Annotated in this window: 95 protein-coding genes and 1 riboswitch (1 of these 96 running past the window's edge); of the genes, 55 read left to right on the top strand and 40 right to left on the bottom strand. The window is 68.0% G+C overall.

The annotated features are described in order from the left end of the window. Positions 1 to 192 precede the first annotated feature (192 nt). The 7 genes from J7U46_RS07335 to J7U46_RS07305 are packed head-to-tail and all read left to right on the top strand — an operon-like array spanning position 193 to position 9,075. Positions 193 to 2,598, top strand: a complete 2,406-nt coding sequence (locus tag J7U46_RS07335; RefSeq protein ID WP_282824276.1) for a TonB-dependent receptor — start codon at positions 193 to 195, stop codon at positions 2,596 to 2,598. 55 nt (positions 2,599 to 2,653) lie between these two features. Continuing rightward, complete coding sequence (locus tag J7U46_RS07330) at positions 2,654 to 3,916, top strand: extracellular solute-binding protein (RefSeq protein WP_282824275.1); 1,263 nt, start codon at positions 2,654 to 2,656, stop codon at positions 3,914 to 3,916. A 10-nt stretch (positions 3,917 to 3,926) separates the two neighbouring features. Next, positions 3,927 to 4,838 carry a sugar ABC transporter permease gene (locus J7U46_RS07325; RefSeq protein ID WP_282824274.1) on the top strand — a complete coding sequence of 304 codons (912 nt, stop codon included), beginning with the start codon at positions 3,927 to 3,929 and terminating at the stop codon, positions 4,836 to 4,838. 2 nt (positions 4,839 to 4,840) lie between these two features. Beyond that, complete coding sequence (locus J7U46_RS07320; protein WP_282824273.1) at positions 4,841 to 5,671, top strand: carbohydrate ABC transporter permease; 831 nt, start codon at positions 4,841 to 4,843, stop codon at positions 5,669 to 5,671. A 32-nt stretch (positions 5,672 to 5,703) separates the two neighbouring features. Further along, positions 5,704 to 7,065 (top strand): GH1 family beta-glucosidase, encoded by a 1,362-nt coding sequence (locus J7U46_RS07315; protein WP_282824271.1) that lies wholly within the window; start codon positions 5,704 to 5,706, stop codon positions 7,063 to 7,065. A 1-nt stretch (position 7,066) separates the two neighbouring features. Then, the gene (locus J7U46_RS07310; RefSeq protein WP_282824269.1) at positions 7,067 to 8,110 is read left to right on the top strand and encodes an ATP-binding cassette domain-containing protein; all 1,044 of its coding nucleotides are present in this window, start codon (positions 7,067 to 7,069) and stop codon (positions 8,108 to 8,110) included. Beyond that, complete coding sequence (locus tag J7U46_RS07305; RefSeq protein WP_282824267.1) at positions 8,107 to 9,075, top strand: glucokinase; 969 nt, start codon at positions 8,107 to 8,109, stop codon at positions 9,073 to 9,075. Before J7U46_RS07310 ends, J7U46_RS07305 begins: the two co-directional genes overlap by 4 nt. Here J7U46_RS07305 and J7U46_RS07300 read toward each other — a convergent pair. Next, positions 9,072 to 9,272, bottom strand: coding sequence for a DUF3079 domain-containing protein (locus J7U46_RS07300; protein WP_282824266.1), 201 nt, complete (start codon positions 9,270 to 9,272; stop codon positions 9,072 to 9,074). The two genes, J7U46_RS07305 and J7U46_RS07300, sit on opposite strands and share 4 nt — an antisense overlap. 73 nt (positions 9,273 to 9,345) lie before the next feature. After that, the gene (locus tag J7U46_RS07295; protein ID WP_282824264.1) at positions 9,346 to 10,155 is read right to left on the bottom strand and encodes a hypothetical protein; all 810 of its coding nucleotides are present in this window, start codon (positions 10,153 to 10,155) and stop codon (positions 9,346 to 9,348) included. A 79-nt stretch (positions 10,156 to 10,234) separates the two neighbouring features. On the opposite strand from J7U46_RS07295, the gene J7U46_RS07290 reads away from it, so the two are divergent. Beyond that, the gene (locus J7U46_RS07290) at positions 10,235 to 11,170 is read left to right on the top strand and encodes a polysaccharide deacetylase family protein (protein WP_282824262.1); all 936 of its coding nucleotides are present in this window, start codon (positions 10,235 to 10,237) and stop codon (positions 11,168 to 11,170) included. Positions 11,171 to 11,180: 10 nt separating this feature from the next. Here J7U46_RS07290 and J7U46_RS07285 read toward each other — a convergent pair whose 3' ends face one another. Next, positions 11,181 to 12,203: a nitronate monooxygenase gene (locus tag J7U46_RS07285; protein WP_282824260.1), complete on the bottom strand. Its 1,023-nt coding sequence runs from the start codon at positions 12,201 to 12,203 to the stop codon at positions 11,181 to 11,183. A 15-nt stretch (positions 12,204 to 12,218) separates the two neighbouring features. Continuing rightward, entirely contained in the window at positions 12,219 to 12,731 is a 513-nt protein-coding gene (locus tag J7U46_RS07280; RefSeq protein WP_282824258.1) for a response regulator, read from the bottom strand. 276 nt (positions 12,732 to 13,007) lie between these two features. Here J7U46_RS07280 and uvrA point away from each other — a divergent pair, with 276 nt between their 5' ends. The 3 genes from uvrA (at position 13,008) to J7U46_RS07265 (ending at position 21,327) form a co-directional block, all read left to right on the top strand. Next, complete coding sequence (gene uvrA / locus J7U46_RS07275) at positions 13,008 to 18,641, top strand: excinuclease ABC subunit UvrA (RefSeq protein ID WP_282824255.1); 5,634 nt, start codon at positions 13,008 to 13,010, stop codon at positions 18,639 to 18,641. 10 nt (positions 18,642 to 18,651) lie between these two features. After that, complete coding sequence (locus tag J7U46_RS07270) at positions 18,652 to 19,806, top strand: acyltransferase (protein WP_282824253.1); 1,155 nt, start codon at positions 18,652 to 18,654, stop codon at positions 19,804 to 19,806. 105 nt (positions 19,807 to 19,911) lie between these two features. Then, on the top strand, positions 19,912 to 21,327 hold the full coding sequence (locus J7U46_RS07265; protein ID WP_282824251.1) for an esterase-like activity of phytase family protein: 1,416 nt from the start codon (positions 19,912 to 19,914) through the stop codon (positions 21,325 to 21,327). Positions 21,328 to 21,337: 10 nt separating this feature from the next. Here J7U46_RS07265 and J7U46_RS07260 read toward each other — a convergent pair whose 3' ends face one another. The 6 genes from J7U46_RS07260 to J7U46_RS07235 all read right to left on the bottom strand — a co-directional run bounded on the left by J7U46_RS07260 (position 21,338) and on the right by J7U46_RS07235 (position 27,259). After that, positions 21,338 to 21,523: a hypothetical protein gene (locus J7U46_RS07260; protein WP_282824249.1), complete on the bottom strand. Its 186-nt coding sequence runs from the start codon at positions 21,521 to 21,523 to the stop codon at positions 21,338 to 21,340. Between the two features lie 43 nt (positions 21,524 to 21,566). Next, positions 21,567 to 21,980: a PH domain-containing protein gene (locus tag J7U46_RS07255; protein ID WP_282824247.1), complete on the bottom strand. Its 414-nt coding sequence runs from the start codon at positions 21,978 to 21,980 to the stop codon at positions 21,567 to 21,569. Positions 21,981 to 22,045: 65 nt separating this feature from the next. Then, positions 22,046 to 24,172 (bottom strand): xanthine dehydrogenase family protein molybdopterin-binding subunit, encoded by a 2,127-nt coding sequence (locus J7U46_RS07250; RefSeq protein WP_282824245.1) that lies wholly within the window; start codon positions 24,170 to 24,172, stop codon positions 22,046 to 22,048. Between the two features lie 2 nt (positions 24,173 to 24,174). Then, positions 24,175 to 24,645 (bottom strand): (2Fe-2S)-binding protein, encoded by a 471-nt coding sequence (locus J7U46_RS07245; protein WP_282824243.1) that lies wholly within the window; start codon positions 24,643 to 24,645, stop codon positions 24,175 to 24,177. 151 nt (positions 24,646 to 24,796) lie between these two features. Beyond that, on the bottom strand, positions 24,797 to 26,494 hold the full coding sequence (locus J7U46_RS07240; protein ID WP_282824241.1) for an AarF/UbiB family protein: 1,698 nt from the start codon (positions 26,492 to 26,494) through the stop codon (positions 24,797 to 24,799). A gap of 54 nt (positions 26,495 to 26,548) precedes the next feature. After that, the gene (locus tag J7U46_RS07235) at positions 26,549 to 27,259 is read right to left on the bottom strand and encodes a TetR/AcrR family transcriptional regulator (protein ID WP_282824239.1); all 711 of its coding nucleotides are present in this window, start codon (positions 27,257 to 27,259) and stop codon (positions 26,549 to 26,551) included. A gap of 162 nt (positions 27,260 to 27,421) precedes the next feature. On the opposite strand from J7U46_RS07235, the gene J7U46_RS07230 reads away from it, so the two are divergent. The 10 genes from J7U46_RS07230 (at position 27,422) to J7U46_RS07185 (ending at position 40,166) form a co-directional block, all read left to right on the top strand. Further along, a complete protein-coding gene (locus J7U46_RS07230) occupies positions 27,422 to 29,029 on the top strand; it encodes a carboxyl transferase domain-containing protein (protein ID WP_282824237.1) in 1,608 nt (535 codons plus the stop codon). Between the two features lie 13 nt (positions 29,030 to 29,042). Next, positions 29,043 to 30,212 (top strand): hypothetical protein, encoded by a 1,170-nt coding sequence (locus tag J7U46_RS07225; protein WP_282824235.1) that lies wholly within the window; start codon positions 29,043 to 29,045, stop codon positions 30,210 to 30,212. Continuing rightward, positions 30,209 to 30,997, top strand: a complete 789-nt coding sequence (locus tag J7U46_RS07220; protein WP_282824234.1) for an enoyl-CoA hydratase/isomerase family protein — start codon at positions 30,209 to 30,211, stop codon at positions 30,995 to 30,997. The genes J7U46_RS07225 and J7U46_RS07220 overlap by 4 nt, the downstream gene beginning before the upstream one ends. A 10-nt stretch (positions 30,998 to 31,007) precedes the next feature. Continuing rightward, positions 31,008 to 32,321 (top strand): adenosylmethionine--8-amino-7-oxononanoate transaminase, encoded by a 1,314-nt coding sequence (bioA, locus tag J7U46_RS07215; protein WP_282824232.1) that lies wholly within the window; start codon positions 31,008 to 31,010, stop codon positions 32,319 to 32,321. Further along, on the top strand, positions 32,302 to 33,540 hold the full coding sequence (gene bioF / locus J7U46_RS07210; RefSeq protein WP_282824230.1) for an 8-amino-7-oxononanoate synthase: 1,239 nt from the start codon (positions 32,302 to 32,304) through the stop codon (positions 33,538 to 33,540). Before bioA ends, bioF begins: the two co-directional genes overlap by 20 nt. Next, positions 33,537 to 34,319: a dethiobiotin synthase gene (gene bioD, locus J7U46_RS07205; protein ID WP_282824228.1), complete on the top strand. Its 783-nt coding sequence runs from the start codon at positions 33,537 to 33,539 to the stop codon at positions 34,317 to 34,319. Before bioF ends, bioD begins: the two co-directional genes overlap by 4 nt. Positions 34,320 to 34,327: 8 nt before the next feature. Then, positions 34,328 to 35,419 carry a biotin synthase BioB gene (gene bioB / locus J7U46_RS07200; protein WP_282824225.1) on the top strand — a complete coding sequence of 364 codons (1,092 nt, stop codon included), beginning with the start codon at positions 34,328 to 34,330 and terminating at the stop codon, positions 35,417 to 35,419. 27 nt (positions 35,420 to 35,446) lie between these two features. Then, positions 35,447 to 37,183 (top strand): hypothetical protein, encoded by a 1,737-nt coding sequence (locus J7U46_RS07195; protein WP_282824222.1) that lies wholly within the window; start codon positions 35,447 to 35,449, stop codon positions 37,181 to 37,183. 72 nt (positions 37,184 to 37,255) lie between these two features. After that, entirely contained in the window at positions 37,256 to 39,250 is a 1,995-nt protein-coding gene (locus tag J7U46_RS07190) for an acetyl/propionyl/methylcrotonyl-CoA carboxylase subunit alpha (RefSeq protein WP_282824220.1), read from the top strand. Positions 39,251 to 39,254: 4 nt separating this feature from the next. Further along, positions 39,255 to 40,166, top strand: coding sequence for a hydroxymethylglutaryl-CoA lyase (locus J7U46_RS07185; protein WP_282824218.1), 912 nt, complete (start codon positions 39,255 to 39,257; stop codon positions 40,164 to 40,166). A gap of 36 nt (positions 40,167 to 40,202) precedes the next feature. On the opposite strand, the gene J7U46_RS07180 is transcribed toward J7U46_RS07185, so the two are convergent. Beyond that, positions 40,203 to 41,543 carry an ATP-binding protein gene (locus J7U46_RS07180; protein ID WP_282824216.1) on the bottom strand — a complete coding sequence of 447 codons (1,341 nt, stop codon included), beginning with the start codon at positions 41,541 to 41,543 and terminating at the stop codon, positions 40,203 to 40,205. Then, positions 41,540 to 42,229, bottom strand: a complete 690-nt coding sequence (locus J7U46_RS07175; RefSeq protein ID WP_282824214.1) for a response regulator transcription factor — start codon at positions 42,227 to 42,229, stop codon at positions 41,540 to 41,542. Before J7U46_RS07175 ends, J7U46_RS07180 begins: the two co-directional genes overlap by 4 nt. 223 nt (positions 42,230 to 42,452) lie before the next feature. On the opposite strand from J7U46_RS07175, the gene J7U46_RS07170 reads away from it, so the two are divergent. Further along, a complete protein-coding gene (locus J7U46_RS07170; protein ID WP_282824212.1) occupies positions 42,453 to 43,334 on the top strand; it encodes a MipA/OmpV family protein in 882 nt (293 codons plus the stop codon). A 3-nt stretch (positions 43,335 to 43,337) separates the two neighbouring features. On the opposite strand, the gene J7U46_RS07165 is transcribed toward J7U46_RS07170, so the two are convergent. Further along, the gene (locus tag J7U46_RS07165) at positions 43,338 to 43,781 is read right to left on the bottom strand and encodes a VOC family protein (protein WP_282824209.1); all 444 of its coding nucleotides are present in this window, start codon (positions 43,779 to 43,781) and stop codon (positions 43,338 to 43,340) included. A 78-nt stretch (positions 43,782 to 43,859) separates the two neighbouring features. Here J7U46_RS07165 and J7U46_RS07160 point away from each other — a divergent pair, with 78 nt between their 5' ends. Next, positions 43,860 to 44,258, top strand: a complete 399-nt coding sequence (locus tag J7U46_RS07160; protein WP_282824207.1) for a PPC domain-containing DNA-binding protein — start codon at positions 43,860 to 43,862, stop codon at positions 44,256 to 44,258. A 10-nt stretch (positions 44,259 to 44,268) separates the two neighbouring features. Beyond that, positions 44,269 to 44,823, top strand: a complete 555-nt coding sequence (locus J7U46_RS07155; RefSeq protein ID WP_282824205.1) for a tRNA-uridine aminocarboxypropyltransferase — start codon at positions 44,269 to 44,271, stop codon at positions 44,821 to 44,823. Here J7U46_RS07155 and J7U46_RS07150 read toward each other — a convergent pair. The 3 genes from J7U46_RS07150 to J7U46_RS07140 form a co-directional block, all read right to left on the bottom strand. Beyond that, positions 44,820 to 46,028 carry a hypothetical protein gene (locus J7U46_RS07150; protein WP_282824203.1) on the bottom strand — a complete coding sequence of 403 codons (1,209 nt, stop codon included), beginning with the start codon at positions 46,026 to 46,028 and terminating at the stop codon, positions 44,820 to 44,822. The genes J7U46_RS07155 and J7U46_RS07150 overlap by 4 nt on opposite strands. A 62-nt stretch (positions 46,029 to 46,090) precedes the next feature. Continuing rightward, positions 46,091 to 46,690, bottom strand: coding sequence for a hypothetical protein (locus J7U46_RS07145; protein WP_282824201.1), 600 nt, complete (start codon positions 46,688 to 46,690; stop codon positions 46,091 to 46,093). Then, a complete protein-coding gene (locus J7U46_RS07140) occupies positions 46,687 to 47,271 on the bottom strand; it encodes a sigma-70 family RNA polymerase sigma factor (protein ID WP_282824199.1) in 585 nt (194 codons plus the stop codon). Before J7U46_RS07140 ends, J7U46_RS07145 begins: the two co-directional genes overlap by 4 nt. A 663-nt stretch (positions 47,272 to 47,934) precedes the next feature. Between J7U46_RS07140 and J7U46_RS07135 the strand changes: the two genes are divergently transcribed. The 3 genes from J7U46_RS07135 (at position 47,935) to J7U46_RS07125 (ending at position 52,565) form a co-directional block, all read left to right on the top strand. Then, positions 47,935 to 50,388: a TonB-dependent receptor gene (locus J7U46_RS07135; protein WP_282824197.1), complete on the top strand. Its 2,454-nt coding sequence runs from the start codon at positions 47,935 to 47,937 to the stop codon at positions 50,386 to 50,388. A gap of 539 nt (positions 50,389 to 50,927) precedes the next feature. Beyond that, positions 50,928 to 51,689, top strand: a complete 762-nt coding sequence (locus tag J7U46_RS07130; RefSeq protein ID WP_282824195.1) for a TSUP family transporter — start codon at positions 50,928 to 50,930, stop codon at positions 51,687 to 51,689. A gap of 57 nt (positions 51,690 to 51,746) precedes the next feature. Next, a complete protein-coding gene (locus J7U46_RS07125) occupies positions 51,747 to 52,565 on the top strand; it encodes an HDOD domain-containing protein (RefSeq protein WP_282824194.1) in 819 nt (272 codons plus the stop codon). Here the strand turns inward: J7U46_RS07125 and J7U46_RS07120 are convergent. The 4 genes from J7U46_RS07120 to J7U46_RS07105 form a co-directional block, all read right to left on the bottom strand. Next, the gene (locus J7U46_RS07120; protein WP_282824192.1) at positions 52,551 to 53,414 is read right to left on the bottom strand and encodes a pseudouridine synthase; all 864 of its coding nucleotides are present in this window, start codon (positions 53,412 to 53,414) and stop codon (positions 52,551 to 52,553) included. The genes J7U46_RS07125 and J7U46_RS07120 overlap by 15 nt on opposite strands. 83 nt (positions 53,415 to 53,497) lie before the next feature. After that, positions 53,498 to 54,370 carry a hypothetical protein gene (locus J7U46_RS07115; protein ID WP_282824190.1) on the bottom strand — a complete coding sequence of 291 codons (873 nt, stop codon included), beginning with the start codon at positions 54,368 to 54,370 and terminating at the stop codon, positions 53,498 to 53,500. A 41-nt stretch (positions 54,371 to 54,411) separates the two neighbouring features. Next, a complete protein-coding gene (locus tag J7U46_RS07110; RefSeq protein ID WP_282824188.1) occupies positions 54,412 to 55,716 on the bottom strand; it encodes a UDP-N-acetylglucosamine 1-carboxyvinyltransferase in 1,305 nt (434 codons plus the stop codon). A gap of 114 nt (positions 55,717 to 55,830) precedes the next feature. Further along, positions 55,831 to 56,400, bottom strand: coding sequence for a DUF1566 domain-containing protein (locus tag J7U46_RS07105; RefSeq protein WP_282824186.1), 570 nt, complete (start codon positions 56,398 to 56,400; stop codon positions 55,831 to 55,833). A 58-nt stretch (positions 56,401 to 56,458) separates the two neighbouring features. Here J7U46_RS07105 and J7U46_RS07100 point away from each other — a divergent pair, with 58 nt between their 5' ends. Together J7U46_RS07100 and J7U46_RS07095 are read left to right on the top strand one after the other, a co-directional pair. Continuing rightward, complete coding sequence (locus tag J7U46_RS07100) at positions 56,459 to 57,547, top strand: extracellular solute-binding protein (protein WP_282824184.1); 1,089 nt, start codon at positions 56,459 to 56,461, stop codon at positions 57,545 to 57,547. Continuing rightward, positions 57,544 to 59,274: a diguanylate cyclase gene (locus tag J7U46_RS07095; RefSeq protein WP_282824182.1), complete on the top strand. Its 1,731-nt coding sequence runs from the start codon at positions 57,544 to 57,546 to the stop codon at positions 59,272 to 59,274. The genes J7U46_RS07100 and J7U46_RS07095 overlap by 4 nt, the downstream gene beginning before the upstream one ends. Positions 59,275 to 59,285: 11 nt before the next feature. Here J7U46_RS07095 and J7U46_RS07090 read toward each other — a convergent pair whose 3' ends face one another. From J7U46_RS07090 to J7U46_RS07080, 3 genes are read right to left on the bottom strand one after another with little or no spacing between them, the layout of a single operon-like run. Next, positions 59,286 to 60,125: a rhodanese-like domain-containing protein gene (locus tag J7U46_RS07090; protein WP_282824180.1), complete on the bottom strand. Its 840-nt coding sequence runs from the start codon at positions 60,123 to 60,125 to the stop codon at positions 59,286 to 59,288. Further along, positions 60,118 to 62,121: an aminotransferase class V-fold PLP-dependent enzyme gene (locus tag J7U46_RS07085; RefSeq protein ID WP_282824178.1), complete on the bottom strand. Its 2,004-nt coding sequence runs from the start codon at positions 62,119 to 62,121 to the stop codon at positions 60,118 to 60,120. The genes J7U46_RS07090 and J7U46_RS07085 overlap by 8 nt, the downstream gene beginning before the upstream one ends. Before the next feature lie 38 nt (positions 62,122 to 62,159). Further along, positions 62,160 to 62,579, bottom strand: coding sequence for a DUF1801 domain-containing protein (locus tag J7U46_RS07080; RefSeq protein WP_282824176.1), 420 nt, complete (start codon positions 62,577 to 62,579; stop codon positions 62,160 to 62,162). A gap of 95 nt (positions 62,580 to 62,674) precedes the next feature. Here J7U46_RS07080 and asd point away from each other — a divergent pair, with 95 nt between their 5' ends. Continuing rightward, positions 62,675 to 63,520, top strand: a complete 846-nt coding sequence (asd, locus tag J7U46_RS07075; RefSeq protein ID WP_282824174.1) for an archaetidylserine decarboxylase — start codon at positions 62,675 to 62,677, stop codon at positions 63,518 to 63,520. A 22-nt stretch (positions 63,521 to 63,542) separates the two neighbouring features. Here asd and J7U46_RS07070 read toward each other — a convergent pair whose 3' ends face one another. Continuing rightward, a complete protein-coding gene (locus J7U46_RS07070; protein ID WP_282824172.1) occupies positions 63,543 to 64,022 on the bottom strand; it encodes a 6,7-dimethyl-8-ribityllumazine synthase in 480 nt (159 codons plus the stop codon). Positions 64,023 to 64,126: 104 nt separating this feature from the next. Further along, a riboswitch (FMN riboswitch) is annotated at positions 64,127 to 64,291 on the bottom strand. Positions 64,292 to 64,320: 29 nt separating this feature from the next. Continuing rightward, on the bottom strand, positions 64,321 to 66,594 hold the full coding sequence (locus tag J7U46_RS07065) for an EAL domain-containing protein (protein ID WP_282824170.1): 2,274 nt from the start codon (positions 66,592 to 66,594) through the stop codon (positions 64,321 to 64,323). Positions 66,595 to 66,732: 138 nt separating this feature from the next. Here J7U46_RS07065 and J7U46_RS07060 point away from each other — a divergent pair, with 138 nt between their 5' ends. From J7U46_RS07060 to J7U46_RS07035, 6 genes are all read left to right on the top strand, one after another. Then, entirely contained in the window at positions 66,733 to 68,025 is a 1,293-nt protein-coding gene (locus J7U46_RS07060) for a tryptophan--tRNA ligase (protein ID WP_282824168.1), read from the top strand. Between the two features lie 94 nt (positions 68,026 to 68,119). Continuing rightward, positions 68,120 to 69,808, top strand: coding sequence for an AMP-binding protein (locus J7U46_RS07055; protein WP_282824166.1), 1,689 nt, complete (start codon positions 68,120 to 68,122; stop codon positions 69,806 to 69,808). A 92-nt stretch (positions 69,809 to 69,900) separates the two neighbouring features. Beyond that, entirely contained in the window at positions 69,901 to 71,322 is a 1,422-nt protein-coding gene (locus J7U46_RS07050) for a M20/M25/M40 family metallo-hydrolase (RefSeq protein ID WP_282824164.1), read from the top strand. Positions 71,323 to 71,340: 18 nt separating this feature from the next. After that, positions 71,341 to 71,961, top strand: a complete 621-nt coding sequence (locus J7U46_RS07045) for a GNAT family N-acetyltransferase (RefSeq protein ID WP_282824161.1) — start codon at positions 71,341 to 71,343, stop codon at positions 71,959 to 71,961. A 168-nt stretch (positions 71,962 to 72,129) separates the two neighbouring features. Next, positions 72,130 to 73,245 carry an alanine dehydrogenase gene (ald, locus tag J7U46_RS07040; protein ID WP_282824159.1) on the top strand — a complete coding sequence of 372 codons (1,116 nt, stop codon included), beginning with the start codon at positions 72,130 to 72,132 and terminating at the stop codon, positions 73,243 to 73,245. Positions 73,246 to 73,331: 86 nt separating this feature from the next. Continuing rightward, complete coding sequence (locus J7U46_RS07035; protein ID WP_282824157.1) at positions 73,332 to 73,526, top strand: hypothetical protein; 195 nt, start codon at positions 73,332 to 73,334, stop codon at positions 73,524 to 73,526. A 21-nt stretch (positions 73,527 to 73,547) separates the two neighbouring features. Here the strand turns inward: J7U46_RS07035 and J7U46_RS07030 are convergent, their stop codons facing one another. After that, positions 73,548 to 74,426: a LysR family transcriptional regulator gene (locus tag J7U46_RS07030; protein WP_282824156.1), complete on the bottom strand. Its 879-nt coding sequence runs from the start codon at positions 74,424 to 74,426 to the stop codon at positions 73,548 to 73,550. Between the two features lie 92 nt (positions 74,427 to 74,518). On the opposite strand from J7U46_RS07030, the gene J7U46_RS07025 reads away from it, so the two are divergent. After that, the gene (locus tag J7U46_RS07025; protein ID WP_282824154.1) at positions 74,519 to 74,965 is read left to right on the top strand and encodes a DoxX family protein; all 447 of its coding nucleotides are present in this window, start codon (positions 74,519 to 74,521) and stop codon (positions 74,963 to 74,965) included. A 10-nt stretch (positions 74,966 to 74,975) separates the two neighbouring features. Further along, positions 74,976 to 75,659: a glutathione S-transferase family protein gene (locus tag J7U46_RS07020; protein WP_282824152.1), complete on the top strand. Its 684-nt coding sequence runs from the start codon at positions 74,976 to 74,978 to the stop codon at positions 75,657 to 75,659. A gap of 8 nt (positions 75,660 to 75,667) precedes the next feature. Here J7U46_RS07020 and J7U46_RS07015 read toward each other — a convergent pair whose 3' ends face one another. From J7U46_RS07015 to J7U46_RS07005, 3 genes are all read right to left on the bottom strand, one after another. Beyond that, positions 75,668 to 76,873, bottom strand: a complete 1,206-nt coding sequence (locus tag J7U46_RS07015; protein ID WP_282825016.1) for a DUF1501 domain-containing protein — start codon at positions 76,871 to 76,873, stop codon at positions 75,668 to 75,670. A 4-nt stretch (positions 76,874 to 76,877) separates the two neighbouring features. Next, positions 76,878 to 78,416 carry a DUF1800 domain-containing protein gene (locus tag J7U46_RS07010; protein ID WP_282824149.1) on the bottom strand — a complete coding sequence of 513 codons (1,539 nt, stop codon included), beginning with the start codon at positions 78,414 to 78,416 and terminating at the stop codon, positions 76,878 to 76,880. Positions 78,417 to 78,503: 87 nt separating this feature from the next. Continuing rightward, positions 78,504 to 82,058, bottom strand: coding sequence for an indolepyruvate ferredoxin oxidoreductase family protein (locus J7U46_RS07005; protein ID WP_282824147.1), 3,555 nt, complete (start codon positions 82,056 to 82,058; stop codon positions 78,504 to 78,506). Between the two features lie 131 nt (positions 82,059 to 82,189). Here J7U46_RS07005 and J7U46_RS07000 point away from each other — a divergent pair, with 131 nt between their 5' ends. The 8 genes from J7U46_RS07000 to J7U46_RS06965 all read left to right on the top strand — a co-directional run bounded on the left by J7U46_RS07000 (position 82,190) and on the right by J7U46_RS06965 (position 88,722). Continuing rightward, the gene (locus tag J7U46_RS07000) at positions 82,190 to 82,657 is read left to right on the top strand and encodes an Lrp/AsnC family transcriptional regulator (protein ID WP_282824145.1); all 468 of its coding nucleotides are present in this window, start codon (positions 82,190 to 82,192) and stop codon (positions 82,655 to 82,657) included. Between the two features lie 241 nt (positions 82,658 to 82,898). After that, the gene (locus J7U46_RS06995) at positions 82,899 to 83,405 is read left to right on the top strand and encodes a hypothetical protein (RefSeq protein WP_282824143.1); all 507 of its coding nucleotides are present in this window, start codon (positions 82,899 to 82,901) and stop codon (positions 83,403 to 83,405) included. 57 nt (positions 83,406 to 83,462) lie between these two features. After that, the gene (locus J7U46_RS06990; RefSeq protein ID WP_282824141.1) at positions 83,463 to 84,551 is read left to right on the top strand and encodes a c-type cytochrome; all 1,089 of its coding nucleotides are present in this window, start codon (positions 83,463 to 83,465) and stop codon (positions 84,549 to 84,551) included. A 45-nt stretch (positions 84,552 to 84,596) separates the two neighbouring features. Continuing rightward, positions 84,597 to 86,372: a cbb3-type cytochrome c oxidase subunit I gene (locus J7U46_RS06985; protein WP_282824139.1), complete on the top strand. Its 1,776-nt coding sequence runs from the start codon at positions 84,597 to 84,599 to the stop codon at positions 86,370 to 86,372. After that, positions 86,369 to 86,953 carry a bb3-type cytochrome oxidase subunit III gene (locus tag J7U46_RS06980; protein WP_282824137.1) on the top strand — a complete coding sequence of 195 codons (585 nt, stop codon included), beginning with the start codon at positions 86,369 to 86,371 and terminating at the stop codon, positions 86,951 to 86,953. Before J7U46_RS06985 ends, J7U46_RS06980 begins: the two co-directional genes overlap by 4 nt. 31 nt (positions 86,954 to 86,984) lie before the next feature. Further along, on the top strand, positions 86,985 to 87,659 hold the full coding sequence (locus J7U46_RS06975) for a heme-copper oxidase subunit III family protein (protein WP_282824135.1): 675 nt from the start codon (positions 86,985 to 86,987) through the stop codon (positions 87,657 to 87,659). A 15-nt stretch (positions 87,660 to 87,674) separates the two neighbouring features. Next, on the top strand, positions 87,675 to 87,992 hold the full coding sequence (locus J7U46_RS06970) for a cytochrome C oxidase subunit IV family protein (RefSeq protein ID WP_282824133.1): 318 nt from the start codon (positions 87,675 to 87,677) through the stop codon (positions 87,990 to 87,992). Positions 87,993 to 88,032: 40 nt separating this feature from the next. Further along, the gene (locus J7U46_RS06965; RefSeq protein ID WP_282824132.1) at positions 88,033 to 88,722 is read left to right on the top strand and encodes a CBS domain-containing protein; all 690 of its coding nucleotides are present in this window, start codon (positions 88,033 to 88,035) and stop codon (positions 88,720 to 88,722) included. Between the two features lie 18 nt (positions 88,723 to 88,740). Here the strand turns inward: J7U46_RS06965 and J7U46_RS06960 are convergent, their stop codons facing one another. Further along, the gene (locus J7U46_RS06960; protein WP_282824129.1) at positions 88,741 to 90,414 is read right to left on the bottom strand and encodes an EAL domain-containing protein; all 1,674 of its coding nucleotides are present in this window, start codon (positions 90,412 to 90,414) and stop codon (positions 88,741 to 88,743) included. A 117-nt stretch (positions 90,415 to 90,531) separates the two neighbouring features. Between J7U46_RS06960 and J7U46_RS06955 the strand changes: the two genes are divergently transcribed. Both J7U46_RS06955 and infA read left to right on the top strand, forming a co-directional pair. After that, positions 90,532 to 91,116 carry a hypothetical protein gene (locus J7U46_RS06955; protein WP_282824127.1) on the top strand — a complete coding sequence of 195 codons (585 nt, stop codon included), beginning with the start codon at positions 90,532 to 90,534 and terminating at the stop codon, positions 91,114 to 91,116. Positions 91,117 to 91,253: 137 nt separating this feature from the next. Then, positions 91,254 to 91,493 carry a translation initiation factor IF-1 gene (gene infA / locus J7U46_RS06950; RefSeq protein ID WP_282824125.1) on the top strand — a complete coding sequence of 80 codons (240 nt, stop codon included), beginning with the start codon at positions 91,254 to 91,256 and terminating at the stop codon, positions 91,491 to 91,493. 10 nt (positions 91,494 to 91,503) lie between these two features. On the opposite strand, the gene J7U46_RS06945 is transcribed toward infA, so the two are convergent. Then, the gene (locus J7U46_RS06945) at positions 91,504 to 92,325 is read right to left on the bottom strand and encodes a M90 family metallopeptidase (protein ID WP_282824123.1); all 822 of its coding nucleotides are present in this window, start codon (positions 92,323 to 92,325) and stop codon (positions 91,504 to 91,506) included. Between the two features lie 134 nt (positions 92,326 to 92,459). Between J7U46_RS06945 and J7U46_RS06940 the strand changes: the two genes are divergently transcribed. Next, a complete protein-coding gene (locus J7U46_RS06940) occupies positions 92,460 to 93,617 on the top strand; it encodes a YbfB/YjiJ family MFS transporter (protein WP_282824121.1) in 1,158 nt (385 codons plus the stop codon). Here J7U46_RS06940 and J7U46_RS06935 read toward each other — a convergent pair. Genes J7U46_RS06935 through J7U46_RS06925 form a run of 3 tightly spaced genes read right to left on the bottom strand, consistent with a single transcriptional unit; the run spans position 93,604 to position 98,166 of the window. Then, positions 93,604 to 95,760: a 3-hydroxyacyl-CoA dehydrogenase NAD-binding domain-containing protein gene (locus J7U46_RS06935; RefSeq protein WP_282824118.1), complete on the bottom strand. Its 2,157-nt coding sequence runs from the start codon at positions 95,758 to 95,760 to the stop codon at positions 93,604 to 93,606. The two genes, J7U46_RS06940 and J7U46_RS06935, sit on opposite strands and share 14 nt — an antisense overlap. Positions 95,761 to 95,762: 2 nt before the next feature. Continuing rightward, complete coding sequence (locus J7U46_RS06930; RefSeq protein WP_282824116.1) at positions 95,763 to 96,968, bottom strand: acetyl-CoA C-acetyltransferase; 1,206 nt, start codon at positions 96,966 to 96,968, stop codon at positions 95,763 to 95,765. Positions 96,969 to 96,987: 19 nt separating this feature from the next. After that, the gene (locus J7U46_RS06925; RefSeq protein WP_282824114.1) at positions 96,988 to 98,166 is read right to left on the bottom strand and encodes an acyl-CoA dehydrogenase family protein; all 1,179 of its coding nucleotides are present in this window, start codon (positions 98,164 to 98,166) and stop codon (positions 96,988 to 96,990) included. A 122-nt stretch (positions 98,167 to 98,288) separates the two neighbouring features. On the opposite strand from J7U46_RS06925, the gene J7U46_RS06920 reads away from it, so the two are divergent. Beyond that, positions 98,289 to 101,264 carry an ATP-binding protein gene (locus tag J7U46_RS06920; protein ID WP_282824112.1) on the top strand — a complete coding sequence of 992 codons (2,976 nt, stop codon included), beginning with the start codon at positions 98,289 to 98,291 and terminating at the stop codon, positions 101,262 to 101,264. Here J7U46_RS06920 and ylqF read toward each other — a convergent pair whose 3' ends face one another. Continuing rightward, on the bottom strand, positions 101,265 to 102,257 hold the full coding sequence (gene ylqF, locus J7U46_RS06915) for a ribosome biogenesis GTPase YlqF (protein ID WP_282824110.1): 993 nt from the start codon (positions 102,255 to 102,257) through the stop codon (positions 101,265 to 101,267). A 131-nt stretch (positions 102,258 to 102,388) separates the two neighbouring features. On the opposite strand from ylqF, the gene J7U46_RS06910 reads away from it, so the two are divergent. Next, positions 102,389 to 103,603, top strand: coding sequence for a hypothetical protein (locus J7U46_RS06910; RefSeq protein ID WP_282824108.1), 1,215 nt, complete (start codon positions 102,389 to 102,391; stop codon positions 103,601 to 103,603). Here the strand turns inward: J7U46_RS06910 and J7U46_RS06905 are convergent. Continuing rightward, positions 103,600 to 105,405 carry a winged helix-turn-helix domain-containing protein gene (locus J7U46_RS06905; protein WP_282824106.1) on the bottom strand — a complete coding sequence of 602 codons (1,806 nt, stop codon included), beginning with the start codon at positions 105,403 to 105,405 and terminating at the stop codon, positions 103,600 to 103,602. The two genes, J7U46_RS06910 and J7U46_RS06905, sit on opposite strands and share 4 nt — an antisense overlap. A gap of 145 nt (positions 105,406 to 105,550) precedes the next feature. Here J7U46_RS06905 and J7U46_RS06900 point away from each other — a divergent pair, with 145 nt between their 5' ends. Then, entirely contained in the window at positions 105,551 to 106,609 is a 1,059-nt protein-coding gene (locus J7U46_RS06900) for an alpha/beta fold hydrolase (RefSeq protein WP_282824104.1), read from the top strand. Between the two features lie 31 nt (positions 106,610 to 106,640). Here J7U46_RS06900 and J7U46_RS06895 read toward each other — a convergent pair whose 3' ends face one another. The 4 genes from J7U46_RS06895 to J7U46_RS06880 form a co-directional block, all read right to left on the bottom strand. Continuing rightward, positions 106,641 to 107,315, bottom strand: a complete 675-nt coding sequence (locus J7U46_RS06895) for a CerR family C-terminal domain-containing protein (protein ID WP_282824102.1) — start codon at positions 107,313 to 107,315, stop codon at positions 106,641 to 106,643. A gap of 140 nt (positions 107,316 to 107,455) precedes the next feature. Then, positions 107,456 to 107,776: an energy transducer TonB gene (locus J7U46_RS06890; RefSeq protein WP_282824101.1), complete on the bottom strand. Its 321-nt coding sequence runs from the start codon at positions 107,774 to 107,776 to the stop codon at positions 107,456 to 107,458. A gap of 69 nt (positions 107,777 to 107,845) precedes the next feature. Continuing rightward, positions 107,846 to 109,399 carry a methyl-accepting chemotaxis protein gene (locus tag J7U46_RS06885; protein ID WP_282824099.1) on the bottom strand — a complete coding sequence of 518 codons (1,554 nt, stop codon included), beginning with the start codon at positions 109,397 to 109,399 and terminating at the stop codon, positions 107,846 to 107,848. 220 nt (positions 109,400 to 109,619) lie between these two features. Beyond that, positions 109,620 to 110,318, bottom strand: coding sequence for a YggS family pyridoxal phosphate-dependent enzyme (locus J7U46_RS06880; RefSeq protein ID WP_282824097.1), 699 nt, complete (start codon positions 110,316 to 110,318; stop codon positions 109,620 to 109,622). A gap of 32 nt (positions 110,319 to 110,350) precedes the next feature. Between J7U46_RS06880 and J7U46_RS06875 the strand changes: the two genes are divergently transcribed. The 3 genes from J7U46_RS06875 to J7U46_RS06865 form a co-directional block, all read left to right on the top strand. Next, the gene (locus J7U46_RS06875; protein ID WP_282824095.1) at positions 110,351 to 111,394 is read left to right on the top strand and encodes a type IV pilus twitching motility protein PilT; all 1,044 of its coding nucleotides are present in this window, start codon (positions 110,351 to 110,353) and stop codon (positions 111,392 to 111,394) included. An 87-nt stretch (positions 111,395 to 111,481) separates the two neighbouring features. Beyond that, the gene (locus J7U46_RS06870; RefSeq protein ID WP_282824094.1) at positions 111,482 to 112,618 is read left to right on the top strand and encodes a PilT/PilU family type 4a pilus ATPase; all 1,137 of its coding nucleotides are present in this window, start codon (positions 111,482 to 111,484) and stop codon (positions 112,616 to 112,618) included. Positions 112,619 to 112,633: 15 nt separating this feature from the next. Then, a protein-coding gene (locus tag J7U46_RS06865; RefSeq protein ID WP_282824091.1) for an NAD(P)-dependent oxidoreductase crosses the window boundary here: on the top strand, positions 112,634 to 113,455 show its 5' portion. It continues 72 nt past the right edge of the window; 822 of the gene's 894 nt are visible here — the first part of the coding sequence; it begins with the start codon at positions 112,634 to 112,636; its stop codon lies beyond the right edge, outside the window.

Below are 113,455 nucleotides of genomic sequence, written 5' to 3'. Positions count from 1 at the left end.
GCTGCCCAGGCCTGTTGCGAGGCCGACCTAGGGAAAACGACAGCGTTGTCATTTTCTGTTTGACAACGTTGTCATCGGACGCCTAGTATCCGCTCCGGATCATGCCAACCGCTGTCCAATGCAAGGGCAGCGCAAAGACCGAGACAGGTCGTACCGCGGGGTCACAGCGCCACCGCACCCATAGGAGACAACATGACTATCCGTGCCTCAAAGGCCAGGCGCTGCCTGGTATCCCCTGTCCAGCTGGCGGTGTGCGCCCTGGTCGCCAGCGCCTCCTCGGCCTATGCGCAGACAGCGCCCGCCGCCAGCGACGCACCTGCCACGGGCACCAAGCTGCCCACGGTCACGGTGACGGCTACCAAGAAGGTGACCTCGCTGCAGAAGACGCCGGTGGCCGTGACGGCCATCGGCGCTGCCGACCTGGACGATGCCCATGTGCAGACCCTGCTCGACACCTTCAACCTGGTGCCCAGCCTGCAGGGCACGGGGCAGGGTGACCATGGCATCGTGAGCATCACGCTGCGCGGCATCGGCAACGACAGCGCCAAGACCGAGTACGCCGACCCTGAGGTGGCGCTCTTCATCGACGGCATCTTCTCGCCCCGCCCGGAAGGCGCCTCGACCCTGCTGTTCGACCTGGACGGCATGGAAGTGCTGCGCGGCCCGCAAGGCACGCTGTGGGGCCGCAACTCGACCGTCGGCGCCATCAATCTGAAGACGGCCAAGCCGCAGCTGAAAGGCCAGTCTGGCTACTTCGAAGGCGGCATCGGGAGCTTTGCCCGCGTGGGCATGCGCGGCGCCTTCAATGTGCCGGTCAGCGACACCCTGGCCCTGCGCTTTGCCGCCATCCACGAGCAGCACGATGGCTATGTGGACTACCAGACTGCGCCCAATCCCAGCCTGGCCAGCCAGAAGGCGGCCTATGCGGCCAGCAATGCCGGCAGCCTGGTCGGCTTCCAGCCCTTGAACTCCAACCTGTTCGTGCAGGGCGGCCCCAAGTACAACGCGCAGGACCAGAGCGCCGCGCGCCTGAGCCTCCTGTGGAAGCCGTCCAGCGACATGCGCTGGGACCTCTCCTTCGAGCAGTTCCGTGACCGCGGCACGCCCTCGATGAGCGTGATGCAGACGCCGCGCGCCGGCGAGAAATTCTGGTCGGCCCTGATCGACACCGCGCCTTCGCTGAAGCGCGATTCCACGGCCGTGCGCAGCCGCTTCGAGGTCGACCTCGATGGCCTGACCCTGGCCTATGTGGCGGGTCTCGGCCGCTTCAAGGGCTCGGGCACCTATGACCAGGACCTGGGCGTGGGCGTGCCCACCAGCTTCGCCACCGGTGCCAACCACCAGGAAGACAACACGGTCTGGTCCAAGTACAACAACTTCAGCCATGAAGTGACGCTGCAGTCGGCGGCCAAGCAGGACCTGGACTGGATCCTCGGCCTCTACTACGCGGCGGAAGACAACGGCATCCGCTTCGACATCCCCATCATGAACGGCACCCAGCAGGGCACGGTGGGCTGGCAGGGCAGCTTCATCCAGCCCAAGGAGACGGTGGATTCCAAGGCCGCCTTCGGACAGGCCACCTTCAACCTGAGCGACAGCGTGCACCTGACCGGCGGCCTGCGCTACACCAAGGACGACCGCAAGAACGTCGGTGGCCGTGGTTGGTTCTGGGCCTACAACGCGGCCGTGCCGCAGATCCCGCTGAACCCCAGCATCGACCCGACCAACCCGGCCAATGGCTACAGCGCCGGCAATATCAACGACGCGCATTACACCGGCAGCAAGACCACTTATCTCGCGCGCGCCAGCTTCGACCTGAGCAAGACTGCCATGGCCTATGCCAGCGTCTCGACCGGCTACAAGTCGGGCGGCTCGGGCGACGGCGGCCTGCATTACGGCCCGGAGACGCTGACCAATTACGAGGCCGGCCTGAAGACCACGCTGCTGGACGGCAGCATGACCTTCAATGCAACCGCGTATCACATGAACTTCAAGGACTTCCAGTTCAGTGCGCCGGTGATCGTCAACGGCAACCGCCAGTTCGCCTACAGCAATGCCGAGGGCGCCAAGGTCTCGGGCCTGGAGCTGGAGCTGGCCGCCATGCTGAGTGACGACGACCGCCTGCAGCTGACCGGCTCCTACACCAAGACCAAGCTCGGCGAGCTGGTGGCAGCCTCGAACGACTATGCGCTGCCGGCCTGCTTCGACGCGGCCCTGGGCGGCAACTGCCTGAAGGTGACCGGCCATGAGTTGCCCCATGCGCCCAAGTTCTCGCTGCAGCTGCGCTACGAGCACACCATCCACCTTGGCGGTGGCAACACGCTGACGCCGCGCATCAGCTACCACTACCAGACGGCCAACTGGCTGTCGGTCTTCAACCTCGGCGATGGCGACCGGCAGAAGTCGTACTCCACGGCCGACCTCGGCCTGCGCTACGCCGCCAAGAAGAACTGGTACGTGGACGCCTTCATCCGCAACGCCACGGATGCCAAGGTCAAGACCAGCGCGGGCAGCGCCGGTTCCTACGCCAACCCGGTGTGGACCGCGCAGTACCTGCCACCGCGCACCGTCGGCGTCAACGCGGGCTACAACTTCTGAGTGAGCGAAAGAACGGCACCCGCCCCACTGAAGGGGCGGGTGCCGGCAGCAGCCCATGCCAAACAAGACCTACGCCGCTTTGTTGATCGCCCTGGCCGCGCTCGCTGCATTTGCAGCCGCGCCAGCCTGGGCCGGCAAGAGCACGCTCACCGTGGCCACCTTCCCGGACCTGGACCGTGCCGCCAAGGCCGCGGCCCCCACGTGGGCCCGGCTGCATCCGGACATCGAGCTGAAGATCGTCTCGCTGCAGTACGCCGACCACCACACGGCCATGACCACGGCCCTGGCCACCGGCTCGGGCCTGCCTGATGTGATGGCGCTGGACTTCCGCTTCATCGGCAAGTTCGCCGCCTCGGGGGGGCTCGAGGACCTGGCCCGGCCGCCCTACAACGGCCTGGCCCTGCGTGAGCAGTTCGTGCGCTACACCTTTCCGCAGGCGCTCAATGCAGACGGCGCGCTGGCCGCGATACCGGCCGACATCGGCCCCGGCACCTTGCTCTACCGCAAGGACCTGATCGACAAGGCCGGCGTTACCGAGCAAGACCTGACCCGCAGCTGGGCCAGCTACCTGGCCGCCGGCCAGAAGATCAAGGCCGCCACCGGCGCCTACCTGATGGCCGATGCGGCCGACCTGCGCGACATCCTCTTGCGTGCCGGCCTGAAGGACGGCGAGGGCATCTACTTCGACAAGCGCGGCCAGGTGCTGGTGCAGAGCCCGCGCTTCGTCCAGGCCTTCGAGCTGGGCCGTGCTGCGCGCCGCGCCGGGCTGGATGCCGGCGCCCCGGCCTGGACCAACGACTGGGCGGCCGGTTTCAAGCAGGGCCGCATCGCCACCCAGATGATGGGCGCCTGGCTGACCGGCCACCTGCGCAACTGGCTGGCGCCCGACACCAGCGGCCTGTGGCGCTCGGCCGTCTTGCCCGGCGGCGTTTATGCCTCCTATGGCGGCTCGTTCTATGCGATCCCCAAGAAGGCCGCGAACAAGCAGTCCGCCTGGGAATTCATCCGCCTGCTGACGGCCGACAAGGAAACGCAGCTGAACTCGCTGCGGCTGGTCGACAACTTCCCGGCCCTGGTGGCGGCGCAGCAGGATCCGCTGTTCGACGAACCCATGCCCTTCCTCGGCGGCCAGAAGGCGCGCCAGCTGTGGCGCGACATCGCCGCCCAGGTGCCGGCCATCCCGGTCAACAAATACGACGCCGTGGCCACGGCCATCATCCGCGACGAGTTCGAGCAGGTGCTCAGCGAAGGCAAGGAGATCGCCCAGGCCCTGCTCGATGCACGCGTGCTGATTGAGCACCGGGCGCGGCGCCGCTGAGGGGATGCTGATGAAAACCAAGCAGCTCGCCCCCTATCTGTTCATTGCGCCGTTCTTCATCCTGTTCGCGGTCTTCGGCGCCTTCCCGCTCCTGTTCTCGGTCTGGCTGTCCCTGCATGAATGGGACCCGGCCGCCGGCCTCGCCGCCATGCACTGGGTGGGCCTCGAGAACTACCAGTTCGCGCTGACCGACCCCTGGTTCCACAAGTCGCTCTACAACACGCTGTGGTTCGCCCTGGTCTCGGGCCTGCCCCAGCACCTGGTGGCGCTGCCGCTGGCCTGCTTCATCCACCGCTCCCTCAAGCGCAGCCGCGATGCGGTGGTGGCGGCCTATTTCATTCCCTACATCACCTCCAGCGTGGCCATCGCGCTGATCTTCACCACGCTGTACTCGCGCGACTACGGCGCCGTGAACGCGCTGCTGGCCGAGATGACGCGCCTGCCGTTGCTGGGCTCGCTGCTGCCCGCCAGTCCGGTCGACTGGCTGGGCCAGGCCTCGACCACCAAGCCGGCCGTGGCCTTCGTGGTGTTCTGGCGCTACCTGGGCTGGAACCTGGTGCTCTACCTCTCGGCCCTGCAGACCATAGACAAGGACCTGCACGAGGCCGCGCGTCTCGACGGCGCCGGCGAGTGGCAGCAGTTCCGCCACATCACCTTGCCCTTGCTGCGGCCCATGATGTTCTTCGCGGTGACGCTCACCCTTATCGGCAACCTGCAGCTGTTCGAGGAGCCCTTCATCCTCGTCGACATCGAGAAGGGCGTCAGCCAGTCGGTGATGACCACGGCCATCTTCATGTACCGGCTCGCGTTCAGCGAGGGCGACTTCGGCGCCGCCTCAGCAGTCTCGTGGCTGCTGTTCTTCGTGATCGCGGTGCTGACCTGGTTCAACAGCCGGCTGTTCGGCCGCCACAAGGGAGGCTGAGCATGCGAATGATCAAGCCTCTCACGCCGGCACTGGCCTGGCTGCTGGTCGGCGGCGGCGCGCTGCTCCTGATCGCACCGTTCTACTTCACCTTCGTCTTCGCCACCCACCCGCGCAGCGAGATCTTCAACTCGCCGCCGCCGGTCTGGTTCGGCCTCGCGTCCCTCAGCAACCTCGATCTGCTGCTGGAGCGCCTGCCCTTCTGGCGCAACCTCGGCATGAGCTTCTACGTGGCCAGCATGACCACGGCGTTCAACCTGCTGCTGTGCTCGCTGGCCGGCCATGGCTTTGCGCTCTACGAGTTCCGCTTCAAGCGCGAGCTGTTCGCCGTGGTGCTGGGTTCGATGATGCTGCCGAGCTTCCTCAACATGATCCCGAGCTTTATGGTGATGGACTTCCTCGGCTGGATGGACCAGCCGCGCGCGCTCTATGTGCCGGCGGCGGCCAGCGCGCTCGGCATCTTCATGATGCGGCAGTACATAGGCTCGGCCATCCCGCGCGAGCTGATCGATGCGGCCCGCATGGACGGCTGTGGCGAGCTGCGCATCTTCTGGAGCGTGGTGCGGCCGCTGCTCGGCCCCGCCATGGGCACGCTGGGCCTGATCACCTTCATCTCCTCCTGGAACAACTTCGTCGCGCCCCTGGTGGTGATGCGCTCGGCCGAGCACTACACCTTGCCGCTGGCGCTGCGCTCCATGCAAAGCCCCAACAACACCGAGTGGGGCGCTTTGATGATGGGCAGCGCCATCGCGATGCTGCCGCTGCTGATCGTCTTCTTCTTCAGCGCCAGGCGCCTGGTGGCTGGCCTGACCTCGGGCGCCGTGCGCGGCTGACCCCTTCTCTTGACGCTATGTCTTCTGACCTCATGAACGCAATCGACGACACCCCGGCCGCCCAGGCGGCCCTGGCTCGCGCCTTCCGCGCCGACTTCCTGTGGGGGGCCGCCACCAGCGCCGCGCAGATCGAGGGCGCCGCCTTCCTGGACGGCAAGGGCGAGTCGATCTGGGATCGTTTCTGCCGCGAGAGCGGCCGCATCAAGGACGGCTCCCACATCGACCTGGCCTGCGACCACTACCACCGCTTCGAGGAGGACGTGGCCCTGATGAAGTCGCTGGGCCTCGACGCCTACCGCTTCTCCATCAGCTGGCCGCGCGTGCAGCCCGATGGCGAGGGTGCCTGGAACGAAGCCGGCTTCGACTTCTACTCGCGCCTGATCGACGCGCTGCTGGCCGCCGGCATCGCGCCCCATGCCACGCTCTACCACTGGGACCTGCCCGCCGCGCTGCACGACAGCTTTGGCGGCTGGCAATCGCGCCAGATCGTGCCGCGCTTCGCCGCCTATGCGGCCGAGGTGGCGCGCCGCCTCGGTTCGCGCCTGGCCAGCATCGCCACGCTGAACGAACCCTGGTGCGTGGCCACGCTGGGCTACGAGACCGCGCAGTTCGCGCCGGGCCTGACCGACCGCAAGATTGCCACCCAGGTCTCGCACCACTTGATGATGGCCCATGGCGCCGCCATCCAGGCGATGCGGCCGCTGACGACGACCAAGCTCGGCGTGGTGCTCAACCACACGCCGTCCTTCGCGGCCGAGCCCACCGAGGCCGACCGCCGGGCCGCTCGCATCGACGACGGCCTGAACGTGCGCTGGTACATGGACGCCGTGTTCCGCGGCCAGTACCCGGCCGATGTGATCGAGTATTTGGGCGACGACGCGCCGCAGGTCGAGCCGCAAGACATGGCCCTGGTGCTGCAGCCGCTGGACTTTCTCGGCGTCAACTTCTACACCCGCAACTTCATCAGCACGCAGGAGCCGGCCGTGCCCGCACCGGGCAAGCAGGGCTTCACCGACATGGGCTGGGAGATCTACCCCAAGGCGCTCACGCAGCACCTGGTGCGCATCACCCGCGAGTACTCGCCGCCGCCCATCTACATCACCGAGAACGGCATGGCCAACGCCGACCAGATCGTCGACGGCCGCATTGCCGATCCCGAGCGCATCGCCTACTTGCGCTCGCACCTGTTGGCCTTGGCGCGCGCCATCGAACTGGGGGCCGATGTGCGCGGCTATTTCTACTGGAGCCTGCTCGACAACTTCGAGTGGAACTCCGGCTACAGCAAGCGCTTCGGCCTTTTTCATGTGGACTATGCGGACCTGCAGCGCCGCCCGAAAGACAGCGCGCATTGGTACAAGGACTTCATTGCCGCTCATCACGCGGCGGCACGCTGAAATGGCGGCCGTCCGATTCGAAGGCGTGGCCAAGCGCTATGCCGGCGATGTCTCCGTCGTCGAGTCGCTGGACCTGCAGGTCCAGGCCGGCGAGTTCATGGTCCTGGTCGGCCCGTCCGGCTGCGGCAAGAGCACGACGCTGCGCATGCTGGCCGGCCTGGAGGCGGTGAGCGAAGGCCGGATCTTCATCGGCGAGCGCGACGTGACCGAGGTGCCGCCGGCCTGGCGCGGCGTGGCCATGGTGTTCCAGAGCTATGCGCTCTACCCGCACATGAGCGTGGCCGAGAACATGGGCTTCGCGCTCAAGATGGCCGGCCGCTCCAAGGCCGAGGTCGAGGCCGCCGTGGCCAAGGCCGCGCGCAGCCTGCAGCTGGAACCGCTCTTGGAGCGCCTGCCGCGCGAGCTCTCCGGCGGCCAGCGGCAGCGCGTGGCCATAGGCCGGGCCATCGTGCGAGAGCCGGCGGTCTTCCTGTTCGACGAGCCCTTGTCCAACCTCGACGCAGCGCTGCGCAACGACACCCGTGTCGAGCTGGCGCGCCTGCATGAGGAGCTGGGCGCCACCATCATCTACGTCACCCACGACCAGGTCGAGGCGATGACGCTGGGCGATCGCATCGCGGTCTTCAACCAGGGCCGCATCGAGCAGGTCGGTGCGCCGATGGAGGTCTACCAGCGGCCGCGCACCCGCTTCGTGGCCGGCTTCCTCGGCTCGCCGCGCATCAACTTCCTGCCGGCCGATCTGCCTGGCCTGCCGCAGCGGCCGGGCGCGGTGGAGCTGGCCCTGCGGCCCGAGCATTTGCACCTGGCCGGCGAGGGCGCGCCGCTCTGGGGCGAGCTCTCGCTGATCGAACACCTGGGCGACCAAAGCCTGGCCTATGTGCGGCTGGACGGGCTGGAGCGGCCGCTGGCCGTCAAGCTCACGGCTGCCGAAGGCGCGGGCCTGCGCCGGCACGAGCGCGTGGGGCTCTCTTATGACGCCGCGCACCTGCTGGCCTTCAATGCTGCAGGCGCCCTGATGGACGAACAGCGAGGACAGGACGCATGAGCGACTCGACGTTTCCGCGCCTGCTGGCCGATGTGGGCGGCACCAATGTGCGCTTCGCCAGCCAGTTCATGGCCGGCGGGCCGCTGGCCGGCGTTGCCAGCTACCGCTGCGCTGATTTCGCCACGCTGTGGGATGCCATCCAGCACCACCTGAACGAGCGCGGCGAAGGGCGGCCCCGCAGCTGCGCCATCGGCATCGCCACCGCCATCACCGGCGACCAGGTGCAGATGACCAACCACCACTGGTCCTTCTCCATCGAGGCCTTGCAGCGTGAGCTCGGGGCCGAGCGCCTGCTGGTGCTGAACGACTTCACCGCGCTCGCGCTCTCGCTGCCCGCCCTGGGCCCGAGCGCCTGCCGCCAGGTGGGCGGCGGCGCGGCCGTGGGTGGCGCGCCGCTGGGCCTGGTGGGGCCGGGCACGGGCCTCGGCGTTTCGGGCCTGCTGCCGGGGGCCGGCGGTGAGGTGCCGATAGGCGGCGAAGGCGGCCATGTCACGCTCTGCTCCAGCGATGCCGAGGAGGACGCGGTGCTCAAGGTGCTGCAGCGCCGCTTCGGCCATGTCTCGGCCGAGCGGGCCTTGTCGGGGCCAGGTCTTGAGAATCTCTACCAGGCATTGGCCGAGGTGCGTGGCGCACAGGCCGAGGCCTTGGACGCCAGCGCCATCAGCGCGGCCGCCCTCGACGGCAGCGACCCGCTGGCCGAGGCCGCGCTGGCCCAGTTCTGCAGCCTGCTGGGCAACGTGGCCGGCAATGTGGCGCTGACGCTGGGCGCGCGCGGCGGTGTCTACATCGGCGGCGGCATCGTGCCCCGCCTGGGCGACTGGTTCGACCGCTCGCGTTTTCGCGAGCGCTTCGAATCCAAGGGGCGGTTCAGCGGCTATCTGCGGGCGATCCCGACCTATGTGGTGCAGGCGGGGGATCAGGCGGCGTTGCTGGGGGCGGCAAGGGCCTTGGACAGGGCGGGCTAAGGAGCGCGATCCGGCGGCTCGGCCGGCTTCTCGGCATCAAGGCCCCAGCTCATCCAGTCCTCGCCAAACAGCTCCGAGGGATGCGGGCTGGCGATGCTGCCGTTGCCGCATTGCATCGCGTCTGCCGCGCAGTACTTGTCGCAGCCCCAGCAGATTCGCTCGGGGTGCAGCGGGTGGATGGGAAATTTCTTGGCCATGGCAACGGTGGCGTTCGTAAGCCAGCATGCACCCGCTCGGGCCGGGCGGCATTGAGCTGGCACAAGGGGCCGCTCAGTCGCGTTGAAATTCCGGCTGATCTCTCAGCTTGCCCATCGCGTTCCAAAGCCGCTCGGCCATCGGCAGTTGTGCAGCCGCATGCTTCTGCGAGATCACGGCAAAGAAGTCTTCGCGTAGCAGCGCGCGGGGCAGCACAACGAGCGGCTTGAGCTCGGGGTCGGCCAGTGCGATCTCGAACTCGTCCTGCAGGCCGAGGGCGAGGTCAAAGCGTTTGGCAGCGAGCATGCGCAGCTGCAGGGTGGCGGTCAGGGCGGTTTCGTCGACCAGCACCGGCATCTGCCGCACGGCGTTGAGGGATACGCGCTGGCCGGCGCGCAGGCCGACCTTGGGCGTGCGCTCGTCCGGCATGCCTGTGATGCGCTTGCCGTCCCAATCGAACCGGCTGTCGGCGCGGCGCACCCAGACGAGGTTGAGCCGGGCGATGCGCCGCTCGGCATCCAGGGCGCCGCTTTTCAGCGGGAAGCGGAACTCCTCGAGGTTCTCCGGCGTGGGGCCGGCGAGCAGCATGTCGGTGTCGCCGTTGGCCATCATGATGCGGCAACGCCGGAACGGGTAGCGCTGCAACTGCACGCTGAGATCGGCCAGCTTGCCGGCCGCGACCAGCAGGCGCTCGGCGCGGCCCGGGTGGCGTGGATCGTTGGTGATGTAGGGCAGGATGGGCTGGTCGCCAACGCAGACCCGCCAGATGCGCGGCGGCGCTTCGGCGCCGCTTTGTGCATTGGCTTGTGAACTGGCTTGTGCGCCGCAGAGTCCGGCCAGTGCCCACAGGAGAGGCGGCAGGGCCAGGCGGCGCAGGGCTTGCATGGCCGCGAGCATAGGGCGGCCCCGGCAGCGCATCAAGCCCTGGCACCCCCTGCGCCGGGCCTGGGCACAATGCGCCGCCATGACGCCCAAGTTCTTTGCCCTCCTCGGCGGCTTGCTGCTCGCCGCCAGCCTGCAGGCCGCGCCCGCAGACAAGCGCATCGCCATCAGCATCGACGACCTGCCGCTGGCCAACCAACGGCCGCTCAGTCTCGCCGACAAGCAGGCCCAGACCGAGCGGATGCTGGCCGCGCTGCGCAAGCACCAGGCGCCGGCCATCGGCTTCGTCAACGAAGACCGGCTGCAGGTGCGCGGCGAGGTGGATGGCCACATCGGCCTGCTGCAGCGCTGGCTCGATGCCGGCATGGAGCTGGGCAACCATGGCTACGGCCACCTGAGCATGCAGAAGACGCCGCTCGATCAGTACCAGGATGCGGTGCTGCGCGGCGACGTGGTGCTGCGCAGCCTGCTGGCACCGCGCGGTCAGGCGCCGCGCTACTGGCGCCACCCCTATCTGCAGACCGGCAAGAACGACGAGGAGACGGCGCAGTTCGAGGCCTTTCTCGCAAAGCGCGGCTACCGCGTGGCGCCGGTCACTGTCGAGCACGACGACTATGTGTTCGCCTGCGTCTACGAGCGCTCCGATGCGGCCGGCAAGCGCCGCACGCTGGAGGCCTATCTGCCGCATCTGGACAAGGCGCTTGATGCCTATGAGCGCATGAGCCAGGAGCTGTTTGAGCGGCAGATTCCGCAGGTCTTGCTGATCCATGCCAACGAGGTCAATGCCGACTCGCTGGATGCCACGCTGCAGCGGCTGCGCGAGCGCGGCTATCGCTTCATCACGCTCGACGAAGCACTGGCCGACCCGGCCTACGCCTCGCCTACCGCCGCGAGCAAGCAGTACGGCTCCTCCTGGCTGGCGCGCTGGGCGCGGGCGATGAACAAGAGGCTGTCGGTCTATGGCCAGCCCGATCCGAGCGGCTGGGTGGCGGAGCGCTACGCGGCCGAGTGCCGCTGAGTCAGGGTCATCAAGGCGCCAGCGAGCGCGTGATCTCGGCAGCGCTGACGGCGCGGCAGCCGGCCAGGTTCTGACCCGCCCACAGCGGCGAGAAATCGCCGAGGCCGCGCGCTTCGGCTGCCGCCCGCAGCGGCGCGATGGCGCCGGTGGCCAGCGGGAAGGCGGGCACCGGTTCCGACAGCGGCCCCAGCTCGCGCATCAGGCGGTTGACGATGCCGCGCGCGGGCCGGCCGGTGAACAGATGCGTGATCGCTGTGTGCGCCGCCCCCGGGCTTTGCAGCGCGGCGCGATGGAGGGCCGTGGTGTCGGCCTCGTCGCAGAGCAGGTAGGCGCTGCCGACCTGTGCGGCCATGGCGCCCAGGCCCAGCACGGCGCGCACGCCGGCCGCATCGGCAATGCCGCCGGCCGCGATCACCGGCACTTTCACGGCCGCCACGATCTGCGGCAGCAGGGCAAAGAGCCCCAGCTGCCGGCTCAGGGTGGGCGAGAGGAAATGGCCGCGATGCCCGCCTGCCTCCAGGCCTTGCGCGATCACGGCATCGGCGCCATGGGCCTCCAGCCAGCGCGCTTCTTCCACCGTGGTGGCCGAAGACCAGACCTGGGCACCCCAGCGCTTGACGCGCGCGATCAGCTCCGGCGCGGGCAGGCCGAAGTGGAAGCTGACGATGGGCGGCGCGAACTCGGCGATGGCTTCGGCCAGCTCGGCATTGAAGGGCTGGCGGCCGGGGCCCGCGCCGATGCTGGCCGGGTCTATGCCGAACTCGGCCAGAAAGGGGGCGAGCCGCTGGCGCCACCGCGTCTCGCTTTGCTCATCCGGCGTTGGCGGCTGGTGGCAGAAGAAGTTGATGTTGAAAGGCCGGTCGGTCGCCGCGCGTATGGCCTGCAGTTCGCGGCGCAGCGCCTCCGGCGTCAGCATGGCGGCTGGCAGTGAACCGAGGCCGCCGGCCTGGCAGACGGCAATCGCCAGCCGGCTGCCCTGCGAGCCGGCCATCGGCGCCTGGATGACGGGCAGGGCGGTGCCGAGTGGGGTCACGTCTTGCTTGCCCGCTCAGCTGCTGAGGCCGGGGAGCTTCAGCCAGCGGGAGAGGCGGTTGCGCAGCGCCGCGAAGTCCAGCGGCTTGGTCAGGTGCTCGTCCATGCCGGCGTTCATGCTGGCCAGCACGTCGGCCTCCAGCGCATGGGCGGTCAGCGCGAGGATGGGGAAGTGCGCCAGCTCGCCTCGCCGCTGCAGCTCACGCAGCCGACGCGCGCATTCCAGGCCATCCATGCCTGGCATCTGTATGTCCATCAGCACGAGGTCTGGCGCGCGCTGGGCGCATTGCTGCAGGGCTTCGTGGCCGTCGCAGGCCAGGCGGCTCTGCACGCCCATCAGCGACAGGAATTCCAGCGCCACGACCTGGTTGATCGGGTTGTCCTCGACCAGCAGCACCTCGGCCTGCTGGCTCAGGCTCGCCTGGCTGTCTTGCTCGCCGGGCCCGGCGTCGGCTTCCGCGTCCGCGCCCCCCGTGCTGGCAAACAGCGGAAGGGGCAGGGACGGCATAGCAATGACGGAGTTCATCATGGACCTTGTCTTGGCAGCTGTTATTGCTTGTCTGGCACCGGTGGGCGCCACTCTCCCTGGACAACCGCCTCGGTTTGCGAGGCGGTGCTGCTGATTCTGTCCATGGCGGCTGTGCCATGAGAGGCCTGGATATGAAAAAGAACCCAGGGGTTTACCCTTGGTTCTGGCAACGAGGGCTGCTGCCATCCCTTGTCAGCAGCCTGAGAGTGCCGGCCAGCGAGCCCGGGCGGCGCTCCCTAGAATGCCTGACCCCCATCCCGCGCAGGTCTCTACAGCATGTCCGACGGTCGAATCCGCATCCGAGGTGCCCGGCAGCACAACCTCAAGAACCTCGACCTGGACATCGCCACCGGCGAGCTGACCGTCGTGACCGGCCCCAGCGGCTCGGGCAAGTCCAGCCTGGTGTTCGACACCCTCTATGCCGAGGGCCAGCGCCGCTACGTCGAGACCTTCTCGGCCTATGCCCGCCAGTTCCTGGATCGCATGGACCGCCCGGCGGTCGACAAGGTCGACGGCGTGCCGCCCGCCATCGCCATCGACCAGACCAACCCGGTGCGCACCAGCCGCTCCACGGTCGGCACGATGACCGAGCTGAACGACCACTTGAAGCTCTTGTTTGCCCGCGCCGCGTCCCTGTACGACAAGGAAACGGCGCTGCCGGTGCGGCATGACACGGCGCAGACGATCTATGCCGAGCTGCTGGAACGCACCAAGGAAACCGATCCGCGCCTGGTGCTGACCTTCCCGGTCGAGCTGCCGGCCAACACCACGGCCGAGCAGGTGGAGCAATGGCTGTCGGCCAGCGGCTTCACGCGCGTTCAGGCCGAGCGCATGGTGGGCGATCGCAAGATGCTCGATGTGGTGGCGGACCGCTTCCGCCTCCAGGGTGCCGACAAGCAGCGCGCGATGGAGGCCATCGAGCTCTCGATCAAGCGCGGCAGCGGCCGCCTCACCGTCTATGTGCTGCAGGACGAAGCCGAACCGCTGATCTGGAAATATTCCACCGGCCTGCACTGCCCCGAAAGCGACCTGCGCTATCAAGACCCGCAGCCGCCGCTGTTCAGCTTCAACTCGGCCATGGGCGCCTGCGACAGCTGCCGCGGCTTCGGCCGCGTGATCGGCGTGGACATGGGCCTCGTCATCCCCGACGACAAGAAGACCCTGCGCAACGGCGTGATCAAGCCCATGCAGACGCCGGCCTGGGCCGATTGCCAGGCCGACCTGCTCAAGTACGCCGGGGAGGCCGGCATCCCGCGCGACACGGCCTGGAACCAGCTCTCGCAAAGCCAGCGCGACTGGGTGGTCAACGGCAGCCCGAACTGGAACGGCAACTGGAACAAGCAGTGGTACGGGGTCAAGCGCTTCTTCGAATACCTGGAGAGCAAGGCCTACAAGATGCACATCCGGGTGCTTCTCTCCAAGTACCGCAGCTACACCGAATGCCCGGCCTGCGCCGGCGCGCGCCTGAAGACGGAAGCGCTCCTGTGGCGCGTGGGCAGCAAGGCGCTGGCCGACGCGGCCCTGCCGCCGGCGCAGCGCGTGATGCCGATGGGCGTGGCCTGGTCGCGCGCGCAGCTGGAGCTGCTTGACGGCCTCTCGCTGCACGACCTGATGCAGCTGCCGCTGCACCGCCTGCGCCGCTTCATGGACGAGCTGGAGCTGCCCACCACCTTGCTGGACGAAGCGCTCAAGCTCCTGCTGGACGAGATCCGCAACCGCCTCAAGTACCTCTGTGACGTGGGCATCGGCTACCTGACGCTGGACCGCCAGAGCCGCACGCTCAGCGGCGGCGAGGTGCAGCGCATCAACCTGACCACGGCGCTCGGCACCTCGCTGGTGAACACGCTGTTCGTGCTGGACGAGCCCAGCATCGGCCTGCACCCGCGCGACATGGACCGCATCGTCGAGGCGATGAAGCGCCTGCGCGATGCTGGCAACACCCTGGTGGTGGTCGAGCATGACCCGGCCGTGATGCTGGCGGCCGACCGCTTGATCGACATGGGCCCCGGCCCGGGTGAGAAGGGCGGCCAGATCGTCTTCGACGGTACGCCCGAGCAGATCCGCGCGGCCGACACCTTGACCGGTGCCTACCTCGGCGCCCGTCGCCATGTGGGCATGGGGCTCAAGCGCATCGTCGACGAGGGCACGCCCAAGCTCATCCTTCAGGGCGTGCGCGAGCACAACCTGCGCAACGTGACGGTCGAGTTCCCGCTGCAGAAGATGGTGGTGGTCACCGGCGTCTCCGGCTCGGGCAAGAGCACGCTGATGCAGGACGTGCTGTACCCGGCCCTGGCCCGCCACTTCGGCCAGGCGACGGAAACGCCGGGTCAGCATGACCAATTGCTGGGTGCCGATTGGCTGGCCGACGCGGTCTTCGTCGACCAGTCGCCGATCGGCAAGACGGCGCGTTCCAACCCGGCGTCCTACGTGGGCGCCTTCGACGAGATCCGCAAGCGCTTTGCCGATGCGCCGGTGGCGCGCGAGCGCAGCTACACAGCCGGCATGTTCAGCTTCAATGCCGGCGACGGCCGCTGCGCCACCTGCGGCGGCTCGGGCTTCGAGCATGTGGAGATGCAGTTCCTGTCGGACGTCTACCTGCGTTGCCCGGACTGCGATGGCCGGCGCTTCCGCGCCGAGATGCTGGACGTGAAGCTCTTGCGCGGTGATCGTGAATTGAGCGTGTCCGATGTGCTGGAGCTGACGGTCAGCGAGGCCGTGCAGCTGTTCAAGGACGACCGCGAGGTGGTCGCCAAGCTGCAGCCCATCGTCGACGTGGGCCTGGAATACGTGAAGCTCGGCCAGCCCGTGCCCACGCTCTCGGGCGGCGAGGCGCAACGTCTGAAGCTGGCCGGCTTCCTGGCCGAGGCGGCATCCAAGCCGCGCCAGGCGGTGGCGAAGAAGGGCACGCTGTTCATGTTCGACGAGCCGACCACCGGCCTGCATTTCGACGACATCGCCAAGCTGATGCGGGCGATGCGCAAGCTGCTGTCCATCGGCCATTCGCTGATCCTGATCGAGCACAACCTCGACGTCATCCGCGCGGCGGACTGGCTGATCGACCTGGGCCCCGAAGGCGGCGAGGACGGCGGCGAGGTCGTGGCCGTGGGCACGCCCGAAGAGCTGAAGGACCATCCGCGTTCGCACACGGCAGCGGCGCTGCGCGAGTACGCGTTGCACATGGACCAGCCCGCCACCAAGGTGGAAGAGGGCCGGCCGCTGCAGTACGCGATCCGCGCCAAGCGCGCGGCGGCCGACGAGGCCATCCGCATCGTCAATGCGCGCGAGCACAACCTGAAGTCGGTCGATGTGGCCATCCCGCGCGGCAAGTTCAATGTGATCACCGGTGTGTCAGGCTCGGGCAAGTCCACGCTGGCCTTCGACATTCTTTTCAACGAAGGCCAGCGCCGTTATCTCGAATCGCTGAACGCCTATGCACGCTCCATCGTGCAGCCGGCCGGGCGGCCCGAGGTGGACGCGGTCTGGGGCATTCCGCCGACAGTGGCCATCGAGCAGCGCCTCTCGCGCGGCGGCCGCAAGAGCACGGTGGCGACGACCACCGAGGTCTGGCATTTCCTGCGCCTCTTGTACGTGAAGCTGGGCGTCCAGCATTGCGTCAAGGACGGCACGGCGGTCAAGCCGCAAAGCGTGGAGTCCATTGCCGCCCAGCTGCTGCGCGACTACCGGGGCCAGCATGTCGGCTTGCTCGCGCCCCTGGTGCTGAACCGCAAGGGCCTTTACACCGACCTGGCCAAATGGGCCAAGGCGCGCGGCCACACGCATCTGCGCGTCGACGGCGAGTTCATCCCCACCTCGCCCTGGCCGCGTCTGGACCGTTTCAAGGAGCACACGCTGGAGCTGCCGGTCGGCGACCTGGTGATCTCGCTGGACAAGGAAGCCGAGCTGCGCGAGATGCTTGCGAAAGCGCTGGACCTGGGCAAGGGCGTGCTGCACCTGCTGGCGCCGCTGGACCAGCTCAATGCGGCAATTGCCGATGGCCAGTCCACGGCCGATATCGGCATGCTCAAGGTCTTCTCGACCAAGCGCGCCTGCCCCACCTGTGGTGACAGCTATGCCGAGCTGGATCCGCGCATGTTCTCCTACAACAGCAAGCACGGCTGGTGCTCGCACTGCGTGGGGACAGGTCTTGCCCTGACGCGTGAACAGCGCAAGGCGCTGGATGAGACGCTGCAGGACAAGGACAACCGCGGCCGTGAACAAAGCTTCCCGGCCGAGGAGGCCGAGATCGAAGGCCTGGCCGACCAGCCCTGCCCGGAATGTCAGGGCGCGCGGCTCAATGCCTCGGCGCGATCGGTCACTTTCGAGGACCAGGCGATCAGCACTGTGGCCTCCTGGAGCGTCACAGAGGCGCGCCAATGGGTGCAGGGCCTGAACCTGGTCGGCCGCGATGCCGACATCGCCCGCGACGTGGTGGTCGAGATCCTTGGCCGCCTGGAGTTCCTCGAAGAAGTGGGCCTCGGCTACCTGACGCTGGACCGCGCCGCGCCCACGCTCTCGGGCGGCGAGGCGCAGCGCATCCGCCTGGCGGCGCAATTGGGCAGCAATCTGCAGGGTGTCTGCTATGTGCTGGACGAGCCCACCATCGGCCTGCATCCGCGTGACAACCAGATCCTTTTGAAGGCGCTCTCCACGCTGGGCGACAAGGGCAATACGCTGGTCGTCGTCGAGCATGACGAAGACACCATCCGCCGCGCCGACCACATCATCGACATCGGCCCCAGCGCCGGCAAACGCGGCGGCCAGGTGGTGGCGCAAGGCACGGCGGCGGAGCTGGCTTTGCATCCCGATTCGGTGACCGGCCGCTTCCTTGCCAAGCCCTTGCTGCATCCGCTGCAGCCGCGCCGCGAGATCGAGCCGGACGCGCCCAAGCTGCGCGTGCTGGCAGCCAGCCTGCACAACCTGAAGAACGTGTCGGTCGACGTGCCGCTGCACCGCCTGGTGGCCATCACCGGCGTCTCGGGCTCGGGCAAGAGCACGCTGGCGCGCGACGTGCTGCTCGCCAACATGGCCATGGCCGTGCCGCTGCGCAAGGACCCGTCGAACTGGGTCGGTTGTGCCGGCATCGAAGGCCACAAACAGGTGGACCGCGTGCTGGAGGTGGACCAGACGCCGATCGGCAAGACGCCGCGCAGCTGCCCGGCGACCTACATCGGCTTCTGGGATGCAATCCGCAAGCTCTTCGCCGAGACGCTGGAAGCCAAGGCCCGTGGCTATGCGGCCGGCCGCTTCAGCTTCAACACCGGCGAGGGCCGCTGCCCCGGCTGCGAAGGCCAGGGCATGAAGACCATAGAAATGAGCTTCCTGCCCGATGTGAAGCTGCTCTGCGACCAGTGCCATGGCCAGCGCTTCAACCCGGAGACCCTGGGCGTCAGCTGGCGCGGCAAGAGCATCGGTGACGTGCTGGCGATGGAGGTCGACGAGGCGGTCGAGTTCTTTGCCTCGATGCCTTCGATTGCCCATCCGCTGCAACTCTTGAAGGACGTGGGCCTCGGCTATCTGACGCTGGGTCAGCCGAGCCCGACGCTGTCAGGCGGCGAGGCGCAGCGCATCAAGCTGGTCAGTGAATTGGTGAAGGTGCGTGACGACGTGACGCGGCGCGGCCAGAAGTCGCCGCACACGCTCTATGTGCTGGACGAGCCCACGGTGGGCCTGCACATGGCCGACGTGGAGAAGCTCATCCGCGTGCTGCACCGCCTGGTGGCCGGCGGCCATTCGGTGGTGGTGATCGAGCATGACCTGGACGTGATCGCCGAGGCCGACTGGGTCATCGACCTGGGCCCCGAAGGCGGCACGGCCGGCGGCGAGATCGTCGTGCAGGGCACGCCGGAGCAGGTGGTGAAGGCGGGCACGCATTCGGGCCAGGCGTTGAAGCCGGTCTTGGCGCGTGCGTGAGCCGGCGTTCGTGAATCACTCCGCGAATCGCCTGCCGGGCCTGGACCTGCTGCGCAGCATCGCCATCCTGTGGGTGATGCTGTTCCACTCCTTCATCGTCGATGGCGTGGGGCCGCGCTTCGATCCGCTGGCCCGCTATGGCTGGGTCGGCGTCGACATCTTCTTCGTGCTCAGCGGCTTCCTGATCGGCAGCCAGCTGCTGCGTGGGCTGCAGCGCGGCGAGGGCCTGGCGCTTGGTGCCTTCTATGCCCGCCGAGCCTGGCGCATCCTGCCGGCCTTTGCCGTGGTGCTGGCGCTGTACCAGTTCGTGCCGGCCTTGCGCGAGGCGCCGGGGCTGCAGGACTGGTGGCAGTTCGCCACGTTCACGCTGAACCTCTTGATCGACTACGGCCAGAACCAGGCCTTCTCGCATGCCTGGTCGCTGTGTGTGGAAGAGCATTTCTACCTGGTGTTTCCGCTGCTGGCCTGGCTGCTGACGCGGCGGCCGTCGGCGTCGCGCTTCCTGCTGCTGTGCGGTGGCGTCGTGCTGCTGGGCATCGCGCTGCGAACCGGCATCTGGCTGCATGACACGGCGACTGATCCGCCGCGTCCCTGGTTCGTCGAGGATCTCTACTACCCCACTTGGTCGCGGCTCGATGGCCTCTTGATGGGCGTGATGCTGGCGGCGCTGCGCGTCTACCGGCCTCAGCAATGGGCAGCCTTGCAGGCGCGCTCGTCAGCCTTGCTGGCCGGCGCTGTGGCGGTGCTGGGCCTCGCGTTCTGGCTGTTCAGTGAGCGCACCGGCCTGCTGGCCAATGCGCTGGGCTGGCCGGTGCTGTCCTTCGGCTTCGGCCTGCTCACACTGGCGGCCACCAACCCGCGCGGTTGGCTGGGCCGCCGCGAGCTGCCGGGTGTGGGGTGGTTGGCCACCGTGTCCTACAGCCTCTACCTGAGCCACAAGATCGCGATGCACCTGGTGCACGAGTACATCGCGCCCTCGATGGAATCACAGGGCTTGCTGCTGTTTGCCGTTTACGTGATCGCCATCCTGCTGGGCGGCGCGGCGCTTCACTACCTCGTCGAGCGGCCGGGGCTGCGTCTGCGGGATCGGCTGCAGGCGGCAGGGCGAATGCCAGTGGCTGCGCGTGATGTCCAGCAGGGCGTTGGGCGTACAGCGAGCCCGTGAGGCCAGCAGCCGCGCGTCGTCTTGGCATGGCCGTACGAGCCTTCACGCCTTTGTCATCGACGCGGCCTAGGCTGCCGGGTTTTGCACCCGCCCCTGAGGACAACGATGATGAAGCTCCGCCTGCTAGCCGCCGCCGCAATCGCTCTGGCCGCCGCCACCTCCGCAGAAGCCGCACCGGTCTACGTCAATGGCCTGGCCATTCCCGGCAGCACGCTGGACGCCACCGGCGGCACGACCGTCAACAACGGCCGCGTGGGCTTCTTCTCCGACATCTATTACGACACCATCCGCAATGAATGGTGGGGCCTCTCGGACCGCGGCCCGGGCGGCGGCACGATCAGCTACGACACGCGCGTCAACCGCTTCACGCTGGACGTGAACCTGGACACCGGCGCGATCAGCAATTTCAAGATCGTCGAGACCGTGCTGTTCAAGAGCGCCGGCGAGACGCTCAATGGCCTGGCCCCCAGCACCAAGGGCGTGCTGGGACTGGCCATGGACCCCGAGGGTTTCGTTCTCAACCCCAAGACCGGCACGATGCTGGTCTCCGACGAATACGGCCCCAGCCTGCGCGAGTTCAGCCGCAGCGGCGAGCTGCTGCGCACCTTCACCACGCCGGCCAACCTGCTGCCGCGCAATGCGACCACCGGCGACAAGAACTTTGCCGACGACACCGGCAACACCGCCGGCAAGCGCACCAACCGGGGCTTCGAGGGCCTGGCCATCAGCCCGGACGGCAAGTACGCCTTTGCGATGCTGCAAAGCGCCATGCTGGACGAAGGCGGCGGCAATGGCACGATGAATCGCATCGTCAAGTTCGACGTGGCCACCGGCCAGGCCGTGGCGCAGTACGCCTACGAAATGAAGCGCAGCGGCCAGGGCCAGGGCATCTCGGCCCTGGTGGCCATCAATGACCACGAGTTCTACGTGCTGGAGCGCAACAACCGGGGTGTTGGCGTGGGTGCCGAGTTCGCCACGGCCGACAAGGAGGTCTACCGCATCGACCTGACCGGCGCGACCGACGTCAGCAACATCCCCCTGGTGGCCGGCTCGGTCTACACCAAGGTGAAGAAGAGCGGCCCGGTGCTTGACCTGGATGCCAACACGCTGGCCGCGCTGGGCGGCAAGGCGCCCGAGAAGTTCGAAGGCCTGGCCATAGGCCCGCGCCTGAACAACGGCAGCTACCTGCTGCTGACCGGCACCGACAACGACTACAGCGTGACCCAGAACGGCTCGGGCACGCAGTTCGATGTGTGGTTCGACTTCACGAAGTCCGACCCCTATGCCAGCTCGATCCAGTGCCCGCTGGACAGCAAGACCGGCTGCTTCAAGACCAAGGACGGCACGGCCACCAACTGGACCTCCGATCTGCAGCTGCTGCCGGGCGTGCTGCAGGCCTACAGCGTCAGCGCGGCCGACCTGGGTGCCTATGTGGCGCCGGTGCCGGAGCCGGCCAGCGCCGGCTTGGTGTTTGCGGGCCTGGCCGCCCTGGGGCTGGCCAAGCGTCGCAAGAAGGCCTGAGCCCGCGCGATCAGGCGACTTCGTTCAGATTGCGGCCGACCGAGCCCGACTCGGCGAGCCGCTGCGGTGGCGGAGGTGCCGGCGCCCGCTCGACCCGCTTGGGTTCCTCGGGCGGGCGTTCGGCTTTCTGGGCCCGTTGCGGCGCGGGTGCGGGCGCCGGGGGCGGCGCGCTGGAGACGGAGCTGGTCGAGGCCATCGTGGACTCCTGATCGTGGACCGCTAGGGTACACCCAAGGGGCTCACAGTCCCGTGTCTTGGGCCTCGATGAAGGCCTTGCGAAACGCCATCGGATCGGCGATGCCGGTCAGCGGCGCATGCGAGGTGCCGGTGCCCGAAATGACCAGGGTGCCGAAGTTGAACATGCGGCCCCAGACGCCCTGATCGACCTGGATGCTTTCGGCCTTGTTCAGGTTGATCTCAATCGTCTGGCGGCTGATGAAGCCGTGCTTGACGATGATGCGCTTGGTCGTGACCGCCAGCTCGGTGGACTTGTAGCGCACATAGGCCATCACCAGCGGCACGAGGCCGAGGCCGAAGGCGGGCAGCAGGAGGATGCCGACGGCAATCAGATGCCAAAGCGCCCACAGGCTGATGCGGCCCATGTGAACGATGCGCTCGTCCTTGACCAGGGCGCCTTCTACGTAACTCGACATCCGCCTACCTCGCTGCTCTGTGGGAGCGTCGAGTGTAGGCGGGGCCGTCGGGTCACGCCGGTGGATCAGGCCTTCTTCAGCAGGCTGGTGTCGATGGGCAGCTTGCGGATGCGCTTGCCGGTGGCGGCAAAGATCGCGTTGGCCAGTGCGGGCGCCAGCGGCGGCGTGCCGGGCTCACCGATGCCGCCGGGCTCGGCCTTGCTCGGCACGATGTGGACCTCGATCTTCGGCATCTCGCTCATGCGCACGACCGGGTAGTCGTGGAAGTTGCCCTGCTCGACCTTGCCGCCGGCGAACGTGATCTTGCCGTACAGCGCGGCCGAGAGGCCGTAGCAGATGGCGCTCTCGATCTGGCGTTCGATGGTCTGCGGATTGGCGGTGAGGCCGCAATCGACGGCCGCCACCACGCGGTGCAGCTTGGGCGTGCCGTCGGCCGCCACCGACACCTCGACCACCTCGGCCACATAGCTGCCAAAGGCCTCGGCCACGGCTATGCCGCGATGCACGCCGGGCGCGGCCGGCTTGCCCCAGCCGGCCTTGGCGGCGGCCAGCTCGAGCACGCCCTTGTGGCGGGCATGCTTGTCGCCGAGCAGCTTGAGCCTGAAGGCCAGTGGGTCGGCCTTGGCGGCGGCCGCCATTTCGTCGATGAAGCTCTCGATGAAGAAGGCGTTCTGCGAATGGCCGACCGAGCGCCAGAACCAGACCTGCGGCCCCGGCTCGGCGCGGCCATAGGCGATGCGCTGGTTGGCGATCTCGTAGGGATGGTCCGACAGGCCCTCGACCGCCATCGAGTCGACGCCAGTCGGCGGGATCTGCATGAAGCCCGAGGCCGCCATGATGGACGGCGAACCCACGTCGGCGCGCAGCAGCGTGGGCATGCCAGAGGCGTCGAGCGCGCCTTCGAAGCGTACCAGCGAGGCCGGGCGGTAGAAGCCGGCCGCCATGTCGTCTTCACGCGCATAGATCAGCTTGACCGGCCGATTGCTGAGCTTGGAGAGCAGCACGGCGTCGATGGTGAAGTCGGGCGCGAAGCGGCGCCCGAAGCCACCGCCCAGCAGCAGCGTGTTGACCTTGACCTTGGCCGGCGTGACCGAGGCCACCTGGCTCAGGATGCCCTGGGCCGGGCCCTGGCTCTGCGTGCCGGCCCAGATCTCGACCTCGTCGCCCTTGACCCAGGCCAGGCAGTTCAGCGGCTCCATGCAGGCATGGGCCAGGTAGGGCACTTCGTACTCGGCCTTCAAGGTGGCGGCCACGTCCTTGGCCGCGCCCTTCTCGAGCGCCACGGCGTTGGCCTTGGCAGCGCCTTCGGCCAGCATCTCCGAGACCTTGGCGCTGGACAGCGCGGCCTTGTCGCCCATGTCCCATTCGACGGCCAGCGCATCGCGGCCCTTCTTGGCCGCCCAGTAGCCATCGGCCAGCACGGCCACACCGGAAGGAATGGCCAGCACCTGGCGCACGCCCTTGACGGCCTTGGCGGCGGCCTCGTTGAAGCTCTTGGGCTTGATGCCGGCATGGGGGGCGCGGGCCATCACGGCCACGAGCATGCCGTCCACGCGGGCGTCGATGCCGAACTTGGCCGTGCCATTGGTCTTGGCGGGCGTGTCGAGCCGGCGCGTCGGCTTGCCGAGGATCTTGAAGTCGGCGCTGGACTTCAAAAGCGGCTTCTCCGGCACCGGCTGCTCTGCCGCCAGCGCCACGAGCGCGCCATAGGCGATCTTCTGGCCGCCGGGCGCGATCACATGGCTGCGCTCGCAGCGCAGCTTGTCGGCCGGCAGGCCCCACTTCTTGGCGGCGGCAGCGACCAGCATTTCACGCGCCGCCGCGCCGGCCTGGCGCACCGGCGTCCAGTGGGCGCGCACCGTGGTGGAGCCGCCAGTGGCCTGCATGCCGAACATCGGGTTGTTGTAGGCCGCATCGGCCGGTGCCTGCTCGACGCTGACCAGCTTCCAGTCGGCCTCCAGCTCCTCGGCCAGCAGCATGGGGATGGCGGTCAGCACGCCCTGGCCCATCTCGGCCGAGCCGCAGATCACGGTGATCTTGTTGTCGGGCGTGAGGCGCAGCCAGGCATTGGGTGCGAAGGTGTTGCTGGCGGCGGGCGCGGCGGCGGCGGCGCGGCCGGACAGCGGCAGCGTGAAGCCAATGCTCAGCGCGGCGCCCGATTGCAGGAATTCGCGGCGATCGATGTGTCCCATGGTCAGGCTCCTTTCGTCAGCGAAGCCGAGGCGTCCTTGATGGCCGCCCGGATCTGGTTGTAGGTGCCGCAGCGGCAGAGGTTGCCGCTCATGGCGTTGTCGATGTCGGCGTCGCTGGGCTTCTTCTTGCCGGCCAGCAGGGCGCAGGCGCTCATGATCTGGCCGCTCTGGCAGTAGCCGCATTGCGGCACGTCGAGCTTGACCCAGGCCAGTTGCACGGCCTTGCCGGTGCTGGAGGCGCCGACACCCTCGATGGTGGTGATGCGCTTGCCGGCCACAGCCGAGAGCGGCGTGGAGCAGGAGCGGATCGGCGAGCCGTCCAGGTGGACCGTGCAGGCGCCGCACAGGGCCATGCCGCAACCGAACTTGGTGCCGGTCAGCTGCAGGTCCTCGCGCAGGGCCCACAACAGCGGCATTTCGGGATCGGCGTCGAGTGACACCGGCTTTCCATTGACCGTCAGCTTGATTGGCATGGCGTCGCTCCTTCTGCGTCTCGGATGAAGCGCGAAGCGTAATGGCTTTCCGGATTTTTTTCTTGCCCGGCCTTATGCCTTATCTCTGGCGGCAACCACCCGGTGGCGCCCAGGGGGGGGCTGAGCCGGTACGGCGCCGGAGCGCGGCTCGCTAGCCGCCTTCGTCGTCGATGCGGCTGCTCCGCGAGATCGAGCGCAGCAGCAGAATGCCGGCCAGCACCGCGCCGACGAAGCCGAGCAGGCCGAACAGCGGCAGGCCCAGCAGCGTGGGGCCGCCACTGACCGTCATCACGATGGACGAGCCGATGATCAGCGCGGCCAGCACCAGGGCGAGGGCCAGTCGGTTGGCGGCACGGTCGATCTGGTCGCCGACACGCTTCAGGTGCTGCAGCTCCAGCCCCACATGGACCCGGCCGCGCCGTGCGTTGCGCAGCAGCCGGCTGAGGTCGTGCGGCAACTGCTCCAGCGTGGACAGCGTGCGGCGCAAGGTCTGCCAGCCGCGGGCGGCCAGGGCCTTGGGCTGGTAGCGGGCTCTCACGATCTTGCGCAGCAAGGGCATGGCCTCGGCCGCCATGTGGAAGCCGGGGTCCAGGCCTCGGCCCATGCCTTCCAGCGAGATGAAGGCCTTGATCAGCAGGGCCAGGTCAGCTGGCAGGGCCAGGTGGTGCTCGCGCAGGATGGCGGTCACGTCGGCCAGCATCTGGCCCAGGTTCAGCCGGGCCAGCGGCACACCGTGGTACTGGTCGACGAAGCTCTCGATCTCGGCCTCCAGGCCGTCCAGGTGCAGGCCGCCCTCATCGCCGGTCCAGTCCAGCAGCACGTCGGCCACGGCCAGCGGGCGGCGCTCGACCAGACCCAGCAGCAATTGCAGCAGGTCTTCGCGGCGCTGGCTGGAGAGCCGGCCCACCATGCCGAAGTCGATGAAGGCAATGCGGTTGCCCGCCAGGTAGAACACGTTGCCCGGGTGTGGGTCGGCATGGAAGAAGCCGTCCTCGACGATCATCTTCAGCACGGCATGGGCGCCGCGCCGGGCCAGCAACTGGCGGTCGAAGCCGGCCTCGGGTGTGAGTTGGTCGAGCTGGCCGCCCGGGATGCCCGCGACGAAGTCCTGCACGTTGAGGCGCAAGCCGGTGTGCTGCCAATGCACCTTGGGAACGACGATGTCCGGCAGCGTGGCGAGGTTGGTGGCGATGCGTTCGGCATGGCGGCATTCGGCCGCCAGGTCCAGCTCGCGGCGCAGCGAGCGCCCGAACTCGCGCACCAGGCGCTGCGGCCGGTAGGGCTTGAGCACCGGCAGCTGCCGCTCGGCGATGCCGGCCAGCCGCTCCAGCAGCCGCAGGTCGGCCTCGATGCGTTCGACGATGCCGGGCCGGCGGATCTTGACCACGACCTCCGTGCCGTCCTGCAGCCGCGCCCGGTGGACCTGGGCGATCGAGGCGGCGGCCAGCGGCTCGGGGTCGAACTGAGCGAATACCGTGCCCGGCTCGCCGCCGAGGTCCTCGCGCAGTTGCTCCGCCAGTTGATCGAGCGGCACGGCTGGTACGTGGCTGTGCAGCTTCTCGAACTCGGCGATCCAGTCCGGCCCGAACAGGTCGGCACGTCCAGCCAGGATCTGGCCCAGCTTGACGAAGGTGGGCCCCAGCTCTTCCATGGCCAGCCGCACCTGCACCGGCGGCGGCAGGCGCGCCAGGTCCGCCGCGTGCTCCAGGCGCAGGGCGTGGCCGGCCTTGGCCAGGGCCTCGGCGAGGCCGAGGCGGCGCACGCTGTCGCCCAAGCCATGGCGCGCCAGCACGCCGAGGATCTCGCTGAGGCGCCCGAGGTCGCGCGCCGTGCCCAGGGTTTGGATCATGGGTCCATGTTAGGGCCTGCAGCGCAGGGGTCGCCTGCTGCCGGTGCGGCCGACCTACTCCTGCTCGAGGGCGTTCTGCAACTGGTCGCGCAGCCGGCGCAGCGCGGCCAGCTCGCGGTCCGGCGCCTGCAGGGCCGGCCAGAGCAGGGCGACGAGGTCGCGGGCGCTTTGGTCCACGTCGATCTGGCGGCCGGCCGTGATCACCTCCCACAGCATGTGCTCCATCGGCCCGAAGACCAGCGAGCGCAGCATGCGCAAGGGGATGTCCTGGCGCACCTGGCCCTGCGCCTGGCCGCGCGACAGCAGGTCCATCAGCGGCGCGGTGTAGCGGCGCTGCAGCTCGATGAAGGCCTCGCCGAACTCGGCGCTCCAGTCGGCATCGCGCTTGCGGCCTTCGGACAGCACCAGCTCGCACAGGCCCGTGCCCTGGATCAGGAACAGGCGCAGATGGGTGCGGACCACGAATTCCAGCTGCTCGCGCACGCCGGCCTCGCGGGGCAGGCCGTCTTCAATCGCCGCGATGATCTCGTCGTACCAGTCGGCGATCACCCGCATGCAGAGCTCGCGCTTGCTGCGGAAATAGGTGAAGACCGTGGCCTCGGAGACCCCGAGGCGCTGGGCGATCTCGGTCGTGGTGCTGCGCTCGTAGCCGCGCGTGGCGAAGACCTCGCGGCCGACCCGCAGAATGTCGCGCACGCGCTGCTCCGCGCGGGCGCTGGTAGGCGCTCTCCGCTGGGGCTGAAGCAGGGTGCTTGAAGGCGGCATGGGCGCATTCTGGCTTAAAACTTGAGCCGTACTCAAGAACTATTGCCTCAGGGTATTCGCTGGGCTATCCTCTCGCACCCCGGTGTTTTTGAAAGCCGGATTCAACAATTTGTTGAGTGGCGCTCATAGTGCGCCGCTTGCGCCCCGCAGGAGACAGCAAACATGCCGGCCTTGTCCACCAAGCTCAATGCCCGTTCGGCCGATTTCAAGGCCAATGCCGAGGCGATGCGCGGCCTGCTCGACGACCTCAATACCCGCCTCGCCAAGATCGCCGGGGGCGGTGGCGAGGCGGCCCGCGCCAAGCACACCGGCCGAGGCAAGCTCTTGCCGCGCGACCGGGTCGAGATGCTGCTGGACCCCGGCACGCCCTTCCTCGAACTGGCGCCGTTGGCCGGCCTGAACATGTACGACAACGCCGCCCCCGGCGGCGGCCTCATTGCCGGCATCGGCCGCGTGTCTGGCGTGGACTGCATGATCGTCTGCAACGACGCCACGGTGAAGGGCGGCACCTACTACCCCATCACCGTCAAGAAGCACCTGCGCGCGCAGGAGATTGCTGACCAAAACCGCCTGCCCTGCGTCTACCTGGTCGACTCCGGCGGTGCCAATTTGCCCAACCAGGACGAGGTCTTCCCGGACCGCGACCACTTCGGCCGCATCTTCTTCAACCAGGCCAATCTATCGGCCCAAGGCATTCCGCAGATCGCCGTCGTGATGGGCTCCTGCACGGCCGGCGGCGCCTATGTGCCGGCGATGAGCGATGAGACCATCATCGTCAAGAACCAGGGCACGATCTTCCTCGGCGGCCCGCCGCTGGTGAAGGCCGCCACCGGCGAGGTCGTCACGGCCGAAGACCTCGGCGGCGGCGACGTGCACACCCGCCTCTCGGGCGTGGCCGATCACCTGGCCAATGACGACACCCATGCGCTGGCCCTGGCCCGCCAGTCGGTGGCGCGCTTGAACTGGGTCAAGCCCGATCAGCTGGCCAAGCAGGCACCGCGCGCGCCGCTGTTCGACGCGAGCGAACTGCATGGCGTGATCCCGACCGACACCCGCAAGCCCTTCGATGTGCGCGAGGTCATCGCCCGCGTGGTGGATGGCTCGGAGTTCGATGAATTCAAAGCCCGCTACGGCGCCACCCTGGTCTGCGGCTTCGCCCACATCGAGGGCATGCCGGTGGGCATCGTGGCCAACAACGGCATCCTGTTCGCCGAGAGTGCCAACAAGGGCGCGCATTTCATCGAGCTGTGCTGCCAGCGCAAGATCCCGCTGGTGTTCCTGCAGAACATCACCGGCTTCATGGTCGGCCGCAAGTACGAGAACGAGGGCATCGCCCGCGCCGGCGCCAAGATGGTCACGGCCGTGGCCTGCGCCCAGGTGCCGAAGTTCACCATCATCATTGGCGGCAGCTTCGGTGCCGGCAACTACGGCATGTGCGGCCGCGCCTACTCGCCGCGCTTCCTCTGGATGTGGCCGAACGCGCGCATCTCGGTGATGGGTGGCGAGCAGGCCGCGTCGGTGCTGGCCACGGTCAAGCGCGACGGCATCGAGGCCAAGGGCGGTGCCTGGAGTGCCGACGAGGAAGAGGCCTTCAAGGCGCCGATCCGCCAGCAGTACGAGGACCAGGGCCATCCGTACTACGCCTCCGCCCGCCTGTGGGACGACGGCGTGATCGACCCGGCCGACACGCGCCGGGTGCTGGCCCTCGGCCTCAGCGCCGCGCTGAACCAGCCGATTCCGGAGACCAAGTTCGGCGTGTTCCGGATGTGATGGCGCCGCGCTGATGCCCGCCCATTCCCTTTGGCGCTGCGCCGCCGTCGCCCTGGCCTTGCTGTTCGCCTGCTCCGGCGCCCGAGCCCAGGACAGGCTGGACACCGAGCTGCGTGAGCAGATCCTGCGCGTGCCGGCGCGCGTGCAAGACCCCTTCGGCAAGGAAGTGCAGGGCGATCTGCTCGTCACCACCTTCCGGCCGCAGGGCGCGGGGCCCTTCCCCCTGGTCGTGATCAGCCATGGGCGCGACTCCAAGACCCGCGCCGAGTACAAGCGCCAGCGCTACGAATCGGCCGCGCGCTTCTTCGTGCGCAAGGGTTTCGCGGTGGCCGTGCCGCTGCGCCTCGGCTATGGCGAACTGGCCGCACTCGGCGACCCGGAGAGCAGTGTCAATTGCGCCAGCCCGCGTTTTGCGCCGGCCCTGGCGGCGGCGGCCGAGCAGATCCTCACCGTTGCACGCTTCATGCAGCAGCAGCCGGGCATCGATCCGCAGCGCCTGGTGCTGGTGGGCGTCTCGGTGGGCGGCATCGCCACCATCGCTGCCGCCTCGCTGCACCAGCCGCAGGCGTTGGCAGCCATCAACTTCGCCGGTGGCCACGGCGGTCGGCCCGATGTGCAGCCTGGCGAGCCCTGCCAGGCCGAGCAGCTGCGTCGCCTCTACGGCCACTACGGCGCGCTGGATGCGAAAGAGGCCAGGCCCACGCGGACGCTGTGGGTCTATGCCGAGAATGACCGCTATTTCTCGCCCGCCAATGCGCGGCGCTGGGCCGAAGCCTACGGACAAGCCGGAGCGGAGGCCGAACTGCATGTGCTGCCGCCGTTCGGCGAGGACGGCCACAAGCTCTTCGGCACTGGTAACGACGTTTGGCAGGGCCTGGTCGACCAGTTCCTGGCGCCGCTGGGTTTCGACAAGCCCGGCGCGCTGGTCGTGCCACCGGCGAGCGGCGTTGCGCTGGACGATGAAAGCGCGCTGCCCATCCCCGGCCCCAAGCTGCGCGAGGGCTATGAGAAGTTCCTCGCCGCCAAGCTGCCGCGTGCCTTTGCCATCAGCAGCGTGGGTCGCTGGGGCTATGCCACCGGCGACGACGCGGTCTCGCGCGCCCTGGCCTTCTGCCAGCGCGATCACGACAAGCCCTGCAAGCTGTATGCGGTCAATGAGACCGTGGTCTGGAGCAAGCCATGACGACTGAAACGCTGAAGATCGAGCGCGAGGGCGCGGTTGCCCGAGTCAGCTTGAACCGCCCCGAGGTCCGCAACGCCTTCAACGACGCGGTGATCGCCGAGCTGACGGCCACCTTCGCCGAGCTGGGCGCTGACAAGGACCTGCGCGCCATCGTGCTGGCCGCCGAGGGCAAGGCCTTCTGCGCCGGCGCCGACCTCAACTGGATGAAGGCCATGGCCGCCTACTCCTGGGACGAGAACCATGCCGATGCCAGCAAGCTCGCGCAAATGCTGTGGACGATCTACAGCTGCCCCATCCCGGTGATCGCTCGCGTGCAGGGTGATGTCTACGCGGGCGGTGTGGGCCTGGTCTCGGTCTGCGACATGGTGGTGGCGGTCGAAACGGCCGGCTTCTGCCTCTCTGAAGCCAAACTGGGCCTCCTGCCGGCCACCATCGGCCCCTATGTGATCCGGGCGCTGGGCGAGCAGGCTTCGCGCCGCTATTTCGTCACCGCCGAGCGCTTCTCGGCTGCCGAGGCACACCGACTGGGCCTGGTCCAGGAGCTGGCGGCGGACGTGAATCAGCTCGATGAGAAAATCGCGGCGCTGCTGGCTGCCATCACGGCCAACGGCCCGGCCGCGGTCAAGGCCTGCAAGCAGCTCGTGCAGGACCTGGCCCACCAGCCGATCACACCGCCGCTGCGCGACGACACCGCCCGCCGCATCGCCGACATCCGGGCGAGCCGCGAAGGGCGGGAAGGCGTGCAGAGTTTCCTGAACAAGAGCAAGCCTTCCTGGCTGGCCTGACCGAGTTTCCATGAGCGTTTCCACCCCCGAGCTGCAGCAGCGCAGCCTGGCCGCCGTCTGGCATCCCTGCACGCAGATGGCCCGTGCCGAACGCGTGCCGCCGCTGCCCATCCAGCGCGGCGAAGGCGCCTGGCTGTACGACTTCGACGGCCATCGCTATTTCGACGCCAACAGCTCCTGGTGGGTCAACCTGTTCGGCCATGCCGATGCGCAGCTGAACGCCGCCATCAAGCAGCAGCTCGACACGCTGCCGCACGTGATGCTCGCTGGCTGCACGCATGAGCCGGCCATCCGCCTGGCCGAGCGCCTATCGGCCCGCACCGGCGGCGCGCTGGGCCACTGCTTCTTCGGCAGCGATGGCGCCAGCGCCGTCGAGATCGCGCTGAAGCAGAGCTTCCACAGCTGGCGCAATCTGGGCCAGGCCGAGAAGCGCGAATTCGTTTGCCTGAAGAACGGCTATCACGGCGAGACGATTGGCGCGCTGGCCGTCACCGACGTGGCCATCTTCCGCGATGCCTACGACCCGCTCTTGATGCGCGCCCACATCGTCGAGTCGCCTGACACACGCTGCGGCATCGAAGGCCAGGTCAAGGCCCTAGCCGCGATGCGCGCCCTGCTGGAAGAGCGCAGCCCCCAGATCGCCGCCGTCATCGTCGAGCCGCTGGTGCAGGGCGCCGCCGGCATGGTGATGCACTCGCCGGCCTATCTGCGGGCGCTGCGGGCGATGACGCGCGAGTTCAATGTGCACCTGATTGCCGATGAGATCGCGGTCGGCTGCGGCCGCACCGGCACTTTCTTCGCTTGGGAGCAGGCGGAGTCGCCCGAGTGGCCCGATTTCGTGCTGCTCTCCAAGGGCATCACCGGGGGCACCTTGCCGCTCTCGCTGGTGCTGACCACCGAGGCCGTCTACCGCGCCTTCTGGAGCGAGGACGTCACGCGTGGCTTCCTGCATTCGCATTCCTACACCGGCAATGCCCTGGCCTGCGCGGCGGCCAATGCGGTGCTGGACCGCTTCGACGCCGGCCAGCTGGAGCGCAATGCGGCGCAGAGCAAGATGCTGGGTGCCGCCTTTGCGCCGCTGGCCGAAGATCCGCGCATCGAGCACCTGCGTCAGCGCGGCCTGATCCTGGCCTTCGATGTGAAGGATGCGCCCGAGCGCTTCGCTGAAAAGTTCCACCTCGCTGCTCGCCAGCACGAGCTGCTGATACGCCCGATAGGCCACACGGTCTATCTGATGCCTCCTTACCTGATCGGTCCGGCCACCGCCTCCTTCCTGGCGAATGCCGTGACCAATGCCCTGAACGATGTCCTCCTCTCTGCTTGACCATCTGCAGGCGAAGCTCAACGCCATCGCCGCGCAAGACCTGACCCGCTTCCTGCGGGAGGCCGAAAGCCCCACCGCGCCGCACCAGATCGTGCGCGGCGCCGACGGCATCGCCCGCGAGCTGCTGATGTTCTGCAGCAATGACTACCTGGGCCTGGCCGCCCACCCGCGCATCGCCGAAGCGCTGGCCGAAGGCGCGAGCGTCTACGGCGGCGGCTCGGGCGCCTCGCCCCTGGTCAGCGGCCATTCGGTCGCCCATACCCGCGTGGCCGACACGCTGGCTGACTGGTTCGCGGCGCACATCCCCAAGGCCCGCGCCATCGGCTTCTGCACCGGCTACATGGCCAACCTGGCCGTGGTCACGGCCCTCGGCGATGCGGACAGCGAGATTTTTTCCGAGGCGCTCAACCACGCCTCGCTGATCGACGGCACGCGCCTCGCCAAGGCCCAGGTCACGCGCTACGGCCATGGCGACGTGGAGGAACTGCGCGGCCTGCTGGCGGCCAGCACGGCGCGGGTCAAGCTGATCGTCACCGACGCGGTCTTCAGCATGGACGGCGACATCGCGCCGCTGCCGCAGCTGCTGGCCCTGGCCGAGGAGTTCGATGCCTGGCTGATCGTCGACGATGCCCATGGTTTCGGCGTGCTGGGCGACAACGGCCGGGGCTCGCTGGAGCACTTCGACCTGCGCAGCGAGCGGCTGATCGTCGTTGGCACGCTGGGCAAGGCGGCGGGCCTGGCCGGCGCCTTCATCGTGGCGCACGAGACCATCACCGAATACCTGCTGCAGGCAGCGCGCAACTACATCTTCTCGACCGCTTCGCCGCCGGCTGTCGAGCATGCCTTGCTGACCAGCTTCGAGCTGATCGAAGGCGAGATCGGCCAGCAGCGCCGTGCGAACCTGCGTGCCTTGCAGGCGCAGCTCTCGTCAGGCATTGCAGCGCTGCTGAAGCGCCACCCCGCCTTGCCCTGGAAGCTTGCACCTTCGGAGACGCCGGTGCGCCCGCTGATCGTCGGCGGCAATGCCCAGGTGATGGAGCTGGCCGCGCGCCTGGAGCGCCAGGGCCTGCGCGTGCCCGGTATCCGCCCACCCACGGTGCCCAAGGGAGAGGCGCGTTTGCGCATCACCTTGTGTGCCACGCACACGGCGGCCGATGTGGATCGTCTGCTCGCGGCGCTAGACGCTGCTGCGTGTGACATGGAGCGCGTTTCCGCATGACCAATCTGCCCCCAAGCCTGGGACAAGCCCAGTCTGCCCCCCGAGGGGGTCAAGGCGACTTGGGGCGGCCCGGCGTCGCCTTGAAGGGCTTCTTCGTCACTGGCACGGACACCGAGATCGGCAAGACCTGCATCACGGCCGGCCTGACGGCAGCGCTGCAGAACGCCGGCCTTCGCGTCGCGCCGATCAAGTCCTTGGCCGCCGGTCAGGAGCAGGACGAATCCGGCCGCTGGGTCAACGAGGACGTGCAGCAGCTGCATGCCGCGCAGACCCTGGGCCTGAGCCTGGACGAAGTCGGCCCGCTGCAGTTCCGCACGCCCTGCGCGCCGCACATCGCGGCCCGCATCGACGGCGGCGCGATCGATCGCGAAGCGCTCCTGCAGAAAATCCGCAGCACCGCGGCCAAGGCCGATCTGGCCCTGGTCGAGGGCGTGGGCGGCTTCCGCGTACCCTTGACCGACCACTGGGACACCGCCGACCTGGCGGTCGATCTGCAGCTGCCGGTGATCCTGGTCGTCGGGCTGCGCCTCGGTTGCATCAACCATGCGCTGCTGACGGCCGAGGCGATCCGCTCGCGCGGCCTGCGCCTGGTCGGCTGGGTGGCCAACACGGCCGACCCGGACATGCCCCATGTGGCCGACAATCTCATCGCCTTGCAGGCCGGCCTGGCCGTGCCCTGCCTGGGCCAGGTGCCGCGCCTGGCCTCACCCGAACCTGCGGCCGTGGCCGCCCATCTCACGCAGCTTTCCGTGCTGCTGTCCGAACTTCCGCAAGCCTGAGCATGACCATGAAGCAGACGCAAAACCAGATCCAGTCCTTGACGCCGACCACCGACGAGCAGCGCCGCAATGCCAAGCCCTGGACCGTCAACGACGTGGCGGCCTTGTTCGAGCTGCCCTTCAACGACCTGATCTTCCGCGCCCAGCAGGTGCACCGCGAGAACTTCGATGCGAACGCGGTCCAGCTGTCCACGCTCTTGTCCATCAAGACCGGCGGCTGTGAGGAAGACTGCAAGTACTGCCCGCAGTCGGCTCACTTCGACACCGGCCTGAAGGCCGAGAAGCTGATCCCGCTGCAGGAGGTGATGGAAGCCGCCCGCGCCGCCAAGGCCAATGGAGCCACGCGCTTCTGCATGGGGGCCGCCTGGCGCTCGCCGAAGGAGCGCCACCTGGAAGCCATCGGCGAGATGATTTCCGAGGTCAAGGCCCTGGGCCTCGAGACCTGTTTGACCGCCGGCATGCTGGGTGACGGCCAGGCCGAGCAGCTGCAAAAGGCGGGCCTCGATTACTACAACCACAACCTCGACACCTCGCCCGAGTTCTACGGCCAGATCATCACCACGCGTACCTACCAGGACCGCCTCGACACACTGGACCGCGTGCGCGGCGTGGGCCTCAAGGTCTGCTCAGGCGGCATCGTGGGCATGGGCGAAACCCGCCGCCAGCGCGCCGGCCTGATCGTGCAACTGGCCAACCTGGATCCGTACCCCGAGTCGGTGCCCATCAACAACCTGGTGCAGGTCGAAGGCACGCCCTTGGCCGGCACGGCCGCGCTGGACCCGTTCGAGTTCGTGCGCACGATTGCGGTAGCCCGCATCACCATGCCGCGCGCCATGGTCCGCCTGTCGGCCGGCCGCGAAGAGATGCCCGAGAGCCTGCAAGCCATGTGCTTCCTGGCCGGTGCCAACTCCATGTTCTACGGCGACAAGCTGCTGACCACCAGCAACCCGCAAGCCGAGAAGGACCGCGCCCTGCTGGACCGCCTGGGCATGCACTGCGCGACCGAGGCGGAGCTCTCGCATGGCCGGCAGCCGGAGGCCAAGATCACCTTGATGGCGGCGGCCGATGCCGAATCGGCCGCAGGTTCGCACTGCCACTAAAACAATCAGGCAGGCGAGGGAGGAGACATGAACAAGCAGATGATGCGACAGGCCAGGTGGCGGCTGGCAACAAGCCTGCTGTGCCTGGTGGCCGGCGCGCAGGCGATGGCCAGCGAGCTATTGATCAGCCAGCAACTGCTGGCCGACGGCGCCGTGGAGATCCGCTACACGCCGCCGGCCGGCCAGCGCGAGCTGCGCTTTCTGGACACCAGCACCGAGGCGCACAAGCGTTGGCGCGGTACGGCCATGCAGGCGGTCGGAGCCTGCACCGAGCTGACCGAGACCGGCCTGCGGCTGCGCGAGGCGCCCGGCTGTGAAACGGCGGTGCTGCGCCTCAAGCAGGCGGCGGGCAAGACCGGCGGCTATGAGCCTGCGCAATTGTTGAGCGACAGCAGCGGCGTGCTGGCCTACAGCGGCCGCGTGGCCGTGCTGTTGCCGGGGCAGGCCTTGCGCTGGCGCTGGCTGCCGCCGCAGGGCGGCATCGTCATCCATCAGGGCCGCGTTGAACGCAAGCCGGTCGAGCAGTTGGCGAGTGCGGAGCAAGTGGATCAGGTGCTGGCCGGCGGCCCCTTCGAGCTGCAGCGCCAGATCGGCGCCGCGCAGTTCGTCTACATGGGCAGTGACAAGGGACTCCTGAGCCTGCCCGGCGGCAACCTGCTGCTGGACCCGACCCTTGATGCGTTGCGCGCCGAGCGCATTGCCAAGGTGCTCAAGTACACGCTGAATCGCTTGGCCGCGCTGTACGGCGTGGCGCTGCCGCGCCCGGGCGGCGTGGTGGTGGCGGTGTCGGAGCTGTCGGGTTTCCATGGCGACACCACGGCCGGTCCGATGATGAGGCTGCGCCTGCCGCGCAATGCCGAGACCATGCCGGGCCTCACGCTCGAGCAGTTTGTGACCCACGAGCTCGTGCACTGGTGGAACACCGGCCTGTTCACGCCCGATCACCAGCGCCCCTGGCTGCACGAGGGCCATGCCGAATGGATGGCGCGCTTGCTGCTGCGCGAGCAGGGCCTGCTGTCCGACGCCGAGCTGCGTGCCGACATAGAAACCAATCTGAACAACTGCGCGGCCGTGCGGGGCGCGCGGCCGGCAGCCACGATGAAGCCCGGTCGTGCCGGCGACGACGTCTATGCCTGTGGCATGAGCCTGATGCTGCTGGGCCAGGCCCAGCGCGATGCGGCCGATGGCGGCCGCACGGCGCCGCTGGCCCAGATGGCGCCGCTGCACAGCCTCGAGCGCGCACTCGATCCTGTGGCCTTCGTGGCCTGGGCCGATGCCGGCAGCCCGGCGGCATCGATGCGGCAGCTCTTGCAGGACGAGCAGCAGCCGTTCACTGCCGGCCTGCTGGCGCGTCTGCAGGCCCTGGGCCTCTCAGATGCCGAGCCGCTGCGCCGCAGCGATCAACTGCCGAAAGGCTTGCGTGACCAGACGGCGGTCAGCCTGATGTCGGCCCTGATGGCCAGCGACTGCGGTGCGGCCAGCGTTTTCACGCGGCCGACGGCTTTCCACCTCGACCCCGACTCGCGCTGCAAGAGCCTGCGCGTGGGCGCCGATGTGCAGCAGCTGGCGGGCGTGGCGGTGCTGGAAGATCCGGTGGCGGCCTTCGCGGCTGTGGCCGCTTCCTGCCGCGAGTCGCGCAGTTACAGCGTGGGCTATCGCGAAGGCGAGCCGGGCCGCGTGGCCTGCCCTGAGATGCTGCCCGTTCCGCCGCTCAGCCAGCTGATACGGCTGCGGCCCGACGCCTTGCGGCGCCTGAAGCTCTGAGCCTGCGGACCTGACGTGATCGCGGCCGTGCGAATCGAAGTGAATTGAAAGACTGAGTCCAGGAGTACCGACATGTTCAAGAAGATCCTGATTGCGAACCGAGGCGAAATCGCCTGCCGCGTCGCCGCCACCGCACGCCGTCTGGGCGTCAAGACCGTGGCCGTCTACTCCGAAGCCGACGCGCGGGCCAAGCATGTGCAGGCCTGCGACGAAGGCGTGCTGATCGGCGGCCCGGCGCCCAAGGACTCCTACCTGCAATGGCAGCGCATCATCGACGCGGCCTGCGCCACGGGCGCCGAGGCCGTGCATCCGGGCTACGGCTTCCTGTCGGAGAACGAGGAATTCGCCGAGGCCTGCGCCAAGGCCGGCCTCGTCTTCATCGGCCCGCCGGGCTCGGCCATCAATGCGATGGGCCTGAAGGCTGAATCCAAGCGATTGATGGAGAAGGCTGGCGTGCCCCTGGTGCCCGGCTATCACGGCGCCGACCAGGACCCGGCCCTGCTCAAGCGCGAGGCCGAGCGCATCGGCTATCCGGTGCTGATCAAGGCCAGCGCCGGTGGCGGCGGCAAGGGCATGCGTGCGGTGTATGCGGCCGACGAGTTTGAGGCCGCCCTGGCCTCCTGCAAGCGCGAGGCGATCAACAGCTTCGGCGACGATGCGGTGCTGATCGAGCGCTATGTGCAGAAGCCCCGCCACATCGAGATCCAGGTGTTCGGCGACACGCAGGGCGATTGCGTCTACCTGTTCGAGCGCGACTGCTCGGTGCAGCGCCGCCATCAGAAGGTGCTGGAAGAAGCGCCGGCGCCGGGCATGACCGAGGCCCGCCGCCGCGAGATGGGCGAGGCCGCCGTGGCCGCCGCCAAGGCCGTGGGTTATGTGGGCGCCGGCACGGTGGAGTTCATCTGCGAGCAGGATGGCCGCTTCTACTTCATGGAGATGAACACCCGGCTGCAGGTTGAGCATCCAGTCACCGAGGCCATTACCGGGCAAGACCTGGTCGAGTGGCAGCTGCGCGTGGCCTCGGGCCAGCCGCTGCCGCTGAAGCAGAACGAGCTGCGCATGCTGGGCCATGCCATCGAGGCGCGCATCTGCGCCGAGAACCCCGAGGCCGGTTTCCTGCCCGCCACCGGCCGCCTGGACGTGGCGCGCTGGCCGGCCCATGTGGCCTTCCAGCGTGGCGATGTGCGGCTGGATGCCGGCGTGGGCGAGGGCGACGAGATCAGCCCCTACTACGACTCCATGGTTGCCAAGCTGATCGTCTGGGGCGAAGACCGCGAGCAGGCCTTGGCCCGCCTCGATGCCGCGCTGCGCGACACCCACATCGTGGGCCTGCAGACCAATGTGGCCTTCCTGCGTCGCTGTGCTGCGACGAGGTCCTTCGCCGGTGCCGACCTGGACACGGCCCTGATCGAACGCGAGAAGGCCGCGCTGTTTGGTCAACCCGGCTTGAGCCTTGACGTGGCCGCCGCCGCCGTGGTGGCGCGCACGCTGGCGGTCGAAGCCACGCAGCAGAGCGATGACCCCTGGAGCCGCCGTGACGGCTGGCGGATGTTCGGCGCGGCCGTGCGCCGCTTCGAGCTGGACTTCAACGGCGAGCACCATCGCGTGCTGCTGTCGCGCCATCACCAGGGCGGCATGCAGCTGACCGTCGCGGGCGAGGAGATCGCCTTCGCCGTCAATTCGGCCAGCCTCGAGTCGCATGAGCTGCTGCTCGGCGAAGGCCTGAACCTGCGCCGCATCGCGGTGAAGACCTATGCGCGCGGCGAGCATGTCGCCGTGTTCGCACCGCAAGGCTCGGCCGAGCTGACCGAGTTCGACGTGATCGCCCATGCCGGCGAAGGGCCTTCCGAAGGCGGCCGCTTGAGCGCGCCGATGCCGGGCAAGATGGTGTCCTTCCTGGTTGCCGCCGGCGACAAGGTCACGAAGGGCCAGGCCCTGGCCGTGATGGAGGCGATGAAGATGGAACACCAGATCCATGCGCCGCGCGATGGCGTGGTGGCCGAGATTCTGTACGCCGTGGGCGACCAGGTCACCGACGGTGCCGAACTGATCCGCCTGGAAGCCTGAAGCCATGAGCACGCTGCCCACCCATGTCTCCCTGGTCGACGTCGGCCCGCGCGACGGCCTGCAGAACGAGAAGCAGCCGGTCGCCACCGAGCACAAGGCGCGGCTGGTCTCGATGCTGCAGGACGCCGGCCTGAAGCACATCGAGGTCACCAGTTTCGTCAGCCCCAAGTGGGTGCCGCAGATGGGTGACAACGAGGCGGTGATGGCGGCGATCGAGCGTCGCGCCGGCGTTCGCTACTCGGTGCTGACGCCGAACATGAAGGGCCTGGAAGCTGCACTTCCGACCCAGCCTGATGAGATCGTCGTCTTCGGCGCGGCCTCCGAGGCCTTCAGCCAGAAGAACATCAACTGCAGCGTGGCCGATAGCATCGAGCGCTTTGCGCCGGTGGTGGCTGCGGCCCATGCGGCCGGGCTCAAGGTGCGTGGCGCACTGTCCTGCGCCGTGGGCTGCCCCTATGAAGGCGACATCCATCCCGACCAGGTCGAGCGCGTGGTCAGGCTGATGAAGGACATCGGCGTGGACCACATGGGCGTGGCCGACACCATCGGCGTGGGCACGCCGCGTCGCATCCAGGCGGCGATGGAGCGGGCGCTGAAGCATTACCCCTTGCATGAGGTCAGCGGCCATTTCCACGACACCTATGGCCAGGCCCTGTCCAACATCTATGCCTGCCTGGAGATGGGCATCCACTCCTTCGACGCCAGCGTGGCCGGCCTCGGCGGCTGCCCCTACGCCAAGGGCGCGACCGGCAATGTGGCGACCGAGGACGTGGTCTTCATGCTGAACGGCCTCGGCATTGAAACGGGCATCGATATCGACAAGCTCGTGAACGCCGGCGCCTACATCTCCAGCCAGCTGGGCCGTCCACCGGTCTCGCGCGTGGGGCGGGCGCTGCTGGCCAAGCGGGCGGGCTGACGATGGGACGGTGGAGCGGCGCGCGGGCAACACTGCTCACGCGCGCCGCAGCAGCAGGCTGAAACTGGCGCCGCGGCCCTGCAGTCCGGGGCCGATTTCGATGCGGCCACCCAGGCTCTCGGCCATGCGCCGCGCGATGGCGAGGCCGAGACCGGTGCCGGTCTCGCTGCTACCGGCCACGCGGTAGAAGCGTTCAAAGACGAGTTCGCGCTCGGCCGGCGCGATGCCGGGGCCGTCATCGGCCACGCTCAGGCACAGCTCGCCATGGGCACGGCTTTGCAGGCTGGCCTCGACGCAGCCGCCTGGCGGCGTGTAGCGGATGGCGTTGTCCAGCAGGTTGTCGATGACCGAATGCAGGGCCGCGCGCTCGCCTTGCCAGGCCAGTTGCTCCGGTGCCTGCAAAGACAGCTCGATGCGGCGGCTGCGCGCCAGCGGCGCCAGCAGGGCGGCTCGTTCGCGCAGCAGCTCGGCCAGGTCCAGGAGCTGGCTTTCGGGGTGGGCGGTGCGGTCGCGAGCCTCGGCGCGCGCCATGGTGAGCAACTGCACCAGCAGGTGGGAGACCCGTTCAATGCCCTGGCGCAGGGCCGTGGCCGCATCGCGGCGGGCCTCGGGATCGGGCTCCTGCAGCAGCAGATGGGCCTGGGCACTGACGGCCGCCAGTGGCGTGCGGAGCTCATGGGCGGCATCGGCCAGAAAGTTGCGCTCGGTGTCCAGGCGCTGGCTCTCGCGCTGCAGCAGCGCATTGAGCGCCTGCACCACCGGCGCGGTCTCGGCGTAGCTGCGGTCGACCTGCAGCGGCGTCAGGTCGCCGGCACGGCGCTGGGCGATGCGCTGGGCCAGCTGGCGCAGCGGCATCAGGCCCCATCGCACCGACAGCCAGATCCACAGGCCATGCCAGAGGAACACGCCCAGCTGCATCGGCAGCACCTGGCCCAGCACCGGGAGCAAGCGCTCCACAGGCCGTGGCGCGGCACCGATCTGCAGTTGCAGCAGGCCGTCGCTGGAGTCCAGCAGCAGCGACGGCTGGCCGGCCGCCAGCGGTTCGGCGGATTGAGCCAGCGCGTCCGGTCCCTCTGCAGATCTGAGTTGGTAGCGCGGGCGCAGTTGCTCACCGATCAGGTCCAGGCTGGAGGCTCTGATCAAGGCCTGCTCGGCCGCGTCGAGCCGGCCCTGGCGACCCTCGGCCGGTCCACGGGCCGCCTCAACCAGCAGGAGGCCCCAGTCGCGCAGCTGCTGTTCCGTGCTCGCCGAGTCCATATAGACCTGCTGAAGGCTGACCAGGAGGCTCAGCGCCGGCCAGGCCAGCAGCAGGGCGAGGCCTTGCCAGGCGATCATGCGTCGGCCCAGCGAAGGTGGATGGCGAAGCGCTTGGGTCATGCGGGCTGGGCCTGCGGTGTTGAAGGGGCGCCCGCCTCGAGCACGTAGCCGACGCCGCGCACCGTGGTCAGGGCGAGCTCGGGGAGCTTCTTGCGGAGCTTGTACATGTGCACGTCGACGGCATTGCTGTCATTGACAGCGACCGTGCCTATGGCCCGCTCGATCTGCTGGCGGGTCAGCACCTTGTCGGGCTGCGCCGCCATCACCTGAAGGATGTCGTATTCGCGGGTGGACAGCGGCACTTCGGTCCCGCCCCACAGGGCGCGGCGCCTTGCGGTGTCGAGCGAGAGCTCGCCGAGTTGCCAGACATTGCTCGGCTGGCGGGCACTGCGGCGCAGCAGCGCCCGCAGGCGCGACAGCAGCTCCTCCATCGCAAAGGGCTTGGGCAGGTAGTCGTCGGCACCGCTGTCCAGGCCTTGCACACGATCGTCCACCGAATCTCGAGCGGTCAGGATGATCACCGGCAGGTCCTGACCCAGTGCCCGCAACCAGGCCAGCAGGGCCAGGCCCGAACGGTCGGGCAGGCCGATGTCCAGCAGCAGCGCCGCCCAGTCGGGCTGGGCCAGGAAGCGCTGCGCGTCTGCCGCGTTGCGGACCCAGACCACATGGTGTCCCGCCACCGTCAGCACGCGCTGCAGTGAACTGCCCAGCGGCAGGTCGTCCTCCACCAGCAATAGCTTGCTCATTTTTCGGCTCTCCCGGCCCCGTCTTGCTCTCTCGATGGCAGCGGATTCTAGGTTCGCAATGACGCGGGTCTGCCCCGGCCGGGCGAGGCTCTTCATGCCTTCTTCATCTGCCCCGGCGTGCTTCATCCACGGTTCATCTGGCTGTCGTGACACTGCCGGCCGGACTGCGGCGAGGGGCTGTGGTCGACCGAGGGATCGAGGAATGCTCATGAGGAAGAAAACGATGGAACACAAGTGCGCCGAGCGGCGTTCGCTGAAGGCCTGCGGCGCGGTGAGCCTGGCGGCATTGCTGGCAGGCCTGGGCTTGTGCGCATGGAACTCTGCCGAAGCGGCGGAAGCGGCGGAAGCGGACGAGCCCGCCTGGCAGTTGCGCTGGGGCGGCGCGGTGGCCTCCTGGCCGCGCTTCCCGGGCGCCGACAAGTCGCGGCTGATGGTCCTGCCGCTGTTCGAGGCCCAGCATCGCAAGGGCTTCTTTGCCAGCAGCCTGCGCGGTGTCGGCTGGGAGTTCCGGCTGGGCGAGCTGGGGCGCATCAGCGTGGCCGGCGGCTTCGATGCCCGCGAGCGCCGCAGCAAGGATGACCCACGTGCCAAGCTGCTCGGCGAGCACAAGATGCGGCCGGCCCTGCTGGTGGCGGCCGATCTGCAGCTCGGCCCGGCCTACCTGGAACTGAACGCCGTGGACCGGCTGCGTACCCGTTCTCGCGAGATCGACACCGGCTTTGGCAAGTACGTCAGCCACTACAAGGAGCATGGCGATGGCGCCACGGTCGACCTGGAGGTGGGGCTCGGGCTGATGCGCAGCGAGCGCGTCCAACTGCGCGGCGGGCTGCGCATGGCGGCCATGGACAGCCGCTTCGCCAGGAACTTCTATTCCGTGCCGGCCGAGGTCGGCAAGGCCATGACGCCGCCGCTCAAGCCCTTTCAGGCCGGCTCGGGTGCGATGAGTGCCGGGCTCGGGCTGCAGGCCCAGGTGCAGCTGGACAAGGACTGGCATTTCAGCGCGCGCATGATGCTGGACCAGCTGCGCGGCGATGCGGCCGCAAGCCCGCTGACGCAGCAACGCAAGCAGCCTTCGCTGATGATGAGCTTCAGCCGCGCGCTGTGATGCTCAGCTGCGCACCCGCTGCGAGAACCACCACAGGTGGCCGTCGCAATCGAGCGCGCCGTAGCTGATATCAGACCAGTACTCCGGGCCGTAGTCGTGCAGGGCCGGTTCCATCGTGATGGTGGCGCCGGCCGCGCGGGCGCGTTCGCAATGGGCGGCCGCGTCGTCCACATAGAGCATCACGCTCTGCGTGTTGGCGCCACCCACGGTGCGCGGGCTGCGCGAGGGCACGCCGAAGCGTGCTTCGCGCGCGGAGCCACCCTCGGACACCATGATCACCGCCTCGCCGTAACTCAGCTCGCTGTGCGCGACCGAGCCGTCCTCGGCGTCGACCTTGATGCGCAGCTCGAAGTCGAAGGCCTTCATCAACCATTCAATGGCCTGGTTGGCGTCTTCGTAGAACAGTGCGCTGGACAGGCGCGGCCAGTTGGCGGGAGCAGGTTTCATGCGCGCCTCCGAGGGCGTTGGGCGGGCGGCCAGCATAGGGTCTGAGGCCGCCACCCACAAGCAGCTAGCATGGGCCGCATGGATGCACTACAGCCCTTGCGACTGCCGCCCGGCGCCGACCTGCGCGCGGCCCTGGATGCCGCCTTGCGCGAAAGCGGCCAGGCCGCAGGCTTCGTGGTGGCCGGTCTGGGCAGCCTGCAGGGCGCGACGCTGCGCCTGGCGGGAGCCGAAGCCCTGCTGAAGCTGGAGGGCGATCTGGAACTGCTGAGCCTCACGGGCACGCTCTCGCCCGACGGCTCGCACCTGCACGCCAGCGTGGCCACGGCGGAAGGCCGCGTGTTCGGTGGCCATGTGATGCCGGGCTGTCCGGTACGCACCACGGCCGAGCTCCTGATCGCCTGGCTGCCGGCCTGGCGCTTCGCGCGCGAGTTCGATGCGGCCACCGGCTATGCCGAGCTGCAGATCCGGCCGCGATGAGTTGGCTGAGATGAGCCGGCCGCTGTGCCCGCGCTGCAGGCGACCACAGCCGGCCTGCGTCTGTCGCTTCGCGCCTGCGGTGGACAACGAGATCCGCTTGCTGGTGCTCCAGCATCCCGATGAACAGCACGAGGCCAAGGGCACGGCCTGCCTGCTGGCACTGAGCCTGCGGCATTGCGAGCTGCGGGTCGGCGAACGCTTTGACCCGCCCGCCGACGGCTTGGAGAACTGGCTGCTCTACCCGGGCGCCGACGCGGGCCAGCCCGGCCAGCCGCCCACGCAGCGGCGGCTGATCGTGCTGGACGGCAGCTGGCGCAAGAGCCGCAAGCTGCTGGCGATCAATCCCTGGCTACAGGCCTTGCCCCGCTTCAGCCTCACGCCTGGCGCGACCAGTGCCTATGCGCCGCTGCGCAAGGCCGAACAGGTGGGCCAGTTGTCCACCCTGGAGGCGGCCGTGCATGCTCTGCAGCAAATGGAAAGCCGGCCAGCGCGCTATGAGGCGCTGCTGGCCGGCTTTGATGCTTTCGTCGCCGCCCAGCTGGCGCGGCGACCGATCAAGCCTTAGCCCTTGCTGGCGGGTTTGGGGGTGTTGCGGGCCTTCTCGTAGTCGGCCGGCACCTTGAACAGGTTGGCGTCGGGCTCACCGCGCTTGATGTTGCTGAGCTTGTAGGTCACCTCGCCGGTGCGCGGGTCGAAGTCGCGCGAGCTCACGGTCAACATCAGGTCGGGCGAGGTCCAGACCTCGCGGGTGGTGACCATGGGTTTCTCGTTGCCCTGCTTGCCGGCCTCGATGGTCCAGGTCGTGCGCTCGCCATTCACCTTGACGCCTTCGATCTCCTTGGCGCCCAGCGAGCTCAGCGCGCCGGGGCCGCGTGGGGCCAGCGTGAGGGCACGCAGTTGCACGTTGGCGGGAATGGCCGGCATCGCGGCCATTGCCGGCATGGGCGGCATCGGCGCCGTGGGTGCGGTGGTGGTGATGACCTTCTCGCCGTCGTTCAGGCGAATCACGCGCACCTCGACATTGCGATGCACGCGACCCTTTTCGTCGGTGCTCTCGGTCTCCTTGATCAGGGCCGGTGCGGGCGGCACGGGCGGCGTCGGCTGGGCGTTCGGTGCGGGCGGGGCCGGCGCGCGCGGCGGCGCGCCGCCTTCGCTGCCGACGCGACGAGTGATCTCGCGCACGCGTTCTCCGATGCCTGACCAGCTGGCGCCGTCGCCAAAGTTGAAATTGAAGTTGGTGTGGATGGCGATGCGCAGGTTGCGCGCCGTCTTGGTCTCGGGATCGAGGGCCCAGTTCTCCTTGGCCACCGGGTCGTTCAGGTAGACGCTGCGTTTGCCGTTGTGCTCGACCTCCTGGCGCGTGCGGCCTTCGCCGTCGCGGCACAGGCGGCTCACCTGCTTGCGGTAGATGCGGTTGCCATCGGCCAGCGGCTGGATGGTTTCATGCGTGGCATCAGCACAGTAGGGCGCGCCCTTGACCACGCGTTCCTGGCCCATCTCGCGGGCTGCGAAGGCCATGTCCTCGGCCATGAAGCGCGCATGCTCGCCGGCCTGGGCCACCAGCACGGCGCGGTTGGCCTGGGCCTGGGCGCGCTCGCCCGCTTCCTTGGCGCGTTGCTCGGCCTGCCGGGCACGGTCGCTGGCTTCGGCGGCACGTTGCTCAGCCGTGTCGGCGGCATCCGACTGGGCCAGCGCAGCGCCGGCGGAGAGGCTCAGCAGCAGGCCGCAGGCGGCGCAAGCGGCGGAGAGGGGGTGCAGTTTCATCATCATGGTCTTGCCTCGTCGGTAGGAATGAAGAAGGGAATGGGGAAGGGCGGCGCGGGAGGGACCGTTCAGCGCACCACGCGCACGGCCAGCACGTCGCCTGATGGATGCATCAGCAGCTCGGCCTTGACGCGGTCGCCGGCCTGGCTGGGGTCGTAGGGCAGACCCATCAGGGCCAGGCGGTCGCGCGGCATCTCGGTGGTGACCAGCCAGGCGCGTGCCTGGCCCGATTCGCGCAGATAGCTGGACCAGCGCTCGGCCGGCACCAGGGGCACGAAGTCGCTGGCATAGCTTTGCTGGGCGGCCTCGACCGGCGGCTCCAGCAGCAGCAGGGCGCTGGCCGCTACCAGCAGCAAGGCGCAGACGCCGGCTCCCGACCAGGCCAGCGGCGCGGCCCAACTGGCGCGCTTGCTGCGGTCGGCTTGCCTGGCTTGCCTGGCGCTTGCCGGCCCGCTGAGCCAGCGCATCTTCCACCAGGGTGCTGCGGCGGCCGCGGCTTCGGGCCGGCATTGCATCGAGAGCTGCATCGCATGGCGCACGGCGGCCTCGCGCTGGGCGTCGGGGCCTAGCTGGCTCAGCTCGCCAGCACAGTCGTCCAGCCAGGCGGACAGCGGGCGCAGGCTTTGCGGCGGCGGGGAGAAGGGCTTGTTGCTGCTGGGATTGCTCATCGCTGCTCTCCACGGCTGGCGTTGAGGTCTTGCGCCAGCCGAAGGCGCGCCCGGTGCAATCGGGTGCGCAAGGTGTTGATCTCGATGGCGGCAATCGCGGCCGCCTCGGCATAGGGCCGCTGCTGCAGGTCCACCAGCACCAGGGCTTCACGCTGGGGCCAGGGCAGGCGGCGGATGGCGGCCCACACCTGTGCCTGGTCCTGGGCGCGCACCAGCAATTCCTCAGGGGAGGGCTGGGCCTCGTCGCTGCTCAGCTCGGCATCAACCTCGGGCGCGCCAGGCTCGCGCCAGCGCTGCATCAGCGCATGGCGGGCGATGCCTGCCAGGTACGCGCCCAGCGTGCCGCGCAGTGGGTCGAAGCCGGCAGGCCGGGCGGCCAGGCTGACGAAGGCATCCTGCATGGCATCGGCCGCCCAGGCCGGGTTGCCGCTCAGGGCCAGCGCATAGCGGTAAACCGAGGCCGATTCGCGCCGGTAGATCTGGTCCAGTGCTTCGGGCTCGCCCTTGCCGAGCCGGCGCAACAGGGCGACGGTTTCGAGGCTGGCTTCGCTGGCGGCGGCCGGGCTGACAAAGGGCATCATGGGGCGAGGTCGTGTGGGCTTGCTGACTCTATTGCCCCGGGCCAACGGAAAAGTTCCAGCGCCGGCACAAAGAAATGCGGGCAAGGCCCCTGGGGTGGGCGAAATACGCACGTCGATGAGGCATCGCCAGCTGTTGATTCCGCACAACGCAGGGCGGTTTTAGGCTGGGTCCCCAAGCTCAGTAAAAACCCTAGATATCAGACCAGCGAAGGCGGGATCAGGGCCTGCCGAAAGAACTTGAGGGGCGCCGACTGACAGGCCTTCTCCAGTTGCAACTCCAACCCAATTCTTGTCACAAAGCTTCAACGGAGTTCGCGCAGACTGGCGGCCGTTCAGGGCTCGGGTCTGAGAGCTGGCACGTTTGCTGCTGTAGCTTTGTCGCATTGCCGCCGTTCGTAACGGCTGGTAGTCTGCGCGACGGCAAAAAAGCAGGAGGCCGCTGCAGTTCAGACAAGTGGCGGCCTTCAGGAAAGTCCATCCGGTAGTACAGCAATCGTTCGGCCTTTTTTGACTGAGGCGGGAAAGCAACGTAAAACGTTTGCGCACTGTTCAAGTGCCGGCGAATGACGATGATTCCCGCTCGGCATCAAGCGCGCGCGGATGCGCTGCCTGGACTTTCATGAACAGCAAGATTTCGGTTCGACATTGCACAGGAGCAAAGAGATGAGTCAAAAGGCTTGGTTGGGTTTCACAAAGACGGCTCTGGCCGCTGCAGCGGCCCTCGTGGTGGCCGCGCCGGTGCTGGCGCAGAGCGCCGCCCCCGCTCCTGCCAAGGAGGAAGATGGCGCACCGCGCGCCAAGGACGACAAGGTTCGTCTGGGCACCATCACCATCGTTGGTGAAGGCGGCAAGCTGGGCGCTGGCCAGATGCTGAACGAAGACACGGTCAAGTCGCGCAGCACGGTCACCCGGGACTCGACCGACAAGGACCGCGCCACCGGCAATCCTTACCAGGCGCTGGCTTTGCTGCCCGGTATCAATACCTTCAACTACGACGGCACCGGCCTGTTCGGTGGTGGCATGACCATCCGCGGCTTCAGCTCGGACCAAATCGGCTTCACCATCAATGGCGTGCCGGTCAATGACTCGGGCAACTTCGCCGTCTATCCGCAGGAATACGCCGACCAGGAAAACCTGTGCACCCAGTCGGTCGCCCAGGGCAGCCCTGACGTGGAATCGCCGCACTCTGGCGCCACCGGCGGCAGCGTGACCATCACCGCCTGCGACCCGCAAGACAAGCGCCGTGTCCGCGTCAGCCAGACCCTGGGTGGCCTGAGCCTCAGCCGCAGCTTCCTGCGCTACGACACCGGCCGTTTCTTTGACGACAAGGCCAAGGTCTTCGTGAGCTTCTCGCACACCGAAGCCGACAAGTGGAAGGGCCAGGGTTCGGCCAAGAAGGATCACATCGACGCGGCTTTCCGCCTCGACCTGTCCGAAGGCAACACCATCCTTGGCTCGGTGCTTTACAACCGCGCAGTCAACAACAACATCAACAGCATCAGCCTTGCCCAGCTGAACGCCAACGGCTACTACTACGACTTCTCGACCACCTTCCCAGGGCACAAGACCCCGACGCCGGGAGTCGCTGACGTGGACACGGCGCCGTCACCGGCTTTCTACAAGCTGGCCAACAACCCCTTCGAGAACGCCATCATCTCGCTGTCGGGTTCGTTCAAGCTGTCGGAATCCACCTACCTGAAGATCCAGCCCTACCTCTGGTATGGCTTCGGCAACGGTGGCGTGCAGCAGGTCTCGCTGACCGAGCGCAACTTCCTGAACCCGGCGACCGGCACAACCAACGCCACCAAGGACCTGAACGGTGACGGCGATACGCTGGACACCGTGATCGTCGGCCGCGCCAGCGTGACCCGCACCAAGCGTCCTGGCTTCACGACCGAAGTCAACACCACGGTCGACGACCACCAACTGCGTTTCGGCATGTGGTGGGAGTCTGCCGAGCACCGTCAGACCCAGCCCGCCGTCACCGTGGACAACGCCGGCAATCTGGCCACCGTGTGGCTGAACAGCAGCAACATCTACCGCCCGGATGGCTCGCTGTACCAAGGCCGTGACTGGCTGACCAAGAGCACTTCGTACCAGCTCTACGTGTCGGACAACTGGACCTTCGCCAACGACCGTGGCCTGTTGACCGTGGGTCTGCGCACGCCGCGTACCACGCGCGACGTCACCAACTATCCGAACGAAGGCTCGGGCGGCAACGTCGCCTACCGCTTCTCGCGCGGCTACAAGGATTTGCTGCCGCAGGTGGGTCTGCGCTTCAGCCTGGACAAGTCGCAGCAAGTCTTCATGAATGTGGCCAAGAACTTCCGCGCGCCGCCGAACTTTGCCTTCACGGGCAACAACGTGACGATCACGAGTGGCGTCGCCTCCCTGGTGCGCGAAGCCAAGGCCGAGACGTCCATCATGACGGACATCGGCTATCGCCTGCAGACCAAGGCGCTGTCGCTGTCGGCTACCTTGTTCAACGCTGACTTCAAGGACCGCCAGGCCAACATCTTCGACTGGGAAAACCAGAAGAGCACGTACGCCAATGCCGGCCGCGTCAAGAACCGTGGCCTGGAACTGGAAGTGGGTTCGGGCAACTACAACGGCTTCACGGCCTACGGTTCGCTGACGGTTCAGAAGAGCGAAGTTCTGGACAACCAGTCCATCGGCCGTGTCACTGTGGCTGGCGTCAATACCCAGGTCTATCTGCCGACCGCTGGCAAGCAGTTCACGCTGACTCCGAAGCAGATGATTGGCGGCGCCCTGCAGTACGCCAATGGCCCGATCTACGCCCGCCTGAAGGTGAAGCGCACCGGCTCGCAGTACGCAACGCTGATGAACGACGAGCAGGTGCCGGCGTACACCACGGGTGACCTGGACGTGGGCTACAAGTTCGGCAATGTGGCGATGATGAGCAACGTCCAGTTGCGCTTCAACGTCAGCAACATCAACAACGCCAAGTTCCGCAATCCGTCGGGCACGCAGACCAATGCCACCGCTTACACCACCACGGTGGGCGGCGTGCCGTTCACGCAGAACGGCAGCACGGTGTTCTATTACCTCGGCGCCCCGCGTCTGAGCTCGCTGAGCCTGAGCGCCGACTTCAACTGAAGTCGCTGCTGGAAAGGGCGGGTGGAGCGATCCACCCGCCGCTCATGCCAAAGGCTTCCCCTGCGGGAAGCCTTTTTTGCATGTGGAGAGGAAAGCCCTTTTCTTGCGTCCGCACCCCGCCACCCTGTTGCCCGGGCCACACGAACTGTTGCGTTTGACACAGCAAAACCGGCCCGAACTGGCCATCGATTTGCGCGAATCCAGCCTTCGTTCATGATTCGGGTGCGTGATCTTCGCTGAGTAAATTCAATATTTACAGGAGTTGATGTGAATGTGTGCGCACGCAAACATCCCATCTTGGTGCAATGTCTTCGGGTGAAACCCCAAGTGCGTGCATCTGGTCAGCCCTCTACATTCACGTCACTCGAAGCGTGGCTGTGCGAACAGCAGACGCCGGCGGGGCTGAGGAGACATACATAAGCAGAGCAACACGAACGAACTGATTCGTTGACTTCACAATTCACGGGCGCCGGCCACAAGCCAGGCGCCCGTTCTTTTGTGCCTTTCCTTTTTGTTGAACCCACCCAGGCTGAGCGTCGATGTTTGAACTTGTCGTGGCCGCCGGCGCCTCCTTGCTGGCCGGCTTCATTGATGCGGTGGTGGGGGGCGGAGGCCTGGTCCTGGTGCCGGCGCTGTTCGGCGTGTTCCCTCATGCAGCGCCGGCCACGCTGTTTGGCACCAACAAGGGCGGCGCGATCTGGGGCACGGGTTGGGCGACGCTGCAGTACGCCCGCCGCGTCGAAATGCCCTGGGCCGCGCTGCTGCCGGCCGCCGCCGCCGCGCTGTGCGGCAGCTTTGCCGGCGCCTGGGCCGTGACGCAGATCAGCCCCGACGGCCTGCGCAAGGCCTTGCCGCTGATCCTGCTGGCGGTGTTTGCCTACACGCTGGCGCGCAAGGACCTGGGGCGTGAGCACCAGCCGCGCTTCAGTGGCCGCAGCCAGGCGCTCATCGCCAGCGCCATCGGCGGCTTGATCGGCTTCTACGACGGCTTCTTTGGCCCCGGCACCGGCAGCTTCTTTGTCTTCCTGTTCGTGCGCCTGCTGGGCTTCGACTTCCTCCATGCCTCGGCCAGCGCCAAGCTCTTGAACACGGCGACCAATGCGGCTGCCCTGCTGCTGTTCGCGCTCAAGGGCCATGTCTGGTGGCATGTGGCGGCCGTGATGGCCGTGACCAACGTGGCGGGCAGCCTGATAGGCACCCGCATGGCGCTGGCGCGCGGGGCCGGCTTTGTGCGCGGCATGTTCATTTTTGTGGTGGGCGCGCTGATACTCAAGACTGCCTGGGACGCCTTCCTGCGGTGATACTCCGGGCGGCTACCATTGCAGCCTCCGAGCCTGCTCCGCACAATCCTCCACACCATGCCCGTCGATCCCCAACTGCGCTCCCTCGACATCGAGATCCCGACCCAGCCCGAAGTGCTGGTGAAGCTCTCTCTGCTGATGGCTGCCGAAGACGTGGATCTGCAGGCCCTGTCCTCGCTGGTCGAATCCGACATGGCGCTGGCCGCGGCGGTGCTCAAGGCGGTCAACTCGTCGCTCTACGGCCTCAAGGGCCGGGTGCAGACGGTGCATCAGGCGCTGACTTACCTGGGCATGCGCGAGGTCTCCGCGATCACCTTCGAGATGGGCCTGCGTGCGGCCTTCCCGCCGGCGGCCGAGCTGGAGCCGGTCTGGAACCGCGCGGCCCAGCGCGGCCTGCTGATGGGCCGCATGGGCCAGATGCTCGGCGTGGACCCCTGGGCCGCCCACTCGGCCGGCCTGTTCGAGGAATGCGGCAAGGCCGTGCTCTACCGCCATGCCCCGGCTCACTATCCATCCATGTTGCGCGCTGCCACCCGTGATGCGGAGCTGGTGCAACTGGAGCACACGGCCTTCGGCGTGAGCCACGATGCCCTGGGCGCCGCCTTGTGCGAGAGCTGGGGCCTGGCGCCCGCCGCCGTGGCCAGCGTGCGCCACCATGTGCAGGTGCAAGACACCATGCTGATGGGCGAGTCCATCCAGCGCCGTTCGATCTGCGCCATCTCGGCCCTCGCCTGGGTGCTGATGAACCAGCCTGGCGAACTGGAAGGCGTGGCCGCCAGCATGGCGGCGCAGGCACAGATGGACGAGACGCTGGTGCTGCGCGCCGCCCGCCGGGTCAGCGAGCAGGTGCTCGAAGCCCAGTCACACGGCCGTTGAGGCCTGGCGGCTGAGCAGCAGCCGCATCTCCGAATCAAAACGACGGGGCTGCCCGGTCACTGGGTCGTCGAAGGCAATGCTGCGCGCCAGCAGCTGCAGCGGACGCTTGTAGTCGGGCTCCAGTTCTTCGGCTTGCAAGACCGGGTAGATCCGGTCACCGACGATGGGCAGGCCCAGCGCCGCCATCTGGGCCCGCAGCTGATGCTTGATGCCGCTGCGTGGCCGCAGCTCGTAGTGCGCCAGGCCACCGCTCAGCCTCTCGATCAACGAGATCCTTGTCTGGGCATTGGGCTCGCCAGCCACCTCCTGCATCTGCATGAAGGCCTCCTCGCGTTCGACCAGCCGGCAGCGGTAGTCCAGCGGCAGGGTCAGGTCTTGCCTGCGGCCTAGTTCGGGCGCAGGCGCAATGGCCTCGTAGACCTTCTCGACCGCCCGTTCGCGGAACAGCCGCTGGTAGGCGTCGCGATGCTGTGGCTGCATGCAGAACAGCGTAAGGCCGGCCGTCTCGCGGTCCAGCCGGTGGATGGGGCTGAGGGTGCTCAGGCCGAGCTCGCGTTGCAGGCGAACCAGCAGGGTCTGCTGTACGTAGCGGCCCTTGGGCGTGACCGGCAGGAAATGCGGCTTGTCAGCGACCAGCAGCAGCTCGTCGCGGTACAGCACGCGGGCCTCGAAAGGGATGGGCGCTTCATGCGCCAGCAGCCGGTAGTAGAAGACGCGGCGACCGGCTGCATAGGCCGTCGTCGGCCCCAGGGCGGAGCCGGCCTCATCCAGCACCTCGCCGCGCGTCATCCGGCCTTCCCAGTCCTCCCGGGTGACCAGCGCCAGGCGCTCCGCCAGGAAGTCCAGCAACAGCCTCCAAGGTCCAGCCGGGCAGGCCACGGCGCTGGCATTGACCCCATTCAACAGGGGCAGAGCCGGCTTGGCCGGACGGCTCACTCGACCAACGAGCCGCCCCGCGCCCGCTCGTCCATGTAGCGCAGGATGGCGCGGCGCTCGGTCTCGTCGATTGCGTCGCCGCGCCAGGCGCGTATCCAGCCGTCGCGCTGGGGGTCCTGGGCCAGCTTGCGCACGGCAGCGTCGATGGCCTCGATGCGTTGCTTGCCCTCCGCACTGCGGCTGCAGGCCATGGTGGCCACAGCCGTGCTGCGGCCCTCGGCCAGCGGCAGCTTGACCAGGTCGCTGCCGCCCATGGCGTCGACCACCGTGGGGTAGTCCAGCGTCCAGTCCATGCGCTTGGCCTTCAGCATGGCCAGTAGGTGCATGCTGCGGCCGGCCACCACGGTGGCGGGGGCCTGCGTGCTGGCTGCCTGGAGCAGGCCATCGATGCGTGGCCCGAAGGCGCGGTCGCGCGGCAGCAAGCCCACCAGGTCCTTGCGCTGCAGCAAGTCGCTCAGTTGCAGCACCTGGCCCTGCGACTGGAAGCGGGCCAGGTTGTCCTTGTGGACGATCACGTGAATCTGGCGCGAGAACAGCGGGGGATAGAGCTGGGTGAAATACAGCCACTCCAGCCGCTCGGGCTTGCGCAGGTGCAGGGCCGAGCACAGGGTCGCGCCCTGGCGCACCAGGGTCTCGAAGCGCGGCAGGCTGGCCTCCACGAACTCATGGCGGTACTGCGGCAGGCGCTGGATCAAGAGGCGCAGAAAGCCCGATATCTCGCCGTCGCCCAGGTCCTCGGCCACGCGCGGCGCATGGCCATGGGCGTAGCTGAAGGCCGGTGCCATGTCCTGCACCAGCCAGCGCAGTGTGGGCAGCGGCGCGGCAGGCTCGGCCGGCGACTGGGCCAGGGCCGCAGTCGCCGCAAGCATCAAGGCCGGGAGCATCCCGGCGCCGCGCCATCGACCCATGCTCAGTCGCCCTCGACCCACTCGATGCGTGTGCCCAGGCGGGAGATGTTCTCGACGAAATGCGGGTGCGCGCGGCGGATCGGCGTGGCGTTCCGGATGACGGACTTGCCCGGGATGCTGGCCGCCACCATCAAGAGGGCAATCGCCACGCGGATGATGTAGGGGCTCTCCACCTCGGCCGGCGCCAGCGGCTTGCCGCCGAAGGTGACCATGCGGTGCGGGTCCGACAGGAAGGCGTGGGCGCCGAACTTGGACAGCTCCGAGGTCCAGCCCATGGCGCCGTCATAGACCTTGTTCCAGAACATCACGCTGCCTTCGGCCTTGACGCCCAGGGCCACGAAGATCGGCAGCAGGTCGACCGGGAGATAGGGCCAGGGTGCGGCCTCGACCTTTTGCAGGATGTTGCGGGTGAAGGGTTCCTTCACCTTCAGCTTGCCGCCTTCGGTGACGGAGCGCGACCAGCCGTCCTCGTGAATGATCTGCACGCCGAACTTGGCGAAGGTGCGGTCGATCAGCGGGAACTGCTCGGGCTGCGAATTCTTGACCCGCACATCGCCGCCGGTGATGGCGCCGAGGGCCAGGAAGGTGACGATCTCGTGGAAGTCTTCGGCGAAGGTGAACTCACCACCCTTCAGGGCCTCGATGCCGGTGATCTTCAGGCGCGAGGTGCCGAGGCCCTCGATCTGGGCGCCCAGCATCACCATGAACTGACAGAACTCCTGCACGTGCGGCTCGCTGGCCGCGTTCATCAGCGTGGACGTGCCTTCGGCCAGCGCCGCGCAGAGCACGAAGTTCTCGGTCGTGGTGACCGAGGCGTAGTCGGTCCAGTGGTCGTTGGCCTGCAGCTTGCCCGGCACGGTGCAGAGCAGGCCGTCCGGCAGGCGGTCCACCTGGGCGCCGAAGCGCTGGAACACCTCCACATGCGGGTCGATCTCACGGGCGCCGAGGGTGCAGCCCTTGACATCGTCCTCCACGCGGGCCGCGCCGAAGCGGGCCATCAGGCCGGGGACCAGCATGATGGACGAGCGCATCTCTTCGGGCAGGCGATCAATGGCCGGGTCGAAGCGGGTGTTCTTGTGATGGACGTCGAGGATGCCGGTCTTGAAGTCGATCGCGACGTCGCTACCGAGCTTGCGGAAGACCTCGACGATCTTCTTCACGTCGGTGATCTCGGGCACGCCGTGCAGCCGGATCGGCTGGCTGCTGAGCAGCGTGCCGCACAGGATGGGCAGAACCGCGTTCTTGTTGGCCGACGGGATGATGCGGCCGGCCAGAGGGGTGCCGCCGTGGACGATCAGGTTGGACATGGGCAGGAGCAGGGGCGCGATGGGCTAGGAACAGCGACGGGGCTGATTATCGCGGCAGGCGGCCAGCCCCCGCCCGCGCTTGCCGGCTGTTTCAATCGCGCCCAGGGCTCGGGGCTAGGGCTTGGAGCGAACCAGGCGCACGGCCAGGGGCCTGCTCTTGGGAATGTCGCCGCGCGCTTCGCCGCCGGGCGCCTCGACGGCCCAGCCGAGCAGGAAGGGCGTGTCATTGGCATTGGAACCCCGGTTGTTCATCGCGTTGCCATAGTTGTAGGGATTGGGCTTGTCCTGGCGGACATTGGCCGTGGCCGTCCACAGCCAGCCGGCCGGCGCGGGCGGGAGCTGAGTGCCGGGTGCCGCCGGTTTGCCGGCCTTCTCCAGCAGGTGGCGCAGCTCGGGCACGCGGGGCACGCGCCAGGGCAGGCCGTCTTCCTTGGCGCGGGCGGCGGCCCGGGCCAGGGCCTGGGCATGGGTCAGCAGCAGCGGCTGGCCGGCGCAGGCCTGGCCGGTCCATTGCATGCCCTCCACACAGCGTGCCCAGCTGAGCTGGCTTTGCGGGTCGGTCCAGTCGGCGCTGGCTGCCGATGCGGGTGCTGCGGCGGCAGGCGGCGCGGCCCAGGCGGGCAGGCTGCCCAGCAGCAGGAGCAGGGTGGGCAGGCGCAGAGCGTGAAAAGGCAGGCAAGGCATGAGGTTTTGCTCAGGTGAATCCCTAGGGTGGACGGGGCTCATCATCTACGATGGCCGCATGGCTGTCCGCAGTTTGCAGTTCGCTCCCGTCCTGAGCCGGCTTTGCATCGCCTGGGCCAGCGCCTTGCTGTTGGCGCTGTGCTGCCAGGTGGCCGCTGCCGGCGGCAGCTTGCGCGTGCTGGCCTGGCCGGGCTATGTGGAGCCCGAGGTGCTGCGCGATTTCGAGAAGAAAACCGGCGCCAAGGTCGAGCTGACCATCATCGACAGCGACGAGGCCCTCTGGCAGAAGCTCAACACCAAGCCCGGCCCCGCCTATGACCTGTTCGCGGTCAACACGGCCGAACTGCAGCGCTACATCGCCGCCGGCCTGGTGCGCCCCATTGACCGCCGCCAGATTCCGAACACCCGCCAGCAATTGCCGCGCTTCCGTGAGCTCTCCGCGATCCCCGGCCTGCTGCGTGGCCAGGGCGAACGGGCGCAGGCCTACGGCATCCCCTTTGCCTATGCGGAGATGGGCCTGATCTACGACCGCCACCAGCTCAAGCAGCCCCCCAGCTCGATCAAGGCGCTGTGGGACCCGCAATGGCGCGGCAAGGTGATCGCCTACAACGGCGGCAGCCACAACTTCTCGCTGGCCGCACTGGAGATGGGCTCGGCCACGCCCTTCCAGCTCCCTGCGTCCCAGTTGCCCAAGGCGGTGGACAAGCTGATCGAGCTGCGCCGCAATGTGCTCGGCTTCTATGGCCAGCCGGAGGAATCGGTGCGCCTGTTCCAGCGCCATGGCGCGGCCCTGATGTACGCGAACTACGGCATGCAGCAGTTCCAGCTGCTGAAGGCGGCCGGCGCCGACGTGGGCTATGTGATCCCGCGCGAGGGCGCGCTGGCCTGGCTGGATTGCTGGGCCATCACCAGCAGCGTGGCCGACCAGCCGCTCGCCCATGCCTGGATCGACCACCTGCTCGGCCAGCAAGCCAGCGCGCTGCTGGTCAGCCGCCAGGGCCTGGCCAGCACCACGGCCGAGTCGGCCGCGAGCGCCAGCGCCGCCCGCCTGCTGTGGCTGGAGCCGGTGGAAGACGCGGCCCGGCGCGAAGCCTTGTGGGCCCGCATCCGTTCGGGCGACCGCGCGGCCCGGGTGATGTCGCCATGAAGCTCGGCATCGCCTGGCGACTGGGGCTGGCCTTGGCCGCCGTGGGCGTGCTGGCCGCCGGCCTGACGGGCTATTACGGCTACTCGGCCAGCCGCCAGCTGTTGGTGGCCGCCGCCGAGGAACGCCTGCTCACCGCCACGCGGGTGCTGGTGCGCCAGCTGGCCGTGGGCATGGACAACACGGCGCGCGACGTGCTGCTGTTCGCGGAGCATCCGATGGCGGCCCGCCTGCTGGCACGCAGCGACCCGCAGCTGCAGTCGCGCAGCGAGATCAACACCACGCTGCTGTTCCAGCGCATGCTGGACACGCATCCCGAGTACTACCAGATCCGCCTGATCGACGCGGCCGACCATGGCCTGGAGCGGCTGCGCGTGGACCGCGACAGTGCCGGTGTGCTGCGCGTGGCCGAAGAAGACCTCCAAGAGAAGGGCCACTACCCCTACGTGTTTGAGACCCTGGCCCTGCCGGCTGGCGCCGTCTATGTGTCCAAGGCCGTGATCAACCACGAGGTCGGTGCCCACGCGGGCCTGGACAAGCCTTCGCTGCAGGTGGCGGCGCCGGTGCGCGGGATCGATGGCCAGGTGCGCGGCCTGGTCGTAATCAACGTCGACCTGGATCGCCTGTTCGATCAGCTGGCCGCCGACCTGCCGGACGGCCTGCAGCTCTACCTGAGCAATGGCGCGGGCGAGTTCCTGATCCATCCGGACCGCAGCAAGGCCTTCGCCTTTGACCGGGGCCAGAGCGCCTTGCTGCAGCAAGGCTTCCCGGCGGCCATTGCCCTGGTCGAGCAGCCGGCGGGCCAGCCCGGCCAGATCGTCACCTCGGTGGAGGCGGGCGAGGGCGCGCCGGCCCAGGTGGCGGCCTTTGTGCGCCAGCCGCTGCCCGGCCTGCACAGCGAGGAGGAGTTCATCCTCGGCCTGTCTGAGCCGCTGGAACTGGTGCTGAAGGAGAGCGAGCACCTGGGCGCCATGAGCCTGCGCATCGTGCTGGCCTTCAGTGCCCTGGCCCTCTTGCTGGCCGCCTTGCTGGCGCGCGCGCTGTCGCGGCCGATTGCGCAGATCGTGGCGGCTGTGCAGCGCTTTGCCAGCGGCCGCGAGTCAGCGGGCGTGCTGCCGCTGGAGCGCGATGACGAGATCGGCCTGCTGGCCCGCAGCATCGACCACATGCAGCAGCAGATCGGCGCGCAGTTCGATTCGCTGGAACTGAAGCAGCGCGAGCTGGACCACCTCGCGAGCCACGACAGCCTCACCGGCCTGGCCAACCGCCGTGTGCTGCTCGAGCGCCTGGACCATGCGCTGGCCCATGCCAAGCGCAATGGCGGGCGCCTGGCCATGCTCTTCATCGACCTGGACAACTTCAAGGAAATCAACGACACGCTGGGCCACGCGGCCGGCGATGCCGTGCTGCGCACGCTGTCGCAGCGCTTGCGCCAGCTGGTGCGCGAGGTCGACACGGTGGCCCGCATGGGCGGCGACGAATTCGTCATCCTGCTCGACCATGCGGATGATCCCGAGGCCATCACGGCCGTCACGCAGAAGCTGCTCGATGCGCTGGTCCAGCCCGTGCCCTTTGGCGATGCAGAGCTGGTGGCCGGCGCCAGCATCGGTGTCAGCCGCTATCCCGAGAACGGCAGCAATGCCACCGAGCTGATCGCGGCGGCCGACCAGGCCATGTACCGCGCCAAGAGCAGCGGGCGGCAGCGGGCGATGTTTTCGGAAGCCGATTGAGGCCCGACTGATCAGCCCGCCGGGTCGAGCCGTTTGGCCCGCGCCAGGCGCCAGGCCTCGGCCGGATCATCGCCATAGGCCTGCTCGGCCGTGGTGGCGGTTTCTTCGCGGCGGGTGTCGATGGCGATGCGCTTGTCGAAGACGAAGCACTCGCCCAGCCAGTCGGCTTCGGCATCCTGCATCTGCTCGAAGTAGTTGAGGATGCCGCCGTCGAGCTGCGCCACCTGCAGGCCCAGCTCCTCCTGCATCCAGCCGCCCATCTTCTCGCAGCGGATGCCGCCGGTGCAGTACATGGCGACGGTCTTGCCCTCGCGCTTCCATTGGTCGGCATGGGCCTGCACATAGGCCGGGAAGTCGCGGAAATGGCGCACACCGGGATCGACCGCGCCGCGGAAATGCCCCAGCTTCCATTCGAAGCTGTTGCGGTTGTCGATCAGCACCACGTCCTCGCGCTGGATCAGCTCGCGCCAGGCCTGTGGCGAGACATGGGTGTCGCGTGGGTCCACAAGGCCCGAGACGCCTTCGAGCCCAAAGGCCACCAGCTCAGGCTTCACATGCACCTTGCACAGCGTGAAGGGCCGGGTCTGGCAGAAGCTGCGCTTGAACTGGATGCCGGTGAAGGCAGACTCGAACACAGGGTCGCTCAGCAGCGCCTGCTCGAATGCATCCAGCGCCTCGACAGGGCCGCCGAGCGCGCCGCTGATGCCTTCAGGCGCCACGAGCACATTGCCGCCCAGGCGCACACAGAGTTCGCGCAGCCGCGTCGCCACCCGCTCGGGCTCCGCAAGCGCGACGAACTTGTAGAAGCTGCTGTGCTCGTGGATCGCCGTGTCAGACAAGATGTCAGACATACAGGGCCGGGTCTGCCACGGCAGCGCGCTGGGGCCACAGCGCCAGGCCACCGGCCAGCGAGTAGGCGCGCTCATGGCCCAGGCGCTGCAAGAGCTGCGCTGCCACCTGGCTGCGGTTGCCGCTGCGGCAGAAGAAGACGATGGGCTGCTCGGCCGGCATGGCCAGCCAGGCGGGCAGGGCGTTCAGGAGGCGTGAGATCGGCATGGCCTCGATGCGGACCGCCGTCTCCAGCGTCGGCGTTTGGCCGAGGCGCTGCTCGAAGGGCTCGCGCACGTCGATCAACAGGGCCTCGGGATGCTCGCGCAGCAGGGCTTGCAGCGCGGCAGGGTCGAGGCTGGGCGCCGGGCCGGCCGTGCGCGCCAGGGCCGAGGAGGGCGTGCTGGCGATGCGGTTGTCGGTGTCGATGGCTGGTGCCAGCAGGGTGGCCGGCAGCACGGCGTTGCCGAGTTCCGCCGCCGTGGCGCGGCCCGCGAAGGCCACGCGCTGGTCCAGCAGATAGGCGCAGCGGCCTTCGCTCAGCGCCAGGCGGCGCAGCGTCTGCGTGCCCAAGGCCCAGGCCTCGCCAGTCTCTTCAGCCAGCAGCTCGGGAACGGCCGCGCGCAGGGCCTCGGCGCCTTCGGCCTGCGGGCCGGTCTGCAGCACGGCCACCACCGGATAGCCCTGACAGCGCAGTTGCTGAGCCAGGCGCTCGGCCAGGGCAGCCGGCGGGTCGATGACGATGCAGCGGCGGCTCGTCGCGTCGGCCAGCAGCCAGCCGCATTCGCCGTCCAGCAGGAAGCGGGTGATGCCGTCGCCGACCAGGGCCTGGTTGCCGGCCGGGGCCAGGCAGTTCTCGCGCAAGGTCTCACCGCAGACGCGGATGCGCTCGCAGGCTTCGACGATGAAGGCCTCCTCGGCCGCCGGGCCGAAGGACATGCGCACGGCCGAGGCGGTCTGCTCATCCGGCAGCCCCATGGCCTGCAGCACGAAACTGGGCTGGGCCTTGGCCGCGCTGCAGGCCGAACCGCCGCTGACGCGCAGCTCGGCGGCATCGAACAGGTCCAGCAAGAGGCGCGAGGCAAGACCTGGCACCGAGAAGTTCAGGGTGGTGGGCAGGCTGTGTGCCAGTGGCGCGTTGAAGACCAGGCCGGGGAAGGCCTGCTGCAGCGCCGCCGCCAGCTGGTCGCGGAAGCGGACCAACGTGGCGTGGTCGCGGAAGCTCTTGCCGTCTTCCAGCGCTTCCAGCACGGCGCCGAGAGCGGCGATGCCCGACATGTTTTCGGTGCCCGAGCGCAGCGCGCCTTCCTGGCCGCCACCGGCCATCAGCGGCGTGAAGGGCGCGCCTTCACGCACATAGAGCAGGCCGATGCCCTTGGGCGCATAGAGCTTGTGGCCGGAGAAGGGCGCGTAGTCGATGCGGCGCTCCGCCAGGCGCAGCGGCAGCTTGCCGAGGGCTTGCACGCCGTCCACCAGCCAGAAGCAGGCGCTGCCGGCCAGGGCGGCTTCGATCCCGTCCAGATCGCTGATCACGCCGGTCTCGTTGTTGGCGGCCATGGTGCAGACCAGGCCGGCGCGCGGTGCGTGGGCCTTCAGCCAGGCCAGGTCATGGCGGCCGTCGGTGCCGACCGGGATGGCCTGCACCTGCAAGCCGAGGCCCAGCAAATCGTTCCAGTGCTTCAGGGCCTCGGGCACGGCCTTGTGCTCGGTGGCGCCGTAGAGCAGCAGCTCGGCCGTCGTGTCGCCGGCAGCGCGGCGGGCGCGCAAGGCGTGCAGGGCCGACAGCACCGCCGTCTGAATGCCCTCGGTCGCGCCACTCAGGAAGAGCAAGCGGCCGTTGCCGGCGCCCAGCAGACGCGAGGCCTGACCGCGCACGCGGTCGATCAGGGCGCGGGCCTTCAGGCCGGTGCTGTGGATGCTGCTCGGGTTGCCGAAATCCTCGGCCATGGCCGACAGCGCGGCGCTGCGGGCGGCGTCCAGCACCGGGGTGGTGGCATTGGCGTCGAGATAGATTTCCATGGCGGGCTTGGGAAGCAGGGCTGAAAAGGGTGGCAATGTTAGGTCACTCGGCGCGCGGCCATGCTGGCCACGCAGCCGGCGAGGATCTCGCGCAGCACGGCGGGATCGGCATCCGCGAGCTTCTTCAGGTAGAGACAAATCTTGCCGGTCTTGTGCTTGCCGAGCCGCGCGAGCAGGGCGTCCTGCCCGGGAAAGCCGGTCAGCACATAGAGGGTCAGGTCGCTCTTGCGGGGCGAGAACGCGATGATGGGCCAGTCGATGGGCTTGCCGCGCGGCCCCGGGTACTGGTAGGTGCCGAAGCCGATGATGGCCGTGCCCCACATCACGGCCGGTGCGCCGCTGATCTCGGTGATCCAGTCCACGAGAGTCTGGCATTCCTCGCGGCGCCGGGGCTCGGCCTGGGCGGCGATGAAGTCGGACACGGGCTGATCGGTCGGGCGGGTCTTGGGTTCGGCCATGGCTCTGCTTCCTCTAGAGGCTGATGGCAGTGTGGCGCGCTGCCGGGGCCTGTCAACCTACAATCGCGGCCGCTTTCGTTTGCAAAGAAACCGCCGTGTCCGACCGCCTTGCCGTCCTGCCCCAATACCTGATGCCCAAGCTGGCCCTGACCCGACTGGCCGGCCGACTGGCCGGGGCCGAGCTCGGTGGCTTCACGACCTGGAACATCCGCCGCTTCATCCAGCGCTATGGCGTGGCCATGGACGAGGCGGCCAATCCGGACCCGGCGGCCTACGCCACTTTCAACGACTTCTTCACCCGCGAGCTCAAGGCCGGCGCCCGCCCGCTGGCCGAGGCCGAGCTGATCTGCCCGGTGGACGGCGCGATCAGCCAGTTCGGCAAGATCGAGGGCGAACAGATCTTCCAGGCCAAGGGCCACAGCTACACGGCCACGGCCCTGGTCGGCGGCGATGCCACGCTGGCCTCGGCCTTCCACGACGGCCTGTTCGCCACGCTGTACCTCAGCCCGCGCGACTACCACCGCATCCACATGCCCTGCGAGGGCCGTTTGCTGCGCATGATCCATGTGCCGGGCGACCTCTTCTCGGTCAACCCGACCACGGCGCGTGGCGTGCCGGGCCTGTTCGCCCGCAACGAGCGCGTGGTCTGCGTGTTCGAGAACGACGAGATCGGCCCCTGGGTGCTGGTGCTGGTGGGCGCCACCATCGTCGGCTCCATGGCCACGGTCTGGCATGGCCTCGTGAACCCGCCGCGCCCGGGCCGGGTGCGCGAATGGGGTTATGAGGACCGCGAGATCCGCCTGGCGCAGGGCGCCGAGATGGGCCGCTTCCTGCTCGGCTCCACCGTGGTGATGCTGTTCCCCAAGAGCGGCCTGCAGTTCAACCCGGCCTGGCAGCCGGGCGGCGCGATCCGCCTCGGCGAGCGCATGGCGACGGCCTGAGCCGCCGCCATCCCCACCCAGATCAAGCGCTGAGGCTGTCCAGCCGGCGCAAGGCGTTCAGCGTCTTCAGGCAGGCCTGTGCGGCCTCCTGGCCCTTCTTGACGAAGTGCTTCCTGAAGTAGCGCTGATGCTCTTCATGCTCATGGAAGTTGAGCGGCGTGAGCACGACGGAGAACACCGGCACCTCGGTGTCCAGCTGCACGCGCATCAAGGCGTCGATCACCGCAGCGGCCACGAAGTCGTGGCGGTAGATGCCGCCGTTGACCACGAGCCCGCAGGCGACGATGGCCTGGTAGCGGCTGCTGCGCGCGAGGCGCTGCGCATGCAAGGGAATCTCGAAGGCGCCCGGCACCTCGAACTCATCGACTTGGTCGGGCGGATGGCCCAGCCGCTCGAGCTCGGCGCGCAGCGATTGACGCGCCTGGCCGACGATCTCGGCATGCCAGCTGGCGCTGACGACGGCGATGCGGGGAGTGGATGCAGAAGTGGAAAGCTGATTCATGTGAACCTCGACAGGTTGAAAACAAGAATCAGGGCAAGCACGCAAGCGCACAGCGACGCCGGGCCGCGCCTCGGACAAGGCGCGGCCCGGCGTCAGCCGTGCACTCACGTTCTCTTTCATCCGGACTGTGACCGTCGGCCCTGGCCTCTCACCAGGTCTGCTGACCCCGCTGCATCGCTGTGGCATTGCAACGGGCGCTCGCGGGCTCGTGCAGGCCGAAGCCTGCACATACCGCCGGTGGGGAATTTCGCCCCGCCCTGAGAACGTTGCCCGGACTTGCGGCCGGGCGGGGCGGATTCTAGGGCGCGGCCTTCAGCGCCTGTTCCAGCAGCAGGGTGGCACTGGTGACCGGCAGCGGCCGGCCGAGCAGGAAACCCTGCAGCTGGGTGCAGCCCAGGGCCTCGGCTGCCGCCGCCTGGGCATAGGTTTCGACGCCCTCGGCCACGATCTCCAGCTCCAGCGAGCGACCGAGCACGCAAGCGGCCTGCACGATGGCCCCGGCATCGCTGGCGGGCAGCGGCGTGATCAGGCTGCGGTCCAGCTTCATCGCGGCAATGGGCAGCTGGCGCAGCATGGTCAACGAGCTCTGGCCGGTGCCGAAATCGTCCAGCGCGATGGGCACGCCCGCATCGTGCAGCAGGGCCAGCTGGGGCAGCACGCGGTCCACATGGCCGATCGCGGCCGTCTCGGTGATCTCGACCTCGAAGCGGCCCGGCGGCAGCTGGAACTCGCGCAACTGCTCCAGCAGCCGCTCGGCAAACAGCGGGTCCTCGAACTGCAGCGGCGAGACGTTCACCGCCACCGGCAGGGCGCCACCGAGCTGCTGCTCCCAGTCGCGCAGCTGGCTGCAGGCCATGCGGATGATCAGCTCACCGAGCGCCTTGATCTGACCGGTGCGCTCGGCGGCCGGAATGAACTGGGCCGGGCTGACGCGGCCGCGCTCGGGTCGCTCCCAGCGCACCAGGGCTTCGAAGCCGCAGAGCTGCCGATTTCCAGCGCTGAATTTGGGCTGGTACTCGAGCAGGAATTCACCGGCCGACAGCGCCCGCCCCAGCGCCTGCTCCACCTCCAGCCGCGCCTGGGCGGCCTGCTTCATCGTTGCATCGAAGAACAGCCACGAGGCGCCCGCCGTCGCCTTGGCGCGGTGCATGGCCGAGTCGGCGGCACGCAAGAGTGTGGCAGCATCGCGCCCGTCCTGCGGGAACAGGGCGACGCCGATCGACAAATGCATGAAGAGCTCGGCCCCGGCCACCGAGAAGGGCGTGGACAGCAGGGCGAGCAACTGCTCGGCCAGGGCCTGGGCGGCGATGGTGTCGCCGGCCTCGGTGCCGATGATGACGAACTGGTCTTCGCCCAGCCGTGCCAGCTCGGCCGTGGGCGGCAGCTGGCGCAGGAAGCGCCGGGCGATGGCCCGCAAGAGCGCGTCGCCGGCCTCGTGGCCCAGGGTCTCGTTGACCAGCTGGAAGCGGTCCAGGTCGGCCGACAGCAGGGTGAACGGTGTGGCGCCGGGCCGGCACAGCGCCTGCAGGCGCGCCACCGCATGGTTGCGGTTGGGCAGCTCGGTCAGATCGTCGTGCAAGGCCTGGCGGCGCAGGGCCTCAGCGGCTTCGTAGCGCGAGCTGTCGTTGATCATCACAATCAGTTCGGCCGGAATGCCATCCCACTCCACCTGGCTGGACAGGCATTGCAGATGCACCGTGTGGCCTTCGCGGTTGAGCCGGTGGCTCTCCCATTCAATGTGGGCATTGCGGTCGGCGAGCACGCGGCCGTGGCGCATGCGGGCCGCATCCTGCTGCTCGGGGGGCACGGCCAGTTCCATCAGGTCGAGGTCCTCGCTGGGCATCTCGGTGACGCCGAAGATCGCCAGCGCGGCCGGGTTGGCGTAGAGCAGGCGGTGGTGGCGCATCACCACCAGGCCCTGCAGCGAGAACTCGGCCAGCCGCGTGAAGCGCTCGCCCTGCTGGCGCGCCTGGGCATGGGCGCGGCGCACCGACAGCAGGATCAGGCCGAGGCTCAGCGTGGTCTGCACGAAGATGCCAATGGAGTAGGTGATGACGGAGCGGGCCTGCTCGTCCAGCAGCGGGCCGCTGACATGCACGGCCGCCAGCGCCACGAAACCCATGGCCACCCAGCGCTCGAAGCGGTGGCCGTGCTGCCAGATCAGCCAGCCGCTGAACAGGCACATCAGGCTCAGCACGGCTGCGCCGGCGATGATGGCCGAGCGCATATTGCGCATGCCCAGGCTGCCGATCAGCAGCACGCTGAGGATGAACAGGCCCAGTGCGAGCGGCAGGTAGACGCGACGCTCGCGATAGCGCAGCGCGCCGGCAGTCTGGAAACCCTGCGAGGCCATCAGCGCGCTGGCGGCCAGCAGGGCCTGCAGGTTGCGCAGGGGCCCGGGTTCCAGCCAGTCCTGCATGATGGGGCCCAGCGTCAGCCCGAGGCCGAGCAGCATCCAGCTCCAGCCCCAGTCCCGCACATAGTCCTTGTGCTTCTCCTGTGCCCACAGCAGCAGCAGGGCTCCGCCGAGCATGATGTTCAGGCAGGCGCTGACAAGCATCAGGGCGGTCATGGTCGCGCGGGGAGCTCCGGGGTGACGATGGTGGACGCATGCTAGCCCCTCTTGCCCCTGCCCCGCGTCCCGTGTTGCGGGGAGAGAGACAATGCGGGCCTGGCACTTTCCACGCAGCAGCTTTTCTGCAGACTCACCATGACCCAGCGCGTCCTGACCGGCATCACCACCACCGGCACCCTGCACCTCGGCAACTACGTCGGCGCGATCCGGCCGGCCATCGAGGCCAGCCGCGAGGCCGGTGTCGAGAGCTTCTTCTTCATGGCCGACTACCACGCCCTGATCAAGTGCGAGGACCCGGCCCGCATCGCCCGCTCGCGCCTGGAGATCGCCGCCGTCTGGCTGGCCGCCGGCCTGGACCCCGAGCGCGTCACCTTCTACCGCCAGAGCGACATCCCCGAGATTCCCGAGCTGACCTGGCTCTTGACCTGCGTCACGTCCAAGGGCCAGATGAACCGCGCCCATGCCTACAAGGCCTCGGTCGACGCCAATGTCGCCGCCGGCGAGGACGAGGACGCCGGCATCACGATGGGCCTGTACAGCTACCCCATCCTGATGGCGGCCGACATCCTGATGTTCAACGCCCACCGCGTGCCGGTGGGCAAGGACCAGGTCCAGCACATCGAGATGGCGCGCGACGTGGCGCAGCGCTTCAACCATCTCTTCGGCCATGGTGAGGAGCTGTTCGTGCTGCCCGAGGCCCAGGTCGATGCCGAGATGGAGCTGCTGCCCGGCCTCGACGGCCGCAAGATGAGCAAGAGCTACGACAACGTCGTGCCGCTGTTCAACGGCGGCGCCCAGGGGCTGCGCGATGCGATTGCCCGCGTCGTCACCGACTCCAAGCTGCCTGGTGAGCCCAAGGACCCCGAGGGGCAGGCCCTGGTCCAGCTCTACGACGCCTTTGCCACCCGCGAGCAGCGCGCCGCCTTCCGCACGGCCCTGCGCGAGGGCCTGGGTTGGGGCGACGCCAAGAAGCAGCTGTTCGAGCTGATCGACGGCCAGATCGGCGCCATGCGCACCAAGTACGAGGAACTGCTGGCCCATCCGGAGCGCATCGAGACCATCCTGCAGCAGGGCGCCGCCAAGGCCCGTGCGCTGGCCGCCCCGCTGCTGGCCAAGGCGCGCACGGCCGTGGGCCTGACGGCCTTCACCGCCATCGCCGAACCGGCCAAGGCCGAGAAGGTCGCCAAGGCCGCCTTGCCGCTGTTCAAGCAGTACCGCGAGAGCGACGGCCAGTTCTACTTCAAGCTGGTCGCCGCCGATGGCAGCACGCTGTTGCAAAGCCAGGCCTTTGCCGGTGGCCGCGAGGCGGGGCAATGGGTGTCGCGCTTGAAGACCGAAGGCGCGGCCGCGCTGGCGGAAGCGCCGGTGCAGGTGCTGGGCGATGCCGCTTCTGCGCTGGCTCAGCTGCAGGCCGCTCTGGAGTCCTGACTCTAAGCCCAGCATTTACCCGGTAGGCATGCCGGGCCGCCCTGGGTAGCCTCCACCCGGAAACAGAGCTTTACAAACACAGGAGACAGCCCCCATGCCCACCATCGCCGCCGACACCCTGGCGCTGCAACGCCTCTACCACTGGGAGCAGGAAGCTGCCAACCAGGTGGTCCTGACCCAGCCCATGGGCGACGGCACGGTCCGCGACTTCACCTGGGCCCAGGTGGCCGACGGCACGCGCCGCATGGCCGCCTACCTGCAGAGCCAAGGCTGGGAGCCGGGCTCCAAGGTGGCCATCCTCTCGAAGAACTGCGCCTGGTGGCTGATGAGCGACCTGGCGATCTGGATGGCGGGCTACGTCTCCGTGCCGCTGTACCCGACGCTGGCGCCCGAGACCATCCGCCAGATCCTGGAGCACAGCGAATCCAAGGCCTTGTTCGTCGGCAAGCTCGATGGTTGGGAGGGCATGAAGCCGGGCGTGCCTTCGGGTCTGCCTTGCATCTCCTATGCACTGTCGCCCGACGATGCCAAAGCGAACTACGAGAGCTGGGATGCGATCTGCGCCCGCACCCAGCCCTTGAAGGGCGAGCCGGTGCGCAAGGCCGACGAGCTCTGCACCCTGATCTACACCTCGGGCACGACTGGCGCCCCCAAGGGCGTGATGCATTCCTTCGGCGCCTTTGCCTGGGCCATCCAGACCGGCATGGTGCGCTTCGACCTGACCCAGAAGGACCGAATGCTCAGCTACCTGCCGCTGGCCCATGTGGTCGAGCGCATGCTGGTCGAGCATGGCTGGTTGAAGACCGGCATGCACATCTTCTTCGCCGAGTCGCTCGATACCTTCGCGGCCGACCTGCAGCGGGCCCGGCCCACGGTGTTCTTCTCGGTGCCGCGGCTTTGGGTCAAGTTCCAGCAGGGCATCCACCACAAGATGCCGCCAGCCAAGCTGCAGAAGCTGCTGCGCATTCCCATCCTCGGCGGCATCGTGCGCCGCAAGGTGCAGAAGGCCCTGGGCCTGGACCAGTGCCGCTTTGCCGCCGGCGGCGCCGCGCCCATGCCGCTGGCCTTGCTCGAGTGGTACGCCGGCCTCGGTATCCCCATCAACGAGGGCTACGGCATGACCGAGAACCTCGCGGTCTCGCACATCACGCTGCCCGGCAAGAACCAGCGCGGCACGGTGGGCACGCCGTATGAGGGCGTGCAGACCCGCATCGACCCGGTCAGCGGCGAGCTGCAAATGCGCAGTCCGGCCGTGATGCTCGGCTACTACAAGGAAGCCGGCATCACCAAGGAAGCCTTCACCGAGGACGGCTGGCTGCGCACCGGCGACAAGGCGGCGGTGGACGGCCAGGGCTGCTTGCGCATCACCGGCCGGGTCAAGGATCTGTTCAAGACCAGCAAGGGCAAGTACGTGGCCCCGGCGCCCATCGAAGACCGCCTGGGCATGCACCCCGACATCGAGGCCTGCACCGTCACCGGCGCCAACCTCGGCCAGCCGCTGGGCATCGTGATGCTGTCGCCCGATGCGGTGGAACTGGCGAAGTCGTCCGAAGGCCGGGCCAAGATCGAGGCTGACCTGACGGCTCATCTGGCGACCATCAACGACAAGCTCGACCCGCATGAGCAGCTCGACTGCCTGGTGCTGGTTAGCACGCCCTGGACCGTGGACAACGGCTTCATCACGCCCACCTTCAAGGTCAAGCGCAACCGCATCGAGGATGTGTACGCGAACAGCTACGAGCGCTGGGTGGGCCTGCGCAAGAAGATCGTCTGGGGCGAATAACGCAAGTGCCGGAACGCCTCCGGGGGATGGCCCCGAGGCGGATTCGGCTGGCGCTCGCTATGCTGGCCTCCATTCACCGGAGAGGTCAGCACATGTTCAAGATCCGCCGGGCCGCACTTGCTGTGGCCCTTTGTTTTGCCGGCGCCACTGGCGCAGTCAGCGCCCAGTCCTTCAGCGATGCCGACCTGGCCGTGGCCGCCAAGCTGCGCGAAGCCGGCCAGGCCAGCAACCTGGCCTATGAGCTGGTCGATTCCCTGGTCACCGAGGTCGGCGCCCGCCCGGCCGGTTCCGAGAACGACAAGAAGGCCGTCGACTGGGCCGTGTCCAAGCTGAAGGCCCTGGGCTTCCCGGTCGTGCGCGCCGAGCCCGTGCCGCTGAAGGCCTGGAAGCGCGGCGAGGCCCATGCCCACATCACCGAGCCCTTTGCCCAGCCGCTGGTGATGACGGCGCTCGGCGGCAGCGTCGCTGCACCCAAGGAAGGCATCAAGGCCGAGGTCGCCTACTACGCCGACTTCGCCGCGCTGAAGGCCGACACCAGCGACAAGGCCCGCGGCCGCATCGTCTTCGTCGACCAGAAGACCGAGCGCTTCAAGGACGGCCGCGGCTATGGCCCCTCGTCCAACGCTCGCACCAGCGGCCCGACCGAAGCCGGCAAGCGCGGCGCGCTGGCCTTTGCGATCCGCTCGGTCGGCACCGACCACGACCGCCTGGCCCACACCGGCGCCACCCGCTACACCGAGGGCGTGCCGGCCATCCCGGCCTTCGCCGTCTCGGTGCCCGATGCCGACACCATCGCCCGCCTGCAGCGCTACGGCAAGCCGGTGAAGATGCACCTGGCCATGCAGAACGAGCTGGGCATCGATGCCGTCTCGCACAACGTGATCGCCGAGATCCCCGGCACCGACCTGGCCGACGAGGTCATCACCATCGGCGGCCACCTGGACAGCTGGGACCTGGGCCAGGGCGCCATCGACGATGGCGCCGGTGTGGCCATCACCGCCGCTGCCGCCAAGCTGATCCTGGACAGCGGCGCCAAGCCGCGCCGCACCATCCGCGTGGTGATGTTCGCCAACGAGGAAAACGGCCTCGACGGCGGCCGCGCCTATGCCGAGAAGTACAAGGACCAGAAGCACCAGCTGGTGGCCGAAAGCGACTTCGGCGCCGGCAACATCTACCGCTTTCAGACCCGCGTGCGGCCCGAGGCCCTGGGCGTGGCCATGGTCATCGCCGAGCAGCTGAAGCCGCTCGGCGTCGAGGCCGGCAACAACGAGGCCCGCACCGGCGCCGACACCGGCACCATCCAGCGCATCTCCAACCTGCCCATCCTGTCCTTCAGCCAGGACGGCACGGACTACTTCGACTACCACCACACGGCCAACGACACGCTGGACAAGATCGATCCCGCCAAGATCCGCCAGAACGCCACCGTCTGGGCGACCGCCGTGTGGCTGGCCGCGCAGAGCCCGGTGGCCTTCCATCCGCTGCCGGTGGTGGAGAAGAAGCCGGCGCAGTGATCGGCTGAAGCGGCGACCATGCTGCCCCTGCTCGACAACCTCATGTGGCATGCGCTCTCCGGGGCGCAGTCCCGGTTTGCGCTGGGCAGCGGGGCGGTGCGGCGCATGGCGCCGGGCTTCTCGCCCTTGATCGGCTTCGAGGACCCCGAGCGGCCCGACTTGGCCGCCTTGACCGCGCTTTGTGAGCCCGGAGAGAGATTCTATTGCAGCGTCTGGGCCGGCCCGGCGCCGGCCGGTTGGCGCATCGAGGCCGAGGCGCAGATGTTCAGCATGGTCTGGCATGGGCCCTGCCCGACGCATGACGAGGCGCCGGAGGCCCTGCCGCTCACGGCCGCCCATGCCCAGCAGGCGCTGGACCTGGCCCTCTTGACCAAACCCGGCCCCTTCGGCCTGCGCACGCTGGAACTGGGCGACTACTTCGGCTGCTTCGACAAGCAAGGCCGCCTGATGGCCATGGCCGGTGAGCGCATGCAGGCTGGCAATCTGCGCGAGATCAGTGGCGTCTGCACCCATCCTGATTTCCAAGGGCGGGGCCTGGCGAAGCGCCTGATGCTCAAGCTGGTGCGCCGGCAAGTGCAGCGCGGCGAGCAGCCGGTGCTGCATGTGATGAGCGCGAATGCGGGGGCGCGCGGCTTGTAGGAGCGCATGGGCTTTCGCTACCACCGCGAGGTGGTGGTGAGGGTGATCGCCCGGGTCCTGGATTAGCGCCGCTAATGGCGCTGTAGATCGACTGCTGCAGCTTGGTGGGCCGCCCCGGCCGGCCGTACAAGCATGTCTCCCGAGAAATCAAAAGGACGGAGACACCCCATGCGCATCGGCATCCCAAAAGAAATCAAGAACCATGAATACCGCGTCGGCCTGACGCCGGCCAGCGTCCGCGAGTTGGTGGCGAACGGCCATCAGCTGCTGGTGCAGACCGGCGCCGGCGCGGCCATCGGCCTCGCGGACGAGCAGTACATGGCAGCCGGCGCACAGATCGTCGGCGACGCCGCCAGCGTGTTTGCCCAGGCCGAGATGATCGTCAAGGTCAAGGAACCGCAGCCGCAGGAATGCGCGATGCTGCGCGAAGGCCAGATCCTCTACACCTACCTGCACCTGGCACCGGACCCGGAGCAGACCGCGGCCCTGGTGAAGAGTGGTGCCATCTGCATCGCCTACGAAACCATCACCGGCCCCGGTGGCGGCCTGCCGCTCCTGGCACCGATGAGCGAGGTGGCCGGCCGCATGTCCATCCAGGCCGGTGCGGCCCATCTGGAGAAGAGCAAGGGCGGCATGGGCGTGCTGCTCGGTGGCGTGCCCGGTGTGGCACCGGCCCATGTGGTCATCATCGGTGCCGGCGTCGTCGGCACGCATGCGCTGCAGATGGCCGTGGGCATGGGCGCCCGCGTGACCGTGCTGGACAAGAGCGTGGACCGCCTGCGCCAGCTGGACCTGGTCTTCGGCAACCGCATCACCACGGCTTACTCCAACGCCCAGGCGCTGGAAGAAGCCGTGCTTTCGGCCGAGCTGGTCATCGGCGGCGTGCTGATCCCGGGCGCTGCAGCGCCCAAGCTGGTGACGCGCGACATGGTCAGCCGCATGAAGAAGGGCTCGGTCATCGTGGACGTGGCCATCGACCAGGGCGGCTGCTTCGAGACCTCGCATGCCACCACCCATGCCGAGCCGACCTTCTTGGTCGACGGCGTCATCCACTACTGCGTGGCCAACATGCCGGGCGCCGTGGCCCGCACCTCCACCTTCGCGCTGAACAACGCGACCATCGGCCATGCCGTGGCCCTGGCCAACAAGGGCTGGAAGCAGGCGCTGCGCGACAACCCGCACCTGAAGGCGGGCCTGAACGTGGCGGCCGGCCAGGTGACCTACGAGGCGGTGGCTCGCGACCTGGGCTATGAGTACGTGGCGGCCGATTCGCTGCTGAGCTGAGCTTCCCGCTTGATGCAGAATGCCGCCCCATGTGCGCGGCCCGTCCCAGCCCGGACCGGCGGCATTTCTCGCGATCAGGGAGCGCAATGAATTTCAATGTCACGGGTCTGCTGGCGTCGCTGCTCGCCCTGTCCCTCTTCATCATCCCGGCCTGGCGCATTGCCAAGCGGGCCGGCTTTCCGGGCGCACTTTCGCTGCTGCTGCTCGTTCCCTTTCTCAACCTCATCGTGATCTGGGTCTTCGCCTTCGTGCGCTGGCCTGGGGTGACGTCAAGGGACTGAGCCCAGCTGAAGGGCTGCGGCTCAGGGCAGGGCGATGCTGTCGGCCAGATGCCCGTAGACCGTCGAGACGCGGCGCAGATGCCGTGACTCGGTGTGGGTCAGCAGCCAGAGTTCGGTCTGGCAGTCGTCCAGCACCTCGGTCAGCTGCACCAGGTCCTTGCGGCCTTGCGCCAGGAACAGCGGGATCACGCCGACGCCCAGGCCCAGCGCCACCAGTTCCATCACCGACAGGATGCTGCTGACCTGGTAGCGCGGGCTCTGCTTGGGAAAGCAGCGCTTGCGCCACAGCACCGAAGGATGCTCGGGCAGGGCTTCGTCGGGGGCAATCCAGTCGGCCCTGCCGGCCTCGACGTCGGCGAGGCTGCGAACGCCGCCCTTGCTTCTCTTTGCGCTGAACAACGCCACCCGCACCGGCCCCAGGTGCCGGCCGACCAGGTGCTGGGGCGGCCGCTTGGTGGCACGCACGGCGATGTCGGCATCGCGCCGGGTCAGGCTCGCGAGCTCATTGCCGGCATGCAGCTCGTAGCGGAGCAGAGGATGCTCGGCCTGCAGCGACTGCAGGGCCGGTGCAACCAGGCCATGCAGGATGGTGTCGGTCGTGGTGATGCGAACCAAACCGGAGACCTGAGCCGGCGTGGCCTCGGCGGCCGTGCGTGCCTGCTCCAGCGCGGCCTCGACCTGCTCGGCCTGTTCGGCCAGCAGGCGCCCCAGCTCGGTGAGCTGGTAGCCGCTGCGTGAGCGGTGGAACAGCGTCTGCCCGAGGCCGCGCTCAATGCGCTGTACCGAGCGGAACACGGTGGAGGCGTCGATGCCCAGTCGCTCGCCGGCCGCCGCCAGCGTGCCGGCGCGGCCGAGGCTCAGGGTCAGTTCCAGGTCGGCGGCGCTGAGTTTGTATTGCATGGATGCAATCCTAGTTTGCCTTGCTGCCAATTTTCATTGCGGATTGGAAGTCTTAGATTGGCGGCACTTTCAACTGATTGATGGAGCCCCCCGTGTCACCGATCCGCGATGCATCCTCCTATTCCCCTTCCTCCACCGACCTCGGCATCAGCCTGCTGCGTTTCAGCCTGGGCGTGATGTGGATGGCCCATGCGCTATTGAAGCTGCTCGTGTTCACGCTGCCGGGCACAGCAGGCTTCTTCGCCAGCGTCGGGCTGCCGGGCTGGCTGGCCTATCCGGTGTTTGCGGTCGAGCTGCTGGGCGGCCTGGCCATCGCGGTCGGCCTCTATGCGCGTCAGCTGTCGCTGCTGCTGATGCCCATCCTGCTCGGCGCCGTCTGGGTGCATCTGCCCAATGGCTGGGTCCACACCAGCGCGGGCGGCGGCTGGGAATATCCGCTGTTCCTCTGCGTCAGCTCGCTGGCCTTGTGGCTGCTCGGCGATGGTGCGGTGGCGATCCGGCGCAGCAGCTGGCTGGTGCCGCGTCCGGCTGCGGCTTGAGAGGCCTGCCATGAGTCATCCGCTGATCCTGGTCTCGCACCTGCTCTGCCCCTATGTGCAGCGCGCCGCCATCGTTTTGCATGAGAAGGGCATCGCCTTCGAGCGCCGCGACATTGACCTGGCGCGCAAGCCCGCCTGGTTCCTCGAGGTCTCGCCGCTGGGCAAGACGCCGGTGCTGCTGGTTGACCGGGAAGCGGTCTTCGAATCGGCGGTGATCTGCGAGTACCTCGACGAGACCAGCATGCCCGCCCTGCATCCCGCCGATCCGCTGCAACGGGCCCGCCATCGGGCCTGGATGGAGTTCGGGTCCAGCGTGCTGAACACCATCGCCGCGTTCTACAACGCATCCGATGCCAGGGCATTGACGGCCCGCGCGGCCGAGCTGCGGCTGCGCTTCGAGCAACTGGAGGCAGCGCTGGGCGAGGGGCCCTTTTTTGCCGGGCCGCGCTTCAGCATGGTGGATGCGGTGTTCGGCCCGGTGTTCCGCTACTTCGAGACCTTCGACCTCATTGCGGACTTTGGCTGGTGGGCAGGCTTGCCGAGGTTGCAAGCCTGGCGCGACCAGTTGAGGAGCCGGCCCTCGATCCGCGCCGCCGCCACACCAGACTACGCCGCAGGCCTCCAGCGCTTCCTGCAGGCGCGCGGCAGCGAGTTGTCTCGGCGGATGGCCGGCGCCATGGGGGCAGCCGGCTGAGCCGGCGTTCAGACCAGGCCCAGGTCCCTGACCGTGGCGCCCGGGAACACGCGGGCAATGGCCTCGTCCGACAGCCCGAACTGGCGCTGCCACAGGCCGCCCAGCACGCTGCGGTATTCGTTCAGCACCGGGTAGTCGCGGCCCTGGTTCAGCGTCTTGGCGCTGAGCTGCACCTGCTCGCCGGCCACGCCGCCCTTGTTCGCCAGGCTGCCGCCCAGCAGCCAATAGGTGGAGCCATGGCCGTGGTCGGTGCCGCGGTTGCCGTTCTCGCGGAAGGTGCGGCCGAACTCGCTGATCACCATCACCGTGGTCTGCTTCCAGAGCTCGGGGCCCAATTCGCTGCTGATGGCGGCGAGGCCACGGCCCAGCTCTTCGAAGCGTGTGGCCAATGTGCCCGTGGCGCCGCCCTGGCCCACATGGGTGTCCCAGCCGCCCACGTCGATGAAGCCGAGGCTGAAGCGCCCGCGCATCAACTTGCCGATGCGACGCGCCTCCAGCTCGAAGCCCTTGGCGCTGATCGCATTGCGGCCGGAGGCGTCCATCTCCTTCATGCGCTCGGGCGAGAGCTCGCGCACCAGCTCCTCGCGCAGCGCAAAGCCTTCTTCGACCTGCGCCGAGAGCGGCTGCTCCTGGTACATGCTGGACACCAGCTTGCGGGTCTTGGCATCGACGGCCAGCTTGGCGTTGTCGCGCAGCGCAGCATTGCCGATCTTGGTGTTGCCGCGGAAGGTGATGGGCAACTGGTCGGTGAAGGAGATGGCGCCCCGCGCCCCGATCTCGGCCGCCAGCCGGTTCATGAAACCGCTCTGGAAGTCGCGCTGGCCAGCCAGGTTCTGGCCGAGCTCGATGCTGTCCTGCGTCTCGAAATGGCTGCGGCTCAGGTCGTCGGTGCCGGCGAACGGGATGAAAGTCGCCTGGCCGGCCTGCAGCAGCGGATAGAGGCTGTCCTTCAGGGCCGGATGCAGGCCCCAGTCGGCGTTGATGGGCAGCGCCGCTTCGGCATTCGGCTCGCTCCCCGGCTTGGCGATGGCGATCTTGGGTCGCGACTCGTAATAGAAGGAACTGCCGGTCGGCACCAGCAGGTTGGCGGCGTCGTAGCCGCCGCGCAGGAAGACGAGCAGGAAGCGCGGACGGTTCTCGCCGGCGGCGAACAAACGGGCGCCAGGCAGCATGAGGCTGGCGGCGGTGGCTTGGAGCAGGTGGCGTCGTTGCATCATTTCATCGCACCATGAATTCAGGGCTGGAGAGCAGCAGGGCCAGCCACAGCTGCGGCGAGTCGGCTTGTGCCAGGGCCTGGCGGGTGGTCGGGCTCAGGCTGGCCTCGAGGCGCGGCCGCAGCGGCGGCGCATCGAGCTTGTAGGGCGGTGGCGGCGGCTTGGGCGCGTCGGCGGCCTCCCCCTTGAACAGGGCCGGCACGCCGCCGCCCATCTGGCGGGCTATCTCGAAGCGCACGCTCATCTGGCCGGCGCTGTTCCAGGCGGCGGCCAGCGGCGGGTAGCCGTCGGGCGTCTGGCGGTCGTACAGGCCCTGGCCCAGGCGGCGCAGCCAGCCAGCCAGCGGTTGGCTGTTCAGCATGGCCTGGCCTTCGAAGCCGGCACGCAGGCTGGAGAGCAGGTAATGCTGCGGGTCCTTGAACTTGGCCGGGGCGGCATTGGCGAACTCGTTCGAGTACAGCAGCGGCCGCAGCGTGGCCTTGATGTCGCCCTTGGTCTTGTGAAAGGCCTCGGCCATCTTGTCGACGATGGCGGCCGGCGGCTCGTCAGCGAGGAAATACTGGGCCAGCTTGCGGCTGATGAAGTGCGCGGTGCTCGGGTGGGCCACCAGCAGGTCCAGCACCTGGTCCAGCTCGTCGGCGCCGCGGCCCTTGATGGTCTGGCCGAGCAGCTGCTTGTCGCCGAAGTCGTGGCGGGCCGGGTTGAACTCGTACAGGCCATCGCGCCGGTACTGGCCATTGAACTTGGCCGGCAGCTTGGGGTCCTCAGGCTCCAGGCGCACGCTGAAGCCGGTCAGCACGCGGGCCAGCTCCTGCACGTCGCGCTGGCTGTAGCCGCCGTCTATCCCCAGCGTGTGCAGCTCCAGCAGCTCGCGGGCATAGTTCTCGTTGACCTTGGGGATGCCGTTCTGGTCGTTGTCCAGGTAGCGCAGCATGGCCGGGTGGCGGGCCACGGCGCCCAGCATGGTGCGGAAGGAGCCGAGGGCGTTGGGCCGCAGCGCGCGGTCCTCGTAGTCGGACACCAGCACGCGGATCTCGCGCTTGTACTGGTGGACCGTGAAGTGGTTGAACCAGAAGGCGCTGATGTGCTCCAGCAACTGCTGGTCGGAATACAGCGCGCGCAAGAGCTGGCGGTGGCCGGCCTCGCGCGTGCCCTTGTTCAGGGCGTTCTGATAGGCCTGGCGGGTGACGACACGCTCGGCCTCGGTGGGCGGCTTGTCCTGGTTCTTGCGCAGGGTCTCGACCTCCTGCACCCGCTCGATCAGCGTCTTGTTGCTGATGTCCATGGCCGCGATCTGGCTCTGCGCGAAGGCGGGCAGCGGCGCATTGGTGTCGGCGCGCAGCTGCTGCTCCACGTAGTCACCCCAGCCGAGCTTGGAGATCTGGTCGAGCTGGGCCTGGTTGGCGCCCCAGCCTATGCGGTTGGCGGCGCGCAGCTGGGCCGGCGCATCGAGCGGCGGCGGCGACAGGCTGGCACAGGCGGCGAGCAGGGCAGCGCTGCTGAGCAAGGCGGCGCGACGGGTCAGGGCAGGGGTAAAGCGCATCCGCGAAGGATGCCAAGCGCGAAGCTGCCCTGTCTAGCGTCTTTGCACGGCTTCACACTTTTTGTGCGATCACCATTCAGCGGTGGCTCATAACTCCGCCACGCCCTTCACCCGCTGCGGCATCGCCACCACGGCCAGCGGCACCTCGCTGGTGCGGCCGTGGAAGCGGTCCAGCAGGTCCTTCCACTGGGCACGGATCGTGGTGATGTTGGCCAGCTTCACATGGCCATAGCCGCGCACGCCTTCGGGCAGGCGGGCCAGCTTCAGGGCCAGTTCGAGCTTGTCGGCGGTGAGGTGTTGCAGCAGGTCGGCAATCAGCGCCTCGTAGTCGGCCAGCAGCTGGCGCTCGATGCGGCGCTCCTCGGTCTTGCCGAACACGTCCAGCAACCCACCGCGCAGGCCCTTCATGCGGGCCAGCAGCTTGAAGGCCGAGAAGGTCCAGCTGCCCAGCTCGATCTTCTTGGCCCGGCCATCGGCGCCAGGGCGCGAGATCAGCGGCGGGGCCATGTGGAAGGACAGCGAGGCCCAGTTCTCGAACTGCGCCTTCATGGCCGCCTCGAACTTGCCGTCGGTGTAGAGGCGAGCGACCTCGTACTCGTCCTTGATCGCCATCAGCTTGGCCAGGTAGCGGGCCACGGCCTTGCTGAGACGCTCGGCCTTGCCGGCCTCGCCGAGCTGAGCCTCGGCCGCGCGAACCCGGTTCACGAGGGCCAGGTAGCGCTGGGCATAGGCCTCGTTCTGGTAACTGGTGAGGTGACGCATGCGGCGCGCGATCAGGCCGTCTTCGCCGTCGAGCTTGTCCTGGCCCAACAGCAGTTGCACCTTCTTCGTGCCGACTTCGCCGGCCAGGCGCTTGATCGCGTCCGGCGCGGCGATGGCCAGGCGGCCCAGCGCGAAGGCGGTCTTGTTGCCTTCGATGGCCACGCCGTTCAGCTCGATGGCGCGCATCAGCGCCGCTTCGCTGAGCGGGATCAGGCCGCGCTGCCAGCAGGCGCCCAGCATCACGATATTGCTGGGCATGGTGTCGCCCATCAGCTGCTGGGCGATGGTCTGCGCATCGATGGTGGACAGCAGGCCCGTCGTGCCACCCACAGCGTGCTGCATCTTGGCCAGCAGCGATGGGGCCTGCAGGCTGGCGTCCGGGTTGCGCACGAAGGCGGCCGTGGGCAGCTCATGCGTGTTGGCGAGGATGACCGTGCGGCCCGGCTTGACGGTGCCCAGCGCATCGGGCGAGGCGCCGACGACCATGTCGCAGGCCAGGAGCACGTCGGCCTGCTGGGTGTCGATGCGGACCTGGTTCAGCAGGTCCTGCGTCGGCGCCAGGCGCACGAAGCTGAGCACCGAGCCGCCCTTTTGCGCGAAGCCCATGAAGTCCAGCACCGAGGCCTGTTTCCCTTCCAGATGCGCCGCCATGGAGACGAGCGCGCCCACCGTCACCACGCCGGTGCCGCCGACGCCGGTGACCAGCATGTCGAAGGGGCCGGTCCAGTCCCAGGCCGGGGGCGTGCCGATGGCAGCGATCTCGCGCGCCAGGTCGGCGGCCGTCCAGCCGGCGCCGACCTTCTTCTTCAGCTGTGCGCCATGCACCGAGACAAAGCTGGGGCAGAAGCCGTTCACGCAGCTGAAGTCCTTGTTGCACGAGCTCTGCTCGATCGCGCGCTTGCGGCCGAAGTCGGTTTCGACCGGCACCACGCTCAGGCAGTTGGAGGCCTGGCCGCAGTCGCCGCAGCCTTCGCAGACCTGCTCGTTGATGAAGATGCGCTTGGGCGGGTCGTAGAACTCTTTTTTCTTGCGGCGGCGGCGCTTCTCGGCGGCGCAGGTCTGGTCGTAGATCAGCACGGTCACGCCCTCGATCTCGCGCAGCTCGCGCTGCACGGCATCGAGCTCGCTGCGGTCGTGGAACGTGGTGCCGGGCGGGAACAGGCCCTGGTGCTCGTCGTACTTGGCGATGTCGTCCGACACCACGACCAGGCGCTTGACGCCCTCGGCCTCGACCTGGCGCGCGATCTGGGGCACGCTGGTCTGGCCGTCGACCGGCTGGCCGCCGGTCATCGCCACCGCGTCGTTGTAGAGGATCTTGTAGGTGATGTTGGCGCGGGCCGCGATGGCCTGGCGGATCGCCAGATAGCCCGAGTGGTAGTAGGTGCCGTCGCCGAGGTTCTGGAACACATGCTTCTCGGTGGTGAAGCGGCTGTGGGCCGCCCAGTCCACGCCCTCGGCGCCCATCTGGATCAGGCCCGAGGTGCCGCGCTCCATCCAGCTCGCCATGAAGTGGCAGCCGATGCCGGCGAGGGCCCGCGAGCCTTCGGGCAGCTTGGTCGAGGTGTTGTGCGGGCAGCCCGAGCAGAAGTAGGGCTGGCGGCGCACGCCGTCGGCCGCGTTGCTGAGCAGGCAGGGCGTCAGGAAATCGACGACCAGGTGGCGGCGGTCCAGCGCCGGGTTCAGGCGCGCCAGCCAGTCGGCCACGGTGTTCATGATGCGCGAGGGGCGCAGCTCGCCGAGGCTTGAGAGCACGGCCGCACCGGCCTCGTCGGTCTTGCCGATCACGCGCGGGCGCTGGGCGTCGGGCAGGTGATAGAGCAGCTCCTTGATCTGGCGCTCGACCACGGGCGCCTTCTCCTCGATCACCAGCATGTCGGTCAGGCCCTGCGCGAACTCGCGCATGCGCGTGGGCTCCAGCGGGTAGACGAGGCCGACCTTGTAGACGCGCACGCCGGCAGCAGCCAGCGCGTTCGGGTCCAGGTCCAGCCGGCGCAGCACTTCCATGAAGTCGTAATGCGCCTTGCCGACGGTGACGATGCCCAGCGTGGCGCGCGGGCTGGTGACGATGTGCTTGTCGATGCTGTTGAGCTTGGCGAAGGCCAGCACCGCATCGATCTTGTGGGCCAGGCGCGATTCCAGCTCCAGCGAGGGCAGGTCCACCGAGCGGATGTGCAGGTCGGTCGGCGCCTGGTAGTCGACCGGCAGCTCGAAGTCCATGGGGATGTTGTCGAGGTCCACCGTCATGCCGGATTCGACGACCTCCGAGATCGCCTTGAAGCCGACCCAGGCGCCCGAGAAGCGGCTGAGCGCCCAGCCGTAGAGCCCGAACTCCAGGTACTCGGCCACATTGGCCGGGTGGACCAGCGGCATGGACCAGGCTTGCAGTGCCAGGTCGCTCTGGTGCGGCGTCGAGGAAGAGACGCAGCCATGGTCGTCACCACACACCACCAGCACGCCGCCCTGCTTGGCTGTGCCGTAAACATTGCCGTGCTTCAGCGCATCACCCGAGCGATCGACGCCCGGGCCCTTGCCGTACCACATGGCGAACACGCCATCGACAGTGCGCTTGGGGTCGAGCGCCACCCGCTGCACGCCCAGGCAGGCCGTGGCGGCCAGGTCTTCATTGATGGCGGGCAGGAAGTTGACCTGGGCGGCGTCAAGGAATTTCTTGGCCTTCCAGAGCTGCTGGTCGACCATGCCCAGCGGCGAGCCGCGATAGCCGGACACGAAGCCGGCGGTCTTGAGCCCGGCTCTCTCGTCCACCGCTTTTTGCGCGAGCAACAGCCGCACCAGGGCTTGGGTGCCGGTCAGGAAGACGGCGCCGGAACTGGCGGCCAGGTTGTCGGCGAGCTTGTAGTCGCGAAGCGAGGTGGTGGTCATGGTCGGAGGGGCGGTGGCCGGCATTGCCAGGAGCGAGGATTTTTCTTCAGGCAGGCCAGTGAAACTTTGCTCTCTGACTCTCGTTCCAGCCTTGATGGAGAATGTTCAACTCAAAAACGTTGAAATTCGAAATGGAAAATTTCGACCGACCCACGCGGCAGATTCTCGAAGCCTTGCAGCAGGACAGCCGCCAGAGCACCCAGGCGCTGGCCGAGCAGGTCGGCCTGTCGGCCACGCCGGTCTGGCGGCGTATCAAGGAGTTGGAGGAGCGCGGCGTGATACGCCGGCACGTGGCCCTGGTGGACCGCGAGAAGCTGGGCCTCTCGATCTGCGTGCTGGCCAATGTGAGCCTGGTGCGGCACAGCGAGGGCGCGACCGAGGCCTTCGAGGCCATGGTGCGAGCCAGCCCCGAGATCATCGAATGCCAGGCCATCACCGGCGAGGCCGACTACGTGATGAAGATCGTGGCGCCCGACATGAAGGCCTACGACCAGTTCCTGCAAGCCAAGATCTTCAAGCTGCCCGGCGTGGCCAGCGTGCGCAGCAATGTGGTGCTGCGCGAGGTCAAGTACGAGACGGCGATGCCGGTGCCGGGCTAGGTGCCTAGGTGATTTCCCGCTGGGGTCGGGTGTTGCCCAGGTGCCTCGCGCTGGGGCATGCACCTTTGTAGGGGCCAGGTTTTGTCTGTGCAGGCATGCCCGCTTGCGGGCCCCCAGGCCCGGGCGTATAAGTCGCGCACGCCCTGGGCCTTGAGCTGCATCAAGAGACAATGCAGCGCCATCGGGTCCACCGCAGATCAGTTTCCTTGTCCGTTCTACCGCTCCAAAGAGGGAGGTGTTCATGGAACTCGAAATGCACCCGCACCAGTGGGAACGCCGGGCGCCGGATTGGCTGGCAGCCATCGTGTCAGGCCTGGTGGCAGGCGCCGTGTTGATGGTGCTGGACCTGGTCTGGTCGTCCATCATGGTCACGGGCGATACCTGGCGGACCTCGCACCTGGTCTCGGCCATCGTGCTGGGCCCCAGCGCCTTGCAGGACAACGCCTTCAGCCTCGGCGTGGTGGCCGTGGCCCTGGTCACCCACTACCTGCTCGGCGTGGTGTTCGCGCTGTGTCTGGCCTTCATCGTTGCTGGCTTCCACTACGAATCCAGCGTGCCGATGATCGAGACCATAGGCGCGGTGTTCGGCATCGGCGTCTACGTCATCAGCATGCATGGCTGGAGCAATGTCTTCCCTTGGATCACCGAGCTGCGCGGCTGGGCCACGCTGATCGGGCACATGGTCTTCGGCATGACGGCTGCACTGACCTACTGGAAGCTGGCTCAACGCAGCAGGATCTCAGACTGAGATGGATCCCCGCGACGGCGCCACTCGGCGCCGTCGCTGCCTTCGAAGGAGGCTCCCATGCTGATGGTGATCGTCCTGCTCGTGATGGTGGTGGGCTCGCTGCTGTTCCACTTCATCGCGCCCTGGCATGCGCTGCCGCTGGCGTCGAACTGGCGCGATATGGACAAGACGCTGACGATCACCTTCGTGATCACCGGCATCTTCTTTGTCGTGCTCAACGGCTTTCTGGCCTACACGTTGCTGCGCTTCCGGCGTGGCCAGGGCGAGCGCCCGGCCTACCAGCCGACCAACCACAAGCTGGAGCGCTGGCTGACCATCGTCACCGCCATCGGCATTGCCGCGCTGCTGGCGCCGGGCCTGTCGGTCTATGCCGACTACGTGCGACCACCCAGCCATGCGATGGAGGTCGAGGTGCTGGGCAACCAGTGGCAATGGCGCTACCGCTTCCCCGGGCCCGACGGCAAGCTGGGTCGCAGCGATGCGCGCTTCATCTCGGCCAGCAATCCCTTCGGCCTCGACCCGGACGATCCAGCCGGCAATGACGATCCGCTGATCGAAGGCAGCGAGCTGCGCTTGCCGCAGGACCGGCCGGTCAAGATGCTGCTGCGCTCCATCGACGTGCTGCACGACTTCTACGTGCCGCAGTTCCGCGCCCGCATGAACATGGTGCCGGGCCAGGTCAGCAGCTTCTGGTTCACGCCCACGGTGGCCGGCCGCTTCGAGGCCATGTGCGCCCAGCTTTGCGGCGTGGGCCACGCCAATATGCGCGGCGCCGTGGTGGTGCTGCCCGGCGCAGCCTTCGACGCCTGGATCAAGGCCCAGCCCAGCCGCTCGGCGCCGGCTCAGGCCGATGCTTCCAGCCCGGTGGACGTGGGCATGGCGCTGGCCAAGAGCAAGGCCTGCGTGGCCTGCCATTCGGTGGATGGCAGCCCTGGCGTGGGCCCCAGCTGGAAGGGCCTGTTCGGCAAGACCGAGACCTTTGCCGATGGCAGCCAGGCCAAGGTGGACCTGGCCTTCCTGATGCAGGAGATCAAGGAGCCGCAGTCGCGCGTGGTCAAGGGCTTCCCGCCGGTGATGCCCAAGTCCGAACTGACCGAGGCCGAGCTGGCCGCCCTGGCCGCCTACATCGAATCGCTGGCCAAGTAAGCGGCCGCCGCAGTCGCATCCGAACGATCACAGGAGACGCCCGCCATGTCCCATGACGCGCACGATCACGACGAAGAACATCACGAGCCCACCAGCTTCTGGACCAAGTACGTCTGGAGCCAGGACCACAAGGTGATCGCCCTTCAGTACGGCGGCGTGGCCGTGTTCGTGGGCCTGATCGGCCTCCTGCTGTCCGACCTGATGCGGCTGCAGATCGGCTTTCCCGGCGTGTTCGAGTTCATCACGGCGGAGCGCTACTACCAGTTCGTCACCATGCACGGAATGATCATGGTGGTTTACCTGCTGACGGCGCTGTTCCTCGGCGGCTTCGGCAACTACCTGATCCCCTTGATGGTGGGCGCCCGGGACATGGTGTTCCCGTATCTGAACATGCTGAGCTTCTGGTTCTACCTGCTGTCCGTGCTGGTGCTCTTGGCCAGCTTCTTCGTCACGGGCGGGCCCACCGGGGCGGGCTGGACGCTTTATCCACCGCAGGCCATCCTGCCCGGAACGCCCGGGCATGACTGGGGCATCATCCTGATGCTGGTGTCCCTGGCCATCTTCATCGTGGCAGCCACCATGGGCGGCCTCAACTACGTGACCACGGTGCTGCAGGCGCGCTGCGAAGGCATGACCCTGCTGCGCATGCCGCTCACCGTCTGGGGCATCTTCACCGCCACCGTGCTGGCCCTCTTGGCCTTTCCGGCGCTCTTCGTCTCGGCCGTGATGATGCTGCTCGACAAGACCATAGGCACGAGTTTCTTCATGCCGGCCCTGGTCAGCCTCGGCCAGGTCACGGCCTACAAGGGCGGCACGCCGCTGCTGTTCCAGCATCTGTTCTGGTTCTTCGGCCACCCCGAGGTCTACATCGTGGCCCTGCCGGCCTTTGGCCTGGTGTCCGACCTGATCAGCGTGCATGCGCGCAAGTGCATCTTTGGCTACAGGCAGATGGTCTGGGCCATCGTCGCCATCGGGGGCTTGAGCTTCGTGGTCTGGGCCCACCACATGTTCGTCAGCGGCATGAATCCGTACTTCGGCTTCTTCTTCGCCACCAGCACCCTGATCATTGCCGTGCCCACGGCCATCAAGGTCTACAACTGGCTGCTCACGCTGTGGCGCGGCGACATCCACCTCACGGTGCCCATGCTGTTCGCCCTGGCCTTCATCTCGACCTTCATCATCGGCGGCCTGACCGGGCTGTTCCTCGGCAATGTGTCGGTCGACATTCCGCTCTCGGGTACCTACTTTGTCGTCGCGCATTTCCACATGGTCATGGGCGTGGCGCCGCTCCTGGTGGTGTTCGGTGCGATCTACCACTGGTACCCCAAGATCAGCGGCCGCATGCTGGACGACCGCCTCGGGCTGTTCCATTTCTGGGTGACCTTCCTCGGCACCTATCTGATCTATTTCCCCATGCATTACCTGGGGCTCCTGGGCATGCCGAGGCGCTACTACAACTTCGATGACTACGCCTTCATCCCGGTGTCGGCCCACCAGCTGAATGCCTTCATCAGCGTGGTGGCCCTGATCGTCGGCGTGGTGCAGCTGGTCTTCGTCTGGAACCTGATCTGGAGCGCTTTCAAGGGCCGCAAGGCGGAGCCCAACCCCTGGCGCGCCGCCTCGCTGGAATGGCTCACACCGGACACGCCGCCCAAGCATGGCAACTGGGGCCCGCGCCTGCCGGTGGTGCACCGCTGGGCCTATGCCTACAACGTGCCTGGCACCAAGGACGACTTCGTGACGCAGACGGCGCCGCCCTCGGACGGTGGGCAGGAGCCCGATGAGCATGGCGGCGTGCAGCCGCGCGGAGCAGCGGCATGAGCGCCAGCGCCACGATGGGCATGCCGATGCGGGGAGGGCGGGGCGCCCCCGGTTCGGCCGCCAGCATCGCGCTGTGGTTCTTCATCGCCGTGGCCTGCTCGCTGTTCACGCTCTTCATCGCCGCCTATGTGATGCGGCTCGACGGGCTGGAGGGCTACCCGCTGGCCATGCCTTGGCAGTTCTGGCTGTCCACGGCTTTGCTGGTGGCCGGCAGCGCAGCGCTGGAGCTGGCAAAAAGGCGCGGCCAGGCCGGCGCTCTGCTGCGCTGGGGCGCGCTCTGCGCCGGGCTCTTTGTCGTCAGCCAGCTGTGGGGCTGGGACGAGCTGGCCAGCCGCAAGCTGCTGCCGGTGGGCAACCCGGCCGGCAGTTTCCTGTACGTGCTGACGGCCTTGCACGGCCTGCACGTGATCGGCGGCCTCGGCGGCTGGCTGCTGGCCAGCCGCAAGGGCGCCGAGGCCTGGCGCGTGGCTCTGCTGGCGCGCTACTGGCATTTCCTGTTGCTGGTCTGGGTGCTCCTGTTCGGCCTGCTGGGCTGGATGACGCCCGACGTGGTGCGCGCCATCTGCGGCACGCTGCGCTAGAGGCTGAGTAAGCGAACGAAGGAGGCAAGCGATGAGTGGCAACGCACACACCACGGCGCCCTCGGGCTGGCGCGGCCTGGTGCAGGACTGGTCGGGCGACCGGGCGGCCTTCAAGGTCTCCTGGGGCAAGGCCATGATGTGGATATTCCTGCTCAGCGACACCTTCGTCTTCAGCTGCTTCCTGACCGGCTACATGACGGTGCGCAGTTCCACCACCGTGCCCTGGCCCAACCCGAGCCATGTGTTCTCGCTGCATGTGGGTGGCGTGGACGTGCCCCTGCTGCTGATCGCCATCATGACCTTCGTGCTGATCACCAGCAGCGGCACGATGGCCTTGGCGGTCAACTACGCCTACCGGCGCGACCGCGCCACCACCTTCAAGCTGATGCTGGCAACCGGCCTCCTCGGCGCCACCTTCGTCGGCATGCAGGCCTTCGAGTGGACCAAGCTGATCGTCGATGAAGGCATTCGCCCCTGGGGCAACCCGATGGGCGCGGCCCAGTTCGGCGCGGTGTTCTTCATGATCACGGGCTTCCACGGCCTGCATGTGTCGCTGGGTGTGATCTACCTGCTGGTCGTGGCGCTCAAGGTGCGGCGCGGCGACTATGAGAAGCGCGGCTACCAGATCGTCGAGATCGCCGGCCTGTACTGGCACTTCGTCGATCTGGTCTGGGTGTTCATATTTGCCCTGTTCTATCTCTGGTGAAGAAGGAGGTGCGGCATGTCATCCGAATCTGGCCAACAACATCCGCTGGGCCTCTACTTCAAGGTCTGGATCCTGCTGTTCGTGCTCAGCGCGTTCTCCTACATGGTGGACTACTTCCAGTTCCATGGCCTCTTGCGCTGGACCCTGGTGCTGAGCTTCATGGCGCTGAAGGCCGGGCTGATCATTGCCGTCTTCATGCACATGGCCTGGGAGCGCATGGCCCTGATTTGCGCCATCCTGTTGCCGCCGCTGGTGCTGCTGGTGCTGATCGGCCTGATGTCGTCCGAGGCCGGCTACACCTGGGCGAGCAGGTTGTTGCACTTCGGCGGCTGAGGCTGCGGCCTGCGGCCCCGCGCGGCGGCAGAATGGGCCGATGTTCACGATCTACGGATTGAACGGTCGCGTCTACAGCGGCGCCCTCGAAGGCCTGCGCGAACTGGAGCCGGTGCGGGCCGTGGCCCGGCTGCGCGCCGGGTCTCCCGTGGTCGGCACCCAGGCCGAGCTGGCCGTGACCGGCGTCGGCCCCCAGCATCAACAACAACACCCGGCCGGCGGCGGCGAAGCGCTGCCGCGTGCTGCTGTGGCCGCCTATGCCCAGGCCGCGCGCGCCAGCCAACCCAAGCGCCAGCGCCTGACCCGGGTGCGCGAGCTGATGACGCCGCGTGTGCTCGGCCTGCCGCTGACGCTCAGCCTGGCCGTGGCCTGGCAGCGCCTGCTGGACGCGCGCCTCGCCCAGGCGCCGGTGCTGGACGATCTGCAGCGGCCGGTGGGCCTGCTGGTGCGGGCCGAGCTGCCGCAGCTCTCACCGGCCCATGCCGACCTCGCCGCCTGGGCCGAATGGCGCGAGCGTCTGCAGCAGCCGGTCAGCAGCGCCATGACCACGCCGCTGCCGGCCGTCAGTGCCGACACGCCGATACGCGAGGTCTCGCAGGTCCTGCATGAGCTGCGCCTGCCTGGATTGCCTGTGGTCGACGACGACACCGGCCGCGCCATCGGCTTCATCTCGCGCAGCGACCTGCTGAGGGCCATAGGCCACGAGCCGCCACTGGACCTCTGGTCCTGAGGCAGCGCCCACCCGGTTTCAGGGCTTCTTGGCGCCCTGCGTCGCCAGCCAGGCCTGGTACTCCCGCGCGGGCAGGGCCGGTGCATAGAGCCAGCCCTGGGCCATGTCGACCTGCATGCCGCGCAGCCAATCGGCCTGCGCCTGCGTCTCGACGCCTTCGGCAATCACCTTCAGCCCCAGCTCACGTGCGGCCGTGACCAGCGAGCGGATCAGCGCCTGGCCGCGCTCACCGCCGGCATTGATGAAGCTGCGATCCAGCTTGATCGAATCCAGCGGCAGCCGCGCCAGTTGGGCCAGCGAGGAGAAGCCGGTGCCGAAGTCGTCCAGGAAGACCTGGCAGCCGAGCAGCCGGCATTCCTGCATGAAGCCCTCGGCACGGTCCTCGTCCTCGATCACGCAGCTCTCGGTCAGCTCCACGTCGAGCAGGCCATGGGCGATGCGCTGGCACTCCGCCAGCCAGCGCGGCAGCTCGGGGTCGGACAGCTGGCGGGCACTGATGTTGATGGCGATGCGCACGCGCAGCCCCTGGGCCAGCCACTGCGAGGCCTGGGCTGCTGCGTTGACGATGACCCATCGGCCCATGGCCACGATCTGGCCATTGTTCTCGGCCCGCGCGATGAAGAGGTCGGGCCGGATCAGGCCGCGCTTGGGGTGACGCCAGCGCAGCAGGGCTTCGACACTGGTCGTCGCCTCGCCCGCCAAGGACACCTTGGGCTGGTAGTGCAGCTCCAGTTGGTGCAGGTCGAGAGCGCGGCGCAGGTGATGGTCCAGCCAGAGCCGCTCGCGTGCCCGCAGCAAGAGGCGTGGCTCGTAGACGGTGAGGTGGCTGCCGGGCGATTCGAGGGCGCTGTGCAGGGCGGTCGAGGCATTGCGCAGCAGCTCCTCCAGCGAGCGACCATGCTCGGGGTAGTTCACCACGCCGATGGCAATCGAGGCATTGACCTCGGTGCTCTGCAACTGCAGCGGCGCCTTGAAGCGGGCGAGGATGGCGCGGCCCAGGCGCTGCAGCTCGCTGCCGTCGCCCGTGGCGGCGGGCACGGCGATGCTGAATTCATCGCCGCCTTCGCGCGCCAGCAGCTGGCCCGGCTCCAGCAGGCCGCGCAGCGTGTCGGCCGTGGCCACCAGCACCTCGTCCGCGCCCTCCGGCCCGAAGTTGTCGCGCAAGAGGCCGAAGTCCACCAGCTTCAGTGAAAGCAGGCCGAAGGTCTCGGCACGCGCCACCCGGGCGAGCAGATCTTCGCGCAACGCATGGCGGCTGAGGAGCCCCGTCAATTCATCGTGATAGAGCAGCTGACGCAGCGCATCGCTGCGCGCTTCGGCCTGCTTCTGTGCCTGGTGCTCGGCGCTGATGTCCACGCCCGAGCACAGCAGGTGAGGGCGGCCGAGCTCATCCTCGATGCGCTGGAAATACCAGCGCGTGCGCTTGCCCTGGTAGGCCAGCTCGCCGTTGAAGTCGGGGCCCAGCTCGCCGGGCAGCAGCATGGCTTCGAGCTGCGCGCGCATGTCGTCGGGCAGCAGGCTGCGCAAGGTGGGCAGGGCAAGGAACTCGCGCCCGAACTGCTGTTCTGCGAGCTCGTTGCAATGGAGCAATTGCCCTTCGGGCCCGAACACCACGAGCATCGCGCTGCCCAGCCGACGCAGCACCTGCTGGGCAAGCGCCGGGTCCAGACCCATCGAGAAAGTCAAGGTCATATGCAAGCCGGACAAAAGCCGTGTTTGTCCCATGTTACTGCCGTGCACCTGCGATGCTTCTTGGACCTTACACTAGCGCTACAGGGGAGTGGTCCAGAAGTCTTGGGATACTCATAGATGAAATTCAGAGAAGTACTGATCTACAACGGCGAGCAGTTCAAGGTGCCGCAAGGCATCCAGCGCATCGACGCTCGCTCCACCCACGGTTGGCAGCTCCGCTACGGCGGCACCAAGTTCTACTCGGACAGCAAGTTCGAAGGTGGGGCCGGTGGCGCACTGGCGGCAGCCAATACGGAGTTGGGCAAGCGCATTGCCAAGCTGCCGGCACCGACACGGCTCAAGCCTGAGCGCAACGCCAACAAGGGCAACGATCTGCCGGTGGGAATCTCCGGACCCATCGTGCGCGAGCGTCGCCCGAATGTGCGCGATTGCAGCTTCAGCGTCTTGTTGCCGCGTTATGGTGAGTCGCCGCGTCGCTCCAGTGTCTACATCGCCTCCGAGAGCACCTACACGATAGAGCGCTATCAGCAGGCGCTGCAGAAGGCGATAGAGATGCGGCAGAAGGCGGAAGAGGCGTACCAGCGCGCTGCCACCAAGGTCAAGCGTCAGGAAAGCAAAACCTGGCAGGCCGAGGCCGGCGATCTGGCGATCAAGAAGCGCAAGCCGGCGGCCCGCAAGGCGGCAAGCAGCGCACGCGCCTGAGTCGGCCGTGAATTAGGGCCGGGCGGTCATCCGCCCGGTTCTGCTAAACTCCGCCGCATTCACCGCTGCGACGCTTGCCGTTGTGGCGGTTTTGTTTTGCCTCGCATCGCAGGAAGCGGTGCGCCAACGGAGATCGCATGGCTAAGGAAGAACTGATCGAGATGCAGGGCAAGGTCGACGAAGTCCTGCCGGACACGCGTTTCCGCGTGACGCTGGACAACGGCCATCAGCTGGTCGCCTACAGCGCCGGCAAGATGAAGAAGAACCACATCCGCATCTTGGCCGGTGACCGCGTCTCGCTGGAACTGTCGCCTTACGACCTGAGCAAGGGCCGGATCACGTTCCGCCATCTCGAGCGTCGCGGCCCCGGCGGCTGAACAAGCCACCTCAGGTCCAGCTGAGCGGGTCGAGCCGGTAGTACGCTGCCAGCTCCCCGTACAGCGCCGGATGCAGCGCCGCCATCTCGCGCGGCTGCTCGAAGAACACTTCACTGGCCACGGCGAAGAATTCCGCCGGATCGGTCGCCCCATAAGCGCTCAGCAGACCCGCGTCTCCCTGCGCGCTTCGCCATTGCAGGGCCGCATATTCAGCGCTCATCACCCGGCTCCAGCGCTCGTAGGCCTCGCGGCTGCGAAGCAGCGGCGCGCCATTGGCAAAGCCCTTCAGCTGGTCGAGCTGGTGGGCGAACTCATGCACCACCACGTTCTGGCCGTCGGCCGGGTCGGCCGCGCCCTGCAGCACATCACGCCAGGACAGCAGCACCTGGCCTTGCACCCATGATTCCCCGGCCAGCGCGCGGCGCTGGTCTTGCAGCACGCCACCTGGCGCATTGACCGGCCGGTCCACCAGGAAAGCGCCCGGATAAAGCAGGACCTGGCGCAAGGCCGGGTACATGCCGCGCGTTGCGCCCAGCAGCGGCAGGCAGGCCTGGGCCGCGATGGTCACGCGCATCTCATCGCTCACCTCGAGGCCGGCGCAGCCAATGATGGGCTTCTCTGCCAGGAAGATCTGGATCAGGCCCTTGAGCCGCAACTGCAGGTCAGCCGGCAACTGCGCGACCTGGGGCACGCGGCGGCGCAGGATGCGGCGCCAGGCGGGGGGGAAGGGCTGTTTTGCCAGCTGGTGCCGGCGGTAGCGGCGCCACAGCGGCGGGGCGACCAGGGCGGCGATGCCGAGCAGGCCCGCGAGGAAGATCAGCAACAGGGCCATGGCGCTCGTCGTGTCCGAATCCGAGAAGTGATTCGTCGCAGATGGGCGGGGGCGGCCGGAATTCAAGGGCACGCCGTGGGGCTGTCGCCGAGCTGTCAGCGCGAAGTAGCGCTCTGCGCTTACGCTCGGACCCCATGCAAACAAGCGCCAAGTCCCTGGAAGCCTGGCAGGTGGTCAGCGGCGGCATCGCCGGCCTGGTGCTGTGCATAGGCCTCGGCCGCTTTGCCTACACGCCGATGCTGCCGCTGATGCAGCAGCAGGCTGGCCTCAGCGACGCCATGGCTGGCGCGCTGGCCGCGATCAACTATGCGGGCTACATGAGCGGCGCGCTGATCGCCGCCTGGATCGACGATCCGCGCTGGCGCCAGCGGCTCTACAGCCATGGCCTGTGGCTGTCCCTGCTCTCTTGCGTGCTGATGGCGCTGGCACCGAATGTCTGGGTCTGGGCGCTGGCCCGCTACCTGGGCGGCCTGTGTGGCGCGGCCGGCATGCTGCTCGGCTCCGGCCTGGTGCTGGGCTGGCTGATGCGGGCCGGCCGGCGGCCGGAGCTCGGCCTGCATTTCACCGGCCTCGGGCTCGGCATCGTGGTCTCGGCCCTGGGCGCCATGGGCATGGCCTTGCTGCGGCTGGACTGGGCGCATCAATGGAAGGGCTATGCGCTGATCGGCCTGATCTTCCTCGTGCCGGCCTGGGCCTGGCGCCCGCCCGCGCCACCGCCGGCAGCGAGCGCGGCAGCGAGCGCGCCGGCCCGGCGCTGGATGGCGCTGATGATCGCCATGTACTTCTGCGCCGGCTGGGGCTTCGTGATCAATGCGACCTTCACCGTCGCCATCGTCGAGCGCCAGCCGCTGCTGGCCGGGCAGGGGCCCTGGGCCTGGCTGCTGGTCGGCGTGGCGGCCACGCCAGCGGTGTTTTTGTGGGATCGCGTGGCGCGCCGCCTGGGCGACGTGCAGGCCTTGCTGCTGGCCTTTGTGCTGCAGACCATCGGCGTGCTGCTGCCGGCGCTGTCGGGCAGCTTGTTCGCCGCGCTGGCCGGGGCCTTGCTCTACGGAGCCACCTTCATCGGCATCGTCAGCCTGACCCTGGCCCTGGTCGGACGGCGCTCGCCGGCCAACCCGGGCAAGGCCATGGCGCGGCTGACCCTCAGCTATGGCATGGCGCAGATCGGTGCGCCGGCCCTCTCGGGCGCCATGGTGCAAGCCAGCGGCGGCTATGCCGGTGCCTTGTGGCTGACCGGCGCCGTGCTGGTGCTGGGCATGGGGCTGCTGCTGGCGATGCTCAGGGTCGACTAGGCCCGCCCTCCTCGAAGCGCTCGCCCCGCTCGGCCATGCGCACCAGCAGCGGTGCGGGATCGAAGCGCTCGCCATGCCGGGCCGAGAGCTCGCGGCAGCGCGTCACGAAGGCCGGTAGCCCCATCGCATTGATGAACTGCAGCGCGCCGCCCTGGAAGGGCGCGAAACCCCAGCCGAGAATCGAGCCGATGTTGGCATCGGCCACCGAGCGCAGCACGCCTTCCTCGAGGCAGCGCGCCGCCTCATTGGCCTGCACCAGCATCATCCGGTCGATCAGCTCGGCCTGAGGCGGCTGCTCGGCCGCCAGCGGAAAGAGCTCGGCCAGGCCCGGCCACAGCTGCCGGCCTTCGTCGCTCCAGTCGTAGAAGCCCATGCCTGCCTTCTTGCCGATGCGGCCCAGCTCGGCCATGCGGCGCAACGCGCCTTCGGCCGGATGCTCGCGCCAGGCCTGGCCGGCCGCTTCGAGATCACTGCGCGCCTGGTCCAGCACGTGCAGCGCCAGGCTCAGGCTGACCTCATCCTGCAGCGCCAGCGGCGGCATCGGCATGCCGGCCTGCTGGCCCGCCACCTCGATGGCGCGCGGATGCACGCCCTCGGCCAGCAGGGCGATGCCTTCCATCACATAGGTGGCGAAGACCCGGCTGGTGTAGAAGCCGCGCGCATCGTTGACGACGATGGGCGTCTTGCCGATCTGCTGCACGAAGTCGAAGGCGCGGGCCAGCGTGGCCTCGCTGGTCAGCTGGCCGCAGATGATCTCGACCAGCGGCATCCTCTCTACCGGCGAGAAGAAATGCAGGCCTATGAACTGCTCCGGCCGCAGGCTGGCTTCGGCCAGCCCAGTGATCGGCAGGGTGGAGGTGTTGGAAGCGAACACCGCATCCGGCGTGAGCACGGCTTCCGCCGTTTTTGTGACCACGGCCTTCACCGCGCGGTCCTCGAACACCGCCTCGATCACCAGCTCGCAGCCGTCCAGGTAGCGGTAGTCGTTGCAGGGCGTGATCAGGGCCAGCTGGGCCTCGCGCTGCTCGCTCGTGCGCCGGCCATTCTTCACGTCCTTGTCCAGCAGCCAGCGCGAATGCTGCTTGCCGCGCTCGGCCGCTTCCATGCTTTGGTCCAGCAGCACGACCGAGATGCCCTTGGCCGCCGCCTCATGCGCGATGCCGGCGCCCATCATGCCGGCGCCGATCACGCCCAGCTTGCGTATCCTGCCGGGCTCGTAGCCGGCCGGCCGCGAGGCGCCCTTCTTCAGCGCATTCAGCTGGTACCAGAGCGTGCTGATCAGGTTGCGCGAGGCCGGGGTCGTCACGCAGGCGGCGAAGTAGCGCGATTCGATCGCCAGCGCGCGGTCGATGTCGGTCAGGCCCCCCTCGAACACGCTGGACAGGATGTGGGTTAGGGCCGGGTAGTTGCCCCAGCTCTTGCTTGAGGCCATCGAAGGTGCGACCGACATCAGCTGTGCCACCGCCGGCGAGCGCGAATCGCCGCCGGGATAACGGAACTTGGGCGCGTCCCAGGGCTGCTGCGGCTTCTTGCTGCCTTGCTGCGCGATCCAGGCGCGGGCCTTGAACAGCGCCTCCTCGGCATCGGCCGCCAGCTCATGCACCAGGCCGGCCGCCAGCGCCGGCTCGGCACGCAGCTCCGTGCCCTCCATCATCCATTGCAAGGCCTGCTGCATGCCGACCAGGCGTGGCAAGCGCTGCGTACCGCCACCGCCGGGCAGCAGTCCCAGCTTGACCTCGGGCAGGCCGAGGCGGGCCTTGCCGTCGTTGACGACGATGCGCCAATGGCAGCCCATCGCGATCTCGAGGCCGCCGCCGAGGCAGCGTCCATTCAGCACGGCCACCACCGGCTTGCCGCAGCGCTCCAGCCGGCGGATGAAGGCCTTGAAGCGCATCGATTCCTCGAAGGCCTCCTGTGCCGTGGTGAGCGCGTGCAGCCGGTCCACATCGGCACCCGCGAGGAAGTCGGGCTTGGCCGAACGCAGGATCAGCGCCTTCACTTCTGCATCGGACTCCAGCCGCGTGGCCAGCTCGGCGAGCGGCAGGGCCAGCTCGTCGTTGAGCACGTTCATCGCATGGCCAGGCAGGTCCATGGTGGCGATCAGCACGCCGCCATCCTCGAGCTTGCATTGCAGCGCATCCATGATCAGACCCTCTCGATGATGGTGGCGATGCCCATGCCGCCGCCCACGCACAGCGTGGCGCAGCCGATGTTCAGATGGCGGCGTTCCAGTTCCTCCAGCAAGGTGCCGAGGATGATGCAACCGGTGGCGCCGAGCGGATGGCCCATCGCGATGGCGCCGCCGTTGACGTTGACCTGGTCCAGCGAGACACCGAGGTCGCGCGCCGTCTTCATGGGCACGACGGCGAAGGCCTCGTTGATTTCCCACAGGTCGATGTCCGACGCCTTGAGCCCCGCCTGGGCCAGGGCCTTGCGGCAGGCGGGCGTGGGGCCGGTCAGCATGATGGTGGGCTCGGAGCCGACCACGGCGGCTGCCCGTATCCGCGCTCGCGGCCGCAAGCCGGCCGCCTCGCCACCGGCCTTGGAACCGACCAGCATCAGGGCCGCGCCATCGACGATGCCCGAAGAGTTGCCCGCGTGGTGGATGTGCGGGATCTGCTCGAGCTGCGTGTACTTGCGCAGCGCCGTGGCATCGAAGCCCATGCCGCCCATCAGGGCGAACGAGGGCTCGAGACGGGCCAGCGTTTCTGCCGTCGTGCCGGGGCGGATGGTCTCGTCTTCGCCCAGCAGCGTGAGGCCGGCGATGTCGTGCACCGGCACGATGGAGCGGCTGAAGTTGCCTGCCTCGCGGGCGGCGGCGGCGCGCTGGTGTGAGCGGGCCGCGAAGGCATCGACGTCGTCGCGGCTGAAACCTTCCAGCGCCGCGATCAGGTCGGCGCTGATGCCTTGGGGGATGAAGCCGATCAGCTGGTTGATGCGCGGGTCCATGAACCACGCGCCACCGTCGCTGCCCATGGGCCAGCGGCTCATCGATTCAACGCCGCCGGCCACCACCAGCTTCTCGAAGCCGCTCGCCACCTTGGCCGCAGCGAGGTTGACGGATTCCAGCCCTGAGGCACAGAAGCGCGACTGCGTGACGCCGGCCACGCTCTCGGCCCAGCCGGCATCGAGCACGGCGGTACGGGCGATGTCGGCGCCTTGCTCGCCCACCGGCGTGACGCAGCCGAGCACCACGTCGTCGACCAGCGAAGTGTCCAGCTGCTGGCGTTCCTGCAGCGCCTTCAAGAGCGTGCGCAAGAGCCAGACCGGGCTGGCCTGGTGCAGGCTGCCGTCCTTCTTGCCCTTGCCACGCGGCGTGCGCACATGGTCGAACAGATAGGCATCAAACATTGTGACTCCCATGCAGCGCTCACATGAAGCGAGACGCCAGTTCCTTCATGATCTCGTTGGTGCCGCCATAGATACGCGCCACCCGGGCATCGGCATAGAGCTCGGCGATCGGGACCTCCATCATGTAGCCGTAGCCGCCAAAGAGCTGCAGGCATTCGTCCATCACCGTGCAGGCGAGGTCGGTGGCCCAGGCCTTGACCAGGGCCGCGCGGGCGGCATCGAGCTCACCCTTCAGATGTGCCTGTATCGCAGCATCGACCGTGGCACGCGCGGCCAGCACCTGGCTCTGCACCTCGGCCAGCTTGAAGCGCGTGTTCTGGAACTCCCACACGGCCTTGCCGAAGGCCTGGCGCTCCTTGGTGTAGGCCACGGTGTCTGCGAGGGCCCGCTCCATCGCACCGATGGCGCTGACCGCGATGATCAAGCGCTCCTGCGGCAGCTCCTGCATCAGCTGGAAGAAGCCCTGGCCTTCGGCGCCGCTCGCGCCGCCGAGCAGGTTGGCGGCCGGCACGCGCAGGCCGTCGAAGAACAGCTCCGAGGTGTCCTGGGCCTTCATGCCGATCTTGTCGAGGTTGCGGCCACGGCGGAAGCCATCGCGCAGCGAGCCGTCCGCGTTCTCCACCTCGGCGACGAGCAAGGAGATGCCGCGCGCTCCCGCCTCGCCGCCGGTGCGGCAGACCACGATGACGAGGTTGGCGTTCTGGCCATTGGTGATGAAGACCTTCTGGCCGCTGAGCAGGTAGTCGTCGCCCTCGCGGCGGGCCTGGGTGCGTATGCCTTGCAGGTCGGAGCCGGTGCCGGGTTCGGTCATGGCGATGGCGCCTACCAACTCGCCGCGCGCCATCCTCGGCAGCCAGCGTTGCCGTTGTTCCTCGCTGCCGTGATGAAGCAGGTAGGGCGCGACGATGGCCGAATGCAGGCCGCCGCCGAAGCCGCTGAGATTGGCCCGCGCCTGCTCCAGCAGGATCACGGCTTCATGGCCGAAGTCGCCGCCACCGCCGCCATAGGCCTCGGGCATGCCGGCGCACAAGAGGCCGGTGGCGCCGGCTTCCAGCCAGGTGTCGCGACCCATCAGGCCGGCCTCGCGCCATTCGGCCGAACGCGGTACCCAGCGCTCGCGGAAGAAGCGCGCCACGCTGTCCTGCAGCAGGCGGTGTTCCTCGCTCATCCAGGCCGAAGGAAAGAGGGGCAATGTCATGAATGGCGCTCTTTTGCGGGGCAAGAGGCCCATGCTAGGCCCATGCCGCATGCCCGCAACAGCGTTTGCGCTTATCGTTGTGGCAAAGGCGTCCACTGAATGACGCCGTCAGGGAGTGCTGGATGGGTTCTGACGAGCGGTCGAACGTCGGTATTTCATTGCATGTCTTCGTCACGCGGCTGATCTGGGCCTGCGTGGTGCCGCTGGTGTTGCTGGCCGCTTACCTGGCGGTGGACCGCGTCCGGCAGGTGCAGGCCGACCTGGACCGCCGCATCAGCAACCAGGCCCGCGCTCTCGCCGTCGATGTCGAGCAAGACCTGCAAGCTCGCCTCAACGGCTTGCAGATGCTGGCCCGCTCCCCCTTGATCGACAGGCCCGACGGCCTGGGTGCCCTGCACGAGGAAGCCCAGGGCTTTCTGCAGGCCTTTGGCAGCCATGTGGTGATGGCCGACCTCAAGGGCCAGATGCTGATGAACACGCGGCTGCCGTTCGGCACTGCGCTGCCGCCCATGCCGCGGCCCAAGGGCCGCAGTGCGGCCAAGGCTGCGCTGGAAACGGGCCAGCGCGCCGTGGGAGACAGCTTCATCGGGCCGGTGGCCCAGCAGTTGCTCGTGGCGGTGGCACAGCCGGTCCAGCGCGGGGGCCGCAATGTTGCGGTGATCCTGAGCACGTTCGAAACTTCGCAGTTCCAGCCCCACCTGGAACGGCTCGCCGTACCCGATGACTGGGCCATCAGCCTGGTTGACAGTGGAGGTGTGCGAATTGCGCACAAGGGGGAGACCTCGGGATCGGTCGGCAAGGAAGTGCGCGTGGCGGTAGCGAACACGCCCTGGTCCGTGGTGTTGCAAATCCCGGCCCCCGTCTATCGAGCTTCGCAGCTTGCGGCGGCGGTCACCTTGTCGGTGGCGGTGCTGGGCGCGACGCTGATTGGCGTGATCGGCGGCCTGCTGGCCAGCCGCCGTCTGGCCCGGGCGGTGGCCATGCTGTCTGGTGAGGCCGGCGGCGTACAGGAACACCTGGGCGAGCCAGCGGCACAGATCCGCGAGATCAACCAGGCCAAGGCCTTGCTGGACGAAGCCGCACGCCAGCGCGGCGAATCCGATGAAGCGCTGCGACGCAGCGCCGAGCGCCACCTGCACCTGCTGGACAACATGCTGGAGGGCTGCCAGATCCTCGACCGCGACTGGCGCTACCTCTACATCAATGCGGCAGCAGCCCGGCAGAACCGCCAGCCGGTCGAGGCCATGCTGGGCTGGCGCATCCAGGAGGTGTTCCCGGGGATCGAGCACAGTGCCGCCTTCGTGCCTTTGCGCGACTGCATGGAGCAGGGCCGCGAGTTCCGGGGCGAGGTCGAGTACGTGTTCCCGGATGGCAACGAGCTGGCCTGGTTCGAGCTCTATGTGCGCCCGGCCCCCGAGGGCATCGCGATCTACAGCGTCAACATCAGCGAGCGCCGCCGGGCCGAGCAGGCGATACGGGCCATCAATGCCGAGCTGGAGCAGCGCGTGGCCGACCGCACGGCCGAGCTGGTGCAGGCACGCGAGGCGGCCGAGGCGGCGAACCAGGCCAAGAGTGCCTTCGTGGCCAACATGAGCCACGAGATCCGCACGCCGATGAACGCCATCATCGGCCTGAACTACCTGCTGCAGCGGGATGCACGGGAGCCCACGGCCAAGGTGCGGCTGCACCAGGTCGGCGAGGCGGCCAGCCATTTGCTGCAAATCCTCAACGACATCCTCGACCTCTCCAAGATCGAGGCCGACAAGCTGGTGCTGGAGCAGACTGATTTCTCACTGCGCGCGCTGCTGGAGCGCTGTCGCTCGCTCTTGCATCCACGCGCCCAGGAGCAGGGCCTGACGCTGGCACTGAACCAAGACGAAGCCCTGCCCGACCTGCTGCGCGGCGACCCGACGCGGCTCAGCCAGGCCTTGCTGAACCTGCTCAGCAATGCCATCAAGTTCACCGAGCGGGGCGGCGTGTCGGTGCAGGTGACGCTGGCCGGCGGCCAGGCGACGGACGAGGAGCTGCTGATCCGCTTCACGGTGCGCGACACCGGCATTGGCATGGCGCCCGAAAGCCTGCACCTGCTGTTCCAGGCCTTTGTGCAGGGCGATACCTCGACCACGCGGCGCTTTGGTGGCACTGGCCTCGGCCTCGCGATCACGCAGCGTCTGGCGCGGCTGATGGGCGGCGAGGTGGGTGTGAGCAGCAGGCTTGGTGAGGGCAGCGAGTTCTGGTTCAGCGCCCGTTTGCGGCGCGGCGAGAAGCTGCCACAGCCGCTCAGCCGCGCCGAGGACGGCGAGCGCCTGCTGCGCGAGCGCTGTGCCGGCGCGCAGGTGCTGCTGGTGGAGGACAACCCGGTCAACCAGCAGGTCGGCCTGGAGCTGCTGCTGGCCGCCGGCCTCAAGGTCGAGGTGGCCGGCAATGGTGCCGAGGCGCTGGCGCGGCTGGAGCCGCCGCAGCGCTTCGACCTGATCCTGATGGACATGCAGATGCCGCGCATGGACGGCCTCGAAGCCAGCCGGCGCATCCGCGCGATGGCCGGCCTGCAGAAGCTGCCCATCCTCGCGATGACGGCCAATGCCTTCGGCGAGGACCGTGCGGCCTGCCTGGCGGCGGGGATGAACGACCATGTCTCCAAGCCGGTCGATCCGGCCGAGCTCTATGCGGCGCTGCTGCGCTGGCTGCCGGCCACGGCGGGTGACGCCTCGCTGCCGGTGGCGGTGCCCGCGCCGCCACCGCCGGAGGCCGAGGCGCAAACCCTGGTGCCGGCCCTGGGCCTGCGCTACTGCGGCGGCCGGCCCGATGCCTATCGCCGGGTGCTGGAGCAGTTCGTGCAGCGCTATGCCGAGAGCGCGGGGGCGATGGAGGTGCTGCTGTCCCAGCATGACCTGGAGGGCCTGGCCCGCCTGGTGCATTCGCTGCGCGGGGCTTCGGCCACCATAGGCGCGCAGCGGCTGCCGCTGCAGGTGCAGCGCTTCGAGGCGGGGCTGAAGGAGCTGGCCCAGCCCGAGCTGATCACGGCGGCACGCGCGCTGGGCCCGGAACTGCAGGCCTTGCTGAAGGCCGTGCGCGAGCTGCTGGACGCGGCGCTCTGATCAGTCTTCGGTGCCGGGGTCCTCGCCAGCAGCAGCGGCTCTCGCGGCACGGTCGGCGGCGCGGCTGTCCACGCCTTTGCGGCGGGCCTTGCGGTCAGCGAGCTTCTGCGCGCGTGCCGCGTCGCTGGCTTCGGCCGCCTTGCACCACTGCGCGAACTGCTCAGGCGTCTCCAGCGTGATGCGTCCGAGGATGCCCTGGCGGAATTCGTAGATCAGCACCTCGGACGCCTTCTGCAGGTTGACGCGGCCGCCGCTCATCACCGCGCCGCGCTTGCGGCCTATGGCGGTCAGCAGGCCCTCGTCGTCCAGCTCGTAGGCAGCGGCGCCGAGCTTGTAGCGCCCCTCGATGGCGGCCGGGTACTCGTGCCGCAGATAGGTCAAGAGCTCCAGCGCCACCTCTTCCTCGCTGAAGGCATTGCGGCCGATGGCGCCGCTCGCCGCGAGGTTGTAGCCGCTCTGCGCCACGCTGATGCGCGGCCACAGCATGCCGGGCGTGTCGAACAGGTAGAAGTCGTTCTCCAGCACCAGCTTCTGCTCGACCTTGGTGATGCCCGGCTCGTCGCCGGTCTTGGTCGACTTCTTGCCCATCAAGGTGTTGATCAGGGTGGACTTGCCGACGTTCGGAATGCCGCAAATCAGCACGCGCAGCGGCTTGGCCATGCCGCCCCGGTTGGGCGCCAGCGCCCGGCACTCGGCCGCCAGCGCCTTGGCCGGCGCCACCATCGAGGTGTCCAGCACCATCGCGCGGGTCTCGGGCATCGCCTGGAAATGCGCCAGCCACAGCGCATTGCGCGCGGGGTCGGCCAGGTCCTGCTTGTTCAGCACCTTGAGGCTGGGCTTTGCTTCCGTCAATTCACGCAGCAGCGGGTTGCTGCTGGAGCCGGGCAGGCGGGCGTCGAGCAGCTCGATCACCACGTCGATGCCGCCCTTCATGCGTTCCTTGATCGCATTGCGGGTCGAATTCATGTGACCCGGGAACCACTGGATGGCCATCGCTGCTCGTCTTTGTTGCTGGGGAATGAGGGGGCTATTGTCTCAGCCCCGGTTTGCGGGGCCAGGCCTTGCGCCCGGGTGCGCATGCCGGACAATCGCGCCATTCCCAAATCTTGAACCCGGAGCGCCCCTTGGCAGACGAGATCCGCAAGCGCAAGTCCTGGCTTGACGGCTTCATGGCCTACCCGCTGCCCGCCGCCCTCAGCGAGGCGGCGGTGCGCCACAACATCGTGCTGCTCGACCAATTGCTCTACGAGCGCTGGCGCCTCGGCGAGAACCTGGTCTATGCCTGGAGCCCCAGCGGCCGCGGCCTGCGCGTGCTGGTGGCGCCGCACACGCTCTTGACCGAGTACGTGGCCTCGGCACCCGACGAAGCGAGCCAGTGGCGCCGCGCCCAATTGCTCGAGCACCTGCTCACGCGCCGCGAACACCTGAACGCCGCCGCACTCGACACCACGGCCCAGCAACTGGGCCTGAAGCCGCAGCTGATCGAGCTGCCCTTCAGCCTCGACGCCGGGCTCGGCCTGCCGCTGGTGGGTGCCATCGTCGAGCGCTACGGCATCCGCCTGGTGCAGGACCGCGCGGTCATCCTGCTCGATGCCGTCGGCTTCTCGCTGCTTTCACCGCTGGAGCAGGTGGTGCAGCTCAATGCGCTGTCCTGTTCGGTGAATGCGGCCTACGCCAAGTTGCTCGACCGCGAGATCAACATCAATTTCGCGCGCACCACCACCGGCGACGGCTTCTACATCTGGAACCGCATGCGCGGCATCGCGGCCAATGTGGAGCTCTACCAGCTGATGCAGTTCATCCTCGCAGACAACGCCATCGCCCGCGAGCGCGCGCCGCGCAAGAGCACCGTGCCGCAGCTGCGCGCCTGCTTCCACGTGGGCTCGCATTACGAGTTCCACCAGAGCGAGGGCCTGAACCCGACCTCGTTCAGCTATGTGGTGGGGCAGGTGACCATCGAGCTCGCGCGCATGGTGGAGCGGGCCTTGCCGGGCCAGATCCTGGTCGGCAAATTCCGCACCCAGATGCGCGACGAGGCCACCGGCCGCGACGTGGAGATCGACAGCATCGAGTTCGTCGAACGCACCCGCGCGCCGCTGCAGCAGCTCGGCGGCCTGACGCTCGCCGGTGCCGAGATCGACGGCATCGCCTGCTACCTGACCGGCCCCGAGGCGCCCGACGGTGCCTATGCGATCAGCGAGTACGAGATCGCCGACAAGCATGGCCAGCCGCACCGCGTCTTCAATGCCAAGGTCAACATCCACCGCCGCCATGGCGCGCCCATCTTCCTGGGCCTGCGCGACGAGGACCTGGCAGGCTTCGATGCGCGGGTGGTCTAGGGCAGGGCGCTGCGCCGCAGCTGCTGCAGCTGCGTGAGCAGATCGGCGGGCAGTGGCGCCCACAGCGGGTTTTGCTCCAGCAGGTGGTAGTCCTCGGCGGGCGAGGGCAGGCGGCCTTCGGCCAGCAGCGCGCGCATGCGGGCCTGCGCCTCGGGCCTGGCGCCCACCAGCTGAAGCAGGGCCAGTGAGGCGCCAGTGTCGACCACGCCGGCCTCAATCCAGCGATGCACGAGCGCGGCCTGGGCGTTGCGAGCCGATGCCGGCATCAGCCTGAGCGCCAGCAGCAGCTCGCGCACCCGTGCCGGTGCGGGCGTGGCGCCCAGCACGTCGGTCAGCCCGGGCAGGTGTTCGCGCGCCACGGCCTGGGCTTTGGCTTCGCGCTCCAGCTCCAGCCACTGGTGCAGCAGCGGATAGAGCCGGGCGGTGTCGGCGGGCCTGCTGTTCGCGCGCTGCTCCAGCAGCGCGGCTGCGCGTTCTGGCTGCCCCTCGGCCCGCAGCAGCATGGCGCGCAGCAACTGGGCATAGGGATGGTTTTGCTCGTCGGCGCTCAGGCCTTGCAGCGTTTCTCCGGCTGGCTTGAGCTGTGCCAGCGCCAGCTGCACATGGGCGAGGCTCAGCCGGGCCTGGCCGCCTTGCCGCCCTTGCAAACGGTCCGGGAAGCGTGCTGCCCATTGCAGATAGGCGCGCGCGCGGGCGGCCGTCAGCGGCAGCAGTTCGATCTCATCCAGCGGCCTGTTCGCGTAGCTCGACTCCAGCAGCAGCGCTTCTTCCAGCTGCCGGCGCGAGGCTGCCGCATCGCCATGGGCCGCCAGCGCCTGGGCCAGGTTGCGCTTGATCAGGCCGGACAGCGGATCCAGCGCGGCGGCCTGCTTAAGCCGGCGCAAGGCTGCCTCGGAATCGCCGCGCTCGCGATCCACCTCGCCCCGCCACATCCAGGCGTTGGCGTTCTTGGGCGCGGCGGCCAGGGCCCGGTCCAGGAAGCTGGCGGCCGCGTCCAGCTCATGCTGGCTCAGCTTCAAGAGGCCGAAGCTGGCCAGCGCTTCCGGCAGCTCAGGCTGGCGGCGCAGCGCCTCGCGCAGCAGGGGCTCGCATTGGGCCAGCGTGCGTTGCAAGGGCCAGTCGCCGTACAGGTGCTGGAAATGAAAGACATCGCAGAGCCCGACATAGGCCGATGTCAGGCCCGGATCGAGCTGCAGCGCCTGGCGGAATTTCTGTTCGGCCGCACCGAGCTGGCCGGCATCGCGGCGCGACCAGAGCCAGCGGCCTTCCTGGTAGGCGCGTGCGGCCGGGGTGTCGGCCAGCAGGCCGGCGTCGGTCGAGAGCACTTGCCGCCAGGGTTGCCACCAGATGATGAGCGCCAGGCTGGCCAGCAGGGCCGCCGCAGCCAGGCCCTGCCAAGCCCGGCCGCGGCGGGCCGGATGAGGTTCTGGGCCTTGATCGGGCGGCGTGGCGCTGGGCAGCGGCGCGGGTGCAGCCGCCGCGATGGCAACCGCCGGTTGCAGCAAGCGATAGCCCTTGCCGCTCACACTGCCTATGTAGCGATAGGGCCGTTCGGTATCGCCCAGCGCCTTGCGCAATTGCGCCACCGCCTGGTAGACCGAGGCCTCGCTGACGACCACGCCGGGCCACACGCCCTCCAGCAAGGCCTGCTGGCTGACCGTGCCTTCGCCGGCCGCGATCAGCAGCTGAAGCACGGCCATCAGGCGCGGCTCCAGCAGGCGTTCCTCGGTGCCTCCGAGCAGGCGGTTGCTGCTGGGGTCGACCGTCCAGTCCCCCAGTTGCCAGCGCTGCAGGCTCGTCATGCCGCGCGTTGAGAAAGAGGCAAGTCCTTGATTTGCAAGGTTTCAGGACGCATTCAGAAAACCTTTCGACAAGCTTCAGAGCTTTTTTGGGCCGGCGCTGCCAGCATGAGCCGCATCCCAATTCCCTGTGACCCAGGACCGCCCGATGAAGAAGAATTGTCCACTCCAAATCCTGCGTTTCCTGGCGGCCAGCCTCGTGCTGCTGGCCGCCCTGCCAGGCGCCGCCCGCGCCGAGATGCCCGCTGTGGGGCGAGCCGAGTTCCAGGTGGCCGCCGTGAAGGGCAAGCCCGGCTTCCTCACCCGTCTCTGGTACCCGGCAGCGAGCGGTGCGCCGCAGTGGATCGGCAAGAACCTGGTGCGCCAAGGCTACCGGGCCGTGCCGGACGCCGAGCCCTTGGCGGCTGCGCCGGCGCCCTTGATCGTCATGAACCATGGCTCGGGCGGTTCTGGCGAAGGCATGGCCTGGCTGGGCGTGGAGCTGGCCCGGCAGGGTGCCATCGTGATCGCCGCTGACCATCCGGGCAGCAGCGGCGGCGATCCCGAGCGGCCGGAACTGCTGCAGATCTGGCGCCAGCCGCAGGAAGTCAGCCAGATGCTGGATGCGCTGCTGGCCTCGCCCTGGGGGCGCCGCATCGACGCCAAGCGTATTGCCGTGGTCGGCTTCTCGCTGGGCGGTACGGCGGCGCTGTCGCTGGCCGGTGGGCGGCTGGACTTCCAGCGCTTCCCGCGTTTCTGTGACAGCCACGACGACGGCGCCTGCCGTGCCTTCCGTTCGAAGTTCGCGAGCCTGGACGCTGCCTTCTTCGAGCGCGCCAATGCCGATCTGAAGGAACCGCGCATCCGCGCCGCCGTGGCCATTGCCGCCGGGCTGACCGAGTCGCTGACCGAGGCTTCGCTGCGTGCCCTGAAGACGCCGGTGCTGGTGATCGGCGGCGAGCGCGACGGCCAATTGCCGCCATCCACCCATGTCAAGCCCATCGTCGGCTGGCTGCCCGCGCACAGCCGCTATGTCGAGATCCAGGAGGCCTGGCATTTCAGCTTCCTGCCGCTGTGTGCGCCCACCGGCGCGGAGGTGCTGGCAGAAACCAACGAAGCCTTTGCCTGCCAGGAGGCGGGCGGCAAGCCGCGTGAGCAGATCCATCAGGAGGCCATCTCCGCCACGCTGCGCTTCCTGCGCGATCAGCGCATATTCGCGCCCTTTTGAACCTGAACCTGAACCTGAACCTGAACCTGAATCAGCGCCGGGCGACGGCCTGCAGCTGCGCGTGCAGGCTCAGGCTCAGCGTGCTCAGCAATTGCTGCTGCACCTCGGCACTGAGGCTGGGCTGGGCCAGATGCTGCAAGAGCACCGGCTCGGCCAGGCGGAAGTAGAAGGCCTGGTGGAACAGCGAGAAGGCCTGTGCGCGCACCGGCAGTGAATCGGCCTCGCCACCGCAGATCAGGGCCACTGCGGCACGCACTTGCTGGCGGCCCGGTTGCAGGGCCTGGCGGAAGATCTGGCCGATGCTGTCGGCCGGGTCTGCCTGGCTGCGCAGGAAGAACTGCACCCAGCTCTGCGGCAGCTCGCCGCTCAGGATGTTGCGGGCCATGCTCAGCATGAAGTCGATCACCGCCTCGATCAGCGCATCGGTGCTGCCGTGCTGCTCGGTGGCCAGGCGCAGCGCCCGTAGCGGCGCGGCCTGGTCGGTCTTCAGGCGCTCGGCCAGGAACTCGGCGGCCGCGCGGTAGAGCTCTTCCTTGGACGCGAAGTGGTAGGGGATGGCCGCCAGGTTGACGCCGGCATGGGCCGTCAGCATGCGCGTGGTGGCGAGCTCATAGCCCTGCGTGCCTATGACCTCCAGCGCAGCCTGGATCAGCTTCTGCCGGGTCTGTTCGCTGCGGGTGGGCTTGGGGCAATCCTCGATGAGCATGTGCTCAATGCTGGTGCGCCGGGCGGGGCGGGTCAATCAAGGGAAGCCCTGCGTCACGACAGTGGCCGCCATGGCGGCGAAAACAACAAGGGCCGCAGATGCGGCCCTTTCTTCACTCAGCAGTCGGTGACTGCTTGCATTCAGTCTTCGTTGCGGAACACCAGCTTGACTTCAGCAGTCTGCTTTTCGCCCGAGCCTTCGTACTTCCACTCCATCAGGGCGGCGGTGACGGCCTTGTCGAAGACGCGCTTGGGTTCGGCTTCCAGCACGGTGACCTTGCTGACCTTGCCATCCGGATCGATGGCCACTTCGGCCTTGACGCTGCCGTTGGAGATGCCCTTCTGGGCGGCTTCACGCGGGAACTCCGGCGGCACCTTCTTGACGACCTTGGGCGCAGCGGCGTGGGCGGAGAGGGCCAGGGCCAGGGCGGCGGCGAAAGCGAAGAACTTGGAGACTTGCATGATGACGACTTCTTGGTAACGGTAGAGATAGAGAGAGAAGAAAGGGGATCGGTAGAGCGATCCGGGCGATCAGGCCGAGGCCGAGCGGAAGAAGCCCACGGCTTCCAGCAGGCGGCTGGAGCTGGTCTTCAATGCGTCGGTGGAGCGGCTCAGCTCGTCCACGAGGGTGGTGTTCTGTTGCGTGGTCTTGTCCAGCTCGTTCATGGCCTGGTTCACGACGCCCACGCCCGAAGCCTGCTCCTGGGCCGAGTGCGAGATTTCCTCGATCAGCTGGCCCATGTTGTTGACTTCGTCCACGACCGAGCGAATGGTCACGCCGGCGTTGTTGACGAGGGTGGTGCCGTTCTCGACCTTGTCCGTGCTTTCCTGGATCAGGACCTTGATTTCCTTGGCGGCAGCGGCCGAGCGCGAAGCCAGGGCACGCACCTCGGTGGCCACCACGGCGAAGCCCTTGCCATGCTCGCCGGCACGGGCGGCTTCCACGGCAGCGTTCAGCGCGAGGATGTTGGTCTGGAAGGCGATGCCGTCGATCACGCCGATGATGTCGCCGATCTTCTTGGAGCTGGCGCTGATGTCCTGCATGGTCGAAACCACTTGCGAGACCACGGCACCACCGGCCGAGGCCGACTGGCGGGCCTTGGTGGCAATGTTGGCGGCCTTGCGGGTCAGCTCGCTGGCACCGCTCAGGTTGGCGGCGATCTGCTCGACCGAGGCGGCGGTGTTCTGCAGGCTGGCGGCGGAGCGCGAGGTGCGGTCCGACAGGTCGACATTGCTGTCGGCGATCACGCTGGAGCTCTGCGCCACTTCGCCAGCCGCGGTGCTGACGCTGTGAACCACGCCGCTCAGGGCCATCTGCATGGCGTGCATGGCGTGGAGCATCTGGGCCAGTTCGTCGCTGCCTTGCACGTCGACATGCTGGGTCAGGTCGCCGGCGGCAATCGCCTCGGCAGCGGCCTGGGCCTTGCGGGCCGGCACGACGATGGAGCGGGCGATCACGAAGCCGCCGCCCACGCCGATCAGTGCGGCCACAGCCACCAGGAAGACGGTCACGTAGATGGATTTCTGGGCCACGTCGCTGCCGGTTTCGGCCAGCTCGCGGGCGCTGTCGAACTGCAGGTCCACGAGGCCCTTCAGGTCGGCCTGGTAGGCCTGCTGGGCCGGGCGCACGCCGGTGATCAGGCTCTCGCGGGCTTCGTCGGGGCTGCCGCTTTCCTGCACCTTGAGGAACTTCTGCAGCGAAGCAAAGAACTCGGCCTGGTGCTCGCGCACAGCGTTCAGGATTTCCTTTTCCTTGGCACCGTCGATCTTCTCGGCCAGGCTCGCGAGCTGCTTCTCGCTGTCGGCTTGAGCGGTCTCGAGGGCGGCCTTCTGCTTCTTGATCTGGCGGGCTTCGTCGAGCAGCAGCAGGTCGCGGGAAGCGCGGGCGATCACGTTGACGTTGCCTTCCAGCGCGTTGGCGGCGGCAATCTTCACCAGGCTGGAATTGGCCGTCCGGTTCAGGTCGTTGGCCAGGCGGTTGGAATTCGACGCGCCATAGGCGCCAATGACGATCAACAGCAGTATCAACAGGCCATAGCTCAGGGCCAGGCGCTGGCTGATGCGCAGCTTGGTAAGCAGGTTCATCTAGGGAATCCCTCAGACTGTCGGTGGTTGGCGTGCCTTGCGCTGACCCAGCTGGGTCGCCGGCACTTGGCGTAAGCAGAAGTTTCAAGCCAGTTCGGCTGAAACTCGTGAGTGCAGTTCGCGGCGGCTGTGAAGGATTGCCAAACGTGGGGCTGGGTAATCCCTTACTTTGAACTGACACCCCCGAAGCAAGGGCTTGCGCCCCGCTTTTCGGGGCCGCTCAAAGCTTCACGCGGCTGCCAAAAATGGCCGAGCCCACGCGCACCAGCGTCGCGCCTTCGAGGATGGCGGCCTCCATGTCGGCGCTCATGCCCATGGAGAGGGTGTCCATCTGCAGCCCCAGTTGCCGGTTGGTCTCTGCCATCAGCTCGGCCAAGGCGCGATGCGGCAGGCGCTGGGCCTCGGGATCTTCGGCCGGCTCGGGGATGGCCATCAGGCCGCGCAGCCGCAAGGCGGGGAGGGCGGCCACGGCGCGAGCCAGCGCGGGGAGTTCATCCGGCGTGATGCCGCTCTTGCTGGCCTCGCCGCTGATATTGACTTGCAGGCAGACCTGCAACGGTGCCAGGCCGGCCGGCCTTTGCTCGGACAAGCGCTCGGCGATCTTCAGCCGGTCCACGCTGTGGACCCAGTCGAAGGCCTCGGCGACGACGCGGGTCTTGTTGCTTTGCAGCGGGCCTATCAGGTGCCATTCGATGGACGAGCGCAGGTCCGCCAGCTCAGCGATCTTGTCGAGGCCTTCCTGCACGTAGTTTTCGCCGAAGCGGCGCTCACCGGCCGCATGAGCCTCGCGCACCGCGTCGCCTGGAAACGTCTTGCTGACCACCAGCAATGTGACGCTTTGCACGGGCCGCGAGGCAGCCTCGCAGGCCTCGGCCATACGGTGGTGGAGCTGATACAAGTTGCCAGCGATCGTGGCCATAATGCTTCGACGTTTTCGGAGTAGCCCGACCCATGGACATCACCCAACTGCTGGCATTCTCGGTCAAGAACAAGGCCTCGGACTTGCACCTCTCGGCCGGCCTGCCACCGATGATCCGCGTGCATGGCGATGTGCGCCGCATCAACGTCGAGGCGCTGGACCACCGCGCGGTCCACGACATGGTGTACGACATCATGAATGACTCGCAGCGCAAGGCCTACGAGGAAACGCTGGAGGTCGACTTCTCGTTCGAGATCCAGGGCCTGGCGCGTTTCCGGGTCAATGCCTTCAACCAGAACCGCGGCGCCGGCGCCGTGTTCCGGACCATTCCGTCCAAGATCCTGACGCTGGAGCAGCTGAACGCGCCCAAGGTTTTCGCAGAGCTGGCCTTGAAGCCGCGCGGCCTGGTGCTGGTGACTGGCCCCACGGGTTCAGGCAAGTCCACGACGCTGGCCGGCATGGTCAACCACCTCAACGAGAACGAATACGGCCACATCCTCACCATCGAGGACCCGATCGAATTCGTGCATGAATCGAAGAAGAGCCTGATCAACCAGCGGGAAGTCGGGCCGCACACCCTGAGCTTCGCCAATGCGCTGCGCTCCGCACTTCGTGAAGACCCGGACGCGGTGCTGGTCGGCGAAATGCGCGACCTGGAAACCATCCGCCTGGCGCTGACAGCGGCTGAAACAGGCCACTTGGTCTTCGGCACCTTGCACACCTCGTCCGCGGCCAAGACCGTGGACCGTATCGTTGACGTGTTCCCCGCGGCCGAAAAGGAAATGGTCCGCGCGATGGTGTCCGAATCGCTGGTGGCCGTGATCTCTCAAAGCCTTTGCAAGCTGAAAGACGGGACCGGCCGGGTGGCGGCGCACGAAATCATGCTGGGCACCTCGGCCATCCGCAACCTGATCCGCGAGAACAAGGTCGCCCAGATGTACTCGGCCATCCAGACCGGCAACAGCATGGGCATGCAGACGCTGGACCAGAACCTCACCGACCTGGTCCGCCGCAACATCATCTCGCCAGCTGAAGCCCGTTCCAAGGCTAAGTTTCCGGAGAATTTCCCGGGCTGAAGCCCGGGAAATTCGACGTCACTCATATGGCGCCAGCCATGTGAGTGGCGGCAAAACTTCCCTCGAAGTTCACCAGCAGGATCCCTCATGGAACGCGACCAGGCCTCGAAATTCATCAACGACCTCCTGCGCCTGATGATCTCGCGCAAGGGCTCGGACCTGTTCCTCACGGCCGACTTCCCGCCGGCCATCAAGGTGGACGGCAAGGTCACCAAGGTCTCGCCGCAGCCGCTGACCGGCCAGCACACCTTGCAGCTGGCGCGTTCCATCATGAACGACAAGCAGGCGGCCGAGTTCGAGCGCACCAAGGAATGCAATTTCGCCATTTCGCCGCAGGGCATTGGCCGCTTCCGTGCCAACGCCTTCCTGCAGCAGGGCAGCGTAGGCCTGGTGCTGCGGACCATCCCGGCCACGCTGCCGACGATCAAGTCGCTGGACCTGCCCGACATCCTGCGCGAAGTCACCCAGACCAAGCGCGGCCTGGTGATCGTGGTGGGGGCTACCGGCTCCGGCAAGAGCACCACCCTGGCAGCGATGATCGATGAGCGCAACGAGACCACGCACGGCCACATCATCACCATCGAAGACCCGGTCGAGTTCGTCCATCCGCACAAGAACTGCATCGTCACCCAGCGCGAGCTGGGCATCGATACCGACAGTTGGGAGATGGCGCTGAAGAACACGCTGCGCCAGGCGCCCGATGTGATCCTGATGGGCGAAATCCGCGACCGCGAGACCATGGAGCATGCCGTGGCCTTCGCCGAGACCGGCCATTTGTGCATGGCCACGCTGCACGCCAACAGTGCCAATCAGGCGCTGGATCGCATCATCAACTTCTTCCCGGAAGAGCGACGCGCCCAGCTCCTGATGGACCTCTCGCTGAACCTGCGCTCCCTGATCTCGCAGCGCCTCTTGCCGCGCCAGGAGGGCAAGGGCCGCGTGGCGGCGGTGGAGATCCTGCTGAACACGCCGCTCGTGTCAGACCTGATCTTCAAGGGCGAGATCAGCGAGATCAAGGAGCTGATGAAGCGCTCGCGCGAACAGGGCATGCAGACCTTCGACCAGGCGCTGTTCGACCTCTATGAGAACCACAAGGTGAGCTACGAGGACGCGCTGCGCAATGCCGATTCGGTGAATGACCTGCGCCTGCAGATCAAGCTCAACAGCGAGCGTGCCCGCAGCGGCGATCTCAGCTCGGGCACCGAACACATGACCATCGTCTGAGTGGATTTCTTACCCATGAGCACTCGCAGCTACGAGCCCATCGCCCCGCGTCGCGTCGCCTTCATCGGCCTCGGCGTGATGGGCTATCCCATGGCTGGCCACCTGGCCCGCACCGGCCACCAGGTGACGGTCTACAACCGCACGGCCGCCAAGGCCGAGGCCTGGGCACTGGAGTACGGTGGCGCGGCTGCGCCCACGCCTGCCGCAGCGGCAGCGGGCGCTGACATCGTGTTTGCCTGCGTCGGCAACGACGCCGATCTGCGCTCGGTGGTGCTCGGTAAAACGGGCGCCTTTCAGGGCATGAAGCGCGGCGCGATCTTTGTCGACCACACGACGGCCTCGGCCGATGTGGCCAGGGAGCTGCATGCGGCCGGCGTGGCCCTGGGCCTGCACTTCGTCGATGCGCCGGTGTCCGGCGGTCAGGCGGGCGCGGTGAACGGAATGCTGACGGTGATGTGCGGCGGCGACCAGGTGCCGTTCGATGCCATGCAGCCGGTGGCGATGGCGTTCTCGCGCGCCGTCACGCGTGTCGGTGAATCGGGCGCCGGTCAGCTGGCCAAGATGGTGAACCAGGTCTGCATCGCCGGCGTGGTGCAGGGCCTGTCGGAGGCCATTGCCTTCGGCCAGAAGGCCGGCCTTGACATGAAGCTGGTGCTGGACGTGATCGGCAAGGGCGCGGCCCAGAGCTGGCAGATGGACAACCGTGGCAAGACCATGGTGGACGATCAGTTCGAATTCGGCTTCGCCGTCGACTGGATGCGCAAGGACCTGGGCCTGGTGCTGGACGAGGCTCGCCACAACGGCGCCCGGCTGCCGCTCGCCGCCCTCGTGGATCAG

Source organism: Pelomonas sp. V22, assembly GCF_030014915.1.
In the GTDB taxonomy this organism is placed as follows: Bacteria; Pseudomonadota; Gammaproteobacteria; order Burkholderiales; family Burkholderiaceae_C; genus JAUASW01.
This window is presented reverse-complemented; position numbering and strand designations above follow the sequence as displayed.

Coding starts and splice junctions, on each gene's coding strand:
- J7U46_RS07225 (WP_282824235.1), top strand. CDS start 29,043: ATGCCCGCCCATTCCCTTTGGCGCTGCGCCGCCGTCGCCCTGGCCTTG.
- J7U46_RS07220 (WP_282824234.1), top strand. CDS start 30,209: ATGACGACTGAAACGCTGAAGATCGAGCGCGAGGGCGCGGTTGCCCGA.
- J7U46_RS07145 (WP_282824201.1), bottom strand. CDS start 46,690: ATGAGCAATCCCAGCAGCAACAAGCCCTTCTCCCCGCCGCCGCAAAGC.
- J7U46_RS07150 (WP_282824203.1), bottom strand. CDS start 46,028: ATGATGATGAAACTGCACCCCCTCTCCGCCGCTTGCGCCGCCTGCGGC.
- bioF (WP_282824230.1), top strand. CDS start 32,302: ATGTCCTCCTCTCTGCTTGACCATCTGCAGGCGAAGCTCAACGCCATC.
- J7U46_RS07290 (WP_282824262.1), top strand. CDS start 10,235: ATGACGCCCAAGTTCTTTGCCCTCCTCGGCGGCTTGCTGCTCGCCGCC.
- J7U46_RS07330 (WP_282824275.1), top strand. CDS start 2,654: ATGCCAAACAAGACCTACGCCGCTTTGTTGATCGCCCTGGCCGCGCTC.
- J7U46_RS06995 (WP_282824143.1), top strand. CDS start 82,899: ATGGAACTCGAAATGCACCCGCACCAGTGGGAACGCCGGGCGCCGGAT.
- J7U46_RS07105 (WP_282824186.1), bottom strand. CDS start 56,400: ATGCCTTGCCTGCCTTTTCACGCTCTGCGCCTGCCCACCCTGCTCCTG.
- bioD (WP_282824228.1), top strand. CDS start 33,537: ATGACCAATCTGCCCCCAAGCCTGGGACAAGCCCAGTCTGCCCCCCGA.
- J7U46_RS07065 (WP_282824170.1), bottom strand. CDS start 66,594: ATGACCGCCCTGATGCTTGTCAGCGCCTGCCTGAACATCATGCTCGGC.
- J7U46_RS07000 (WP_282824145.1), top strand. CDS start 82,190: ATGGAAAATTTCGACCGACCCACGCGGCAGATTCTCGAAGCCTTGCAG.
- J7U46_RS06965 (WP_282824132.1), top strand. CDS start 88,033: ATGTTCACGATCTACGGATTGAACGGTCGCGTCTACAGCGGCGCCCTC.
- J7U46_RS06980 (WP_282824137.1), top strand. CDS start 86,369: ATGAGCGCCAGCGCCACGATGGGCATGCCGATGCGGGGAGGGCGGGGC.
- J7U46_RS07300 (WP_282824266.1), bottom strand. CDS start 9,272: ATGGCCAAGAAATTTCCCATCCACCCGCTGCACCCCGAGCGAATCTGC.
- J7U46_RS07035 (WP_282824157.1), top strand. CDS start 73,332: ATGAATTTCAATGTCACGGGTCTGCTGGCGTCGCTGCTCGCCCTGTCC.
- J7U46_RS06990 (WP_282824141.1), top strand. CDS start 83,463: ATGCTGATGGTGATCGTCCTGCTCGTGATGGTGGTGGGCTCGCTGCTG.
- J7U46_RS07250 (WP_282824245.1), bottom strand. CDS start 24,172: ATGGGACACATCGATCGCCGCGAATTCCTGCAATCGGGCGCCGCGCTG.
- J7U46_RS07325 (WP_282824274.1), top strand. CDS start 3,927: ATGAAAACCAAGCAGCTCGCCCCCTATCTGTTCATTGCGCCGTTCTTC.
- J7U46_RS07260 (WP_282824249.1), bottom strand. CDS start 21,523: ATGGCCTCGACCAGCTCCGTCTCCAGCGCGCCGCCCCCGGCGCCCGCA.
- J7U46_RS07315 (WP_282824271.1), top strand. CDS start 5,704: ATGAACGCAATCGACGACACCCCGGCCGCCCAGGCGGCCCTGGCTCGC.
- J7U46_RS06875 (WP_282824095.1), top strand. CDS start 110,351: ATGGACATCACCCAACTGCTGGCATTCTCGGTCAAGAACAAGGCCTCG.
- J7U46_RS07070 (WP_282824172.1), bottom strand. CDS start 64,022: ATGAATCAGCTTTCCACTTCTGCATCCACTCCCCGCATCGCCGTCGTC.
- J7U46_RS06960 (WP_282824129.1), bottom strand. CDS start 90,414: ATGACCTTGACTTTCTCGATGGGTCTGGACCCGGCGCTTGCCCAGCAG.
- J7U46_RS07055 (WP_282824166.1), top strand. CDS start 68,120: ATGCCCACCATCGCCGCCGACACCCTGGCGCTGCAACGCCTCTACCAC.
- J7U46_RS07155 (WP_282824205.1), top strand. CDS start 44,269: ATGAGCCGGCCGCTGTGCCCGCGCTGCAGGCGACCACAGCCGGCCTGC.
- bioA (WP_282824232.1), top strand. CDS start 31,008: ATGAGCGTTTCCACCCCCGAGCTGCAGCAGCGCAGCCTGGCCGCCGTC.
- J7U46_RS07045 (WP_282824161.1), top strand. CDS start 71,341: ATGCTGCCCCTGCTCGACAACCTCATGTGGCATGCGCTCTCCGGGGCG.
- J7U46_RS07100 (WP_282824184.1), top strand. CDS start 56,459: ATGGCTGTCCGCAGTTTGCAGTTCGCTCCCGTCCTGAGCCGGCTTTGC.
- J7U46_RS07060 (WP_282824168.1), top strand. CDS start 66,733: ATGACCCAGCGCGTCCTGACCGGCATCACCACCACCGGCACCCTGCAC.
- J7U46_RS07085 (WP_282824178.1), bottom strand. CDS start 62,121: ATGGAAATCTATCTCGACGCCAATGCCACCACCCCGGTGCTGGACGCC.
- J7U46_RS06885 (WP_282824099.1), bottom strand. CDS start 109,399: ATGAACCTGCTTACCAAGCTGCGCATCAGCCAGCGCCTGGCCCTGAGC.
- J7U46_RS07295 (WP_282824264.1), bottom strand. CDS start 10,155: ATGCAAGCCCTGCGCCGCCTGGCCCTGCCGCCTCTCCTGTGGGCACTG.
- J7U46_RS07020 (WP_282824152.1), top strand. CDS start 74,976: ATGAGTCATCCGCTGATCCTGGTCTCGCACCTGCTCTGCCCCTATGTG.
- J7U46_RS07140 (WP_282824199.1), bottom strand. CDS start 47,271: ATGATGCCCTTTGTCAGCCCGGCCGCCGCCAGCGAAGCCAGCCTCGAA.
- J7U46_RS06930 (WP_282824116.1), bottom strand. CDS start 96,968: ATGTTTGATGCCTATCTGTTCGACCATGTGCGCACGCCGCGTGGCAAG.
- J7U46_RS07115 (WP_282824190.1), bottom strand. CDS start 54,370: ATGCTTGCGGCGACTGCGGCCCTGGCCCAGTCGCCGGCCGAGCCTGCC.
- J7U46_RS06890 (WP_282824101.1), bottom strand. CDS start 107,776: ATGCAAGTCTCCAAGTTCTTCGCTTTCGCCGCCGCCCTGGCCCTGGCC.
- J7U46_RS07240 (WP_282824241.1), bottom strand. CDS start 26,494: ATGATCCAAACCCTGGGCACGGCGCGCGACCTCGGGCGCCTCAGCGAG.
- J7U46_RS07185 (WP_282824218.1), top strand. CDS start 39,255: ATGAGCACGCTGCCCACCCATGTCTCCCTGGTCGACGTCGGCCCGCGC.
- J7U46_RS07235 (WP_282824239.1), bottom strand. CDS start 27,259: ATGCCGCCTTCAAGCACCCTGCTTCAGCCCCAGCGGAGAGCGCCTACC.
- J7U46_RS07195 (WP_282824222.1), top strand. CDS start 35,447: ATGAACAAGCAGATGATGCGACAGGCCAGGTGGCGGCTGGCAACAAGC.
- J7U46_RS07125 (WP_282824194.1), top strand. CDS start 51,747: ATGCCCGTCGATCCCCAACTGCGCTCCCTCGACATCGAGATCCCGACC.
- J7U46_RS06895 (WP_282824102.1), bottom strand. CDS start 107,315: ATGCTCATCGAGGATTGCCCCAAGCCCACCCGCAGCGAACAGACCCGG.
- J7U46_RS06975 (WP_282824135.1), top strand. CDS start 86,985: ATGAGTGGCAACGCACACACCACGGCGCCCTCGGGCTGGCGCGGCCTG.
- J7U46_RS06945 (WP_282824123.1), bottom strand. CDS start 92,325: ATGGCCCTGTTGCTGATCTTCCTCGCGGGCCTGCTCGGCATCGCCGCC.
- ald (WP_282824159.1), top strand. CDS start 72,130: ATGCGCATCGGCATCCCAAAAGAAATCAAGAACCATGAATACCGCGTC.
- J7U46_RS07010 (WP_282824149.1), bottom strand. CDS start 78,416: ATGCGCTTTACCCCTGCCCTGACCCGTCGCGCCGCCTTGCTCAGCAGC.
- J7U46_RS07190 (WP_282824220.1), top strand. CDS start 37,256: ATGTTCAAGAAGATCCTGATTGCGAACCGAGGCGAAATCGCCTGCCGC.
- J7U46_RS06920 (WP_282824112.1), top strand. CDS start 98,289: ATGGGTTCTGACGAGCGGTCGAACGTCGGTATTTCATTGCATGTCTTC.
- J7U46_RS07305 (WP_282824267.1), top strand. CDS start 8,107: ATGAGCGACTCGACGTTTCCGCGCCTGCTGGCCGATGTGGGCGGCACC.
- J7U46_RS07135 (WP_282824197.1), top strand. CDS start 47,935: ATGAGTCAAAAGGCTTGGTTGGGTTTCACAAAGACGGCTCTGGCCGCT.
- J7U46_RS07230 (WP_282824237.1), top strand. CDS start 27,422: ATGCCGGCCTTGTCCACCAAGCTCAATGCCCGTTCGGCCGATTTCAAG.
- J7U46_RS07245 (WP_282824243.1), bottom strand. CDS start 24,645: ATGCCAATCAAGCTGACGGTCAATGGAAAGCCGGTGTCACTCGACGCC.
- uvrA (WP_282824255.1), top strand. CDS start 13,008: ATGTCCGACGGTCGAATCCGCATCCGAGGTGCCCGGCAGCACAACCTC.
- bioB (WP_282824225.1), top strand. CDS start 34,328: ATGAAGCAGACGCAAAACCAGATCCAGTCCTTGACGCCGACCACCGAC.
- J7U46_RS06925 (WP_282824114.1), bottom strand. CDS start 98,166: ATGACATTGCCCCTCTTTCCTTCGGCCTGGATGAGCGAGGAACACCGC.
- ylqF (WP_282824110.1), bottom strand. CDS start 102,257: ATGGCCATCCAGTGGTTCCCGGGTCACATGAATTCGACCCGCAATGCG.
- J7U46_RS07320 (WP_282824273.1), top strand. CDS start 4,841: ATGCGAATGATCAAGCCTCTCACGCCGGCACTGGCCTGGCTGCTGGTC.
- J7U46_RS07030 (WP_282824156.1), bottom strand. CDS start 74,426: ATGCAATACAAACTCAGCGCCGCCGACCTGGAACTGACCCTGAGCCTC.
- J7U46_RS07255 (WP_282824247.1), bottom strand. CDS start 21,980: ATGTCGAGTTACGTAGAAGGCGCCCTGGTCAAGGACGAGCGCATCGTT.
- J7U46_RS07050 (WP_282824164.1), top strand. CDS start 69,901: ATGTTCAAGATCCGCCGGGCCGCACTTGCTGTGGCCCTTTGTTTTGCC.
- infA (WP_282824125.1), top strand. CDS start 91,254: ATGGCTAAGGAAGAACTGATCGAGATGCAGGGCAAGGTCGACGAAGTC.
- J7U46_RS06955 (WP_282824127.1), top strand. CDS start 90,532: ATGAAATTCAGAGAAGTACTGATCTACAACGGCGAGCAGTTCAAGGTG.
- J7U46_RS07090 (WP_282824180.1), bottom strand. CDS start 60,125: ATGTCTGACATCTTGTCTGACACGGCGATCCACGAGCACAGCAGCTTC.
- J7U46_RS07165 (WP_282824209.1), bottom strand. CDS start 43,781: ATGAAACCTGCTCCCGCCAACTGGCCGCGCCTGTCCAGCGCACTGTTC.
- J7U46_RS06940 (WP_282824121.1), top strand. CDS start 92,460: ATGCAAACAAGCGCCAAGTCCCTGGAAGCCTGGCAGGTGGTCAGCGGC.
- J7U46_RS07110 (WP_282824188.1), bottom strand. CDS start 55,716: ATGTCCAACCTGATCGTCCACGGCGGCACCCCTCTGGCCGGCCGCATC.
- J7U46_RS07280 (WP_282824258.1), bottom strand. CDS start 12,731: ATGATGAACTCCGTCATTGCTATGCCGTCCCTGCCCCTTCCGCTGTTT.
- J7U46_RS07175 (WP_282824214.1), bottom strand. CDS start 42,229: ATGAGCAAGCTATTGCTGGTGGAGGACGACCTGCCGCTGGGCAGTTCA.
- J7U46_RS06935 (WP_282824118.1), bottom strand. CDS start 95,760: ATGGATGCGCTGCAATGCAAGCTCGAGGATGGCGGCGTGCTGATCGCC.
- J7U46_RS06880 (WP_282824097.1), bottom strand. CDS start 110,318: ATGGCCACGATCGCTGGCAACTTGTATCAGCTCCACCACCGTATGGCC.
- J7U46_RS07095 (WP_282824182.1), top strand. CDS start 57,544: ATGAAGCTCGGCATCGCCTGGCGACTGGGGCTGGCCTTGGCCGCCGTG.
- J7U46_RS07080 (WP_282824176.1), bottom strand. CDS start 62,579: ATGGCCGAACCCAAGACCCGCCCGACCGATCAGCCCGTGTCCGACTTC.
- J7U46_RS06970 (WP_282824133.1), top strand. CDS start 87,675: ATGTCATCCGAATCTGGCCAACAACATCCGCTGGGCCTCTACTTCAAG.
- J7U46_RS06985 (WP_282824139.1), top strand. CDS start 84,597: ATGTCCCATGACGCGCACGATCACGACGAAGAACATCACGAGCCCACC.
- J7U46_RS07335 (WP_282824276.1), top strand. CDS start 193: ATGACTATCCGTGCCTCAAAGGCCAGGCGCTGCCTGGTATCCCCTGTC.
- J7U46_RS06870 (WP_282824094.1), top strand. CDS start 111,482: ATGGAACGCGACCAGGCCTCGAAATTCATCAACGACCTCCTGCGCCTG.
- J7U46_RS06905 (WP_282824106.1), bottom strand. CDS start 105,405: ATGACGAGCCTGCAGCGCTGGCAACTGGGGGACTGGACGGTCGACCCC.
- J7U46_RS07310 (WP_282824269.1), top strand. CDS start 7,067: ATGGCGGCCGTCCGATTCGAAGGCGTGGCCAAGCGCTATGCCGGCGAT.
- J7U46_RS07265 (WP_282824251.1), top strand. CDS start 19,912: ATGATGAAGCTCCGCCTGCTAGCCGCCGCCGCAATCGCTCTGGCCGCC.
- J7U46_RS07160 (WP_282824207.1), top strand. CDS start 43,860: ATGGATGCACTACAGCCCTTGCGACTGCCGCCCGGCGCCGACCTGCGC.
- J7U46_RS06900 (WP_282824104.1), top strand. CDS start 105,551: ATGAAGAAGAATTGTCCACTCCAAATCCTGCGTTTCCTGGCGGCCAGC.
- J7U46_RS07130 (WP_282824195.1), top strand. CDS start 50,928: ATGTTTGAACTTGTCGTGGCCGCCGGCGCCTCCTTGCTGGCCGGCTTC.
- J7U46_RS07170 (WP_282824212.1), top strand. CDS start 42,453: ATGGAACACAAGTGCGCCGAGCGGCGTTCGCTGAAGGCCTGCGGCGCG.
- J7U46_RS07015 (WP_282825016.1), bottom strand. CDS start 76,873: ATGCAACGACGCCACCTGCTCCAAGCCACCGCCGCCAGCCTCATGCTG.
- J7U46_RS07180 (WP_282824216.1), bottom strand. CDS start 41,543: ATGACCCAAGCGCTTCGCCATCCACCTTCGCTGGGCCGACGCATGATC.
- J7U46_RS07005 (WP_282824147.1), bottom strand. CDS start 82,058: ATGACCACCACCTCGCTTCGCGACTACAAGCTCGCCGACAACCTGGCC.